The organism is Rossellomorea sp. NRS-1567 (genome assembly GCF_050467885.1).
GTDB lineage: Bacteria > Bacillota > Bacilli > Bacillales > Bacillaceae_B > Rossellomorea > Rossellomorea aquimaris_C.
The window spans coordinates 1-85994 of record NZ_JBITPL010000026.1; the positions used below are offsets into that span (position 1 = coordinate 1).

Annotated in this window: 80 protein-coding genes, 1 tRNA gene, 1 riboswitch and 3 other annotated features; of the genes, 6 read left to right on the top strand and 75 right to left on the bottom strand. The window is 42.1% G+C overall.

What is annotated here, in order from left to right; translation table 11 throughout:
• Window positions 1-270 precede the first annotated feature (270 nt).
• Genes hemL through hemA form a run of 6 tightly spaced genes read right to left on the bottom strand, consistent with a single transcriptional unit; the run spans window position 271 to window position 6575 of the window.
• A complete protein-coding gene (gene hemL / locus ACIFOD_RS19250; protein WP_430315926.1) occupies window positions 271-1563 on the bottom strand; it encodes a glutamate-1-semialdehyde 2,1-aminomutase in 1293 nt (430 codons plus the stop codon).
• Window positions 1564-1618: 55 nt separating this feature from the next.
• A complete protein-coding gene (hemB, locus tag ACIFOD_RS19255; RefSeq protein WP_430315927.1) occupies window positions 1619-2593 on the bottom strand; it encodes a porphobilinogen synthase in 975 nt (324 codons plus the stop codon).
• A 27-nt stretch (window positions 2594-2620) separates the two neighbouring features.
• On the bottom strand, window positions 2621-3424 hold the full coding sequence (locus ACIFOD_RS19260) for a uroporphyrinogen-III synthase (RefSeq protein WP_430315928.1): 804 nt from the start codon (window positions 3422-3424) through the stop codon (window positions 2621-2623).
• Window positions 3424-4356, bottom strand: a complete 933-nt coding sequence (gene hemC / locus ACIFOD_RS19265) for a hydroxymethylbilane synthase (protein ID WP_430315929.1) — start codon at window positions 4354-4356, stop codon at window positions 3424-3426. The genes ACIFOD_RS19260 and hemC overlap by 1 nt, the downstream gene beginning before the upstream one ends.
• A 17-nt stretch (window positions 4357-4373) precedes the next feature.
• Entirely contained in the window at window positions 4374-5207 is an 834-nt protein-coding gene (locus ACIFOD_RS19270; RefSeq protein WP_397552044.1) for an inner membrane protein YpjD, read from the bottom strand.
• A gap of 15 nt (window positions 5208-5222) precedes the next feature.
• Window positions 5223-6575 carry a glutamyl-tRNA reductase gene (hemA, locus tag ACIFOD_RS19275; RefSeq protein ID WP_430315930.1) on the bottom strand — a complete coding sequence of 451 codons (1353 nt, stop codon included), beginning with the start codon at window positions 6573-6575 and terminating at the stop codon, window positions 5223-5225.
• Between the two features lie 390 nt (window positions 6576-6965).
• On the opposite strand from hemA, the gene ACIFOD_RS19280 reads away from it, so the two are divergent.
• On the top strand, window positions 6966-7454 hold the full coding sequence (locus ACIFOD_RS19280) for a LiaI-LiaF-like domain-containing protein (RefSeq protein WP_113969524.1): 489 nt from the start codon (window positions 6966-6968) through the stop codon (window positions 7452-7454).
• Between the two features lie 56 nt (window positions 7455-7510).
• Here the strand turns inward: ACIFOD_RS19280 and ACIFOD_RS19285 are convergent, their stop codons facing one another.
• The 21 genes from ACIFOD_RS19285 to ACIFOD_RS19385 all read right to left on the bottom strand — a co-directional run bounded on the left by ACIFOD_RS19285 (window position 7511) and on the right by ACIFOD_RS19385 (window position 28649).
• Complete coding sequence (locus ACIFOD_RS19285) at window positions 7511-8233, bottom strand: amino acid ABC transporter ATP-binding protein (protein ID WP_428975099.1); 723 nt, start codon at window positions 8231-8233, stop codon at window positions 7511-7513.
• A 34-nt stretch (window positions 8234-8267) separates the two neighbouring features.
• Window positions 8268-8915, bottom strand: a complete 648-nt coding sequence (locus ACIFOD_RS19290; protein ID WP_113969525.1) for an amino acid ABC transporter permease — start codon at window positions 8913-8915, stop codon at window positions 8268-8270.
• A gap of 85 nt (window positions 8916-9000) precedes the next feature.
• Window positions 9001-9783: a transporter substrate-binding domain-containing protein gene (locus tag ACIFOD_RS19295; RefSeq protein WP_428974933.1), complete on the bottom strand. Its 783-nt coding sequence runs from the start codon at window positions 9781-9783 to the stop codon at window positions 9001-9003.
• 330 nt (window positions 9784-10113) lie between these two features.
• Complete coding sequence (gene yihA / locus ACIFOD_RS19300; RefSeq protein WP_113969527.1) at window positions 10114-10698, bottom strand: ribosome biogenesis GTP-binding protein YihA/YsxC; 585 nt, start codon at window positions 10696-10698, stop codon at window positions 10114-10116.
• Window positions 10695-13019 (bottom strand): endopeptidase La, encoded by a 2325-nt coding sequence (gene lon, locus ACIFOD_RS19305; RefSeq protein WP_430315931.1) that lies wholly within the window; start codon window positions 13017-13019, stop codon window positions 10695-10697. Before lon ends, yihA begins: the two co-directional genes overlap by 4 nt.
• A 170-nt stretch (window positions 13020-13189) precedes the next feature.
• Window positions 13190-14848: an ATP-dependent protease LonB gene (lonB, locus tag ACIFOD_RS19310; RefSeq protein WP_430315932.1), complete on the bottom strand. Its 1659-nt coding sequence runs from the start codon at window positions 14846-14848 to the stop codon at window positions 13190-13192.
• Window positions 14849-15105: 257 nt separating this feature from the next.
• Window positions 15106-16377 (bottom strand): ATP-dependent protease ATP-binding subunit ClpX, encoded by a 1272-nt coding sequence (clpX, locus tag ACIFOD_RS19315; RefSeq protein ID WP_397552039.1) that lies wholly within the window; start codon window positions 16375-16377, stop codon window positions 15106-15108.
• Window positions 16378-16934: 557 nt separating this feature from the next.
• Entirely contained in the window at window positions 16935-18221 is a 1287-nt protein-coding gene (gene tig, locus ACIFOD_RS19320; RefSeq protein WP_430315933.1) for a trigger factor, read from the bottom strand.
• 159 nt (window positions 18222-18380) lie between these two features.
• Window positions 18381-19385 carry a tetratricopeptide repeat protein gene (locus tag ACIFOD_RS19325; RefSeq protein ID WP_430315934.1) on the bottom strand — a complete coding sequence of 335 codons (1005 nt, stop codon included), beginning with the start codon at window positions 19383-19385 and terminating at the stop codon, window positions 18381-18383.
• Window positions 19386-19493: 108 nt separating this feature from the next.
• Window positions 19494-19570, bottom strand: a tRNA-Arg gene (locus tag ACIFOD_RS19330).
• Between the two features lie 155 nt (window positions 19571-19725).
• On the bottom strand, window positions 19726-20235 hold the full coding sequence (locus tag ACIFOD_RS19335) for a metallophosphoesterase family protein (protein ID WP_430315935.1): 510 nt from the start codon (window positions 20233-20235) through the stop codon (window positions 19726-19728).
• A 12-nt stretch (window positions 20236-20247) separates the two neighbouring features.
• Window positions 20248-20844 carry an XTP/dITP diphosphatase gene (locus tag ACIFOD_RS19340; RefSeq protein WP_430315936.1) on the bottom strand — a complete coding sequence of 199 codons (597 nt, stop codon included), beginning with the start codon at window positions 20842-20844 and terminating at the stop codon, window positions 20248-20250.
• Window positions 20845-20860: 16 nt separating this feature from the next.
• Window positions 20861-21598, bottom strand: coding sequence for a ribonuclease PH (gene rph, locus ACIFOD_RS19345; protein WP_113969535.1), 738 nt, complete (start codon window positions 21596-21598; stop codon window positions 20861-20863).
• Between the two features lie 120 nt (window positions 21599-21718).
• The gene (locus ACIFOD_RS19350) at window positions 21719-22795 is read right to left on the bottom strand and encodes a GerMN domain-containing protein (protein WP_430315937.1); all 1077 of its coding nucleotides are present in this window, start codon (window positions 22793-22795) and stop codon (window positions 21719-21721) included.
• Window positions 22796-22900: 105 nt separating this feature from the next.
• Entirely contained in the window at window positions 22901-23701 is an 801-nt protein-coding gene (racE, locus tag ACIFOD_RS19355) for a glutamate racemase (RefSeq protein ID WP_397552032.1), read from the bottom strand.
• Window positions 23702-23710: 9 nt separating this feature from the next.
• Entirely contained in the window at window positions 23711-24166 is a 456-nt protein-coding gene (locus ACIFOD_RS19360; protein ID WP_397552031.1) for a MarR family winged helix-turn-helix transcriptional regulator, read from the bottom strand.
• Window positions 24167-24450: 284 nt separating this feature from the next.
• A complete protein-coding gene (locus ACIFOD_RS19365) occupies window positions 24451-24675 on the bottom strand; it encodes a helix-turn-helix domain-containing protein (protein WP_032087424.1) in 225 nt (74 codons plus the stop codon).
• A 154-nt stretch (window positions 24676-24829) separates the two neighbouring features.
• Window positions 24830-25291, bottom strand: coding sequence for an acyl-CoA thioesterase (locus tag ACIFOD_RS19370; protein ID WP_397552030.1), 462 nt, complete (start codon window positions 25289-25291; stop codon window positions 24830-24832).
• A 146-nt stretch (window positions 25292-25437) separates the two neighbouring features.
• The gene (gene sdhB / locus ACIFOD_RS19375; protein WP_149156252.1) at window positions 25438-26205 is read right to left on the bottom strand and encodes a succinate dehydrogenase iron-sulfur subunit; all 768 of its coding nucleotides are present in this window, start codon (window positions 26203-26205) and stop codon (window positions 25438-25440) included.
• Entirely contained in the window at window positions 26205-27968 is a 1764-nt protein-coding gene (sdhA, locus tag ACIFOD_RS19380; RefSeq protein ID WP_113969540.1) for a succinate dehydrogenase flavoprotein subunit, read from the bottom strand. Before sdhA ends, sdhB begins: the two co-directional genes overlap by 1 nt.
• Window positions 27969-28040: 72 nt before the next feature.
• Window positions 28041-28649 (bottom strand): succinate dehydrogenase cytochrome b558 subunit, encoded by a 609-nt coding sequence (locus tag ACIFOD_RS19385; RefSeq protein WP_148969863.1) that lies wholly within the window; start codon window positions 28647-28649, stop codon window positions 28041-28043.
• Window positions 28650-29001: 352 nt separating this feature from the next.
• Between ACIFOD_RS19385 and ACIFOD_RS19390 the strand changes: the two genes are divergently transcribed.
• Complete coding sequence (locus ACIFOD_RS19390) at window positions 29002-29439, top strand: YslB family protein (RefSeq protein WP_430315938.1); 438 nt, start codon at window positions 29002-29004, stop codon at window positions 29437-29439.
• A 95-nt stretch (window positions 29440-29534) separates the two neighbouring features.
• On the opposite strand, the gene ACIFOD_RS19395 is transcribed toward ACIFOD_RS19390, so the two are convergent.
• The 21 genes from ACIFOD_RS19395 to zapA all read right to left on the bottom strand — a co-directional run bounded on the left by ACIFOD_RS19395 (window position 29535) and on the right by zapA (window position 53886).
• Window positions 29535-30773, bottom strand: a complete 1239-nt coding sequence (locus ACIFOD_RS19395; protein ID WP_430315939.1) for an aspartate kinase — start codon at window positions 30771-30773, stop codon at window positions 29535-29537.
• Window positions 30774-30965: 192 nt separating this feature from the next.
• A riboswitch (Lysine riboswitch) is annotated at window positions 30966-31144 on the bottom strand.
• A gap of 369 nt (window positions 31145-31513) precedes the next feature.
• Window positions 31514-33283, bottom strand: coding sequence for an excinuclease ABC subunit UvrC (gene uvrC / locus ACIFOD_RS19400; RefSeq protein ID WP_430315940.1), 1770 nt, complete (start codon window positions 33281-33283; stop codon window positions 31514-31516).
• Complete coding sequence (locus ACIFOD_RS19405; protein ID WP_430315941.1) at window positions 33280-34758, bottom strand: hypothetical protein; 1479 nt, start codon at window positions 34756-34758, stop codon at window positions 33280-33282. Before ACIFOD_RS19405 ends, uvrC begins: the two co-directional genes overlap by 4 nt.
• 112 nt (window positions 34759-34870) lie before the next feature.
• Window positions 34871-35854 carry an FTR1 family iron permease gene (locus tag ACIFOD_RS19410; protein WP_428974946.1) on the bottom strand — a complete coding sequence of 328 codons (984 nt, stop codon included), beginning with the start codon at window positions 35852-35854 and terminating at the stop codon, window positions 34871-34873.
• Between the two features lie 26 nt (window positions 35855-35880).
• On the bottom strand, window positions 35881-36630 hold the full coding sequence (locus tag ACIFOD_RS19415; protein ID WP_430315942.1) for a hypothetical protein: 750 nt from the start codon (window positions 36628-36630) through the stop codon (window positions 35881-35883).
• A 59-nt stretch (window positions 36631-36689) separates the two neighbouring features.
• Window positions 36690-37448: a glycosyltransferase family 2 protein gene (locus ACIFOD_RS19420; RefSeq protein ID WP_430315943.1), complete on the bottom strand. Its 759-nt coding sequence runs from the start codon at window positions 37446-37448 to the stop codon at window positions 36690-36692.
• Entirely contained in the window at window positions 37441-38904 is a 1464-nt protein-coding gene (locus tag ACIFOD_RS19425; protein ID WP_430315944.1) for an alkaline phosphatase family protein, read from the bottom strand. Before ACIFOD_RS19425 ends, ACIFOD_RS19420 begins: the two co-directional genes overlap by 8 nt.
• Before the next feature lies 1 nt (window position 38905).
• Window positions 38906-39835: a lysylphosphatidylglycerol synthase transmembrane domain-containing protein gene (locus tag ACIFOD_RS19430; protein WP_430315945.1), complete on the bottom strand. Its 930-nt coding sequence runs from the start codon at window positions 39833-39835 to the stop codon at window positions 38906-38908.
• A complete protein-coding gene (locus ACIFOD_RS19435) occupies window positions 39819-40766 on the bottom strand; it encodes an NAD-dependent epimerase/dehydratase family protein (protein ID WP_430315970.1) in 948 nt (315 codons plus the stop codon). The genes ACIFOD_RS19430 and ACIFOD_RS19435 overlap by 17 nt, the downstream gene beginning before the upstream one ends.
• Window positions 40767-40888: 122 nt before the next feature.
• Window positions 40889-42073 carry a hypothetical protein gene (locus ACIFOD_RS19440; RefSeq protein WP_430315946.1) on the bottom strand — a complete coding sequence of 395 codons (1185 nt, stop codon included), beginning with the start codon at window positions 42071-42073 and terminating at the stop codon, window positions 40889-40891.
• Window positions 42074-42295: 222 nt separating this feature from the next.
• On the bottom strand, window positions 42296-42610 hold the full coding sequence (gene trxA / locus ACIFOD_RS19445; protein ID WP_113969551.1) for a thioredoxin: 315 nt from the start codon (window positions 42608-42610) through the stop codon (window positions 42296-42298).
• 208 nt (window positions 42611-42818) lie between these two features.
• Window positions 42819-43799 carry an electron transfer flavoprotein subunit alpha/FixB family protein gene (locus ACIFOD_RS19450; RefSeq protein WP_430315947.1) on the bottom strand — a complete coding sequence of 327 codons (981 nt, stop codon included), beginning with the start codon at window positions 43797-43799 and terminating at the stop codon, window positions 42819-42821.
• A 42-nt stretch (window positions 43800-43841) separates the two neighbouring features.
• The gene (locus tag ACIFOD_RS19455; protein WP_149156248.1) at window positions 43842-44615 is read right to left on the bottom strand and encodes an electron transfer flavoprotein subunit beta/FixA family protein; all 774 of its coding nucleotides are present in this window, start codon (window positions 44613-44615) and stop codon (window positions 43842-43844) included.
• Window positions 44616-44758: 143 nt separating this feature from the next.
• On the bottom strand, window positions 44759-45529 hold the full coding sequence (locus ACIFOD_RS19460; protein ID WP_148969869.1) for an enoyl-CoA hydratase: 771 nt from the start codon (window positions 45527-45529) through the stop codon (window positions 44759-44761).
• A 21-nt stretch (window positions 45530-45550) separates the two neighbouring features.
• A complete protein-coding gene (locus tag ACIFOD_RS19465; protein WP_430315948.1) occupies window positions 45551-46138 on the bottom strand; it encodes a TetR/AcrR family transcriptional regulator in 588 nt (195 codons plus the stop codon).
• Window positions 46139-46274: 136 nt separating this feature from the next.
• Window positions 46275-47969 carry a long-chain-fatty-acid--CoA ligase gene (locus ACIFOD_RS19470; protein WP_430315949.1) on the bottom strand — a complete coding sequence of 565 codons (1695 nt, stop codon included), beginning with the start codon at window positions 47967-47969 and terminating at the stop codon, window positions 46275-46277.
• A gap of 357 nt (window positions 47970-48326) precedes the next feature.
• The gene (locus tag ACIFOD_RS19475) at window positions 48327-48734 is read right to left on the bottom strand and encodes a DUF350 domain-containing protein (RefSeq protein WP_148969871.1); all 408 of its coding nucleotides are present in this window, start codon (window positions 48732-48734) and stop codon (window positions 48327-48329) included.
• Between the two features lie 62 nt (window positions 48735-48796).
• Complete coding sequence (locus ACIFOD_RS19480; RefSeq protein ID WP_430315950.1) at window positions 48797-51154, bottom strand: endonuclease MutS2; 2358 nt, start codon at window positions 51152-51154, stop codon at window positions 48797-48799.
• A 20-nt stretch (window positions 51155-51174) separates the two neighbouring features.
• Window positions 51175-52884, bottom strand: coding sequence for a DNA polymerase/3'-5' exonuclease PolX (polX, locus tag ACIFOD_RS19485; protein ID WP_430315951.1), 1710 nt, complete (start codon window positions 52882-52884; stop codon window positions 51175-51177).
• Window positions 52885-53078: 194 nt separating this feature from the next.
• Complete coding sequence (locus ACIFOD_RS19490; RefSeq protein ID WP_113969560.1) at window positions 53079-53618, bottom strand: CvpA family protein; 540 nt, start codon at window positions 53616-53618, stop codon at window positions 53079-53081.
• A 7-nt stretch (window positions 53619-53625) separates the two neighbouring features.
• Entirely contained in the window at window positions 53626-53886 is a 261-nt protein-coding gene (gene zapA / locus ACIFOD_RS19495; RefSeq protein ID WP_148969875.1) for a cell division protein ZapA, read from the bottom strand.
• Window positions 53887-54018: 132 nt separating this feature from the next.
• Between zapA and rnhC the strand changes: the two genes are divergently transcribed.
• Entirely contained in the window at window positions 54019-54942 is a 924-nt protein-coding gene (rnhC, locus tag ACIFOD_RS19500; protein WP_430315952.1) for a ribonuclease HIII, read from the top strand.
• 121 nt (window positions 54943-55063) lie between these two features.
• Here rnhC and pheT read toward each other — a convergent pair whose 3' ends face one another.
• From pheT to ACIFOD_RS19515, 3 genes are all read right to left on the bottom strand, one after another.
• Window positions 55064-57478 carry a phenylalanine--tRNA ligase subunit beta gene (gene pheT / locus ACIFOD_RS19505; RefSeq protein ID WP_430315953.1) on the bottom strand — a complete coding sequence of 805 codons (2415 nt, stop codon included), beginning with the start codon at window positions 57476-57478 and terminating at the stop codon, window positions 55064-55066.
• 27 nt (window positions 57479-57505) lie between these two features.
• Window positions 57506-58543, bottom strand: a complete 1038-nt coding sequence (gene pheS, locus ACIFOD_RS19510; protein ID WP_430315954.1) for a phenylalanine--tRNA ligase subunit alpha — start codon at window positions 58541-58543, stop codon at window positions 57506-57508.
• An 80-nt stretch (window positions 58544-58623) separates the two neighbouring features.
• Window positions 58624-58863 (bottom strand) — a binding site (T-box leader).
• 59 nt (window positions 58864-58922) lie between these two features.
• Entirely contained in the window at window positions 58923-59684 is a 762-nt protein-coding gene (locus tag ACIFOD_RS19515; RefSeq protein ID WP_430315955.1) for a TrmH family RNA methyltransferase, read from the bottom strand.
• A 125-nt stretch (window positions 59685-59809) separates the two neighbouring features.
• Here ACIFOD_RS19515 and sspI point away from each other — a divergent pair, with 125 nt between their 5' ends.
• Both sspI and ACIFOD_RS19525 read left to right on the top strand, forming a co-directional pair.
• The gene (gene sspI / locus ACIFOD_RS19520) at window positions 59810-60040 is read left to right on the top strand and encodes a small acid-soluble spore protein SspI (RefSeq protein ID WP_430315956.1); all 231 of its coding nucleotides are present in this window, start codon (window positions 59810-59812) and stop codon (window positions 60038-60040) included.
• A gap of 143 nt (window positions 60041-60183) precedes the next feature.
• Window positions 60184-60726, top strand: coding sequence for a cysteine hydrolase family protein (locus ACIFOD_RS19525; protein WP_430315957.1), 543 nt, complete (start codon window positions 60184-60186; stop codon window positions 60724-60726).
• 61 nt (window positions 60727-60787) lie between these two features.
• Here ACIFOD_RS19525 and ACIFOD_RS19530 read toward each other — a convergent pair whose 3' ends face one another.
• Entirely contained in the window at window positions 60788-61873 is a 1086-nt protein-coding gene (locus ACIFOD_RS19530; protein WP_397552010.1) for a M42 family metallopeptidase, read from the bottom strand.
• A gap of 100 nt (window positions 61874-61973) precedes the next feature.
• The gene (locus tag ACIFOD_RS19535) at window positions 61974-62462 is read right to left on the bottom strand and encodes a dUTP diphosphatase (RefSeq protein ID WP_430315958.1); all 489 of its coding nucleotides are present in this window, start codon (window positions 62460-62462) and stop codon (window positions 61974-61976) included.
• A gap of 146 nt (window positions 62463-62608) precedes the next feature.
• On the opposite strand from ACIFOD_RS19535, the gene ACIFOD_RS19540 reads away from it, so the two are divergent.
• Window positions 62609-62995 carry a sigma-w pathway protein ysdB gene (locus tag ACIFOD_RS19540; RefSeq protein WP_397552008.1) on the top strand — a complete coding sequence of 129 codons (387 nt, stop codon included), beginning with the start codon at window positions 62609-62611 and terminating at the stop codon, window positions 62993-62995.
• Between the two features lie 23 nt (window positions 62996-63018).
• Here ACIFOD_RS19540 and ACIFOD_RS19545 read toward each other — a convergent pair whose 3' ends face one another.
• The 22 genes from ACIFOD_RS19545 to ACIFOD_RS19650 form a co-directional block, all read right to left on the bottom strand.
• Window positions 63019-63588 carry a TVP38/TMEM64 family protein gene (locus tag ACIFOD_RS19545; RefSeq protein ID WP_397552007.1) on the bottom strand — a complete coding sequence of 190 codons (570 nt, stop codon included), beginning with the start codon at window positions 63586-63588 and terminating at the stop codon, window positions 63019-63021.
• Window positions 63589-63682: 94 nt separating this feature from the next.
• Complete coding sequence (locus ACIFOD_RS19550) at window positions 63683-63961, bottom strand: DUF1294 domain-containing protein (protein WP_149156231.1); 279 nt, start codon at window positions 63959-63961, stop codon at window positions 63683-63685.
• Window positions 63962-64049: 88 nt separating this feature from the next.
• On the bottom strand, window positions 64050-64409 hold the full coding sequence (gene rplT / locus ACIFOD_RS19555) for a 50S ribosomal protein L20 (protein WP_113969573.1): 360 nt from the start codon (window positions 64407-64409) through the stop codon (window positions 64050-64052).
• Window positions 64410-64437: 28 nt separating this feature from the next.
• Window positions 64438-64638 (bottom strand): 50S ribosomal protein L35, encoded by a 201-nt coding sequence (rpmI, locus tag ACIFOD_RS19560; protein WP_032087387.1) that lies wholly within the window; start codon window positions 64636-64638, stop codon window positions 64438-64440.
• 22 nt (window positions 64639-64660) lie between these two features.
• Window positions 64661-65164 (bottom strand): translation initiation factor IF-3, encoded by a 504-nt coding sequence (infC, locus tag ACIFOD_RS19565; protein WP_060671022.1) that lies wholly within the window; start codon window positions 65162-65164, stop codon window positions 64661-64663.
• Between the two features lie 90 nt (window positions 65165-65254).
• Window positions 65255-65392 (bottom strand) — a sequence feature (ribosomal protein L20 leader region).
• A 174-nt stretch (window positions 65393-65566) separates the two neighbouring features.
• Entirely contained in the window at window positions 65567-67498 is a 1932-nt protein-coding gene (thrS, locus tag ACIFOD_RS19570) for a threonine--tRNA ligase (RefSeq protein WP_113969575.1), read from the bottom strand.
• 58 nt (window positions 67499-67556) lie between these two features.
• Window positions 67557-67811: a binding site (T-box leader), on the bottom strand.
• A 73-nt stretch (window positions 67812-67884) separates the two neighbouring features.
• Window positions 67885-68751 carry a putative sporulation protein YtxC gene (locus ACIFOD_RS19575; protein WP_430315959.1) on the bottom strand — a complete coding sequence of 289 codons (867 nt, stop codon included), beginning with the start codon at window positions 68749-68751 and terminating at the stop codon, window positions 67885-67887.
• Between the two features lie 353 nt (window positions 68752-69104).
• Window positions 69105-70037, bottom strand: a complete 933-nt coding sequence (gene dnaI / locus ACIFOD_RS19580) for a primosomal protein DnaI (protein WP_397552005.1) — start codon at window positions 70035-70037, stop codon at window positions 69105-69107.
• 12 nt (window positions 70038-70049) lie between these two features.
• On the bottom strand, window positions 70050-71435 hold the full coding sequence (locus ACIFOD_RS19585; RefSeq protein WP_430315960.1) for a replication initiation and membrane attachment family protein: 1386 nt from the start codon (window positions 71433-71435) through the stop codon (window positions 70050-70052).
• A 71-nt stretch (window positions 71436-71506) separates the two neighbouring features.
• Window positions 71507-71962 carry a transcriptional regulator NrdR gene (gene nrdR / locus ACIFOD_RS19590; RefSeq protein ID WP_113969579.1) on the bottom strand — a complete coding sequence of 152 codons (456 nt, stop codon included), beginning with the start codon at window positions 71960-71962 and terminating at the stop codon, window positions 71507-71509.
• Window positions 71963-72044: 82 nt separating this feature from the next.
• Window positions 72045-72425, bottom strand: a complete 381-nt coding sequence (locus ACIFOD_RS19595) for a cytosolic protein (protein ID WP_397552003.1) — start codon at window positions 72423-72425, stop codon at window positions 72045-72047.
• 130 nt (window positions 72426-72555) lie between these two features.
• A complete protein-coding gene (gene speD, locus ACIFOD_RS19600; RefSeq protein WP_113969581.1) occupies window positions 72556-72942 on the bottom strand; it encodes an adenosylmethionine decarboxylase in 387 nt (128 codons plus the stop codon).
• 628 nt (window positions 72943-73570) lie between these two features.
• The gene (locus ACIFOD_RS19605; RefSeq protein WP_430315961.1) at window positions 73571-74599 is read right to left on the bottom strand and encodes a glyceraldehyde-3-phosphate dehydrogenase; all 1029 of its coding nucleotides are present in this window, start codon (window positions 74597-74599) and stop codon (window positions 73571-73573) included.
• Window positions 74600-75115: 516 nt separating this feature from the next.
• On the bottom strand, window positions 75116-75721 hold the full coding sequence (gene coaE / locus ACIFOD_RS19610; protein WP_430315962.1) for a dephospho-CoA kinase: 606 nt from the start codon (window positions 75719-75721) through the stop codon (window positions 75116-75118).
• Window positions 75722-75747: 26 nt separating this feature from the next.
• Complete coding sequence (ytaF, locus tag ACIFOD_RS19615) at window positions 75748-76380, bottom strand: sporulation membrane protein YtaF (RefSeq protein WP_148969893.1); 633 nt, start codon at window positions 76378-76380, stop codon at window positions 75748-75750.
• A 68-nt stretch (window positions 76381-76448) separates the two neighbouring features.
• On the bottom strand, window positions 76449-77273 hold the full coding sequence (gene mutM / locus ACIFOD_RS19620) for a DNA-formamidopyrimidine glycosylase (protein WP_430315963.1): 825 nt from the start codon (window positions 77271-77273) through the stop codon (window positions 76449-76451).
• A gap of 22 nt (window positions 77274-77295) precedes the next feature.
• The gene (gene polA, locus ACIFOD_RS19625) at window positions 77296-79926 is read right to left on the bottom strand and encodes a DNA polymerase I (protein ID WP_430315964.1); all 2631 of its coding nucleotides are present in this window, start codon (window positions 79924-79926) and stop codon (window positions 77296-77298) included.
• Window positions 79927-80140: 214 nt separating this feature from the next.
• Complete coding sequence (gene hflC / locus ACIFOD_RS19630) at window positions 80141-81076, bottom strand: protease modulator HflC (protein ID WP_430315965.1); 936 nt, start codon at window positions 81074-81076, stop codon at window positions 80141-80143.
• Window positions 81069-82031, bottom strand: coding sequence for an FtsH protease activity modulator HflK (gene hflK / locus ACIFOD_RS19635; protein WP_430315966.1), 963 nt, complete (start codon window positions 82029-82031; stop codon window positions 81069-81071). Before hflK ends, hflC begins: the two co-directional genes overlap by 8 nt.
• Before the next feature lie 352 nt (window positions 82032-82383).
• Window positions 82384-84183: a two-component system histidine kinase PnpS gene (pnpS, locus tag ACIFOD_RS19640; RefSeq protein ID WP_430315967.1), complete on the bottom strand. Its 1800-nt coding sequence runs from the start codon at window positions 84181-84183 to the stop codon at window positions 82384-82386.
• The gene (locus ACIFOD_RS19645; protein WP_430315968.1) at window positions 84180-84899 is read right to left on the bottom strand and encodes a response regulator transcription factor; all 720 of its coding nucleotides are present in this window, start codon (window positions 84897-84899) and stop codon (window positions 84180-84182) included. Before ACIFOD_RS19645 ends, pnpS begins: the two co-directional genes overlap by 4 nt.
• Before the next feature lie 348 nt (window positions 84900-85247).
• The gene (locus tag ACIFOD_RS19650) at window positions 85248-85724 is read right to left on the bottom strand and encodes a MaoC family dehydratase (RefSeq protein ID WP_430315969.1); all 477 of its coding nucleotides are present in this window, start codon (window positions 85722-85724) and stop codon (window positions 85248-85250) included.
• Window positions 85725-85994: the final 270 nt, after the last annotated feature.

Sequence of the window (85994 nt, forward strand, 5' to 3'; positions counted from 1 at the left end):
CACATTATTAAGGACTTGACTATTTTGATTTAGAAACCGGGGTGTATTTCGAATTGATTGATGTTGGTCGTTTGGATATATCGACCGTTATCATGATATATCGACCGTTATTTTGATTTACCAACCTTCAAATGGATTTATCGACCGTTCTTTCATATTATCAACCGTTTTTTCAAGATATCGACAGTTCTGCAATATTCGACACACTCCTCCCATCCCCGCTTCCGTAAAAAAATAGCCGATCCCTATAAAAAGGATCGGCTATCAGCACTACTTCTTACTAATCTTTTCAAACGCTTTTTCCGCTGCTTCAAGGGTTTTTTCAATATCTTCATCTGTATGAGCTGTCGATAAGAATAGTCCTTCGAATTGGGAAGGTGGCAAGAATACACCTTCGTGTGCCATTTCACGGTAGTAATCAGCAAACATGTCAAGATCAGACGACTTGGCGCCTTCATAGTTGGTTACTTCTTCATTCGTGAAGAAGATCCCGATCATGGAGCCGGCACGATTAATTCTGTGAGGGATATTGTGCTTTTCTGCTGCTTTCTTTAAGCCTTCTTCCAACAGGTCTGCTTTGCGTGCGAACTCTGTGTATGTTTCAGGAGTCAGCTGGCTCAGGGTTTCATATCCAGCCGTCATGGCCAATGGATTTCCGGATAAGGTTCCGGCTTGATAGATCGGACCGCTTGGAGCGATTCTTTCCATGATTTCAGCTTTACCGCCGTATGCACCTACCGGCAGGCCTCCACCAATGACTTTTCCTAAACACGTTAAGTCCGGGGTTACATTGTAATAGCCCTGTGCACATCCGTATCCGACACGGAATCCAGTCATGACTTCATCAAATATTAACAAAGAACCATGATTTTCCGTTATTTCACGAAGGCCTTCCAGGAAGCCTGGCTGAGGTGGAACGACACCCATATTGCCGGCAACAGGTTCTACGATCACACCGGCGATGTCGTCGCCAAATTGTTCAAAGGCATAACGGAGGCTTTCCAAGTCATTATAAGGCACCGTAATCGTATTCTTTGCTACGCCTTCAGGAACACCAGGACTGTCGGGCAACCCGAGAGTCGCAACACCGGATCCTGCCTTGATTAATAATGAATCTCCATGACCGTGGTAGCAGCCTTCGAACTTGATGATTTTATTGCGTCCAGTATATCCACGCGCAAGACGCAGGGCACTCATCGTCGCCTCTGTACCAGAGGACACCATACGTACCACTTCAATACTTGGAACTCTTTCAATGACTAGTTCGGCAAGTTTGTTTTCAATTTCTGTCGGGGCACCGAAGCTTGTCCCGTTTTCCGCTACCTTTTTAATGGATTCCACCACACGGTCATTGCTGTGACCAAGAATGAGTGGTCCCCAGGAAAGAACATAGTCAATGTATTCATTTCCATCGATATCGTAAATTTTAGCTCCTTTTCCTCTTTCCATGAAAATAGGATCCATTTTTACGGATTTGAATGCCCGTACAGGACTGTTTACTCCGCCGGGCATCAATTTTACTGCTTCTTTAAACGCTTGCTTCGATTTCTCATATGAACGCATTCCGGGTTCCTCCTTTAGTGATCTCTTCGTTATCCTTACAGGAACTTTCCACCAATTAGGATAACCAATTCGCAACATCTTTTGCAAAATACGTAATGATGAGGTCTGCACCCGCACGTTTCATGCTTGTCAGTTTTTCCATTACGATTTCCTGTTCGTTTACCCAGCCGTTTTGAGCCGCCGCTTTCACCATGCTGTACTCTCCACTTACGTTATAAGCGACAACTGGTGCATTGAAACGGTCTTTCACTTCCCTCATGATATCTAAATAGGAAAGGGCAGGTTTGACAATTAAGAAGTCTGCGCCTTCTTCTATATCCGACTGTGCTTCTCTTAACGCCTCGAGACGATTCGCAGGATCCATCTGATACGTTCTGCGATCTCCAAATTGCGGTGTGGAGTGTGCTGCATCACGAAATGGACCATAGAAGCTTGATGAGTACTTAACGGCATATGACATGATCGGCACATCATGATAGCCGGCCGCGTCCAATCCGTGGCGGATCGCTGCAACGAACCCGTCCATCATATTTGAAGGAGCAATGATATCAGCTCCTGCTTCAGCCTGGCTGACCGCCGTTTTGGCTAATAGATCAAGCGTAGGGTCATTCAGTACTTTTCCATCTTTTACGATTCCACAATGTCCGTGGCTCGTATATTGACATAAACAAGTATCGGCAATGACGACAAGCTCTGGATAATGTTCCTTCACAAATCGGGTTGCTCTTTGGACGATTCCGTGGTCATGATATGCTTGTGTCCCTGCCTCATCTTTTTCTGCTGGAACACCGAAAAGAATAATGGATTTGATACCTAAGGAAACCACTTCATCCATTTCTGCTTTTAAGTTATCCAGGGAAATGTGAAAAACCCCTGGCATGGAAGGAACGACATTCTTAATATTTTCCCCTTCCACTACAAACAGTGGATAAATTAAATCCTCTTTTCTTAGATGAGTTTCTCTTACTAACGCACGCATATGATCTGATTGACGCAGGCGGCGATGACGATTAAAATGCAGATCTTTCATGTGAAATCCTCCTAAGTAAATAAAGCTTTATTGTGATGATCTATTCGTGATAAATTTTTTCATTTCGTTTACCATTTCGTTTACCATTTCATTTACAGTATAGATGCTCGGACAGATTTTTACATGTAATCCGTACTGTTCAGCCGTACTTTTTGTAATGGGACCAATGCAGGCAATGGGTATGTCCTGGATTTTATCATGAAGGCTGTGCTGATCGACCACCTTCATAAAATGATGGACCGTTGATGAGCTGGTAAACGTGATGATATCAGGTTTCTCTTCTTCAATACTGTCCTTCAACTGACCGATGCACCCTTCTGGAAGGACGGTTTCATAGACGATCCATTCCTGACAGGACACCCCGGCAGAGGCAAGCTCTGAAGCAATGACGTTTCTTGCCAGGTTCCCCTTTGGGATCAGAACGTCCCCTGAAGGCTTCACTTTCGAAATGAATTCGTCTGCAAAGTCATCCCCTGTAAAATGGTCAGGCACGAAGGAGACAGGGATTCCACTCTTCCTGCAATAGTGTTCCGTTTTACTTCCGACCGCAGCAAACTTCCCGGAAAAAGAAGATAAATCGAGCTGTAATCGTTTCAATGCTTGAAGAAAGAATTTCACTCCATTTTTACTGGTGAAAATAATCCATTCGTACGTATGTATGGTCGTGTGAAGATTCGTTTCCCACACATCTTCATGAGGTTGAAAATGAAGGAGCGGCACCACAATCGGAACCCCTCCCACGTCTTCGATGAGGGAAGCCGTTTCACTGGATCCCTCACTTCCGCGAGTAATCAAAACCTTTATGTTTTCTAAAGGCCCTTTACCCTTCATTATTGATCTAGCTCCTCTTTCACCTGGTCGATTAATGCCTTAGCCCCCAGGTCTGTTAAGCTTTCAGCGACTTTTTCCCCTACTTGCTGAGGATTTTGTCCCACCATATATTCTTTATAAATCGTCTTCCCATCTGGTGAAGCCACAAGCCCCGTTAAAGCTACATCCCCGTTGTCTTTCAGCTCAGCAAATCCTGCAATCGGCACCTGACATCCGCCTTCCATTTTATGAAGGAACGCTCTTTCAGCCGTAACGGTCTCAGTCGTCTCTTCACATGCAAATTTCTGAAGGAGCTCAAGCAACTCAGAATCATCTTCCCTGCATTCAATGGATAATGCACCTTGTCCGACTGCAGGCAGACAAAGGTCCGGATCAAGGAATTCCGTTACAACATCTGATGTCCAGCCCATACGTGATAACCCTGCCGCTGCTAGGATGATCGCATCGTAATCCTCATTTTTAAGCTTCGTTAAGCGCGTATCGATATTTCCACGGATCCATTTGATTTCAAGATCTGGACGAACGGATAAAATCTGTGCTCCTCTGCGCAGACTGCTCGTTCCTATGATTGCACCACCCGGTAAATCTTTGAGAGCCACATGATTTTTACTGATGAACGCATCACGGTGATCCTCGCGAACCGGTATACATCCGATGGTCAGTCCTTCAGGTAAGACAGCAGGCATGTCTTTCATACTGTGAACGGCCATATCGATTTCTTTATCCAGCATCGCTTGTTCAATTTCTTTAACAAACAAGCCTTTTCCACCGACCTTTGACAGGGTGACATCGAGGATCTGATCCCCTTTTGTAACGATTTCCTTCACTTCGAATTCGTAAGAGGGATCCAGTTCTTTCAACTGATTGATCACCCAATTTGTTTGTGTCAGTGCTAATTTACTTCGTCTCGATCCAACAATGATTTTTCTCATAATGACCTCCTGAAAACTTATGAATACCAGAAATGAAATGAAGACAACCTACTGCCCAAGAAAAAGTTAATTAAAATGATCAAAAAGGCTGCAACATTAAGAAAAGCTAATGACTTACCAAATACATTTTTTTTAATGCGAAGATATAAATAACTACTATATAAAATTAATAGAATGAATGAACCTACTATTTTCGGATCATACCATAGAAATTCCGGCAGTTTGATGTATGCCCATTGCAGCCCCAGTATCAAGCTCAATAGAAGCATGGCTACACCAATGGCGTTCGATATATATGAAATCTTCTCAAGTTTGGACAAATCGCTGATCCGCCATAACCTTTGCCCCCATTTTTTCTCCTTTAATAATTTAAATTGCAGGAGGTAAAGCAGGGAAAACACAAAGGATAGTGAAAAGGCTCCATATGAGAGGATGGCCATCGTAATATGAATCAACAATAATTCAGATACGAGCTGTTCTGCCATCGCCTGTGACTCTACCTGTACCGGTGCAAACGTATGGATCGCCATGATGATGAATCCCAGTACATTTGTGAAAAACACCGTAAAGTCCACTCTTAATAATCGATTGATGACAAGGGACAGGGTGATGAGGACCCAGGCATAAAAATAAAGTCCCTCAAAGATGGTGAGGACCGGAAACCTGCCTGTATTCATCATGTATAGAAATAAAAAGATTGTTTGAAGGATCCAAACAATCGCAAGTAACCAGAAGGCAAACAGATTCGCCTTCCGGTTTTTGTTTAAGAAATCTATAAAGTAAAAGAGAATACTAATAGCATACAGAACAATCATAAGTTCGTGCAGCCTAGTCATCGTTTGTTCAAACATAGACAATAACCTCACTTATGCTTGAAAAGAAGGTTGTGGTACAAGCTTAAGATCGCTCTCAGTCTTTTCATCGGCTGCTTTCACTTGTTTCTGCTCTTGCACTTGTTGCTCAATATTAAAGATATTGATGAATAAATCCAGTTTATCTTCAGCATCAGGAAGTCCGGCGAATTCCTTCGCTTGAAGGATCGGATCCTTCAACAACTGATTGATGATACTCTTCGTATGCTTATTTAACACTTTTCGCTCACGATCCGTTAAGTCAGGCATTTTCCGTTCGATGCTTTCCATTGTTTCAGCTTGGATAGAGAGTGCTTTTTGTCGCAGTGCTGAAATAACCGGAACAACCCCAAGCATATTCAACCACTCTTTAAACGCTACAATTTCAGCTTCAATCATGATTTCGATTTCCTCAGCGGCTTTCTTACGCTCAGCCAGGTTCGCCTGAACGATGCCTTCTAAATCGTCGATATCATAAAGGAAAACACTTTCTAATTCTCCGATGGAAGGATCCAGGTCACGAGGTACCGCAATGTCCACCATGAAAAGAGGACGACCCTTTCTCATGCTTTCCACATGTGACATCATCTCTTTTGTGATGACAAAATCCTTTGCACCGGTGGAACTGATCATAATATCAGCCTCTACAAGGGCACATTGAAGCTCCTTCAGAGTTTTCGCATTCCCACTGAAACGGTCTGCCAAGGTTTGAGCCTTTTCATACGTACGATTAATGACCGTCACTTTAGTGGCTCCGCTGCCATGAAGGTTTTGGATCGCAAGTTCTCCCATTTTACCGGCACCAAGAATAAGAACATGCTTACCCTCCAGGCTTCCGAATACTTTTTTAGCTAATTCAACGGCTGCATAGCTGACAGACACAGCATTGGAACCAATATCTGTTTCAGAGTGACCCTTTTTGGCTACCGTCACTGCCTGCTTGAACAGATGATTAAATACTGTACCAGTCGCTCCTGACTCTTGTGCATTCAGGAAGCTTGAACGAATTTGTCCGAGGATCTGGGTTTCCCCCAACACCATAGAATTCAATCCGCACGCAACCTTAAAAAGGTGTTCGACTGCTCCTTCTTGTTCGTAAATGAACAGATATGGCGTGAACTCCTCTTTATCTATATCGAACCATTGAGATAAGAAATCTTTAATATAATAACGACCTGTATGAAGCTGATCCACTACTGCATAGACTTCCGTTCTATTACATGTAGAAACAATCACATTTTCCAGAATGCTCTTCTTTTCCTTTAAAGCCTTCATAGCGAGAGGAAGATCAGTTTCATTGAATGATAAACGCTCACGAATCTCAACAGGGGCCGTTTTGTAATTCAAACCAACGACTATTGTATACATGCTATGCACTACACCCCCAACTAAAATCATTACTCTTATTATAACATGTCCTAAAAAGCTCCTGACCCGTAAATGTGAACAGAAATTGAAACCTAAGTATGATACATTTATAAAGGTAAGAAGGCATGCTTCTTCCGGTACTTGCAAAACATTCATTTCATCATATACATTTAAGATTAATAAAGAATGAACATGAAAGCATTTTCAATTCTAAAAAAAATCTTTTATATTTCGACATTCCCTACTAATGTAGGGTACCAAAACAAGCTTAAAGAATCAAGTAATGGAAAGGTTTTTCACTTATCCGGGCTTATCTTTAGTATTATGTATTATTTTCCCTGAAAAAACAGTATTTAAAACATTTAGTATAAAAGATATGGGAGGAAGAGTATGAGACAACAACAAAGAATTTTCCCAGGAATGATCTTAATCGGCTTTGGGGCATACTTTTACTTACAGCAAGCTAACATTGTCCTGTTTCAGGAGTTTTTCACATGGCCGACATTATTGATGATTGTTGGACTGGCCTTTCTCGGACAGGGATATGGAGGGAGAGATTATGAAGCCATATTACCGGGTACGATCCTCGTTGGATTCGGTCTCCATTTTCACGTTGTAAATAAACTGGAAATCTGGCCGGATCACATGGGCACATTCATTCTGATCATTGCCTTGGGTTTTCTGCTCAGGTACCAGAAAACGAGAGCAGGGCTATTTCAAGGGGTGCTCTTTTTAACCCTGTCTATCATTCTCTTATTCTATGACAAAGTGGTGGGATGGTTTGGCTTCATTGGAGGTAATGTGGAGACTGCATGGGAATTTTGGCCGATTATCGTTATTGGTATCGGCGTCTACTTATTGTTTATAAAGAAAAAATAATTCTATATAATCCATAATAAAAGCCCGGAATTTACTCCGGGCTTTTGTACGAACGATTATAGAACTGAATCCAGAAATTCTCTTGTCCGCTGCTCTTTTGGAGCGTTGAATAATTCCTGGGGAGGTCCCACTTCCACGATCCTGCCATCGTGCATATACACGACCCAATCGGCTACCTCGCGGGCAAACCCCATTTCATGGGTCACGACGACCATCGTCATCCCCTCTAAAGCAAGCTCCTTCATGGTAGCCAAAACCTCTCCGACCAATTCAGGGTCCAGTGCTGAGGTAGGTTCATCGAAGAGCATGATTTCAGGCTTCATGGCAAGTGCCCTTGCAATGGCCACACGCTGTTTCTGTCCTCCAGATAGCTTGGATGGATAGACATTTTCCTTATCCCCAAGTCCCACCTTCTTTAATAATTCTTTCGCATCCTTTTTTGCTTGGGCCTTCTGCACACCTTTTACGTAAACAGGTGCTTCCATCACATTTTCCAGGACCGTTTTGTGAGGGAATAGGTAGAAATGTTGAAACACCATCCCTACTTTTTGACGGATTTTATTTAAATCATGTGTATCCTGATTGACTTCATCGCCCTCGATGACAACCCGTCCATTGTCTTTCAGTTCCAGGAAGTTTAAGCAGCGGAGCAATGTACTCTTCCCTGATCCACTGGCTCCAATGAGGCAAACCACATCACTTTCCTTTACGCTGATATCAATGTCCTTCAATACATGTAAATCACCAAAGGATTTATTTAATTTTTCAACTTTAATCATTTCCTGACTCACACTCATCCCTCCCGCATCTTTATTAATCACTAACCGACATCCGTTTTTCTATGATATTGACAATCGTTGAGAATACCAGTACCAGTACCAGATAATAGATTGCTACAACGAGCAGGTAGGTCATGTAATCGAAGTTGTTGGAACCAAGCGTCGTTGCCACACTGAACAATTCGAACATCCCGATGAATGATGCAAGAGATGAATCCTTTAATGCAATGATGAACTGATTGCCCAGTGGCGGCAGGGCCCGTCTGAATGCCTGTGGAAGAATGATTCTTCTCATGGACAACCCGAGAGACATCCCGAGGGACCGTCCCGCTTCCATTTGTCCTTTATCAATGGACTGAATGGCTCCACGGAAAATCTCGGCGATATAGGCCCCGTTATGGAAGGCAAGTCCCATTACGACAGACCAGAAGCCTGAGATATTCAATGAAGTCAATCCGAAATAGAAGATGAAGATCTGAACGATTAATGGTGTACCCCTTACAACGAAAATGTATAAATCCGCAATCAGTGACAAAGGCTTGATCCCTGAAATTTTAAGGAAAGCGAAAAACAATCCGATCACAATCGCAATCAGGACAGAAACAAAGGTTAATTGGAATGTTAATAACATCCCTTTAAGAAAAACATCATATGTACCAGCAAAGGTTTCTAAAAAGTGCATGTACTTCCCTCCGTTCAAGTTATATCCCCATTAAGACAAAAAGCGAATGCGCATAGAAGCACATTCGCTCTGTGTCATGCTGCTTTTACTCTTTCTCGGGATCTGATGTGATGTCTGTATTGAAATACTTTTCACTGATTTTTTTCAGCGTTCCGTCTTCTCTTAATGTTTCTAAAGCTTTATTGACTTCATCCAGTAACGCTTCGTTCTCTTTGCTAACAGCGATGGCTTGCTCACTGCGGCCGATCAGCTCACGCGCTTCAATATTCAGATCCGCAGCGATTGCTTCTTTCCCTGTAATGAAGTCGGTGATAACGGCATCATGCTTGCCTTTATTTAATGCTTCTAATGCGACTACGTCACTATCATATTGTTGAACATTGTCCGTTACTCCCTGAGCAGTCTCTGCATAAGTGGATCCCTTGGAAACGGCAATCTCCATTCCTTCCAGGTCATCAAGCGTTTCTACAGTACTGTCCGGACGAACGAAAATCTGCGGGCCGGAATAATAATAAGGAGTTGAGAAGTCTACTTCCTTCAAGCGTTCATCCGTGATCGTATGGCTGGCAACCGCTGCATCAAAACGACCGGATTTCACTCCTTCTACAATTCCTGCAAACTTAAATTTCTTCTGTTCAGGTTCAAGACCCATTTCTTTCGCAACGGCTTCTGCCACTTCAATATCGAAACCTGACATGGTTCCATCATTATTTGTTACACTGAATGGCTTAAATTCACCTGAAGCTGCATAAATGAATTTGCCTTCCTCCACTAACTTCGCACCATTTTCCGTTGTGGCTTTGTCGCCGCAGGCTGATAGAAGAAGCACAGAAATGACTAACAAGACTAGGCTTTTCCAATTCTTCACTGGTTAGAGTCCCCCTTATGTAGCTTGTAATATTTTTAATCTTTCATAATTTTATCAACAAAAGAGAAAATTCTCAAAATTCAAATATAGCTTCCACAGCTTATAATTATCCATTTTAGTGGATGAAGCTGATTCAGCTCGGTTACAGGTACATATGCGTCCCTATCCTTTTATTTCCTTTCATATGCTTTGGCGTTATAGGCCAATAAACCTTATACGGACTTCGGTAGACCCTCTTTTATACTACTTTTAAGCTATAGTAGTGCTGTCATTATTTAGTAATAAAAAAAGAACCGATCTCCACATATGCGGAAATCGGTTCTTTTAAGCTTATTTATAATAAGACTTGATGGCGTCCCAGGCTTTATCTTTTCCAAGGCCTGTTTCGGAAGAGAACATGATGAGATCGTCTTCACTGTCCATATTAAGTGTTTCTCTTGTTACTTTAAGGTGCTTCTGCCATTTGCCTTTCGGGATCTTATCCGCTTTGGTGGCGATGACGATGCATGGAAGCCCATGATGCTTGAGGAAATCGTACATCATTACATCATCATTGGTCGGTGCATGACGCAAGTCCACGATCAGGATAACCGCCCTTAGCTGTTCACGGGAAGTGATGTATGTTTCAATCATCTTGCCCCATGCTTCCCGTTCTGTTTTGGATACTTTGGCAAAACCATATCCAGGTACGTCTACATAATAGAGGGTTTCCTCTATTTTATAGAAGTTCAGTGTCTGGGTTTTACCCGGCTTGGATGAAATCCTTGCCATGCTCTTACGACCGATCATTTTATTGATGAATGAGGATTTCCCTACGTTCGAGCGTCCCGCTAAGGCAAACTCGGGAAGGATATCGCCAGGATATTGTTCAGGCCTGACTGCACTGATGACTAGCTCAACTTGATTTACTTTCACTTCTTTTCACCTACTAATGCTTTCTCTAAGACTTCATCGATGTGGGATACAAGGATGAACGTTAATTCTCCCCTCACACTCTCAGGAATATCGTCAATATCCTTTTCATTATCCTTCGGAAGGATAATCGTTTTAATTCCAGCACGATGAGCGCTTAATGTTTTTTCTTTCACTCCTCCGATTGGAAGTACTCTTCCTCTCAGAGTCATTTCACCTGTCATTCCTACTTCACGATTGACGTATTTACCTGTAAGTGCGGACACGAGTGCCGTCGTAATGGTAATCCCTGCTGAAGGACCGTCTTTTGGGACTGCTCCTTCAGGAACGTGGATGTGAATGTCATGTTTCTCGTGGAATGACTCGTCGATCCCAAGGTCTTTCGCTTTCGAACGAACATAACTAAACGCCGTCTGAGCGGATTCCTTCATGACATCTCCCAATTTACCTGTCAGCACAAGCTTTCCTTTACCAGGGGCTAAAGATACCTCAATCTGCAAAGTATCTCCGCCAACGGTCGTGTAAGCAAGACCTGTTGAAACTCCGATTTGGTTTTCTGTTTCTGCTTGACCATAACGGAACTTTTTCTTCCCCAGGAATTCTTCAATATTACTGGACGTAATCACCACTCGCTTCTTCTCACCAGAGACAATGATCTTCGCCGTTTTTCTACAAAGGGCTGCAAGGTGGCGTTCTAAACTTCTCACCCCTGCTTCTCTTGTGTAATAGCGAACAATATCGACAATCGCTTCATCCCTGATTTGAAGCTTCGATTTGTTTAAGCCATGATCTTTGATCTGCTTATCTAATAAATGATGCTTCGCGATATTTAATTTTTCAAGCTCTGTATAACCTGCAATCGTAATGATTTCCATTCTGTCTCGGAGTGGTCCTGGAATGGTCGATAAATCATTTGCCGTTGCAATGAACATGACCTTCGATAAATCATACGTTTCTTCTATATAGTGATCACTGAAGTTCGAGTTCTGCTCTGGATCAAGTACTTCAAGCATCGCAGAAGAAGGATCACCTCTGAAGTCACTTGACATTTTGTCAATTTCATCAAGGAGGAAGACAGGGTTGATGGTACCTGCTTTTTTCATGCCACGAATGATTCTTCCAGGCATCGCACCGACATACGTACGTCTGTGACCTCTGATCTCAGATTCATCCCGAACGCCTCCAAGGGAAACCCGGACAAAGTTTCGACCCAGTGATTCAGCCACGGAGCGGGCTAAGCTGGTTTTCCCGACACCAGGAGGTCCGGCAAGACACAGGATAGGTCCTTTAAGGGATCGAGTTAACTGTTGAACAGCCAGATATTCAAGCACTCTCTCTTTTACCTTTTCAAGGCCATAGTGATCCCGGTTTAAGATCTGTTCAGAACGCTTGATATCCAATTGATCTTCTGTTTCAGTGGACCAAGGCAGGGATACAAGCCATTCAATATAGTTGCGGATAACAGAGCTTTCAGCAGAGCTTGATGGCACTTTCTCATAGCGCGCTAACTCTTTCAATACGGTTCTTTCTACGTCCTCCGGCATATCAGCTTGTTCAATCTTAGACGTTAAATCTTCAATTTCACCGGTTTTTCCTTCTTTGTCGCCTAATTCTTTTTGAATGGCTTTCATTTGCTCCCGTAAATAGTACTCTTTTTGGGTTCTCTCCATGGAACGCTTCACACGCTGCCCGATTTTCTTCTCAAGGCTAAGCACTTCTTTTTCATTGTTAATGGTCTCGATCACCATTTGAAGACGCTTCTTAATATCCAGTGTTTCAAGAACGTTTTGCTTTTCTTTCATTTTCAGCGGAAGATGGGAGGCGACGATATCCGCCAGTCTACCCGGCTCTTCAATATCTGAAACAGTGGAATACGTTTCTGCTGAAACTTTTTTGGATAGCTTTATGTATTGTTCGAAATAATTCAATAACGTCCTCATTAAAGCGTCTGTTTCTGATTCTTTCACTTCGGAATCTTTGAATTCCTTGATTTCCACTTCATAAAAGTCTTTTTGCTCAGTAAATGTTTCAATAGACGCCCTGTTTAAACCTTCAACCAGAACTCTGATCGTTCCATTCGGTAATTTAAGCATCTGCTTTACCTTTGTAAGAGTTCCCATTTCGTAAAAATCTTCTTGTGCTGGCTCATCTATATTCATATCTCTTTGAGTGGTTAAGAAAATTAAATGATCATCCATCATTGCTTTTTCTAAAGCTTGTACGGAGCGCTCACGTCCAACATCTAAATGTAAGACCATTGTTGGATACACAAGTAAGCCTCTTAATGGAAGGAGGGGAACCGTTAAATTATTTTGATTTGCCACATATAACACCTCCGAATTTTGCTCTAAGTCTTTGTACAATTCTAACTTATTTACTAGGTAGTGTCTATTAAATAGGTATTTACAACTTTATTCAATCCGTTTATTGCTTATTCCATTTCTCTTCGATTCAAAAACAAACCGATTCGGATAGACCCGAATCGGTCAACAGTCTATACACTTTTCTTATTTTGTTCTGCTATGAGATCCGTTTGCTGTGGCGTTTCCTTCATAAGAGCAAGCTCCAATACTTCTTTAAGCTGTTTCACCGGAATCACTTCAATCCCCTCAATTTCACTTAACATGGCTTGCTGGTTATCATAAGGGATGATCGCTATTGTGGCACCAGCCAATTTCGCGCCCTTCACTTTCGCGGTCACGCCTCCGACTGGTTTAACGAGACCGTGGATACTGATCTCACCGGTAACAGCGATGGTATGTTTCACTGGGATACGGTAAATGGCAGAGTAGATGCCAAGTGCCATAGCGATTCCGGCAGAAGGTCCGTCTACAGGGACTCCACCAGGAAAGTTCACATGAATATCATATTGATCAGCAGGTACTCCCATGGAACGAAGCACCGTAATCACATTTTCGATGGAGCCTTTCGCCATGCTTTTTCTTCGGACTGATTTACTACGATCCCCAATGCTTTCTTCTTCCACTATTCCCGTCACATTGATCAGTCCTTTATCCGTTGCCGGGATCACCGTTACTTCAATCTCGAGTAATGAACCCGTATTAGGGCCTGTTACGGCTAACCCATTTACCAGGCCGATTGTTGCTTGTTCATTGATTTTTTTCTGATAGCGGGGAGAAAGCTGACTGGATTGGATGATCCACTCCAGTTCATGATCAAAAATTTCTTTTCTGTTTTCTGTAATGGCCACTCCAGCCGCAATCTGAACCATATTAACCGCTTCACGTCCATTACGGGCATAGGAGGCAAGCGTTTCAAGACCCTTGTCACTAATAGCCATCTCCACTTTTTCAACGGCTCTGGCAGCTACTTTTTTCACTTCATCATGCTCAAGCTCTCTAAAGAAAACTTCCATACATCTCGAGCGGATGGCCGGCGGGATTTCACTTGGGGTACGGGTGGTCGCACCGATTAAACGAAAATCTGCCGGAAGGCCATTTTTGAATATATCATGTATGTGGGTGGGGATTTGATGATTTTCTTCATTATAGTAGGCACTTTCAAGAAACACTCTGCGATCTTCCAGTACTTTTAATAACTTATTCATTTGGATAGGATGCAATTCTCCTATTTCATCAATGAACAATACTCCTCCATGGGCATTCGTTACAGCCCCTTGCTTCGGCTGGGGAATCCCCGCTTGTCCCATGGCTCCCGCTCCTTGGTATATAGGATCATGAACAGAACCAATCAAAGGATCGGCAATTCCCCGTTCATCGAAACGTGCGGTTGTGGCATCCAGTTCAACAAAAACAGCGGCAGGCTTAAAAGGAGATTTTATATTCTTCTTGGCTTCTTCCAGGACCAGGCGGGCAGCTGCGGTTTTCCCGACTCCAGGTGGACCATAGATGATCACATGCTGAGGGTTAGGACTGCATAAGGCTGCTTTCAAAGCTTTAATTCCATCTTCCTGGCCAACAATATCTTCAAAGCTTGATGGTCTTACTTTTTCTGCAAGAGGTTCAGTTAATGAAATGGATCTCATCTTTCGTAACTCTTCCATTTCTTTTTTTGACTCACGATCAATGGAAACTTTTTGCGTTCGCTGATTTTTCAATAGGTTCCAGAAATACAATCCAATGATGATTCCGAAGAATAATTGGATAAACAAAGCGATGCTAGTAAAGCTCATTCGTCTCCCTCCAAGTAGATACAAGTTGTTATCGGTTAGTATCTCCTTGACCCTGTGGGAATAAACAAAAAAATTCTTGTTCTAAAATGAGTAAAAATAAGAAATTTGGGGCTATTCCTAAATGCAACTAAGCATGTAATGGTTGATTTCCGCTCCAGGATGCTCGCTTTCCGCGGGGCGTGCGGTGAGCCTTTTTTCAATCTTAAACCGTAAAAAAGCCAAGAATGAAGGATCATTCTTGGCTTTTGTTTAAGCTTTTAGGCTGATGTTTTTTCTTCGTTCGGGTCGATCATGGTTCCATCTTCGAGCATTAAGTGTGGCGCCGCATCTTCTAGGATGGTTTCTTTTGTAATGATACATTTTTTAATATCATCACGGGAAGGAAGATCGAACATTACATCCAGCATCATGGTTTCGATGATAGAACGTAGTCCGCGGGCACCCGTTTTACGCTCGATTGCTTTTTTAGAGATTTCAAGCAGGGCATCTTCAGTGAACTCAAGCTCGACATCATCTAGTTCAAGCATTTTTTGATATTGTTTTACTAGCGCATTTTTTGGCTTTGTCAGGATTTCAACAAGTGCTTCTTCATCAAGAGGCTCAAGGCTTGAAATCACAGGTAAACGACCGATGAATTCTGGAATTAATCCAAACTTCAATAAATCTTCAGGTACAACTTTAGATAGAAGGGATTTATCTTCTTTTACTTCTGCGCTTTTAGGATCAGAACCGAAACCAATCACCTTTTGACCTAGACGACGTTTAATGATTTGCTCGATTCCATCAAATGCTCCACCACAAATGAATAGTACATTGGACGTATCGATTTGGATGAATTCCTGATGAGGATGCTTACGACCACCCTGTGGGGGAACGCTCGCTACCGTACCTTCAAGAATTTTCAGAAGTGCCTGCTGAACACCTTCACCTGAAACGTCTCTAGTGATTGATGGATTTTCAGATTTACGTGCTACTTTATCGATTTCATCGATGTAGATGATACCTTTTTCAGCTTTTTCTACATCGTAATCAGCTGCCTGGATCAATTTCAATAGAATATTCTCTACGTCTTCCCCTACGTAACCAGCTTCAGTTAGTGAAGTGGCGTCAGCAATGGCGAAAGGAACGTTAAGAATACGAGCAAGTGTTTGAGCCAGTAATGTTTTACCGCTACCTGTCGGCCCGATCATCGCAATATTACTCTTGGACAGTTCAACGTCATCGACTTTACTGCTTGAGTTGATACGCTTGTAGTGGTTGTATACGGCTACAGCCAGAGATTTCTTTGCCTGGTCCTGACCAATTACGTATTCGTCCAGGATTTCCCGAATTTCACGAGGTTTCGGAACGTCTTTAAATTCTACTTCTTCTTCCGTACCAAGCTCTTCTTCTACGATCTCTGTGCAAAGTTCGATACATTCATCACAGATGTACACACCTGGTCCAGCGACTAGTTTACGAACTTGGTCTTGTGTTTTTCCGCAAAAAGAACATTTTAGTTGTCCTTTTTCATCATTAAATTTAAACAATGATTTTCACCCCTTAGTTAAAACTTCATAAAATCGTGCTCTGTTTTCAATAAACGAACGATTTCTTACATCCCATTACCTAAAGTTATGTACTGCATTTTATCATATTATATGTTCGTAAAGAAATTGATACGATTCTTAAGAATCATCTTATTATGTAACACGCATTTTAGCAAATATTTTACATTGCTAGTTAGTATCTTGTCCAATTGAAGTCAGGTAATGTAAGAAATCTAATTATGTATGTTCCTGGTGAAAAATAATGCAACCCCGTTTAATAAGCTTTTTCCAAAAATAGTGGTTCTTATTCTTGTTTGATAAAACAATTAAAACTTATTAAGTGAAGCTTAGTGATTTGGCTCATTTACGCCATAATCATCAAAAGCGATAGAGCAAACTCGTTTGCTCATTCGCTTTTGATGATTATGGCTACTTTTCAGCATTGCTGAAAAGCGTGAGAAACATCCGTTTCTCACGAATGAGCCAAATCACGGGGTATATCCGCTTCATTGTACAAAACAAGGCACGAATGAATCGCGCCTTGTTTGCTATTTTTATTATGCTACAGTTTTGCTGTTTTCAACAAGGAATTCTACTGCTTTACGTACTTTAAGGTCAGCTTTAAGTGTGTCAAGGCCGCCTAGAGCTTGTTTGATGTTGTCAGCAGACATGTTGTATTGTTCAGCCATTTTATTTACTTCTTGATCTGCTTCTTCGTCGGTTACTTCAAGGTTTTCAGCTGCAGCGATTGCTTCCAGTGTAAGGTTTGTGCGAACGCGTTTACCAGCATCTTCTTTCATTTGACCTTTAAGATCTTCTTCTGATTGACCAGAGAATTGGAAGTAAAGGTCAAGGTTCATACCTTGCATTTGTAGACGTTGTTCGAATTCTTGCATCATGCGGTCTACTTCAGCTGTAACCATTACTTCTGGAATTTCAACTTCAGCATTTTCAGAAGCTTTATTTACAAGAGTTTCACGAACGGCTGTTTCAGCTTCGTTCTTTTTAGACTCTTGTAGACGTTTTTCGATTTTTTCTTTAAGTTCAGCAAGCGTTTCAACTTCTTCGTCAGCGTCTTTAGCGAACTCGTCATCTAATGCCGGAAGTTCTTTCGCTTTGATTTCGTGAACTTTCACTTTGAATGTTGCAGGCTTACCAGCAAGTTCAGCAGCATGGTATTCTTCAGGGAAGTTAACTTCTACTTCTTTCTCTTCTCCAGGTGCAACCCCGATTAATTGCTCTTCGAAACCTGGGATGAATTGACCTGTGCCTAATTCAAGAGAATAGTTCTCAGCTTGGCCGCCTTCGAATGCTTCACCGTCAACGAATCCTTCGAAATCCATTGTTACAGTGTCGCCTTCTTCAGCTTTTCCTTCTTCTTTTACAGCTAGTTCAGCTTGTTTTTCTTGAAGTGAAGTAAGTTCAGCTTCTACATCTTCAGCTGTTACTTCTGTTTCCATTTTTTCTACTTCAAGACCTTTGTATTCACCAAGTTTCACTTCTGGTTTCACTTGTACTGTAGCAGTGAAGATCAGATCTTTGCCTTTTTCCATTTGCTCAACATCGATTTCCGGACGGTCGATTGGATCGATTCCCGTTTCTTCGATTGCTTTCGCATAGGCTTCAGGTAAGATGAAATCTAATGCATCTTGGTAAAGTGATTCAACACCAAAACGTTTTTCGAACATTCCGCGAGGCATTTTCCCTTTACGGAATCCTGGTACGTTAACTTGTTTTACAACCTTTTTGAATGCTGCGTCCAAACCTTCGTTTACTTTTGCAGCTTCAACTTCAATTGTAAGTACTCCTTGGTTTCCTTCTTGCTTTTCCCATTTTGCAGACATACTGTTCCCTCCAACAATCTATAATTGATCTTGTATTTTTACGCATAGTAGTAGATAGTCCCGTATGAATCTAGCACTATCATCGTAAATATATGAAAAACTTTTACATTACAACCATTACATTATAACATACAGCCACTGTCTTTCAACAGAGAGCCTTTAAATATTAGGAGAGGAAATTTCCTCTAGTTCCGTAATTCTTGTAAGAATCCACTGAGATTGTGTGTTTTCAACCTGGTCTTTTAACTCTTCTTCAAGGATGGCATCGGCAAACATCCCTGCCGTGTAATAAGCATACACCGAAGCGATTGCTTTCGGTTCCTCCTCAAGTGTAAAAGGATAGAGAAGGAAGGTATGCCTTTTCAGTAATTCTTGAGCGTGCTGAAATAGCGTAGGATTCGTTTGGGCCAGAAGATCGTCCAATGAGTCTGTGACCATCTTAAAGAAATCAGACTCGAACACATCTTCCAAAGCGGCAGGAGACACCCGCTCCTCCAAGCCAAACTTTGCTACATCTACTTCTTTATCCATTCCATGCTCTCTTAAAACATTTAAGATCATCGTTTGCAGAAATGGATGGGCGGATGGATCCATTAAAACCGCTCGCAACTCCCCGATGAACGGTTGAATGTTACGATGAACCAGCTGTGCCACGATCAACGTCTGTTCCTCCAGGCTCTTCCCGGATAAGATAGACGATTGATCCTCTTCTGTTGATTCTTCTTCAGGAATTGACGCTTTTCCGTTCACTACTTTTTCACTGAATTGGAGAAGCTTCCTGAAATGTTCTTCCTTTTCAAAGGGCACTTCTTTTTCATCAAACAGGACGTTGATCGTGTCGACCACTTCCCTGTGCTGATGAAGCTGGATGAGAATCATCAAATACATATCAACGACTTCGAAATAATCCCCGATCCCTTCGAGGAGCATCTCTTTACATATGGATCTGGCTTTGTCGTACTGCTTGCTTTCATAAAGAGATAGCACGAGTGCAGTATTAATATCGGGATTATCAGGTTCTAATTCATAGGCTTGCGTGAGCAACTGAGAGGATTCATGAACCTCTCCTTTCTCAAGTGCCTGCACACCCTTTTCCAGCAAACGATCCTTCAATCCTGGAAACTGGACGATTTTTCCTTTTCCATTATGGTTTCCCTTAGTCATAAAACGTACCTGCCTATACTTTTTAGTTTGTATTAGTTTAGCATGATATCTTTTGGATAACAAAAAAAGCCTACCCTTTATAGGTAAGCTTTGTGTATGTAGGATTTATGGCGTCCCAGGAGAGATTCGAACTCCCGACCGTACGCTTAGAAGGCGTATGCTCTATCCGGCTGAGCTACTGGGACGTGATTTGTTTTTCAAGGACAATATTTATTATATTCACATAGCATCAATAAGTCAACAGATTTTCAAAAAAAGTTTAAATTAATTTTCCGGGACCGCTTCTCTTCTATCTGAAATAATGGAAGAGAACCCGCCGTGGCAGGTTCTCACAATGATTTTACAATTGAAAGGATTGAGTCAATTCGTCCAGAACAACATGATCTTGAGTTAAGAATGTTACCTTTATTTCCTGATCACTTGCTTCAACTAATGCGTAGGTTCGTTCTCTCCTGCCTCTTGGCAAAAGGATGCTTCCAGGATTCAAGAACAATGTGCCATTATTCATTTCTGCACCGAGTGTGTGTGAATGACCAAAGAAAACAAATTGCGCTCCAACTTCTTCAGCTTGATAACGCAGCTTCATCAGTGACATTTTAATTCCATACAGATGACCGTGCGTCACCATGATTGAATGGCCCTCTACCTTTTCAACAAGATCGTCGGGTAACCTGGCATCCATATCACAGTTTCCCCTCACAACAAGGTATGGGGATAATGCCTGGTCGTCTGCACTTAATTCAGAATCTCCGCAGTGAATCATGGCATCTACGGCAGATTGATACTTCTCTGATAGCTCCAATAGCTCTTCATTTGAACCGTGACTATCACTAACAACCAATAGTTTCATTCCGCTCACCCTTTAGATAAAGTCTGAGATTACGTTCTTAAGCTTTTTCAAGGCATTTCCACGATGGCTGATCTGACTTTTCTCGTCTTGAGATAGTTCAGCCATGGACTTTTGAAGAGTAGGAATGTAGAAAATCGGATCGTACCCAAACCCATTCGTTCCCCTCTTTTCTTGCAAAATCATGCCTTCGCATGTTCCTGTAACGGTTCTGGTTTCCCCATTGGGATCAGCAATCGCTAAAACACAGTGAAAACGTGCGGTACGGTCGGATTCTTCAACAGATTCAAGCTCACTTAATACCTTGTCCATGTTCGCCTCGTCACTCTTCTCTTCACCGGCGTAGCGTGCAGAATACACTCCCGGGCGGCCTTCGAGGGCATCGATGGCCAAACCTGAATCATCGGCTATCACCAGTACTCCCAATTCCTGCGCAACCGTTTCGGCCTTTAATATGGCATTTTCTTCAAACGTTTCACCGGTTTCTTCAACATCTTCAATGTGAGGAAGGTCTAGTAATGTTTGTACCTCATACCCGTATGGAGCAAACATATGTTGAAACTCTTTTGCTTTTCCCCTGTTTTTCGTGGCTATGATCACTCGTTTTGTCATCTACAGTCTCATCCCTTTATTGAAATCTTTTTACTATATCCCCTAATGATTGTTGCTGAATTTGGAATATCTCGTGGATTCCTTCTTGTCCAAGTTTTAACAGTTGCTTCAATTGGTCCATCGTAAAGGTTGCTTCTTCCCCTGTTCCCTGCAGCTCTACAAATTCGCCTTCACCCGTCATGATGATGTTCATATCCACCAATGCGCTACTATCTTCAATATAATTCAAATCAAGAACCGCCCCGTGCTCTTCAACAATCCCCACACTTGTGGCTGCCAAGAAACTTTTCAGTGGAAAAGAAGATATTTTTTTGCTGTCTTGAAGCTTAGCCACTGCCATTGCCGTAGCAACGAAAGCCCCAGTGATCGAAGCCGTTCTTGTCCCGCCGTCTGCTTGAATGACATCACAATCAATCCAGATTGTACGTTCTCCTAACGCATCCAAATCGACTACAGCTCGGAGCGCCCTTCCAATAAGACGTTGAATTTCCATTGTTCTTCCTGAAACCTTCCCTTTAGAAGATTCACGAATGTTTCGCGTTTCCGTTGCTCTTGGCAACATGGAATATTCAGCCGTGATCCACCCTTTCCCACTGTTTCTCATAAAAGGAGGCACTCGTTCTTCGATGCTGGCATTACAAATGACCTTTGTTTCTCCAACCGTTATGAGGACGGAGCCTTCCGGATGCTTCACATAATCTGTCTCGATTTCAATATTCCGCAATTGATTCTTTTCTCTACCATCTGTTCTCATATCATTACCTCCTGTATTTTCGTACGTTATGTAAAAACGGTCTAATCAAAAATAGAAGAGGTGGCATTATGCCAACCTCTTTTCAGATGTTTCTATAATAGTATATCAAAAAATCGTTATTTAAAAACTAATTGCATTCACATTTTCTGGTCTTGTCACTGGTTCGGTGATGGTTTCGCCGTCTTTTGACACTACCGTTGCTTCACCATTCACTAAAACAGAGACTCCTTTAATCCCTTTTTGCTCTGTCAAAGAAAGAACGAGAGAATTTAACATATGTTCAGAAACTATTTTTTCTTCAAGGCTTCCATAAATTGCTTCGTTAAAGTTCAATGTAACGGTTCCGTCTTCAAGCTTCGGATCGTCTAATAGTTTGGCACCTGTAAAATCACTTGCAAGTGCAGAAGAGTATCCTGGTCCATCAATCAACTCTTTCACAACCGCCGTGACTTCATCCACTGAATTTGAGCTTACGCGTTTAGTAACAGGCACGTAATACGTTTTATCATCCGTTTGCGATACATAATACACCGTTAGTGGTTTTGTGCTCGTAGGATCCACCACACCGGAAGTATCCACGTTAATACCGACTTTTCTCGTTAATCCTTTTTCATCAATCGGTGTTCCGTTAACAGGCATTTCAGTCAGTGGATATCCATTCACTCTAAGCTCTACTTTTTCAACTGAATCAAATTGAGTAAGCGTCCACGTGACGGATTGAAGAATTTTCTGCTCATCTTCAGGCTGGTAGTTATTGAATTCCGGAGAGAAATCGGCAATGGCCGTTCCGTCTTTAATATCGACCGTCACTTGCGTATCCGCCGGAAGCACGGCTCTAAAGCCATTCGGCAGCACATTTTGAACCGGTCCATTTACGACCAGATACTCAAGAGCTTGTTTTGCCACACTTTCTTCACCTGGGAGCGGAAGCGATTGTGAGACAACATACCCCTTTTTATCGATTAGATAAAGCTCTGTCATGACCGTTTCAGCAGTTGCTTCTTCCTTGCTCACTTCTTTTTCTGCGTCTTCTCCTTTAGCCGTATCCACTTTCTCCCCTTCTTTTAAGTAGGATAGGTCTTGAGGAGGATCAATTTTCTCTTTATCATCACCGAAACTGAGTAATCCACAACCTGAAAGATATACAGAAGAAGCTAAAACCGTTACAGCAATTGACACCTTTGCTTTTTTTGCCATTGGGAAACCTCCTAAAAGACAGTTTGTACTAACATGTATACGAGCCCGCTCTATAAAATAGACCGAAACTTTTTGAAAATAAAAGAACCATCCGATCACAAGATACTAATCCTGTAATCGAATGGTTTCTGCTTTCACTTCTCCGACTGTCAGCCAATCGGAGGCAATGCGTGAAAAGATGGCCGAAGACCCTGTGTTGAAAAAGCGGTGTTCAGGCTTTTGTACTCCCCTGTATAGGAGGTTGTAATAATCAAGAATCGTACTTACTTCCCGTGCCGTTTCATCTCCAGAGCTTATCACACTGATCTCCGGACCCATGTAGGCTTTGATCTTAGGCTGTAATAGCGGGTAGTGTGTGCACCCCAGAATCAGCGTATCGATATCCGTATCTTTAATGGGGCGGAGAGTCTCTTCTACGATTTCTTCCGCCATGGAGCTATTGTATTCTCCACTTTCTACTAATGGGACAAATTTCGGACAGGCGAGTGACGTGACATCCAAGCTGCCGTGCAGGGAGTGGAGCGCTTCTACATAGGCACCGCTATTAATCGTCCCCACTGTTCCAAGGACACCTATTCTCTTATTATGAGTATGCTTGATTGCCGCTCTGGCCCCAGGGTGAATGACGCCTATAACCGGGATGTCCAAATGGGTCTGAATTTCATCCAGCACAACCGCAGTGGCGGTATTACATGCGATGATCAGCATCTTCATATCATATTTCATGAGATATTGGGTCATTTCCCATGTGAATGTTTTCACTTCTTGAGCTGTTCTGGGTCCGTAGGGACAACGGGCTGTGTCACCAAGATAGTAGATGGTCTCTTTCGGTAGCTGACGCATCACTTCTCTGGCAACGGTAAGCCCCCCAACCCCAGAATCAATGATGCCAATTGGTTGAATCACGTTATTCCCTCATTCTGGTTTCATTTCTTGATGAAGCTTTGCTAAATTATCTTTTAATAGTAACACTTCTTGTTCGGAAAAATCCGTCAGGACACTCTGTAAATAATTTTGCCTTTTATTGATGACTTCTTCAATAATTCTTTCGCCCTCTTTTAGCATATGAATCCGGACGACCCTGCGATCATTTTCATCCTTCACGCGTTCCACCAACTGATTTTTCTCCATTCTATCCACGAGATCGGTTGTGGTACTGCAGGCAAGGTACATTCTATTTGAAAGATCACCAATGGTCATATCACCATATTCAAATAACCACTGCAGTGCGATGAACTGAGGCGGGGTGATGGTGTACTGACTCAATATTTCCCTTCCTTTTTGTTTAATGATCGATGATATGTAGCGCAGGTCTTTTTCTATATCTGCAACAACTTGTAATTCTCCAATGATTTCTTTAGAATTCGTCATGATTACTCTCCTTTTAAAATCAGAAACCGGATATGTACTCCTTATTGAAACGGGAATCGATCACATAAGACCTTCCTGTTTTAGCTTCTATTATATGATGGGACCTAAGTGACCTTTCTTTCAGCCTAGACTTCCCCTACTAGCATTTTCGCTCTTTTTTTGTAAAAATTCAAGACAAGTTCACAAATGGTCCAGAACTAAAAGAGACTGACTCTCATTCAAACATTAATAGGTATCCGCGGAAGACCCGTTAATTGTTTGTCATTAGAATCAGTCCCTTACAATTAAAGCTTGAGTTCCCCCATGCGAAGAAGCTCTACAACAGCTTGAGATCGCCCCTTCACTCCAAGCTTTTGCATGGCGTTGGAAATATGATTCCGAACTGTTTTCTCGCTAATAAATAGATCACTAGCTATTTCTTTAGTTGTTTTGTCTTGAACTAACAGTTCGAATACTTCTTTTTCTCTTTTGGTGAGCAACGGTTTGTGTGTAAAATCATTGTCCTTCAATTATGGTAACCCTCCTTGCCTTCGCCAGCTTTAAACCGCGGGGATGGGTATTGTGGTCGTCAGAATATCATATGTGAAGGGAGGGTTTAGAGTGACATAGAGGAGGAAGTTAAATGAAAAATAGGCAACGGTTTTCACAACACACTACAATGGGCTAAGAAACCGCCATTTTGCAGTCAAGCTTCGCCTTCATTTCTTCCGTCCAAGGGACACCTTTTCCAGTCTGTTTTGATATTTGGACCATGGTTCCTCTACCTGTAAAGCAAACCTCTTCTTTTTCATTCAGACCCATATAGTGTAAATCCACTGAAGATTTCCCCACACTATTCGCCTTTACACAAACCTTCAGCCGTTCGTCGAAGAATACTTGTTTGACAAAATCACATTGTAGATCTGCAACGACAGGAATCGTATCGTGTTCAGGTTTTACCCAGTTTTGCATAAATCCTTTGTGTTTAAAAAATTCGATTCTAGCTTCTTCGAAATAAGTGAATGGAATTGTATTGTTCATATGTCCAAACATATCAGTCTCGGAAAACCGAACCTTTATATGGATTGAAAATGAAAATTCTTTTTGCCATGTTGCTATATCTTCAATGTATGTAAAATGTTTCAAATTGGCTCCTCCTTTTGGGAAATGAATATAAAATAAGAAAATGAATGACCATTCATTATTTATTATAATCTTTTTCTGATAAATAAGAAACCTATTAAGGACAAAAAAAGCACTCCCCGAAGGAAAGTGCTTTTTGACTTTTACGTTTAATCAACCATATGGTCGCTTCCGAAGAAGTTTTTAAACATTTGGAAAGTGGTCTCTCTATTCAGAGCTGCAATCGATGTCGTAAGAGGAATCCCCTTTGGACATGATTGAACACAGTTTTGAGAGTTCCCACAGTTTGCAAGGCCTCCGTCTCCCATGATCGATTCAAGACGCTCATCCTGGTTCATGGCACCCGTTGGATGGGCATTGAACAAACGGACCTGTGATAATGGAGCAGGACCGATGAAGTCCGATTTGCTGTTTACATTAGGACATGCTTCCAAACAAACACCACATGTCATACATTTAGATAATTCATACGCCCATTGACGTTTTTTCTCCGGCATACGCGGTCCGGGACCAAGATCGTATGTTCCATCAATCGGAATCCATGCTTTTACTTTCTTTAAGCTGTCGAACATGCGGCTGCGGTCTACCTGCAGGTCACGAACAACAGGGAAAGTACGCATAGGCTCCAAGCGGATCGGTTGTTCCAATTGATCAACTAAAGCGGTACAAGATTGTCTTGGTTTCCCGTTGATCACCATTGAACAAGCTCCACATACTTCTTCCAGACAGTTCATATCCCAGTTAATCGGAGTAGTTTGTTCCCCTTTTGCATTGACCGGATTACGACGGATTTCCATAAGTGCAGAAATAACGTTCATATTCGGACGGTAATCAAGCTCGAACTCTTCTTGGAAAGGGGCTGTTTCCGGGCCATCTTGACGAGTAATGATAAAACGGACTCTTTTGTTTTCACTCATCATTTATTTCCCCCTTTTTTCTTAGAATAGTCACGCTTCCGTGGTGCAATCAGTGAAGTATCTACTTCCTCGTAATGGAATTCAGGTGAATTCGTTGCGGCATTGTATTTAGCCATCGTTGTCTTCAGGAATTCTTCATCATTACGTTCAGGGAAGTCAGGTTTATAGTGAGCTCCACGGCTCTCGTTACGATTTAAAGCACCGATTGTAATAACACGGGCCAGTTGCAGCATGTTCCACAATTGACGTGTGAATGTTGCCCCTTGGTTGCTCCATTTAGCCGTGTCATTGATATTGATGTTTTGGTAACGTTCCATTAATTCCTGGATCTTTTCATCTGTCTGTTTAAGCTTATCGTTATGACGTACAACGGTTACGTTATCCGTCATCCACTCACCAAGTTCTTTATGAATGACATAAGCATTCTCAGTACCATTCATGGACATGATGTTGTTCCATTTTTCTTCTTCCTGTTTCACATAACGATCGAATAGAGAAGAAGGGACGGATTCAACTGTTTTCTCAAGCCCTGAGATATATTTAATAGCATTAGGACCTGCAACCATACCACCATATATAGCGGATAGTAATGAGTTCGCCCCTAAGCGGTTACCTCCGTGCTGAGAATAATCACACTCACCAGCAGCGAATAAACCAGGGATATTGGTCATTTGATCATAATCCACCCATAGTCCACCCATTGAATAGTGAACCGCAGGGAAGATTTTCATTGGTACTTTACGCGGGTCATCACCCATGAACTTCTCATAGATTTCGATGATTCCGCCAAGCTTAATATCAAGCTCTTTTGAATCTTTATGAGATAGATCCAGGTAAACCATGTTTTCACCGTTAATACCAAGTTTTTGGTTTACGCACACATCAAAGATTTCACGTGTTGCGATATCACGGGGTACAAGGTTTCCGTATGCAGGATACTTCTCTTCAAGGAAGTACCACGGCTTTCCATCTTTATATGTCCAGACTCGTCCACCTTCACCACGTGCCGATTCACTCATGAGGCGAAGCTTATCGTCCCCTGGAATGGCTGTCGGGTGAATTTGAATGAACTCACCATTTGAATAGTAAGCACCTTGTTGATAGACGATCGATGCGGCTGAACCTGTATTGATAACAGAGTTGGTGGATTTACCGAAGATAATCCCGGGTCCTCCAGTTGCCATGATCACTGCATCAGCTGCGAACGATTTAATTTCCATCGTTTGAAGGTTTTGAGCAACGATTCCTCTTGCCACTCCTTCGTCATCGACCACGACGCCAAGGAATTCCCAACCTTCGAACTTATTCACAAGCCCTGCTACTTCATGACGTCGAACCTGCTCGTCCAACGCATATAATAATTGTTGACCAGTCGTAGCACCAGCGAAAGCTGTTCTATGATGCTGCGTTCCACCGAAACGACGGAAATCCAGTAATCCTTCCGGTGTACGATTGAACATTACTCCCATACGATCGAGTAAATGAATAATCCCCGGTGCCGCTTCAGTCATTGCTTTAACAGGTGGTTGGTTCGCTAAGAAATCCCCACCATATACTGTATCATCAAAATGTTCCCAAGGAGAGTCTCCTTCTCCCTTGGTATTAACGGCTCCGTTAATACCACCTTGTGCACATACAGAGTGAGAACGCTTAACGGGTACCAGTGAGAATAAATCTACTTGCGTTCCTTTTTCTGCTGCTTTAATTGTGGCCATCAGGCCGGCTAAACCGCCACCGACAACGATGATTTTGCCTTTACTCATCGTGACTCACTCCTTTTCCTACCATACTTCGAGAGCACTTATTTAATCTATTAGACTCGTATCTATTTCTTCTTATACGAAGGCAAAAATTGCACGCATTCCGACAACCGATAACGCTACAAAGATTCCGATCGTAACATATGTAGCAATTAATTGAGAACGAGGTGAAACTGTAATTCCCCAGCTCACGCAGAATGACCATAAACCATTCGCAAAGTGGAAGATTGTTGAAAGAACACCCAGCACATAAAACCCTAGCATAAATGGATTAGATAAGATGTTTTCCATCATTTGAAAGTTCACTTCAGCCCCAAATGCTGCTGCTACTCTTGTTTCCCATACATGCCAAGTAACAAAAATAAATGTGATTACTCCAGACACACGTTGAAGTAAAAACATCCAGTTACGGAAATAGCCAAACTTACTTGCATTGTTCTTAGAAGTGAATGCAATGTAAATTCCGTAGATTGCATGGAAATACAATGGAAGGAAGATGATAAAAATTTCAAGGATATAACGGAAAGGTAAACTTTCCATGAAGTGTGCCGCCTGGTTAAATGATTCTTCCCCGCCAGTGGCAAAATGGTTCACGACTAAATGTTGTGTTAAAAATAATCCAACTGGAATAACACCTAGCAATGAATGAAGCCTGCGATAATTAAATTCTCGATTTCCAGCCATGATTTACCCCCCTTAATGATAAAATATGAATTCGTTTTCTAATGCACTTGTAAAGTATGACTAGACGACGATACATATTTTATATTGTAACAATAATGTGACATGTTCATTTTACTCCCAAGGAGTGGAAGCGTCAAGAAAACGTATACATAATTTCGACAATACCGCAAAAATATTTTCAATTTATTGATAACAGAAAAGATGAGGTATCGTCCCGTTAAATGTTCGAAAATTCAAATAAATATTAAATAAAAGTTATATCACCAAAATATCCCAAGGTCATTTTTCAAGGTATGGGATGATAAATCCCCTTTTCATGTATATAATAGTTTTATAGAAAGAGGGGATTTACTTGGAACAGAAAAAAGAAGTAGTACATCAACCGTCCGTTCCAATCTTCGGATATGAAATGTTACGTGACATATTGATTCCAGAAATTTTAGGAAAGCATACTCCCGATATATTATACTGGGGTGGAAAACAGCTCTCTCGGAAATTCCCCCTTCAGTCATCAGAGGAACTGATATCGTTCTTCGCTGAAGCCGGCTGGGGAACTCTTACACTGCTGGAACAAAAAAAGAATGAGATGACCTTTGAAATAAGCGGACCGGTGTTAGAACGACGCCTTGCCTTAAAGTCGGATGTAACATTCAAACTGGAAACGGGCTTTCTAGCCGAACAAGTACAGTTACAAAAGAAATGTGTGGCAGAAGCTGCCGACGAACTACATAAACGAAGTCAGTCAGTGAAAGTGATTGTAAGATGGGACGAGAAAGATAAAGTAGAATAGTCCCTGCACAACCTACTACTAATACTTTAATAAAGGGTTGCCCCTATCGATGGGGCAACCCTTTTTCACTTGTCCCGTTCTCTGCTACTTTAGTATTATAACGTGATTTCTTCCATCTTCACCGCGTCCAGGTTAAAAGCAGTATGTAAGACGCCTGCTGCTTTTTGCATATTTTTCTCGTCTACGACTGCCGATACTTTGATTTCAGATGTGCTGACCATTTTCACCACGATGTCGTTTTGAGCCAGTACTTCGAACATCTCAGCTGCCACCCCTGGATTGGAGATCATACCGGAGCCGACGATCGATACTTTTGCAAGCTCACTTTCATGCTCAACATGGGTAAAGCCTAATGGCTCTTTGTTCCGTTCCAGAACAGCAAGGGTTTCCTCCAGGTCTTGTTCTTTAATAGAGAATGATAAATTGGTCGTATTCTGATCGGTCTGGCTCTGAATGATAATATCTACATTCAGGTGATTTTGGGCTAAGGTGGTAAACACTGAAGATAGTCCCGTTAATGCGTTTCCCAGTCCAAATACAGTTACACGGGTGATTTCCCCTTCAAAGGCTACGCCTCTCACGATCAGGTTTTGTTCCATGCTTGCTTCCTCCTCAATATACGTTCCTTCAACTTTTTCAATACTGGATCTGACCTCTAACGGAATTTGATAATTCTTGGCAAATTCCACTGCCCGTGGATGCAGGACGCCAGCCCCTAAATTAGCCAGTTCCAACATTTCATCATAGGAAATGGACGGTAACTTTCTTGCCCCTTTAATATAACGCGGGTCCGTTGTGTATACCCCGTCTACATCTGTATAAATATCACAGCGTTCTGCTTTCAAGGCAGCCGCGATTGCAACGGCGGTTGTATCCGACCCGCCACGTCCGAGAGTTGTAATTTCCCCCGCTTCAGTCATCCCTTGGAATCCTGCTACGATCACCACTCTTCCCGATTGAAGGTGACTCATCATCTTTTCAGTATGAATATTGGTGATCCTTGCATTGCTGTGAACGGATTCCGTCTCGATCCCTGCCTGCCAGCCTGTGAATGAGATGGCATCATGTCCGGATTGAATCAGGGCCATCGTGAGAAGCGAAATGGTGACCTGCTCTCCTGTAGAAAGAAGCATATCCATTTCTCTCTTACTTGGTTGCGATGTAATCTCCCTTGCCAATCCAACGAGTGTATCAGTCGTTTTCCCCATGGCGGATACGACGACCACAACATCATTTCCTCTTTCTTTTTCTTCTGCGATTCTTGACGCAACATTTTGAATTCTTTCCACAGAACCTACTGAAGTCCCACCGAATTTTTGAACAATAATACTCACAGCTTCTCCCTCTTTCTCAATCGAGTGCTTCGTTAAGACTCATTTTTTGATGGTGAAGAGTACAATCACAATCATCCTAAACGTTCATGGAACAGGTTCATCACCTGCGCTGGATAATAAAAAAAGCAATGAGAATAATATCTCATTGCTTAATGAACATACAGCAGAACATACTAAATAGGTTCATGGGCATTGTGAGATAGCTCTCCAAGATTGAATCATCTTGACAATCCTACATTTCTTAAACGTAGAACCAGCGGAATCGGCATGAGACTAAGACCACTTCGGCGAATCTCCCCTTTCCAGGCATCTCAACAGAGCTCATACTCCTCTTTACCTGTACTTTTGAAGTTCGCACCTCTATCACCACTTTAAAAAGTGATAATGTTATAAATTTTCGTTAATTATAGCATACAAAAAATTGTGATTCAATGCACATTTTGAAAATAAATTCATATTATTATTGATTTACATCCTAGTTTTTATTGCCAATTTGCAGGAGCGAGTAGTGGTTGATTTCCGCTCCAGGTGCTCGCTTTCCGCGGGGCGTGAGTTGAGCCTCCTCGGGCTTCGCCCTGCGGGGTCTCAACTTTCCCGCTATTCCCGCAGGAGTCGAGCACCTTCCGCTACAATCAACTATCATAGTCAACAAGTTACTTCAAAACCATTATAAAAACAACACTCTTTTAAATATGAGCTCAATCAAAAGAAAGCACATACTTCCTTGTTTCTACTATTACCTACTTCAATTTTTCGACTAATACCTTAGCAACAGCTTCCGGAATCCCTATTTCAATAAATTCCTCCACCGTCGCTTCTTTCATTTTCTTCATGGAGCCAAAGTGTTTAAGAAGCTGTTTTTTTCGTTTCGGTCCGATGCCGTCAATGTCGTCAAGGGTGGACTGGAAGGCGCTTTTTCCTCTGAGCTGTCTGTGGAAGGTGATGGCAAATCGGTGGACTTCATCCTGGATCCGCTGCAGCAAGTAGAATTCCTGGCTTCTCTTTCCAAGAGGGACGATTTGCAATGGATTCCCATACAGCAGTTCCGACGTCTGATGCTTATCGTCTTTCGCAAGGCCGCCAAGCGGGATATCCAACCCCAACTCATTCTCAATGACATCCCTCGCCGCTTCAATCTGCCCTTTCCCCCCATCGATTATAATGAGATCCGGTAAAGGAAGACCATCTTTTAGAACTCTCGTATACCGTCTGCGAACGACCTCCCTCATGGATTCATAATCATCAGGGCCTTTCACGGTTTTAATCTTATACTTTCGATACTCATTCTTCGCAGGCTTTCCGTCAAGGAATACAATCATCGCAGACACAGGGTCCGTACCTTGGATATTCGAGTTATCAAATGCTTCGATCCGGAAAGGAGTATAAATCCCCATATGCTCCCCTAGACGTTCTATCGCTTTAATCGTCCGCTCTTCATCTCTTTCAATCAGGGCGAACTTTTCTTCGAGTGCCTGTTTCGCATTCTTTTCGGCAAGCTTGACCAACTCTTTCTTCTTTCCCCGTCTTGGCTTGGTGATTTTCACCTCTATCAGCTTAGCCGCCAATTCTTCATCAATCTCCTCAGGTAAAAAAAGTTCCTTTGGCTTAAAATGATTGGATTTCGAATAAAACTGACCTAAGAAAGTCAGAAATTCGTCCTCGGGTTCATTGTAGAGTGGGAAGAGTGACACATCCCTTTCAATGAGCTTGCCTTGACGCACAAAGAATACCTGTACGCACATCCAGCCTTTATCAACGGAATATCCGAACACATCCCGATCAGTGAAATCGGTCATGGTCATCTTTTGCTTTTCCATTGTCGCTTCAATGTGAAGGATTTGATCACGAAATTCCTTCGCTCTCTCAAATTCCAGATTCTCTGATGCTTCATTCATTTTCACCGTTAATTGATTCTTAATCTCTTTGTATCCGCCATTCAGGAACCTGGAAATTTCGTCAGTCATTTGTCTATAGGTGTCTTTGCTTACTTCTTTGATACAAGGAGCCAGACATTGACCCATATGGTAGTAAAGACATGCCCGATCAGGAAGGGTGGTGCATTTTCGCAACGGATACAGACGATCCAGGAGCTTTTTCGTTTCATTTGCAGCTCCTACGTTAGGATACGGACCAAAGTACCGGCCTTTCCCCCTTTGGACTTTGCGGGTCGTAATAAGTCTTGGGTGTCTCTCGTTCGTTAACTTGATAAACGGATAGCTTTTATCATCCTTTAACATGACATTGTATTTAGGGTCATATTTTTTGATCAGGTTCATTTCAAGCACAAGGGCTTCCAGATCAGATGAGGTCATGATGTATTCGAAGTCCTCAATTTCACCTACCAGCCGTTGAGTCTTGGCATCATGAGAGCCGGTGAAATAAGAGCGTACACGATTCTTCAAAACTTTTGCTTTCCCCACATAAATAATCGTACCTTGTCTGTCTTTCATCAAATAACATCCCGGCTGATCCGGTAATAGAGCTAATTTATTCGTAATGGTAGGGTTCATCGTCTCTCTCCCTTCTTGTCTGCCCATTTATAGACGGTGATGGTTGAATAAACAGGATCGAATAGCTCCTGTGAATGGAATACTTGGACTTTTTCTATTTTTTCATCAAGGTTTTCAATACCCTGTTGTTCGAATCCTTTAACCACTGCTCCGGTCAGGTAGATCTCTTTATTCGTATGCTGAATGTCCTGAAGGAATTGAGAATAGGTTAACACACGCTTATGTGAGTAAGGTGCATCCAGGTAGGAGTATACTCTTGTTTCTTCCCATGTGTACACCACAATCGGACTTTTCTCATTTTGCTCTGTGAAGTATGACTCTGTTTTGTAGACGGCGGGTGAAGAAAGGTGATAATCGGTCAACACGCCCACACTCGTTCCTATATGCAAAATAAACCACAAACTCAGAGCGATGATTTTCATTGCATTGAGTTTTTTCATCCACCCTATTAACAAGAAAAATGCTGCTAATATGGCCAGTGGCAGAATATGTCTCGGTTTATCAATATTTTGTGCAAATAACCCCCAGATAAAATAGGAGCTAAATGCAATCAGGAGCAATATAGTGCCTGTACCAGGTTTAGTCCGCTTTCCAGTCATTTTTACACTTAATAAAAATAGAAGCGCCGTGATGACCATATTAGAAAGTGATTGTGTAAATAATCCGTTCCAGCCTATATTGATAAATATATAATTCCATAACCTTTCAAAAAATCCTGTATTCGACTCTACCGTTCCTCCCCATTCCGTAAAGTGTCCGTCGGTAAACCCAAAGGCAATCTGTAGCAGGGTCTGAAGGCTCCCTGCATTGGCAGCCAGTGCCGATAGCCACACCCCTTGGGAAAGTATGAGAAGAGTCAGATGAAAAGCGATGGCTTTCACCTTTTCTGAACCATTGCCACTCTCCTTCCAAAACACAAACCAATAGTAGAGGATCCCCGTACCAAACCCGATATAGGATAATCGTATACCCATCAAGATGGCAAATAGGAGAATGGGAAGGACAGCCGCATCCTTCGTCTTAAGTATGACAGCCCGGTGCAGACTCCATAAGTACCACCATAATACCGGGATAGCCGCACCTTCACTCATAGCTTGAACAGTCATCGCACTCGGATAAGAAAGGGAAAAGAGTAAAAGCGTCGCAATGATGGCTTTTCTTCTCTCAAGATAATGGCCAAATAGCCAATATACAGGAAGAATCGAGCTAACCAGCAAAATCGTATTAAAAAGCTGAAGGGATAGAACCGCGTCATCAATAAAGATGCGAACCATCATTCCCCCGAAAATAAAAAAAGGGTACCCTGGAAAATGAGGCTGCATCTTCAATAAATCAAATTCAATCACGCCCAGAGCATAATCAACTTCGTCCCAGCTTGAAGCATAGGGCGGAAGCAATATAAGTCTGTATATAAAGTACAGGCTGAAGACAACCAGTATACTTATCATCCATTTGTTCAAATGTTTATCGATCATTGTTTTTCCCCTGTTTCTCTCCAAATAAAAACCAACTCAGTTTGAAAACCTTCTTAGCCTATTGTAAGGCTTTATAAGAAAGGTTTCCAATCATGAGTTGGTTCAGGGGGATTTAAGCATTTATTGATTTCACATCATCCGATTTTTTGATTGTCTTTTTCTGTTGTTCCATCCCCGCAGGCACGGACTTTCGGTTAAAAGGGTTAATGAGTTTATCCGTTCGGATCAGGTAAATCCATAAGAATACGAATCCGAAGTAGAACCAATAGGCAAGCACCTGTTCAATCGTCGGGTTGTGGCTATAGCCGAACATTGCCGCCATGAACAGACCAACTTGACCGCTGATCAGAACCTCATTTCCTGTGTCTCTCTCATAGTGAAGCTCATCTTGAAAGTGTTCAGGCATAATTTCCACAAGATTATATACTTCCGCGGGTTTCCCTTCTGCTGTTGTATATAAGGAGCCCATGATCCCAAGATCCTGAAGAATCCCTACTCCTTGAACAAGTAACCCGGCTGCGATGAACATGATCAGCAAACCTGTCACATTAAAGAACGTTTTCAACTTGAATTTCATGGCACCTGAGAAGAACGCATATCCAAGAACCATGGCAAGTAATAAGCCACTGAGCGCTCCGTAGCTTGTGAATACTTTCGTTACGTCTCCTCCACTGATGGCAGCGAAGAAAAATACGGTTTCGACACCTTCACGAAGGACGATCAAGTATGAGTGAATGATCATCGCTGATACGCTGCCTGCCGTTAAGGCCGCATTGATCTTCTTCTCCATTTCCGTGTTGATCCCTTTGGACTGTTTTCTCATCCAGCCAACCATATGAGTCAGCAGGAAAACGGATGCAAACATGATGCCCACCTTCAAGTAAACTTCAGCTCCAAAACTCGAGAACCCTGTCAGGACGACTTGGAACAGTAAAGCGACTAAAAAGCTGGATACAAGTGCAAGCAAGACTCCTACATAAACCCATTTCTTATATTTGTCTGCTTTTAATCTTGTAAGATAAGAAAGAATCAACCCTACAATCAGAATGGCTTCTAAAGACTCTCTCAGTGTAATCAAAAATGCTTGGAAATCCACTTTGTTTCCCCCTTTGTTACCTTGGATTACTGTTTATTTTTACGTCTATTGATCGTAATAAGTACAATAAGAATCAAAATCAGAGCTAGTGAGAAATAGAGCCAGAAGCTTGAGCTTCCCCCTTCTCCCATTCCATCTAAAAAGCCAAGATTCTCTTCGTTTAAATGACTTTCATCGGCTTTTTCAGAAGGAATCGGAAATAATGGTCGAAGTTCTTTGATGATCGACTCTACTTCATTATCGAAAGCATCAGGATCATTATCTTTGCTTCCAATCCCGAACAACCCGGGATTCCCCAAAGAATTTAACGCAGTATCGAATGAAGCATAAATCTTATCTGCCTCTTCCTGGCTTTTTTCTTCAACAACAAATGGTTCCAATACATTAAAAGTCCCTCTTGCTTTGGCAAGAAGAAGTTTCGCCTGACCATAATCGTCGAATTGATCTTGAGCAAAATGCAGTCTTCTTTCGATATTCAGCATCAATGCCGCTCTCCAGCTTTCTAATAAAAGATCCTTGTCTTTTTCTTCGAAAGCTTTGTTTATGTCAGGCTGCACCTTTGAAAAATATAGTTCAAAATCCTTTTCATACGAATCATATATTTTCTTTGCATTATCCCAGTCATCATTCTTCAAGCTGTTTTCGAGCTCTTTATACGCTTCAGCGATTTTCTCTTCTCCTGGATCCCCATAAGAATAAGCAGACGCCTGTGACGGGATAAATATGTAATTGAGAATAAATATCAATGCAAGACTAAAAAAAAGGCTTTTTTTCATATGGAAATCCTCCTGTATTTTCAATGATAATGATTATCATTATACTTGTCAATACGATTTTAAAGGCTTTCAAACGATGTTTCAGAAATTTTGTGAACATTATATTCTATATCCACTTTTTCAACCGGACGTTTCATTTCTTTCGCGATCGCCGGAAGTACATTAAACATATAAGCTTTGAACTTGATGAAGGATTGTCCATTCGTCCGAACTCTATATTCAATCGGAACTTCCTTCATTCTGAAACCTTTACGCATGATATTTAGCGTCACCACTTGAGCATAATTATAGTCATGAATGATTTCAGCATGTTCCATTACTTGTTTGGAGAATGCTCTCATTCCTGATTGACCGTCATAAATCCAGGTTCTCAGCAACACACATTGTAGTAAGGTGAAACAATAATTGCCGAGGCGACGATAGATCCTCATCCCGTCGATGGTCCCCTTAAAGCGGGATCCCATTGTATAGTCTGACTGATTTGTGAAGATTGGCTCTAATAGCTCAGGAATTTGAGATGCAGGATATTCTCCATCCGCATCAATCATGACACCAATATCCGCCCCTTTTAGCAGCGATTCCTTTAACCCTCTTCTTACTGCCGCTCCTAAGCCTGAATTACGTTCCATATGTACGATATAGTCTGCTCCTGCTTCTTCTGCAACCTTAACGGTGTCATCGGTCGACCCATCATTCACGACCAGTACTTCCACTTGAACATCAGGATGAAACTCTCTGGGAATGTCACGGATGACATCCCCGATGGTTTCTTCTTCATTATAAGCAGGCAAAAAAACAACAACCTTCTGTTTATTCACGGTGTTCTTCCTTTCTTCTAAATGCTTCTTCTAATATAGGTCCACGTGCATGGCTCGGGAATGGTGCTCCCAGAATATGAGCGATGGTGCTGGCCATGGAAACAAGACTATGCTTTGATTCAACTTTGCGTCCCTTTTGGATATTAGGTCCATGCATGATAAATGGAACGAAACGCTCTCCTTCATCAAGATGGCCATGTCCCCCGATTCCATCAGCCTGTCCATGATCGGCACAGATAAATAATGTTGTGTTTTCCATCTTGCCTTCCTCTGTCATCCATTGGACAAAGTCTTCAATCAATCGGTCTGCTTCTTTTATCTTTTGCAAATACTCGTCGTATAAAACCCCGCGACTGTGCCCGGTTTGATCGGTCCCGATCATTTGTACGATGAATAAATCCGGATCTTGTTCTTTCATGATATGTTTCGCTTTTTTCATGATCGTCGGATCCGCTTTATCGTTATGCATGACGGCTGTGAACGTATCCACGTCAGACCCCATGGAATCGACCAAATGGGCGACCCCTAAAAGCCTTCCCTTCTTCCCTACTTTCCGTAAAGAGTCAAAGATGCTTTCGACTTTAATCCCCAGCTTCCAAACCATATTCGAGGTGATTCCGTGTTCATATGGATACGTCCCGGTGAACATGGATGAAAAACAGACAACCGTGCGGGCAGGATATACCGTCTCCATGTTGGAGAATTCTGTTCCTTCTGCCTTGAGGGAATCTAAAAACGGGGTTTCCGCTTCTTGAAAACGTTCCTTCCTCATCCCGTCCACCACAATGACCACTACACGATCTGCCCGATCTTCTTTCCAATCTTCCGCCTCTTTTGCATATTCTTCATACATCTTTGGCTTCCAATCGAATAAATAACGGTGAAGAATGAAGGTGAAAACCAAAAGACCCCCAAAGAAGCTTAAAAACTGAACGATTGGCAGCTGCTGGCTTGTATCGAGGAGTGAGTACGTGTACTGCCAGTAAGCCAACAATAATAGAAATTTAGGAAGCTGCTCCTGGGCATTTCCACTTGTAGAGTCACTGTTTTTCAGTACGAGCTTCCAGAACCTTGTGAAGTTAAGCCACGACGTTCCGATGCGTAAGTGATAATATAATGTTCCCCAGAATAAAATCGTGAAGAAAAAGTATAGACCGATTCCTAACAGGGATAACCCGAGATTCCATTCCCATCCAATGATTAAGTAAGCTACAATCGGCAGCCACAGGTAGTTCCTTAAAAACAAGGGGAAATCATAAACAAAAAATAATATAAAAAGTGGCAGGGTGATCGCTAAACTAATTGTGAAATTCAGCCAAAATGGTAACGAGGCAAAATCACCAAGATGAAAGAGAAGCATCGTACCTACAGTAAAAATGGGTGTGAAGGGTTTTCCTTCATTTAATAAATTCCAGCAGCGTGCTGCTACCTTTTCAAACTTAGAGGCGCTTTTCACTTCATGCCCCTCCTTTTCTTTTACTTAACTTTTTAATGAGTGTCAGTGAAATAGGATACTTCACCAGCGCATACAGTCCAACAGAATAGGAGAATATGAATTTGATCCCATGTGTCAGAACTGCGATGGTAATACCTGTTTCCATCGTAATTGAAAATTGATTGAGGCCAAAAGCCATGATCGTTTCATAATTCGCAAGCCCACCGGGTGTAATTTGAAAGACCTGACCGAGAATGGTTAGGCTATTCACCCAAATACCCTGAAAGGTCGAGATTCCTGTATTCGTTGCGATGCATACAGACAGCAACAGGGCCGCTTCCAATATCCAACTGATGAAAACAAGGAAAAATGCATAGGAAAATCCCCTCCCCTTTATGAGAGAGAGCGTGACATTCCATTGCTGATAGAGGAATTGACGCTTGTAATAAGAGATCCATCCTATCACCAATAAGATGATTCCTCCGACAAATAAAATGACATCTGTTGATAGTGGGTTTTCTAATGCTACAAACGATATCCCCAATGATACGAGTAGACAGAGTGAAAGGATATCCATCAGCCTTACTATAATAACAGATTGAGCCGAAGCTGATTTAGATAATCCTTCTCTTTCATATAAAATATACGAACGGAGAACGTCCCCGCCCTTGATGGGCAGCAGATGATTGAGTGCCAAGCTGTACCAAAGACCATACATGGCACTGGAAAGCTTGATTTGATCACCTAGAAGTTTTTTCGTGGCTATCCCTTTTAAATAGAAAGAGGAACCGTAAATGACCATACCCGAAATCACTATGACAGGATGAAGGATCAGCTGGTATAAAAACCGTTTAAACTGCTCATGGTCCCATCCCGTTGCAATGAACCATATAAAATAGCAAATGATTCCGAGTCCGATAATGAACTTAAGAGATTTATAAATGCTTTTCATTTTGTTTTGCCCACAGAATGGTATTCCCTATTCCCTCTTCAATGGTGGTGGTTGGGAAATATCCCAGGTGAGATTGAGCCTTTGAAATATCTGAATGAGTAGAAAAAACATCCCCCGGGCGATAAGTATCATAGTTCACGTTCATTTCAGGAAAATGGTGACGAAGAATCTCTAACAATCTAGTCATTTTCACTACCCGACCACTTCCCAGATTATAGGTTTCTCCTCTTTTCCCCTTTTGTAAGGTTAATTCAATCCCGTGGATGATATCATCGATATACGTATAGTCCCGTCCACTATCACTGCCAAAGATGGAGATGGACTCGTTTTTCAGAAGTTTCGAAATGAATTTAGGAATTGCCATATCCGGTCTTCCCCATGGGCCATACACCGTAAAGAAGCGAAGGATGTTCACATGCATATCGTACATATGTGCATACATATGGCAGAAGCTTTCTGCACTCCACTTCGAAGCAGCGTATGGAGAAATGGTCATACCGTCTGCATCCTCTTCCTTTAACGGCATTCCCGGCTTATCCCCATAAACAGAGGATGAAGATGCAAACAAGAAATGTTTGACTCCGGCTTCTCCACAAGCCTCTACAATATTGATGGTGGCTTTAATATCATAATCCACATATTTCAGCGGCTCCTCCAATGAATAGGCCACCCCTGGCAAAGCGGCTAAATGGATGACCGCGTCGGGCTTCAATTCATTGATAATCGCTCTAGTCTTATCGCGATCTATGAGATCAACTTCGTATAAATCCCCAGTAGGGAATTGAATCTCACTCAAGTGCTGTTTTTTTCGATGAGCTGAATAATAGGTATGGAAACAATCAATGATTGAAACCTGATGACCCACTTTGAGAAGCCTTTTTGTCAGGTGCATCCCGATAAATCCCGCACCACCTGTAATCACTATTTTCACTTTCATCACACTCTCTTGACTTTTAGACAATAGGTTTAGTTTAGCACAATCGTGCATGGAGAATAAGAATTACTTACAAATAGAGACTGACCTCAACATAAGGCCAGCCTCCATACACTATATTATAATTGATTCAGGATGTTAAGAATAGCTTCACTATGCTGTTTCGCTTCATCTGCTTTTTCAGAAGAGATCGCTTCAAACCATTTTTGTGAAAGATCAAACAGCTCTTGTGATTTCTCTTCTCCAAGTTGATTCTTCACGTTCACCTCTAGCATTTTAACAAACATATTGCCTTCCATAGCCTCTACTTTTGCTTTCGCAACATCACCAGACTCTACAGCTTCTGCAGCTTCTTCATGATATCCTGTTGCTTTACCTTTGATTGCTTTCGTATAAAGTGAATTTACTTTATCAGCATCAATCGTGGATGGATCATTTTCCAGCGAGAAGATGGAATCCAATTCATTCGCAGCAGCCTCGTCTCCACCAGCTAAAGATCCTTTAATAGCCTGGAGGAAGCCATATCCTTCGGCTTGCATAATCGCTAACTCTTCCGTATTTCCTTCTTCAACCGCTTTGCTGATTTTTTCAGCATACGAATTTGAAGCAAGGTAATAGCTTTGATAGATCGATTTATCTGTCACTTGCTTATAAACAGCAAAGTCTTCCGCATTTGAATCAGCCAATGCTTCTTCCTGAAGAGATAGACCGTTGTTAATGTTTTCTACCATGCTGGATTCACCTGACAATTCATATAAGCTATCACGCTTTTCAGCTGTAGGAATGAATACATTTTCTGCTAAGTACTTGACTTCAGCAAACTTCGCTTTGGCATCATCCGCTTTATCCGCCTCAATGTCCTCAGCTGCTTGGCCCTGTAATCCTTTTTGAACTTGATAGAAATACGATTGTGTCAGTTTATCAATGATTTGACGGGCAACGTTTTTCTCAAGCTCGCCTGATTGACCGCCTGAAATAGCGGCTTCAATCCCTTGAGAAAATTCACCATTCACTTCATTTACCGATGCTTGTAACTCAGAAGTATAAATGTCATTGACAGTCTCCCAATTTACTTCCTTGTCTTCTTTCATCTTCTCTAATTCAGCTTTCATATCTGTGTACGCTTTAACCTGTGATTCTGCATTAAGTGCCATTTCTTCTTTTTCTTCTTTTGGTTCTTCTTGCTTCTCTTCAGAAGATTGATCTGTTTCTTTCGGTTCTTCAGATGTGCTTCCGCAACCTGCTAGTACGGAACCTGTTAAAAGAAATGCTGCGAAAATTTTGGTTAAGTCTCTCTTTTTCATATGTATGTACCCCCAGAATGTATTGAAATATAAATGATAATGATTTTCATTTCCGTTTAAAATTATATCGAGAATGATTCTCATAGTCAACGTTTTTTGAAAATTTTGTTGAAATAAAAGGAGAGAGGGCTCAATCTGCAGCGACAAGCATTATGTACCATCCATAAAACACAAAAAAACACCGGGGCTGTAATGACAGCCCCGGTGTTTTAAAAGTGCTTCTTATGCATGTTTGTTTAATAGTTCAGCAAGTGCTTCCTTAGGTTGGAAACCGATTACTTTATCTACAACTTCGCCGTCTTTAAGGACAACTAAAGTCGGGATACTCATAACCCCGTATTTACCTGCTGTTTCTTGGTTTTCATCAACGTCAACTTTGACGATTTTTACTTTGTCGCCCATTTCTCCATCTAACTCTTCCAGAACTGGAGCGATCATTTTACAAGGTCCACACCAAGGTGCCCAGAAATCCGCTAATACCAGTCCAGAATTTGTTTCAGTTGAAAATGATTGATCAGTAGCATGTGTAATTGCCATTTATATGCGCCTCCTAAAATCTTTGAATGTAACGTAAGTATATCACCGTTTTTTTTGTGATGCTATTAATCTGCTCGTAGGTAATATTCCCTTCAGATAACGGAATATACAGGGAAGAAAAATAAGGATCAGCCATCCGGCTGCATCCTTATTTTCACTACATACTATGTTCATACCCTTTAGACGCTACTTCAAAACGTCAATGGAATTAAGAAGAGGATACCTTAAGCTTTTTAAACTCTTCAGTCAGCATCGGTACCACTTCGAACAGGTCACCCACGATTCCATAATCCGCTACGTTGAAGATATTCGCTTCAGGATCCTTGTTGATCGCAACGATGACTTTTGAATTCGACATACCCGCTAAATGCTGGATGGCTCCAGAAATACCACATGCAATATAAAGGTCAGGCGTTACGACTTTACCTGTTTGACCAATCTGCAGGGAATAGTCACAGTAGTCGGCATCACATGCTCCACGTGATGCTCCTACAGCTCCACCAAGAACATCCGCCAGTTCTTGAAGAGGATTGAATCCATCTTCACTTTTCACTCCGCGTCCGCCGGCAATGATGACTTTCGCTTCAGAAAGGTCTACCCCTTCGCTTGCTTTACGTACGACTTCTTTAATGATTGTGCGTAAGTCTTTAATATCAACGGAAAGGGAAGAAACTTCTCCAGTACGTGACTCATCTTTCGCTAATGGTTCGATGTTATTCGGACGAATCGTCGCAAAAATCACACCGCCAGTCACGATTTTCTTTTCAAATGCTTTCCCGGAATAAATCGGTCTAGTGAAAACGAGGTTCCCGCCAGCTTCTTCAAGATCCGTTGCATCAGAAATCAATCCTGTGCTTAGCTTACTGGCCACTTTAGGAGACAAATCTTTTCCAAGTGCAGTATGTCCGAAGATGATCCCTTCAGGCTTCTCTTGGTCGATAACCGATAGTACGGCTTGAGAATAGCCATCCGGCGTATACTGCTCCAGTTTATCATCTTCCACAACCACTACTTTGTCCGCACCATATTGAATCATTTCCTCACCTAAAGCGCTTACACTTTTGCCGATTAAAACGGCTACTACTTCTCCGCCTTCAGATACTGTTTTACCTGCCGCAATCGCTTCAAAGGAAACATTACGTAATGATCCGTCCCGAACTTCTCCAAGTACTAATACTTTTCTCGCCATGTTAAATACCCCCTGAATGTTAGTTATTACTATGAGTCAGCCTTATATAACTTTCGCTTCATTGCGAAGAAGTGAAACAAGCTCTGATACTTGAGCATCCAATTCGCCTTCTAACACTTTACCCGCTTCCTTCTTCGGTGGAAGGTAGATTTCAATCGTTTTTGTCTTCGCTTCTACTTCATCTTCGTCTAAATCGATATCATCCAATTCCACTTCATCTAAAGGCTTTTTCTTCGCTTTCATGATTCCTGGAAGTGATGGATATCGTGGTTCATTCAATCCTTGCTGTGCCGTAACCAGTAAAGGTAGGGATGTTTCAATCACTTCTGAATCCCCTTCTACGTCACGTGTGACTGTTACCGTTCCGCCATCAATTTCTAATTTCGTTATCGTTGTTACATAAGGGATGTCAAGCTGTTCTGCCACACGTGGTCCAACTTGTCCAGATCCACCATCGATCGCAACATTACCTGCCAGGATTAAATCTACTTCCTGTTCTTTTAAATAGTGGGCAAGAATTTTGGCTGTAGTGAATTGATCACCATGATCAAGGTCATCCTCTGTGTTGATCAGGACTGCTTTATCTGCACCCATTGCCAGTGCTGTTCTCAGTTGCTTTTCACTTTCTTCTCCGCCAACTGTCACAACCGTCACTTCTCCACCATGTGCATCGCGAACTTGAATAGCTTCTTCCACTGCATATTCATCGTAAGGATTTATGATAAATTCAGCTCCATCTTCAGCAATTTGACCGTTTTGGATCGAAATTTTCTCCTCAGTATCAAACGTTCTTTTCAAAAGTACATAGATGTTCATGCGTAAGTCCCTCCTAATAATGTAAACATTCTTTCCCTTAAAAAGATTTTGACAATTTAACCCCTTTGAATGGGCAGCTTGAACGGAAGCGTCCATTCAATACTGCCCCTCAATAAGAGTTTACTATATTACAAGAATGTATTCTAGCCTTTAAAGTGCGGTTCTCTCTTTTCAACAAACGCTGAAATACCCTCTTTGGCATCCGCCGATACGAAAATTTCACCGAAAAGATCCGATTCTCTCATTACACCTTCATAGAAACGATCATCTTTTGTATAACTTAACAGCTCAATGGCTGCTTTCATCGCCCCTGGGCTTTTCTTCGCTATCTTATCGGCCATTTCCTTTGCTTTATCGAAAAGCTGGTCCTCAGGATATGCTTTATTGGCAAGTCCCCACTGTACCGCTTCAGTTCCGCTGATAGGCTCACTCGTTAATAGCATTTCTGCCGCTTTTGCCCTGCCTACCAATTTCGGCAAGCGCTGGGAGCCGGCAAATCCAGGTACAAGCCCTAACTGAAGCTCCGGTAGACCGAGCTTTGCATTCTCGCTGACCAATCGGATGTGACATCCCATTGCAAGCTCCAAACCTCCGCCTAGAGCTGCGCCATGGATGGCTGCAATGATCGGCTTTGAAAAGTTCTCCATACGCTCAAAAACGTCCTGGCCTTTTTTCGCCAATTTAGAGAATTCTTCACCCGTTTCAATCGTTGTGAATTCTTTAATGTCAGCTCCGGCAGAGAAGAATCGCCCCTCACCCTTCAGTAAGATCACCCGTACTTCAGCATTTTCTTCAAGCTCATCCAGAACTGAATCGATTTCTTTAATAAGTCCACTGGCTAAAGCATTAGCAGGAGGTCTTTGGATTAGAACCGTTGCTACCTTTCCCTCTAATGACCATGATAAACTTTCCATCTCTCATCCCCCTAAACTAATTTAGTTCCTGCCGCCACACCCATGAAGTAATAGTTTGTGAATAGCAGGGACTTGAGCTCCTAAGTCATATTTCTGTTCGTTCATCACCCACGTTGTCACCATTTCATCCAGAGTACCAAAGATCATTTGACGGGCCAGCCGGACATCCAGATCACTTGAAAATTCTCCGGATTCTATTCCGCTAATCAGAATTTTATCGACTAATTGCAGATATCCTTTTAATACATCGTTGATTTTCAAGCGGATATCCTTATTGGATTGCCTGAGCTCAAGTTGGGTCACAATCGCCAGATGGTGATCATCCGACAGAATTTTACAATGATTTTCAATCATCACTAATAATTTCTCTGAAACTGTCTGTTTTCCTGCTATAACTTCCTCAATTTTTTCGACAAAGAGTACCATTTTTTCTTTGAATAACGAAATCAGGATATCTTCTTTATTTTTAAAATAGAGATAAATCGTTCCATCAGCGACCCCGGCCTGCTTCGCAATCTTGGATACTTGTGCCTGATGGTAACCATTTTCTGCTATAACGATAACAGCAGCATCGATAATTTGCTTGTATTTAGGTTTATTTCGTTTCATGAGTTATTGACCTGCCTTAAGAAAATATGAATGACTGTTCATTCATATTTTTATATTAAAAGGTTTCTCTTTACTTGTCAAGAAAAGATGCCTTGTCCAATTTCACAGCAAAAAGAAAAAGCCCAATGGTATTCATTTAACTTGTTTTCTGTTCTTCTTCTGTCTTTTGGCGCTCTTCTTCTACAAGTGCTCTGCGTAATATTTTTCCTACAGCCGTTTTAGGAAGCTCTTTTCTAAACTCATAAATTCGGGGCACCTTATAGGCAGCCAGGTATTTACGGGCAAATTCGTTGAGTTCTTCCTCTGTCAGGACTTCTCCTTCTTTCAGGACCACATACGCCTTTACGGTTTCTCCTCTATACTCATCCGGAACGCCTGCAGCTACAACCTCTTGAATCGCAGGGTGTTCATAGAGGACCTCTTCGATTTCACGAGGGTAGATATTAAAGCCTCCCGCAATGATCATATCCTTTTTGCGATCCACAACATAGAAGTAACCTCTCTCATCCATATACCCCAAATCTCCGGTCAATAGCCAGCCATCCCTTAACGTTTGTTCGGTTTCCTCAGGACGATTCCAGTAACCCTTCATCACTTGAGGACCTTTCACGACGATTTCACCCATTTCATTCGGAGGAAGCGGTTCTCCTGTTTCCAGTGAGAAGATGGCTGCATCCGTACTTGGCCATGGAACTCCTACGCTTCCCTTGATCCTCTCTTTATCCCAAAGGAAATTGGAATGTGTGACAGGTGAAGATTCTGTCAATCCATAGCCTTCAACCAGTTTGCCGCCGGTGACGTCTTCGAACTGCTGCTGCACTTCAACAGGCAATGGGGCGCTTCCACTAAGGCATGAATCGATGGAGGATAAGTCATAATTCTTCAGTTCCGGATGATTCAGCAGGCCGATATAGATGGTAGGTGCACCAGGAAATAGGGTCGGTTTCTGCTTTTGAATGGTTTTCAAGGTTGTTTCCGGATCAAATTTAGGGAGTAAGATCATTTTATATCCCTGCATGACGGATAATATCATAACGGCTGTCATACCATACACATGAAAGAATGGAAGGATTCCAAGGACACGTTCTTCTCCTTTTTTACATTTATAAAGCCACGCGTCACACATGGAAGCATTGGCGACAAGGTTCTTATGAGTAAGCATAACCCCTTTCGGGAAACCTGTCGTCCCGCCTGTGTATTGAAGAAGGGCCACATCGTTTTCAAAATCAAATGCCTGATTGGCACTTTCTGGTTTGGCTGTTTTCATGATCTCCGTAAATAAATGATTCTGTCCTGAATGGTCCACTTTCACAACAATGCCGTATTGTTTCTTCTGGATGAATGGGTAGATGAGATTCTTGGGAAATGGAAGGTAGTCTTTGATAGCGGTTACAATAATGTGCTCAAGTTCAGTATTCTTCATCACTTTGGACACTCTTGGATATAAAATATCCAATGTCAGGATCACCTTGGCACCCGAGTCCTTCATTTGGTATTCAATTTCCCTCTCCATATATAGTGGATTGGTTTGTACGACAATTCCACCTGCATAGAGAATGCCGTAGTACGCGATGACGGATTGAGGAGTATTCGGCAGCATGATCGCCACCCGATCGTCTTTCTTAATTCCAAGCGTCTTCAGGTAATGAGCGAACTTGAGTGCGGATTCATGTAATTCTGTGTAGGTCAACTCCTTGCCCATAAATTGAATGGCTACTTTACTGCTATAAAGGGTAGCTGCCTCAGTTAAATAGGACTGTAGCGGCTTTTCAGTCAGATCGAGCTCCGTGGGAATCTCTGCTGGATATTCAGCAAACCATGGTTTGTTCATTGTAATCCCTCCCTTTGAATATTTAGAAAATTTCTTCTATTCACTATTATAATATAAGGGGACTTCAGTTACAATTTCAATTCAATCCACGCGATACTTTTTTCCTATTTCTTAGGCTTGACCTTCCTTACAGATGATTTTATCAAAGAAAAAAGACTGCCTATTCAACCATATGACAGTCTGCTCGTACATTATTATTATTTTAGCATTGTTTCAATATCCAAGCTCTTTATGATATAAATCTCGATATAAGATCAACCATTTACGTAAAAAACAACATATAAATGATCCCTACGAGTAAAAAGCCCCCACATAGCGTGAGCAAAACCTTTGCCAACGTTTCCATATTCCCTCTCCTTACGATATTCCGGCTCCTATGACATAGGATAAACCAACTGAAATGACTAATGAAATGAAGCCGACTGCCCGATTGTCATTAGCGATTTCTTCATCAATTTTAAATTTGGGTGTGAGAAATTCATAAATGAAATAGCCGATCAGTAGTAGAAAAAAGCCAAACACACCCCACCCGATGGTTGTCAGGATGGTATCGTTATGGCTGATGGAATGGCGGAAAATATTCGCTATCCCGAATATCTTCCCTCCGGTTGCCATCGCCACGGCCAAGTTGCCTTTTTTTATTTCTTCCCAATTCTTATACTTGGTGACCAGTTCGAAGATAGCTAAGAACAGAACCAGACATAAAATGACCACGCTATAATTCCCAGCCGTTTGAACAAATTCATTTTCCCAAAAGTTCTTCATTGTAAAGCTCCCTTTACCGCTTTATTTAAACCACTCTATTTATTGGAGCAGTCTAAAGGCTCTTATTTAAATTGAACGACTGTGACACCGGTTCCACCTTCACCTGCATCCCCGAAACGAATGTTTTTGACCGATCGGTGATTTTTCAAGTATTCCTGCACTCCTTGCCTTAAAGCTCCCGTACCTTTCCCATGAATGATGGAAACGCGGGGATAACCGGCAAGCAGAGCATCATCGATGTATTTCTCCACTCTGGATAACGCATTTTCGAAACGCTCACCACGCAGATCCAGCTCAAGGCTGACGTGAAAATCTTTCCCTTTCACTGTGGCGAGTGGTTTCGTCTCTACCTTCTGTTGTGATTGAATGAATTCAAGATCTGATTCCTTCACCTTCATTTTCATGATGCCCATCTGTACTTGCCATTCTTTCGCAGACAATCGTTCGACCAAGTGGCCTTTTTGATCAAAGCTTATGACTTTGACTTCGTCCCCGGCTTTTAACTCATGCTTCGCCTGATTGACTTTTTTCTTTTGACCTGACGTTTTCAATTTCGGTGTAGCCTCTTCCAATTGTTTCTTCGCCTGGATCAGTTCATGTTCTTTGATTTGAGCTGATTTTTCATGCTGCATTTTCCGTAAATCTTTAATCACTTGTTCAGCTTCTGCCTTCGCCTTTTCTACGACTTCAGTGGCTTTTTGTTGAGCTTTTTCGTAAAGTGTATCCTTTTTCTCATAATACTCCATCATTTGCTTCTGCATATCTTTATGCATTTTCTCAGCTTGCCTTAAAAGTTCATGAGCTTCCTCAAGCTCCCGTTCCCCCTGACGTCTGCTGTCTTCGAGAGAGGCAATCATATTCTCCACTTCTTTACTATCCGTTCCGATATGGGACTTTGCTCTCTGAATGACTGAATCTGAAAGCCCTAAACGCTTCGAAATCTCAAATGCATTACTTCTTCCCGGGACCCCAAGCAAAAGCTTATAGGTAGGACTTAATGTTTCTACATTAAATTCCACACTGGCATTCACGACTCCTTCACGATTGTACCCATATGCTTTCAATTCAGGATAGTGAGTGGTCGCCACGACTCTTGCACCAGTTCCATGTACTTCATCCAAAATGGAAATGGCAAGGGCCGCCCCTTCTTGAGGATCTGTACCGGCACCCAGTTCATCAAACAGCACTAAACTCTCATGATCTGCCTTTTTAAGGATGTCCACGATATTGACCATATGAGAAGAGAAGGTACTTAAGCTTTGTTCAATCGATTGCTCGTCGCCGATATCAGCATACACGGTGCGGAAGACGCCGACTTCTGATCCATCGAGAGCCGGGATCGGGAGACCGGCCTGTGCCATTAAACTCGTTAATCCCAATGTTTTCAGGGTAACGGTTTTCCCCCCGGTATTCGGCCCGGTGATGACAATGGAAGAAAAGTCAGTCCCCAACTCGATGTCATTCGCCACCGCCTCATCCATCGGCAGAAGAGGATGTCGGGCTTTGTTCAGCCTCACCCGGCGTTCATTATTGATCGTCGGTTTAGACCCTTTAATGGAACGTCCGAACTTCGCTTTGGTGAACATGAAATCAATGTCTGACAGGACGCTGACAATCAAGAGCAGTTCTTCTCCTGATTCTTGTACACTTTCAGACAGCTCCTGGAGAATCTTTTCAATTTCAGCTTGTTCTTTTAATCGAAGCTCACGAAGTTGATTATTCAGTTGAACGACGGCTTCCGGTTCAATAAATAACGTTTGCCCTGATGATGATTGATCATGGATGATCCCGCCATATTGCCCCCGATACTCCTGTTTAACCGGAATCACATATCGATCGTTACGAATGGTAATGATCGCATCTGATAACATTTTTTGAGCATTGGAAGAGCGGATCATTCGTTCAAGTTTCTCCCGGATCCGTCCTTCATTGGCCCGGAGCTGAGTACGGATCGAGCGGAGTGTTTCACTGGCTGTATCAAGGATTTCTCCGTTATCGTCGACGACCTTCCTAATATCCTGCTCTAAATGAGGAAGGGGAATGACCGTACCCATTTTCTCCTGCAGCAGGGGTACGTCCACTTCTTCCTCCAATAATTCCTCTACAAAAAGCGTCAGCTTCCTGCTCGCCCGGATTGTACTCGCCACCTGAACGAATTCAGAAGGGGAAAGCATCCCGCCTATTTGAGCACGCTTGACGTGAGGACGTATATCGAAAATCCCGCCTAATGGGGCATGTCCCTTCAACCTGAGGATGGTCATGGCTTCGTCTGTTTCTTCGTGAAGAGCTGTAATTTCTTCATACTCAACGGATGGCATGAGAGAAGATACCTTTGCATGACCAAGTGCCGATGCAGCATATTGCTTTAATAATTCTTTGATTTTATCAAACTCTAACGTTTTTAATACTTTAGAATTCACGGAATGTATTCCACCTTTTATCAGTTTCGCTTCATAAATTTGATTAACTCTTTTTTATCCCAAGTATTGATTACAGTATCTTTCTTGATCCAGCCTTTTCGAGCTGTTCCGATTCCGACTTTCATGAATTCCAGGTGATCGATACTGTGTGCATCTGTGTTGATGACGAGCTTTACATTCTGTTCCTGGGCTTTACGGATATTTTCTGCAGACAGATCCAGCCGATTCGGATTTGCATTAAGCTCCAACGCCGTACCGGTTTCTTTCGCCAGCTGGATAAGAAGATCCATATCTACGTCATAGCCTTCTCTTCGACCAATGATCCTCCCTGTTGGATGAGCAATGATATCCACATGGGCACTCTTCAGGGCCGTTGTCAGCCTCTCCATGATCTTTTCCTGGGATTGTGAGAAACTCGAATGAATCGAGGCTATCACAAGATCGACTTTTTCAAGAATGTCATCCTCATAGTCCAATGTACCGTCAGGGAGTATATCCATCTCGATTCCTGACAGGACTTCTATATCATCATACTTCTTATTGATTTCTTTAATTTCATCGATTTGCTTGAGTAATCGTTCTGTAGTCAGCCCGTTTGCCACACGTAAGTACTGGGAGTGATCTGTGATGGCCATATATTGATATCCTTTGGCACGGCAGGCCTCTACCATTTCTTCGATCGAAAATGCACCATCCGACCAGGTGGTGTGCATATGAAGATCCCCTTTTATATCTTCTAATGTGATGAGGGAATAATCTTTATGGAACCCTTCCACTTCTTTCCCATCTTCCCTCAGCTCTGGCGGGATCAGGGGCAGATCAAAATGGTGATAAAATTCTTCTTCGGATTTAAATGTCTGTACCTCACCGGTTTCACTATTCTCGACCCCATATTCACTGATCTTTTCCCCGCGTTCTTTGGCCAGCTGGCGCATGCGGACATTATGATCCTTTGATCCTGTAAAATGATGAAGGGCCGTAGCAAACTCTTCAGGCTTCACGATTCGAAAATCAATGCTGACATCCCAATTATACGAAAGAGTCAGTGAAACTTTTGTATCTCCTGCAGCGATGGTTTCTACGATATTAGGCAGTTTCAACAGACCCTCCTTCACTTCTTGAGGATACTCTGTTGCGAGGATGAAATCGAGATCCTTGATGGTTTCTCTCATTCTCCTTAAGCTTCCCGCCCTTGAAAAGGTTTGGATGCTGTCCATGCCTAAAAGAAAACCTTCCATTTCCTCAGCGATCCCATTCATAAACGCGATCGGCAGACGGTCGGGTCTCTTGCCAACCTGTTCGATGGATGCGAGGATCTTCTCTTCCGTCTTCTTACCGAAGCCTGCTAAACCTTGTACTTTATTTGCCTTACACGCTTGCTCCAGGTCTTCAATACCTTCTACCCCAAGTTCACTATAAAGCTTCGCGATTTTCTTTCCACCTAAACCAGGTAATTGAAGGAGGGGGATCAATCCCTTTGGAACTTCTTCCTTTAACTCTTCAAGGACAGAAGATGTGCCTTCGTTTATGTATTCCTCGATGACTCCCGCCGTTCCTTTGCCGATCCCGCTCAGCTTCGTAAAGTCACTGATTTCCTGTAAGCTTCGGTCATCATTCTCAAGTGCTGCTGCCGCTTTTCGATAGGCGGATATTTTAAAAGAGTTTTCGCCTTTCAATTCCATATATATCGCAATGTTTTCTAATAATTTTATAATATCTTTTTTGTTCAAGAGATTCACCCACTATCTTAGTATTAACGATCAGGATCCTTTAAGATTCCAAGTCCCTTGCAAAAGCAAAACGACTCCATCTATATAGTAGCAAAATTGCTATAAAAAGAAAAAAGACTGACTTATAAGATGAACAAATTCGCTAAGGCATCCCTAACGAATTTGAATTGCATACTTATAGTCAGCCCCTTCTTTTAGGCTACATATTCAATCCACCAAGATTTCACCATATCAGAGAAAACAGGAGTATGTTTAACCATCGCTTGCGCAATAAATGAGTTATTTATGAATGTTTGAACCGACTCGATCGGCAATAATACGGCGATAAATAATAGAATGAAGATCATTAAGTATGCTTCAATAAAGCCTAATATCCCTCCGCCAAGAACATTCAACTGCTTTAAGAGAGGAAGATGTGCAACAAAATCGAGCATCGATCCAATTATTTGCAGGATGATCCGGACTGCGAAGAAAATCATGGCAAATGCGATCACACGATAATAAGCCTGATCTAAATTGGTCGATTCAAAAATCATATTCAATGTGGACTGCTCGTCCAATACAGGATAAGGAATCCATAATGTTAACTTCGGTGCAAGCTGATCATAATATATGTATGCTACAATAAAAGAAACGATAAATCCGAATATGTGGACCAATTGCAAAATGAATCCACGTTTTAAACCTATTAAAAATCCTATCACCAGGATAATCAACAAAGCTAAATCCAGCATCTTTTTTTCAATCCTTTAAACGTTTGATTTCTCGTTCCAGCTCTTCAAACTTTTCTTGTAGTTTGAGATAATCATTTACGGCATTCACCGCTGTCAGAACGGCGAGCCTGCTTGTGTCGAGAGATGGATTCATGGAGTTTATTTCTCTCATTTTGTCATCCACTTTAGAACAAACAAATCGGATTTGACTAGTTGATTCAGTCCCAACAATCGTATATTGTTGACCATATATGTCTACAGTGGTGCGATTTTTTTGTTGTTCAGACAACCTGAAAGCCCCCCATTCATAAGAATCCTAAACATTATCATACCACGAAATCTTTTGATTTTGGAAGGAATTTGTCATATTAGCTCACATTTTTTATTATATACATGAATTTTGTCATAAGGAGAGAGAAACTTGGCTAATACCGTCATTCAAGCAAACAAAGAAACCATTGAGAAAATGAAAGGCCACTACCAAAACGTATTAACGGACAAACTGCCACCGGGTGCCGTTTTTGTAGCAAAGCCATCCGGCTGTACGATCACTGCCTATAAATCGGGGAAAGTATTATTTCAGGGATCTAACGGAGAAGGAGAATCAAGTCAGTGGGGCAGCAGTGAACCTCCAAAGGTAAAATCACCTTCCAAAGGGATGACGACACTGCCTGAAAACTTCGCCGACTGGTCTGTCATCGGATCAGATGAAGTGGGCACAGGCGACTTCTTCGGGCCGATCACGGTGGTAAGTGCTTACGTGAAGAGAGAGCATCTTCCCCTTATGAAGGAACTCGGAGTAAAGGATTCTAAAAATTTATCCGACCCCCAAATCATCAAAATTGCCCGGGATTTAATTGCCGCCATTCCGTATTCATTACTCATCCTGCATAACCCTAAATACAATGCGATGCAGGCAAAAGGAATGACACAGGGGAAGATGAAGGCTCTCCTGCACAATCAGGCGATCCTGAACCTGTTGGAAAAAATGGACCCGGAACTACCTGAAGGAATATTGATCGATCAGTTTGTTGAAAAGAATACCTACTACAAGCATATTTCTGCACAAAAGAAAATCCAACGGGACCGCGTGTATTTCAGCACAAAAGGTGAAAGCATCCATCTTGCTGTCGCCGCTGCCTCGATCATTGCACGTTACGCCTTCTTAAAGGAAATGGACAAATTGAGTGAAAAAGCTGGTGTTGAGATACCTAAAGGTGCCGGTAAGCATGTAGACGTTGCCGCAGCGAAAATCATTAAACGAAAAGGAATTGAAGAATTAAAATCTATGACTAAATGGCACTTTGCGAATAGTGAGAAGGCGATGAAGTTAGCCGGGAAATAAGTAAAATCCCCATCGGTTATTCCGGTGGGGATTTCTGTTTGGATGGTCGTGTTATCCTGGATTCAGCAGTTGAATTAGGAAGGTGCCAGACGATTGTCTGACACCTTCCAATTGAGCTGTATTACCCTCTCAACTCTGCTCCTGCTTTTTCCTTCACAGTTTGCAGTACTTTATCATGTACTTTGACCACTTCTTCATCCGTTAATGTCTTAGCCGGATCGAAGTATTTTAACGAGAACGCAAGGGATTTCTTGCCTGCTTCCATATGTTCCCCTTCATAAAGATCGAAGACTGAAACTTCTTTCAGAAGCTTGCCTCCTGCGTCTTTAATGAGGGACTCAAGCTCCCCGGCTTTCACATCTGTATCCACGACCAGGGCGATATCCCTTGTGATCGATGGATGACGCGGGATTGACGTGTAGCTTAATGCCGGCTTTTCGTAATGGAAGATAGGTGACGCCTTCAGTTCGAACACATAGGTTTCGTTCAGGTCCAACTCTTTTTCCGCTTCCGGATGAATCGCTCCTACAAAACCGATGACTTCATTGTCCAATAGAATTTCAGCCGTTCTTCCCGGGTGCATGCCCTCTACCGCTGCCTGGCGGTAAGAAATTGATTCGGAAACACCGATTTCTTCGAACAGACCTTCAAGGATACCCTTCGCTACGTAGAAGTCAGCAGGCTTCTTTTCTCCCTGCCAAGGATGCAGATGCCAAAGGCCCGTCATCGCCCCTGCAATATGCTCCTCTTCTTTAGGCAGCTCTTCTCCTGATTCCTGTAAGAAAACGGATCCCACTTCATAAAAGGCAAGTGAATCATTTTGGCGTGCTTTATTGTACGTAAGCACTTCAAGAAGCTGTGGAATGATGCTTAAGCGGAGATTGCTTCGCTCTTCACTCATAGGCATCAATAAGCGGACAGGCTCTCTTACGTCCAGTGCATATTGTGTTGCTTTCTTATCATTAGTTAGAGAATACGTAATCCCCTGCAGGAGTCCTGCTCCCTCTAAATAACGACGAACCGTACGGCGTTTCAACTGATGATTTGTAAGTCCGCCAGGTGTTGATTCTCCCTTAGGCAGTGTCAGCGGAAGGTTGTCATAACCGAAAAGACGTGCCACTTCTTCAAGTAAATCTTCAGGGATTGTAATATCCCCTCTTCTTGTTGGAGCCGTTACAACAAACGTTTCTACATTGACTTCCACGTCAAATTGAAGTCGGCGGAAGATATCTGCAACTGTATCAGCTGAGATGGACGTGCCCAGTGAAGAATTGATTTTTTCTAACGTAATCTCTACTTTCACAGGTTCAACTTCAAGTTCGTTAAACAAAACCGTGCCTTCAAGCACTTTCCCCTGTGCATATTCAGCCATCAGTTGGGCAGCTCTCTCCCCTGCTTTCAGGACACGATCAGGATCGACACCCTTTTCATATCGTGTGCTCGCTTCACTGCGCAGTCCGTGATCTTTCGAAGCTCCCCTGACAATCGCACCAGTGAAATAAGCCGCCTCAAGAAGGACCGTCGTTGTATCATTTTGAACCTCAGAATTTGCTCCACCCATCACTCCTGCAAGAGCGACCGGCTCAGTGCCATTCGTAATGACAAGCTGGCTGCTTGATAAGGTTCTTTCTGCATCATCAAGTGTGACGAATGTCTCCCCATCAGTCGCACGACGGACAAGGATCTCCTTCGAGCCAAGGCGGTCGTAATCAAACGCGTGAAGAGGCTGACCATATTCCAATAATACATAGTTCGTAATATCGACTACGTTATTATGTGGTCGGATCCCGGCTGAGATCAACGCATTTTGCATCCATAATGGAGATGGACCGATTTTCACATCTTTGATGATTTTGGCACCGTATAGAGGATTATCTTCTTTCGCCTCCACTTTTACCGATACATAATCCGACGCCTTTTCGCTGCCTGCAGATAAATCTGTTTGGGGAAGCTTCACTTCACGATCCAAAATGGCGGCTACTTCATACGCCACTCCCAGCATGCTTAAGCAATCAGAACGATTGGGGGTTAAGCCCAATTCCAGAATCGCATCATCCAGATTCAATAATTCAACTGCATCTTTGCCTACTTCAGCATCATCCGTGAACACATAAATTCCCTCTGCATGTTCTCTTGGTACTAGCTTTCCTTCTACTCCAAGCTCTTGAAGGGAACAGATCATCCCGTGAGATGCTTCACCACGAAGCTTGGCTTTCTTGATTTTGAAGTTACCCGGCAGGACCGCTCCAACCTTTGCGACAGCCACTTTTTGACCCTTGGCAACATTGGGTGCTCCGCAAATGATTTGAACAGATTCTTCTTCTCCTACATCCACTAAGCATTTATTTAATTTATCCGCATCGGGATGTGGCTCACATTGTAATACATGACCAACGACCACATTTCTGATTTCTTCCCCGATTCGTTCAACACCTTCAACTTCAATCCCGCTTCTTGTAATCTTCTCTGCTAACTCTTCAGGTGTGACACCAGACAAGTCTACATAATTTTCTAACCATTTATATGAAACAAACATGTGTTAGTACCTCCTACCAATTTTCTTTTACTCTTGAGTTCCGAACTGAGTGACAAAGCGCGTGTCGTTTGTGTAGAAATGACGGATATCATCGATTCCGTATTTCAGCATGGCAATACGTTCAGGTCCCATTCCGAATGCGAAGCCTGTGTATTTCTTGGAATCGAATCCTGCCATTTCGAGTACGTTCGGGTGAACCATTCCTGCTCCAAGAATTTCGATCCATCCCGTTCCTTTACATACACGACAGCCTTTTCCACCACAGATTTTACATGATATATCCATTTCCACTGAAGGCTCTGTAAACGGGAAGAAGCTCGGGCGCAAGCGGATTTCACGATCTTCGCCGAACATCTTTTTCGCAAACACATTAAGCGTTCCTTTCAGGTCACTCATGCGGATGTCTTCATCGATGACGAGTCCCTCGATTTGAGTGAATTGATGAGAGTGTGTTGCGTCATCTGTATCACGACGATACACTTTCCCTGGACAAATAATTTTAATTGGTCCTTTGCCTTTTGCCAGTTCCATCGTTCTTGCTTGAACCGGAGAAGTATGAGTGCGCAGAAGGGTTTCTTCCGTAATATAGAAGGAATCCTGCATATCACGGGCCGGGTGTCCCTTGGGAAGGTTCAGTGCTTCAAAATTATAATAATCCTTTTCCACTTCCGGTCCTTCAGCAACGGTATAGCCCATTCCGATAAATAAATCTTCAATTTCTTCCACAATCATCGTGAGCGGATGGTGATTCCCTTTTTTCACAGGGCGCCCTGGTAACGTAACATCGATGGTTTCAGATTGAAGCTTCTTTTCAACTGCTTCTTTTTCAAGAATGGCCTGCTTCGCTTCAAGTGTTTCTGTAATGGCTCCACGAACTTCATTCGCAAGGGCCCCCATTTTAGGACGCTCTTCCGCTGAAAGTTTCCCCATTCCTTTTAAAGCCTCGGTTACGGGTCCTTTTTTACCCAGATAAGCTACACGGATATTATTCAGTTCTTTTAAATCCTGTGCTTCGTTCACTTTTTCGATTGCTTCTTGTTGAAGGGATCGTAATTTGTCCTCCATTTATACTTCCTCCTTTAATGTATATCGTCCGAATGATCGTACTGGATTGGTTTGAAAACAAATAAAAAAACCCCATCCCAAAAAGGGACGAGGTTTATATCGCGGTACCACCCTTATAAGCATATCCACACAAGGGACATACTCACTTCATTCGGATAACGGCTTTGCCGGAGCATCTTTACATCCATCAACTGAATGGTCCCGATGCCAACTCGAGAGGTGAAATCTTCACATCATGCGTTCCTAAGAATGCTTTCAGTCCAGGGCATTCTCTCCCTTAAAGAAGGTCATGTGCTACTTTCCTCTTTCAACGTTTTTTAAGTTATATGTGCATTATTATAGTGAATGTCCAGGCGAATTTCAAACCTTTTCAAGAAATTCACTGCCCATTTTTAAAATAGTATAATAAAACCCCCGCAGCGATCGCTACATTTAACGATTCGCTTTTCCCATAGATCGGAATATATAGATTCTGATCGGTTTCAGTTAGGAGGTCTTTCGACATACCATTTCCTTCGTTACCTACTATAAGAGCATAGGAAGATTGGGGATTGATCGTTGTATATTCAACACCATTTTCAAGTGCTGTCCCGTATACAGGGATGTCCCGTTCTTTCAATTTTGAAATGGTTTCATGGAGATCCCTTCTAATAATCGGAATATGAAAGTGACCTCCTTGTGCAGAGCGTAATACCTTAGGGTTATAGGGGTCAACCGTTCCCTTGCCTAACACGACCATATCAATACCCGCTGCATCAGCCGTGCGAATGATCGTCCCGATATTCCCGGGATCCTGAAGTCCATCCAAGAGCATGAATGTTGCCGCTTTATCAATGTCATGTTCATCTTCTTTTTGCTTACAAACGGCGAAAACCCCTTGCGACGTCTCGGTATCGGACAAGGCTTTACCGACTTCTTCTGATACCATCGTCATGGAAACGGAGTCTACGGTCCATTTCTGAGGAAGATCGGTTCCTTCCACTTGGATCAGTTCAAGGACCGTATCCTCCTGCTTCAATGCTTCTTCCACAAGGTGAAAACCTTCAATTATGTATGTACGGGTGAGATCCCGCTCTTTTTTGGTTAGTAATTTCTTCCACTGCTTCACAACAGGATTTTTCGAGGATTGAATATACTTCAATCGTATCCGCTCCTTTAGATTACTATTCAAGGTCTCATTATACCTTAACTTTCCTACATAATAAATTCAATTTGAGACAAGATAACAATGAATTCCTCATCCTATCAAAAAAGGAGAAATGTGTGATGAATCTTAACTTACGAAAAGCAATCATACACAACGTATCTGGTAACAACCAGGACGAACTGAGAGACACCATCGTCGATGCAATCCAAGGCGGAGAAGAAAAAACCCTTCCTGGACTGGGTGTACTCCTTGAAGTCTTCTGGCAAAACGCAGATCCCCAGGAACAAAAAATGGTCCTCGAAACATTAGAGGAATCATTGCAACAGCAACAGCAACAACAACCACAGTAAGAACATGGGTGACCCTGAATATGGGTTGCCCTTGTTTATTTACCTGCGCCATCCATATTAAAATTTTCCCCTGATTTGGTTTTACTGCCTCTCTTTCAGTGGTAATGAAAAATACATAAGGTAACGGAAGGGGAAACGAATGTATGAGTCACAAGAAAAGCGCATTAGTGATCATCGACATGATTAACACCTTTGATTTCCAAGGTGGAGAGGATTTATACGAAAACACTTTGAAGATTGTAGATAATATACGCGAAATGAAGAGAAAAGCGAAGGAATCCGGCATGCCGGTCATTTATGTGAATGATAACTACGGTCTCTGGCAGGACAATATGAATGACATTATCGAGCATTGCAAAAAGAAAAAAGGTGAAACCGTAATCGAAAGACTTCACCCTGATACAGATGACTATTTTATCATCAAACCGAAGCATTCGTGCTTTTTCGGGACGCAACTTGATATCCTGCTTCATCAGCTGGATGTAAAACACCTGATACTAACAGGAATCGCAGGGGATATCTGTGTACTCTACACCGCCAATGATGCCTACATGAGAGAGTACGATATCTCGATACCTAAGGATTGCATGGCTTCAGAGACAGACGAGGACAATGAAAGTGCCATTCGCATTATTAAAAAAACGATCGGTGCCGACATGACCCTATCTGATCAAATGACTTTATAATGACAGCCACACTATCTCATGAAAAAGAGACCCTAATCCGATAGGGTCTCTTTCCTTACAATCAATCAAATGTAATCTTCGCCACTGTATCTTTATCTAACTTCTTGATCACTTCTGTAATCAGTTTAACCGCATTCTCATAATCATCACGATGCAACATCGCAGCATGGGAATGGATATAGCGGGTCGCAATGGTGATTGATAAAGCAGGAACTCCGTTTGCCGTTAAATGAATCGCACCGGAATCGGTTCCACCACCGGCAATGGCATCAAATTGATACGGAATGTTATGCTCATCCGCTGTATCTGTTACAAAGTCACGAAGCCCCTTGTGAGAAATCATGGATGCATCATACAGGATGATTTGCGGGCCTTCACCCATTTTACTTGAGGCTTCCTTGTCAGAAACGCCAGGTGTATCTCCTGCAATTCCAACATCTACACCAAAGGCAATGTCAGGCTGGATCTTGGCTGCTGACGTTCTCGCTCCACGCAGGCCAACTTCTTCCTGCACTGTTCCTACACCATATACCACGTTTGGATGCTCTTGACCTTTCAGATTTTTCAGTACATCAATGGCAATCGCACATCCGATGCGGTTATCCCATGCTTTCGCAAGAAGCATTTTCTCATTGTTCATCACCGTGAATTCGAAATGAGGGACAACCATATCCCCCGGCTTCACTCCCCACTCTTGTACTTCTTCGCGGCTTGAAGCTCCGATATCAATAAACATATCTTTAATATCAACCGGCTTTTTACGTGCTTCCGGAGGCAGGATATGCGGCGGTTTGGAACCGATCACTCCCGTTACTTCTCCTTTATTCGTCACGATCGTCACTCGTTGGGCAAGCATGACTTGTGACCACCAGCCTCCTACTGTTTGAAAACGCAGGAAACCTTTGCTGTCGATTTGAGTGATCATGAAGCCGACTTCATCAAGATGCCCGGCCACCATGATCTTAGGTCCGTTCTCATCTCCTACTTTTTTAGCAATTAAGCTCCCCAGATTATCTGTTGTGATTTCATCTGCAAATGGTTCTATGTATCGCTTCATTACGTTTCGTACTTCTCTTTCATTCCCCGGTACACCTTTTGCATCGGTTAAATCCTTGAGCATAGTCAATGTTTCGTCTAATTTTGTCACTGTTTCGACCCCCTAAATGTTTATACACTCTCATTATACTAAAATCTGTCCGATTCATCAAAATTTCCTGAATCTTCTCAAACTATCACTGGTGAACCGATTAATATCCTTCTTTTTGACGATTATAATTCACTTCATTCTTCTTTACATAAGCGTCAAACACCTCTTCATGGGAGAACCCTAACAACTCACCCAAATAGACATAATGCCTGAACAATTGTTGAAAATGCTCAACCGAACGCTCCTCAGCAAAGTGATTGGCCGACTTGAATACTTCCAGGAATTGTTTCGTTACATCTTCATTTGCGTAATTGGTTTCCCCTAAATCAAATTGCTGAATACCGATTTCAAGTCCCAATGACAGGATAAAATGGATTCCATCCACAAATTCTTCTAGGATCACTTCCTTCGATGAAGGTGATTTCTTACTCCAGAACTTAAAGCTTCTCGTTTCGTTAGCCAGTTCCCCTACTTCAACAAGGAGGGCAAGGATCTTCTTTTCAATTAAATCTGCGTTTCGCAAACCGTGCTCTTCTTCAATATGCTGATCCAGCTTCTCCTGCATGTCCAATAACTTTTCAATATTCATGACGTTTTCTCCCCTCGTGATGCCCATTTTTCTGATGTTCTCTCTTAGTATGACAAATTTTCAAAGAAATTTTAAATAAAATGAAACCTTTTTCTGTTTTTATCGTAAATAATAGGAGAAGACTTATGCCTAGGGAGGTAATGGGAATGCTTTGGCTTATTCGGTTAGTGATTTTTTTCCTTATTCTTTATCTTTTATACCGCAGTGTGAAATACATCATAGACCCAAAGCGAAAGCTGGAACTTGCCCAGGAGCAGAAACGTTTTTACTTTCTCGATGATCAGGAAAATGTACGTAAGAATTTTCACATAACGTATAAAGGAGTTCTTTTCGAAGGAGAAAAATATCTGGGAGCAACAGAAAAATCCTTTGAGGTGGTTTCCATCTTTGTTTGGTCAAAAAACATCTCTTCTTTAAAGGGACTGACTCAAGAAGATTTTCAATACCTGCAGAATGAAATCAAAGAAAGATACCCTAATGCAAAGCTGGATTGGAAAAGCCCGATTCATGAATTCCTAAAAAATAAGCAATAAAAAAACGGCTGCTTAGCCGTTTTTTATTTACCCGGAAAGAACTCTCTCCATTCGATCACTCTTACTTTTTCTCTTAGCAGGTAAAAGAGGACGATGAGTGCCAGCAAAATCATGACAAGAATAGGAGGGGAAAATTGTTTGATGTATTGACCGAAAACCGTGTAAAAAAACGCCAGGGGAATATTAGAAATAACTGAGGCCCGGATGAAAGGTTTAAGCTTTTTCTTGCGTTCAAGCAAACAAAGGTTCAGCAGCTGATAATGAACAAAAGGAATCAACCGCAGAATAGCAATTTGACCGGTTGTGAGAGTAGCATTTCTTCCAAACCATTTTTCTTTCAGTCTCAGAAGCTTTTCATAGAAAGATGTAAAGCTCTTTATTACAAAATAAAAAGTAATAGATAAGAGCGTTAATCCGATTAATGAATACAGAGTGCCGAATATACTTCCGAACAGCACTCCTCCCGCCATACAGACAAGGGCTACCGGGATGAACAAAAATTGCCTTAGGATATGAAACAAGATAAACAGAACAGGAGCCAAATACCCACTAGCTTCCATGAGGGCGAATGCAGCAACTAACCGTTCGTCCATGGCTAAGGTGACCTCCTCTTCTTTTCTAAGCTGTTATAGCCACTCTCTATATAGTATGTAAAGGAGACGGGTTAAAGAATGAAAACTTCAATTTCTACAACTTAGTATTCAGCCAGATAAAAAGCAGACTATGAAGCATGACAAGAAGCGGAAAACCGAAAGCGAATACTTTATGTTTCGTTTTATGCCTGTATACCTTCATTCCCATATATGCGCCGATGCTGCCCCCGAGAATCGCCACCTGCCACAAAGTACTCTCCTTGATGCGATATTCATTTCGCTGCGCCTTTCTCTTATCCTTGCCCATGATGATAAAGCCGATGATATTGATGACAATAGCATATAGATATAAAATACCTGTTAACGTACCCATGATTTCTACCTGCTTTCCAATGAGATTTATATAAGAAAGGACCGGCCAGAGGCCAGTCCTTTTTGACTGCTAACTTAGTCAGCAGTAATTATTTGTTAAGTTGAGCTTTAGCAGCATCTGCTAATTGGTTGAATGCTTTTTCGTCAGCAATCGCAAGCTCAGCAAGCATTTTACGGTTAACTTCGATACCAGCAAGCTTCAATCCGTGCATTAAACGGCTGTAAGAAAGACCGTTCATACGAGCAGCCGCATTGATACGTGTGATCCATAATTTACGGAAATCACGTTTCTTTTGGCGACGATCACGATAAGCATACATGTATGATTTCATGACTTGTTGATTTGCTACTTTATATAAAGTATGTTTTGAACCGAAATAACCTTTGGCTAATTTAAGAACTTTTTTACGACGTCTGCGTGTTACTGTTCCGCCTTTTACGCGTGGCATAATAATTCCCTCCTGTTTCTATTACTTCTTATTTTAGGTTGTCAAGCATATGACGAATGCGTTTGAAATCTCCTTTAGAGACAACAGCCGCTTTACGTAGCTTACGCTTTGCTTTAGTAGATTTGTTTGCGAATAAGTGGCTTGTGTAAGCGTGTGAACGTTTAAGTTTACCAGAACCTGTTTTCTTGAAACGCTTAGCTGAGCCGCGGTGAGTTTTCATTTTTGGCATGTGCTTTTCCTCCTCGGGTCCTTTATTTTTCGTTAACTGGTGCAAGCACCAAGAACATACTGCGACCATCCATTTTCGGTTTTGATTCAACGGTTGCTACATCTTTACACTCATCACTGAAGCGATCCAGAACGCGTTGACCAATTTCTTTGTGCGTAATCGCACGACCTTTAAATCGGATTGACGCTTTAACTTTGTCTCCTTTTTCAAGGAACTTACGAGCGTTACGAAGCTTAGTGTTGAAATCATGCTCATCAATCGTCGGGCTTAAACGCACCTCTTTAAGATTGATGATCTTCTGATTCTTACGCGCTTCTTTGTCTTTCTTCTGTTGTTCAAACTTAAACTTACCGTAGTCCATGATACGAGCAACGGGTGGTTTTGCATTTGGAGCAACCAGAACAAGATCAAGATTTACACGTTCAGCGATTTCAAGAGCTTCATTCTTGGTTTTAATCCCAAGTTGCTCACCGTTTTGATCGATAAGACGTACTTCACGGGCACGAATCGTTTCGTTTAAAATCATGTCTTTGCTAATAATTAGCCACCTCCAAGGTTTATTAAAAGAATACACGGCTTTGGCCGACGCACTCGGACCTCCTCTGCATGCTTGAAGCATACAAAAAAGATGCGAGTGTCGAAACACCCGCACCTGATTATTAAGCATATATAATGGCTTTAATAGTCAATCACATACCTGTAAACAGCTGAACGCGTTATTCAGGTGAGAAGCGGGTAGCTTCTTCTTGTACCAAACTGTATTCAATTCACCTTAGATAATATATCACATGACAATACCGCTGTCAAATAATCATTTAATATCACAACGTATTTCATAATATCAGACATCTAAGGAGAGTGCAATAGTTTTTTGAAATTTATATGGGAGGGACGGACCTTGATGCAAGGTCCGTCCTTCTTTCTCTTCTTATCGTTTGGCTTCTTTTGTGATGTGGCCGATGAACTCGTCAAGGGAAATCGTTTCTGATTTTTGCTCTCCGTATTTACGTACGTTGACAGCCGTTTCCTTGATTTCATTATCCCCCACCACAAGCATGTAAGGAACTTTACTCATCTGCGCTTCACGGATCTTGTAACCGATCTTTTCATTACGGTCATCGATATCAACACGCAGCCCTTCAGACTGAAGCTTTTCTTTCACTTCTTTCGCATAGTCGAAGTGAACATCCGGAGAAACCGGGATCACCTGAACCTGCGTCGGAGCGAGCCAAGTCGGGAATGCTCCTTTGTATTCTTCAATCAGGAATGCCACGAAGCGTTCCATTGTAGATACGACACCACGGTGGATGACAACCGGACGATGCTGCTTCCCGTCTTCCCCTACATATGTTAAGTCAAAGCGCTCTGGAAGTAAGAAGTCCAGCTGAACAGTGGATAACGTTTCTTCCTTACCAAGGGCCGTTTTCACTTGAACGTCCAGTTTAGGGCCGTAGAATGCCGCTTCCCCTTCTGCTTCAAAATACTCAACGTCCAGTTCATCCATGGCTTCCTTGATCATTCCTTGTGCACGGTTCCACATCTCATCATCATCAAAGTACTTCTCAGTATCTTCAGGGTCACGATAAGACAGACGGAAGGAATAGTCATTCAGATCAAAGTCTTTGTACACTTCCTGAACCAGGCGTACCACACGCTTGAATTCTTCCTTGATCTGATCAGGACGGACGAAGATATGTGCATCATTCAGAGTCATTCCACGAACACGTTGAAGGCCTGATAGTGCTCCTGACAATTCATAACGGTGCATCAGACCAAGCTCGGCTATCCGGATCGGAAGCTCACGATAGCTGTGAATGCCGTTTTTGTAAATCATCATATGATGAGGGCAGTTCATCGGGCGAAGGACAAGATCTTCATTATCCATCTCCATGACAGGGAACATATTCTCCTGGTAATGATCCCAGTGACCGCTTGTTTTGTACAGCTCAACGCTTCCCATGACAGGTGTGTACACGTGGTCATAGCCTAAACGTTCTTCTTTATCAACGATATAACGCTCGATGATGCGGCGGATCGTGGCACCTTTAGGCAGCCACATCGGCAGGCCTTGTCCCACTTTTTGCGAGTTCATGAATAGATTCAATTCTTTACCGATTTTACGGTGATCACGCTCTTTCGCTTCTTCCAAAAGACGCAGATGCTCTTCCAGGTCTTCTTTCTTGAAGAAGGCTGTACCGTAAATGCGTTGAAGCATTTTATTATCACTGTTCCCTCGCCAGTAGGCCCCAGCGATGCTTAACAGTTTGAACTCTTTAATTTTATTTGTGGACGGAATGTGGATTCCACGACATAAATCGAGGAATTCTCCTTGCTCGTAAATGGAGACTTGTTCTCCTTCAGGAATCGCCTCAAGTAATTCAAGCTTATACTCGTCACCGATTTCTTCATACATTTTCTGCGCTTCGTCGCGGCTTACTTCTTTCCGGACCACTTCCAGGTTTTCTCCAGTGATCTTCTTCATTTCTTTCTCGATCAATGGAAGATCTTCAGGAGTGAACGTGTGCTCGGAATCAATATCATAATAGAATCCACCTTCGATGACAGGTCCGATTCCAAGCTTTGTTTCAGGATATAGGCGTTTAATCGCCTGTGCCATTAAATGGGCTGTACTGTGACGAAGAATTTCCAGTGCATCTTCTCCTGGGGGTGTAACGATTTCAATCGCCCCATCCTCTTGAATCCCTGTACGTAAATCAATTAATACATTATTTATTTTACCAGCGAGCGCCTTCTTCTTCAGTCCGGGACTGATGGACGCAGCAATCTCTTCTGTTGTTGTCCCTTTAGGAAACTCCTTGACATTTCCATCGGGGAACTGCATTTTCACTACTTCTGACATGTGATTTCACTCCTTAAGTAATCTCTATAAAACATAAAAAACCCCGCCCCTTCACGCTTGAAGGGACGAGGTTAATAAGTAAACTCGTGGTTCCACCCAACTTCTCATTGTGTGCAAAATACAGACAATGACTTCATTGAAAACGAATAACGACATTTAGCCGTCAATCATTACTGTGAATCCGTCAAGATTCAGTTCATAATTGAAGTTCCGAGGTGGTAAATATCACTACCGAATTAGGAAGCTTGCAGCCAGGAGACTTCCCTCTCTGTGAATGGAATAGGAATATTGTTGTCCTCATCATAACCTTTATTTATTGACTTATTATGTAGGTATTATAATCGGTTATGTTTTGAAAAGCAAGAGCATTCCATAAAATAAGAAGCCTATTCATTCGCGATATCCCAGGAAGGATAGAGAAGTGTATCAGGGAAGTAACTCAACGGCAAAAGATCGATTCGTTCTTCAAAAATATTCTGAAGCGTCCTGATTAATTGATGGTCCCCATTCCCGTACACGAGTATCTTCTCCGGTGCAAGGGATAATAACGGAGCTATGGTGTATGAATCAACGTATAACGGGTGATTCGTCAGAAGGCGTTTATCAATCGCCTTCGTCAATTCCTGCCGTGTCACCTCTTTCATGTCTTCATCAAAGAAACGATAGCCGTAACCCGTCGAGTACAGATGGATCGTGCGCATTTTCTGCTCCCTCGATGCCAGATACTCCCGCAGCATATGGACAAACATTTGATATTCCTGCTCCATCTTATATTCATCAATAGCAAGATCCAGCATAAGGAGCAGTCTCTCCTGAAGCTTCTTCAGCCTGAACTTGCTGAAGGAGTCGAATGATATGGGGGCCTTCCCTTCCAACAAAAGCTCCAGACCGTCATGGACGTATTCGGCCTCGTCCCATTCACCGATAAGCTCCATCAATTCAGGTCGTTCCCCCATCCTCATCTCTGATACGATTTCTAATATTTGATTGATTTCATCAACATCTTCATAGAAGTAATTTTCTTTCAGGGCTGATTCGGACCAGTCCATGCATTTATCATTTAAGACAAAGTGGGAAACCCCATTGAATAGTTTTTCTCTTTCCTTGAAGAAAGGGGAAACCTCTATCGTCAGATTATAGTGAGTTGTATGTTGAAAGAGCGTTTCATGAAACCATGATTGGATGAACTCTTTATTGAGGTGTGCTTGAAGCTTTAACGCATCATTTTTTTGCTTGAAAATAAATTCAATCAAACTTTCTCGCCTCCTTAAACCCAAATCCCTGATTTATATATATGGGAGGCTTGTATCATTTAGAAGTTGATGAGGGAATTTAATTGTTTCTTTTTGAATCTATGCCGTTATGGACTCCATGAACATGCATTAGCTTCCATGCACGATGAGTAATCCGGCCGACTTTGCCGATAATCCGGCCGTTTCTTCCGAAAATCCAGCCGAAAACCTCCATAATCCAGCCATTTCTTGGAATAATCCGGCCGTTCCCCCTAATAATCCAGCCGATTTACAAAAATTGCAAAAAACACACATCAAAGTGTCGAATGCACAAAAAAAGAGAAGAAATCGCATGCAATTTCCTCTCTTACATTCTATTCTCTTCTATTTCGCCCATCAATCAACACAGGCTGAGACAAGTATTTAATCCGTTCCATGATCCGCGCAGCCTTCAGTTTTTCTTCTTCTCCCCGCTGACTGTACGTCAAATGATGCGTCAGTTCGTTGAAGTTGAAGTTGGAAGTGAAGAATGTCGGCAGGTTTTCAAGCATCCTGTATTGGAGGATCGTCCCCAGGATTTCATCTCTTCCCCAGCTTGACATGGTTTCTGCGCCGATGTCATCGAGCATGAGGATCGGTGCCACTTTAACCATTTCAAGTTTTTCATTTACCGTGTTGTCTCCCAGCGATTGCTTGATTTCTCTAAAGAATTCAGGAACGTACACAATCAGGGACGCAATTTTTTTCTCGGCGAGTTCATTGGCCATCGCCCCTAACAAATAGGACTTACCCACTCCGAACTTGCCGTAAAAATAGAGTCCTTTCATTTTTGTACCTTCTGTATAGTTCTCCACGAAATTCTTCGCTAATCGAACTGCCTCCAATCGGCTTTTCGAATCAAGATCCAGGGTTGAGAAAGATGCCTGCAAAATATCCTTCGGCACATACAGGCTCTTGATTAGACGCTGGGCGCTCGTTCTTTCATCGTGAATGACTTTTCGAGGGCAGCGATGGTAATCGATGTCGATGGTGTTGCCCCTGATCACCAAATGAGGGTCATACCCTTCCATCATATTCTTACACTCCTGTAAAGAAGGACAGTATCGACATTCTTTACTTTGAGAGATGTATTCATATAACTTCATCAGACTCTCATTTACCATTTCCCCTGTTACACGGCCTTCATTCCTGCGAATAAAATCCTTCACATCATTGTTTTCAAGAATCTCTTTTTTCATTTGCTCATATCTTTGTTGAAACGAACCAGAAGTCGCCAACTTTTTCAGGGTGTTATTTATTCTCTCCACCGCTACGTTCACCTACTTCCGAAAATTTTTAAGCTCTTCTTCGAGTTTCTTCTTTTCTGCTTCGAAATCATATCCATCAAGGGAAGGATCAATTTCTTTCTCGGTTTCACCTTCCTGGAACCATTCCGGGAGTTTTTCCGTACGAGTCGGCTTTCTTCGTCTATTCGTTTTATTTTCCTTTTTCCCTTCAGCCCACTCAAGATACTGCTTGTGTTCTTTTTTGGCTAATTCCATGGCTTCACTTGCAGTCGTCACCTTTTTCCTCGACCAATGGGACGCGATTTTTTCCATATATCCTTTTGTGAGCTTCATGTCCGTTTTCAGCAAAACATATTGTACCAGGACATTCATGACACCAATCGGCAACTTCTGTGACATGAGCACCTCTTCAACAGCCTGAAGGTCTGCCTTAGAAGGCGCTCCTCCATTTGATATGTCAGATAGAACATCCTTGGGCGACGTTGTTTCCAGATAATCAATAAGCTCTTCTTCTTTCGTGCGGGGTTTATCCGATTTCACAGGCGCTTTAGTCTCTATTCTCGCAGTCAAATCGGGCAGTTGATCACCTGTCTGAACCCCATACCAATCACGTGCGGTTTTGCGCAGCAGCTCTATATCGATGGTATCATCTGCATCCAGGGAGCTAAGGACGATATTTTTCATTTGAAGAGGATCAATTCCGTACAGATAGCTCAGTTTCAGAACCGTTTCCTTTACATTAGTCGTAAAGGCTTTACGTGGAACCATGGATTCAGATAACCCTGCCAGTAATAACTGAAAATCAAAATCGATATCATCCAGTGGAAGACCACCATTCTTCCCATATTTCATATATTGTTCACCAGACTTAGTCTCGGAATCCATATTTGCATCGTGTTGGAGAAAATTAATCTGTTCCGATGTGAAAACATCCTGAAAGGACCTGGTGATGTTTACGTGTTGCTGTTTATCTACCGATTCGTCAGTGAAGAATTTCTTTAAACGCAAATAATGAGTCCTGCCTATTTTCCGGTAAAGATACACATTTAACATGCCATCATGAAAGAATTCCTGAGGGGTAAGAGGTGGCTGCAGTTCATAAAGAAAGCTCCGATCCTCGTTGTCCCTTTTTTCGAACGCCTTTAACAATCCTATCCCTTCAAGCTTCATTCTCGCTTCATATACTTCTTGAAGATTAACAGACAGAACGTTCATCAGATGATAATGAGTAGAATGTGTGGACCACAGCCTGTTTTCTTCTACTTCTCCCCACAAACTCATATAAAGACTGTAACAAACCGAACCAATTAAAGGCTGGTACAGAAACGTGATGATTTTCCGATCGTATTCCTGAAGAATCCCATTTGTCCCTACCGTGTAGTGATCGATTGGTTGTATTTCATTCCAATGCTTCTTCATCATAGTTGGATTCTACCTTTCAAAAAAATAAAGAGAAAAGAGCTAAAGAATTACATCTTCAGCTCATTCTTCTACTCTTTCTTTATTAATTCTTTCAGTTCGTCTATAAATACATTAATATCCTTGAATTGTCTATACACAGATGCAAAGCGTACGTATGCAACTTCATCTACCTTAGCAAGTTGATCCATGACCATCTCACCGATCTTAACCGATTCTACTTCAGAAGCACCTTGATTACGGAGGTCCTTTTCAATATCCGTTGAGATCTTTTCTAATCTCTCAAGAGGTACCGGGCGTTTCTCACAAGCCTTGATCAACCCTCTCAAAATCTTCTCTCGACTAAACTCTTCTCTTACCCCTTCTTTTTTCACCACAATTAAAGGAAGCTCCTCAACCTTCTCGAAGGTCGTGAAGCGGAAAGTACATACTTCACATTCTCTTCTTCTCCTGATTGAACGTCCTTCATCAGCAGGTCGGGAGTCCACTACTCGTGTACCATTATGCTGGCAAGACGGGCACTTCATAATATCAGCTCCGTTATTACATACTATTACTTTCATCATATAAAAAAGCTGCGACTTACACAAGCTAATAAAGGATTTACCGTTATTTCACTTTTGTCAATTCACTGTCAAGCTTTTGATAATAATGGTTAATCTGTGCTTTTAAGACCGTATATGTACCAAAGACTTTCCCTCTATCCGCGCTGACCTTGAAATCGACTGCCGTTTCAAAAGGTCTTACCGTGATGACCGTTGCGACGATAAACAGTTGGGGAGTACCATTTTTACGGACCGTAATTTCCCCTCTGTCCTTAGACTGGGAAATCACCTCATACTCAGAGGATGAGAATAACTCTAATACTGCATTAAATGCACCTTGATGCATGGATTTATAATAACGTGATTTCAGGTCTTTATCTTCGTGCTGATCAGATGTCTCACATTCTGATTGAAACCGTTTAAAAAAAGTACGTATTCCGCTCATATAAAGTTCCTCCCTTTATTTACCCTTATTTTACACGAAAACCGCACGAATGAAAATTCAAAATCAATTCTGTACAAAAGCATAAAAAAAGAGATGCATCTAATACGCATCTCTTCTGAGTTATCTTCGATTAAAGGGCTTGAGCTTGAGCCTGAGACTTCTTCACTTGTACAGGACCCATACCACGTGGCAATTCAATTGTTTCACGCGTGTCAGCACCAAGAGCATCTGCAATATATTCAGCAGCGATGTTAGGATCTAAATCACCGCAAGTATATACATCAATACTGGCATAACCATGTTCAGGAAAACTGTGAATAGTCAGATGTGATTCTGAAATGATCACAACTCCACTAACACCTTGAGGAGCAAATTTATGGAAAGCTACCTCACGTACCTCTGCACCTGATTTCAGCGCAGCATCTACGAATGTTTTTTCAATTCCTACTACATCGTTTAATTTTTCAAAATCGCAACCCCATAATTCTGAGATTACATGACGACCCATTGTTTCCATTTCGTGTTTCCCCCTTTGACATAATTTTTTTCGTCAAAATGAACGTGTCCTTTGGCAAAATCTTAACTACCACGGGGGAAAGTTAGTCCGAAGAGGTCCTAACCCTTTAAGTAGCTAAATCAGTATTCATTTGCTAATAAGAAGTTCACGAAAAATAGTATACTTTGTTTAAAACTCTTTTGCAATAAATTTTTTAAACTTTTTATATGGGTGGACGATCGGTTGACTTCCGTGAGTGAATGCGGGTATTCACCCAAACATTAAAGTTTGTTTTAGTGATGTTCTAATCGTTGACCGTTCCTTTCCGCTACAGGCACTTGCTTTCCGCGGGGCGTGCGGTGAGCCTCCTCGGCTTCGCCTGCGGGGTCTCACCTGTCCCGCTATTCCCGCAGGAGTCAAGTGCCTTCCGCTGCAATCCACTCTGTGATACTACACTTTTACTAATTATACTTTTTGATAGATAAACATAAAAAAGATCTTTTTCAAAATTTGTTCCTAAAGTAACTTAATACATCCTTCATTAAATAGAGTGTTCTATACCATCTTTCTTAAAAAGCGAAATAAAAGAAAAGAACGCACCGGGAAAGGTACGTTCTAAGGATGAAGCTTATTGTTTATTTGGGTTCTTTCAAACGTTGACTTTTTGTTTTGCGTTCATTTTTGATGCAACGAATTTAGCCAGGTCAACGACGCGGCATGAATAGCCCCACTCGTTATCGTACCAGGCCAGTACCTTGACTTTTCGATCTCCCATTACCATCGTGGATAATCCGTCGATGATCGCTGAATGAGGATTTGTATTAAAGTCGATTGAAACTAATGGTTCCGTTGTGTATTGCAGTACTCCGTGTAAGGAACCAACAGATGCCGTAACGAAAGCTTCATTGATTTCTTCTACTGTTACGTCTCTTTTCACATCCACAACCAGGTCCACTAGGGAAACATTTGGTGTAGGCACACGTAATGCCATTCCGTGAAGCTTGCCGTTTAATTGAGGCAGAACCAATGATAATGCTTTGGCTGCACCTGTCGTGGTCGGGATGATCGATTGACCGCACGCTCTCGCTCTTCTCAAATCTTTATGTGGATTATCAATATTCTTTTGGTCATTTGTATAAGCATGGACAGTCGTCATAAGTCCATTTTCAATACCAAATTGCTCATCTAATACCTTCGCAACCGGCGCTAAGCAGTTCGTCGTACAAGATGCATTTGAAATGATGCTGTGTTCTTCAATATTTAATGCGCTTTCATTTACACCCATCACAATTGTAATGTCTTCATTTTTACCCGGGGCTGTCAGGATGACCTTTTTCGCTCCCGCTTCTAAATGAAGGCTCGCTTGATCTTTCGAATTGAATTTTCCAGTAGCTTCAATCACAATATCGATATTTAATTCGCCCCAAGGCAAAGCTTTAGGATCACGATTGCTTAATAGTAGGACACGTTTCCCATTGACGATGAGTGCATCATCTTCCGTCACCACATCTGCCTGAAATGTTCCATGATTTGTGTCATACTTTATTAAATGTGCTAATGTTTCAGCCGGGTAGCTTGCGTTAATGGCTACAACCTCTAAGTTTTCCTCTAATATTGCTTTCCTGAAAACCATTCTCCCAATACGTCCAAAACCATTGATTGCAATTTTCGCCTTCATAAATCCGGCTCCCCTCTATATTAATGTTATACTTATATGTTTATTTGCTAAAAATAGTATAACATATTTAGAGAATATGTTAATAAGTATTTTGAGGATTTTTAATGTTTTATTATTCTGACAAATAGGCTTATTGAATGTATATTACCATGGTTTGGATTCATACATTTTTTCAATGATATTGATTTAAACATTGACCGTTCCTTTCCGCTTCAGGCACTTGCTTTCCGCGGGGCGGGCGGTGAGCCTCCTCGGCTGCGCCTGCGGGGTCTCACCTGTCCCGCTATTCCCGCAGGAGTCAAGTGCCTTCCGCTACAATCCACTCTGTGCTGATACATATTTAGTGACTATACACGTTGACAGACATACACCACAAAGCCTCTATAGATACGTTTAGAGTTTGTCCTATATACATACGCAAACCAAAAAATCAATATTTATCGTCATAACTACTAATTATCTAGTGGACCAAATAAAAAGCCGACAAGAGGTTTCCTTGTCGGCTCATATGTCATTCTATGGTTTTAGATCCCAATCCACTAGTAGCGCATCAAGTTGTTCTTTAGTTTCATGTAAAGATCCGTTGTTGTCGATGATTGCGTCGGCAAGGCTTGCTTTGTCCTTTAAGGGGAATTGGGAAGCGATGCGGGATGATGCGTCTTCATGGTTAAAGTTGTTCCGCTCCATTAGACGGGATAGTTGGGTTTCTTCGTTCACGTATACTACGACTGTGCGATCGACCATCCACGTCAAGTTGCTTTCGAATAGAAGGGGAATATCCATGAAAATCGTATTTTTACCAGCTGCAATGGCTTCTTCCTTGTGGGCGAGCATCATGCTTCTGACGGCAGGATGAACGATTCCATTCAGCTTTTTTCGTTTTTCTTCAGAGTTAAAGATGATCTGGCCGAGTCTTTCCCGATTAATGGTTGAATCGTGATCGTGCAGTATGTGTTCACCGAATTCTTCCACAATCGCAAGGTAAGCCGGCTGATCAACCTCCACCACCATACGGGCAGCAAGATCAGCATCAATGATCGTATAGCCTTTTTCATTTAACATTTTCGACACTGTACTTTTACCACTTGCAATGCCACCTGTTAATCCTATAATGCTAACCATTATCCTATTCCTTTCTAGCTCAGCCATTAAAACCTCAGGATCCCTATAAGGATCAACAGAACTCCCGGGAGAAATGACACTCGGTGGATCCAGCGCAAATGAGAGAAGAATTCCCCCATTTTTAATCCTGAGAATAAGAACGTAAAGCTCATCACCAGGATGGCTAAAGTAAGTATGAATGGCGAGAAATTTAATAACGCTGCGCCAATTCCGGCACCGAATGCATCCAATGATAGTGCAATTCCAAGCATAAATGCTTCAATACCAGTAATCGTACCCGATCTATCAAAGTCTGCCGTTAACGGCCTTCTTAAAATTTGAACCACTAATCCTATAGATTTAATCTCAAAGTTAATTAACGTTTTTTCTTGGGATAATACCGTTTCTTTTTCCGGTCTAAAGAACTGGTACAGTACCGCCGCCCCGATCACAACCAGAATCAGCCCGCCGATCCTTCCAGCCCAAAGCGGAGAGATAATGGATCCGATGGTCTGACCAAGCAACATGGCCAACAGTAAGGAGCTCGCCGAACAAATGGATATGATGCTGATTGATTTTGTAGGGATTTTCACTTTTCGTAATCCGTAAGTTAAACCTGTGCTAAAACTATCAAGACTTACAGCAAACGCCAGCAGTAATAAGGAGATTGTTTCACTCATCTAATAGCCCTCCCAAAAATCATTACAATAATATATGGTAAGGGCTTATCAGATGTTAATTGTTCTTTCTAACGTTGGCAGTCGGGACAATAGTGCGTCCCTCTCCCTGCTGAGACCTTCTTCTCGATGGGAGTGCCACACTTTCGACAAGGTTCTTCCTTCCGGCTATACACGAAGAGGTTCTGTTGGAACATACCCATTTGTCCCTGCGAATTCACATAGGAGCGAATCGTACTCCCTCCCATTTCCACGGCTTCGGTTAGCGTATGAATGATTTCTTTGTACAAACGTTCAATTTCTTCAGGTGAAAGAGATTTCGATTTCCGGTCAGGATGTATACCTGCACGAAACAACGCTTCATCCACATAGATATTCCCCAGTCCCACGAGGACCGTTTGATCTAATAATGTGGCTTTCACGATTCTTTCTGTCCTGCTCAGCTTTTCAGCTAAGTAGCCAGGAGTAAATTCGGATTGGAATGGCTCCGGCCCCAACTGCAGGAGGGGAAGATGAAGCAGTTCCTCCCCTTTCCTGAATAGGTGCATCGTCCCAAACTTCCGGACATCACGGTATCTGAGTTCTGTGTTATCCGTAAAGTGAAATATGACGTGAGTGTGCTTTTCAATGGGGTCCCGGCTTTCAGACAAGTTGTACTTTCCTTCCATTCTCAAGTGAGAAACAAGGGCCACGTCGTTTAAATAAAAGATCAGGAATTTCCCTCTTCTTCTCATTTCAAGTATTTCCTGCCCCTTCAAGCTATGAACAAATTCATCGGGCTCGACGGGGCTTTTAATCATCTTAGGCCAAAAAACCGAGACGTCTTTGATTTTCTTTCCAATCACAAGAAGCTCAAGCGTCCTTCTGACCGTTTCTACTTCAGGCAGCTCCGGCACTCTGCCACCTCCTTATCAAACTCTACTTCGCGTCGTACCATGTTTGACCGTATGAGTAATCGACCTTTAATGGAACTTCCAACTCCATCGCATTCTCCATTACTTCAGGAACAATCTTCTTTAACACTTCGATTTCTTCTTCAGGCGCTTCAAAGATCAATTCATCATGCACCTGCAGCAATAATCGTGATTGAAGATTTTCTTCTTTTAACCTTGCAGCCATATCAATCATCGCCTTCTTGATGATGTCGGCTGCACTTCCTTGAATCGGAGTGTTCATTGCTGTACGTTCAGCGAAACTTCTTAAGTTGAAATTACGGCTGGTGATCTCAGGCAGGTAACGTCGGCGATTAAGCAGAGTGGTCACATAGCCCTTCTGCTTTGCATCCTGTACGATATCATCCATATATTCTTTAACACCAGGGAAGCTTTCCAGATACTTCTTAATGAATTCCCCTGCTTCTTTTCGGGTAATATCAAGGCTTTGAGAAAGACCGTAGTCACTGATTCCGTATACGATTCCGAAGTTAACGGCTTTCGCATGCCTTCTCATATTAGACGTGACCTCTTCCTTTGCCACCCCAAAGACGTCCATCGCTGTTTTCGTATGAATGTCCATATCATTTCTGAAAGCTTCCACCAATTTCTCATCTTTGGCAATATGGGCAAGTACACGCAGCTCAATTTGAGAGTAGTCTGCAGCGAACATGACCCAGCCTTTTTCAGATGGAATGAACGCCTGACGGATCTTCCTTCCTTCTTCAAGCCGGATCGGAATATTTTGCAGGTTAGGGTCCGTCGAGCTTAATCGTCCCGTTTGAGTCAGGGCCTGGTTGAATCGTGTATGAATCTTACTCGAATCTTGATGGACGACCTTCAATAACCCCTCTAAATACGTGGATTGCAGCTTCCCTAGCTGACGGTAATGCAGGATATGTTCAATGATTTCATGCTTGGACTGAAGTTTTTCCAGTACGTCAGCAGAAGTGGAATAACCGGTTTTGGTTTTCTTCACGACCGGTAAACCCAGCTTTTCAAAAAGAATCACGCCGAGCTGCTTCGGAGAATTAATATTAAAGCTCTCTCCGGCTTGTCCATGTATGTTCTTTTCTAATTCTTCCAGGCGATGTGAAAGCTCTTCTTTCATAGTGAGCAAACGCTCTTGATCCACTTTCACGCCGGTGAATTCCATTTCGGCTAAAATAAGGGCAAGGGGTAATTCTAACTCTGCAAATAATTCATAGAGATTGTTTTCTTTTAATTCTTCCATACATGTGTTCTTCAATTCATGAAGAATGAATGCTTTTCGTGCAAGATGCTCTGATAGAATGTCAGTGGAAGGAACCTTCTGCTTGGCACCTTTTCCATACACCGCTTCATCGGATTCGATAGAAGGTTGACCGTGTCCTTTTGATATCGTAGCGAAGTCTTCACTCGATTCAGAAGGATTGATAATGTAAGATGCTAACAGCAGATCAAACTTTATCCCTTTTATGTCAACTCCCTGTCTCTTTAGCGCGACGACGGTTTCCTTCGAGTTGTACACGTATTTCGTTGCGCTTTCGTTTTCAGCCCATTCCTTAAATGCTTCTGAATTCAATGCCGTCTCAAGCGTAAAGAAAATCGTACCTTTCTCATTGTGCAGACTCATCCCGATTACTTCGCCGAGGTGATAATTCTCCTCCAGCATTTCAATGTATAATGAGCTTTCGTTCGCAAGGTGTTCTTCTTTGATGGTTTCAACTATCTCAAAGGAGATATCATCCAGTTCCTGAGGCTCTTCTTGAGTGGTTTCGCCCATTTTCTCCAGTAGTGAGTTGAATCCGAGATCCCGGTAAACTCCCTTTAGTTTCCCTTCATCCATTCCATCATAATTCAGCTCTTCCACTCCAATCTCGATTGGAGCTTCCCTTAGGATGGTCGCGAGTTCCTTACTCATGATCGCTTGTTCTTTATTTTCTTCGAGCTTTTCTTTTAATTTCTTCCCGCTGACCTTGTCAATGGAGTCTAGCAGCTTTTCAAGGGAATCAAATTCTTTTAGCAGCTTGATCGCCGTTTTCTCCCCTACACCCGGCACGCCTGGAATATTATCAGAGCTATCCCCCATCAGACCTTTCATATCGATGATGCGATCAGGTGTGATTTCCCATTTTTCTTTTATATGCTCGGGAGTATACACTTCGATATCCGTTATACCTTTTCTCGTAATACAAACCGTCGTAGTCTTCGAGCTTAACTGGGTTAAATCCTTATCCCCGGAATACACCTTTACCTCGTACCCGTCAGATTCCGCTTGCAGGGAGAGCGTTCCGATAATATCATCCGCTTCATAGTTTTCTTTTTCATAGCGCTTAATTCCGTATGCATCCAAAAGCTCGCGGATATACGGAAATTGCTCGGACAATTCCGGTGGAGTCTTTTGTCTGCCGCCTTTGTATTCCTTGAATGTCTTATGTCTGAAAGTCGTTTTCCCTGCATCAAAAGCGACTAAAATATGAGATGGTTTTTCGTCTTCGAGTATTTTTTGCAGCATGGTGGTAAAACCGTATACTGCGTTTGTATGTACACCTTTGTCGTTATTTAATAAAGGCAGTGCGAAGAATGCACGGTAAGCAATACTATTGCCGTCGATCAATACTAATTTTTTTGACATGTAAGTACCTCCTGTAAAGGCTTCTGATTCTATATGTTTATTCTATCATGTTGGGGAATGAAAGGAAAAATGGGGGCCTTATTAAGTCCCCATAGATGACTTTGATTAGATTTTGAATCAGAGTCATTTATGGGTGGGTTTTCGATAAAAGGAACATAAAATTGAAAAAAACTGTTGAAGAATGAGATCACTCAATCTTCAACAGTTTCTTCTTTTATTCTGTATACCCCATCAACAGTCTTGCATATGGGGAGTCAGATGGTAAGATGATAACCGTTTTATCATCCACTGTTTTCTTATAAGTTTCCAGCGTTTTGTAGAGGTCATAGAAATCGGGATCCTTGGAGAACGATTTGTTGTATATTTGTGCCGCTTCCGATTCCCCTTCTGCCCTGATGACATTGGCGTCAGCCCCTGCTTTTGCCAGCAGCTCCTTCACTTCACGATCTGTTTCAGCCGTGATCCGCTGTTTCTCGGCATCCCCCATTGAGAGGTATTCCTGGGCCTTTGATTCACGTTCTGAAATCATACGCGTATAGACAGAGTTTTCATTTGCTTCCGGTAAATCCGTACGCTTCATACGGACATCCTGAACGACAATTCCGTATCCATCCCGTTCAAGAAGCTCGTTCACTTTGTCAGTCACCCGATCGTTCAAACTTCCCCGGGAAGACTTTTCATCATTGATGATTTCATCATATTCTAATTGCCCGAGCTCGGACCTGACGACAGAGTAGATGAACTCTTCCATTTTCGTCTCTGCGTTGATGACCGTTCTTGCATTCTTGATCATTTTAAGAGGATCTTCGATACGCCATACGGCATAGTTGTCGATGAGCATCCGCTTTTTATCTTTTGTATTGATCTCAGCTTCCGTTACATCATACGTCATTTGATGCTTAGGCAGGGTAGTAACAGACTGAATGAACGGTATCTTATATTTCAAACCGGGTTCTTTGTCTATTCTTACGACTTCCCCGAATTGACGGACGACTTTATACTCTCCTTCTTTGACAATGAAGAGACTGGTAAACAGCAGAAGAATGATGGCAGCGAGAATGACTAGGAAGATCCCTAACTTTGTATAACGCTTCCACTCAATAGGTTCTTTCTTCTTTTGATTGATGTCAAAGACGTTTTGATCACTCATTCTCTTCACTCCCTTCCTGCTTCACCTGGCCGTTTTGATTTTCAAGCTGTCGAATCGGGAAGTATTTCAACGTTTCTCCACTATCCTTCATAATGTAGATTTCTGCATTCGGAAGAACATTCTCCAGGGTCTCTAATACAAGTCGTTTTCTCGTAATCTCAGGATTCGATTTGTATTCGTTATACAGCTTATCAAATACGGCTACATCTCCACGGGCCTGCTCCACACGCGCAATTTTATCCCCTTTTGCCCTGGACATGATCGCATCTTTTTCACCTTTTGCTTCATTTGATCGCTGGTTACGATATTTCTTTGCTTCATTTATTTTCGTGTTCATCGTTTCCCTTGCGTCCGTCACGGCTGTAAAGGCTGATCGAACCTCTGCATTCGGCAGCTCGACATCCTGCAATTTTACTGCAAGAATGGAAATACCAATATCGTAATCATCAATCAGGGTGGTTAGTAAATCTCTTACTTCCGCCTCGATTTCCGCTTTTCCAGATGTTAACGCATCATCTATCAAAGAGCTTCCTATAATGCTTCTTAAAGAAGATGAAGTAGCATCGTAAAGAATTTCCTTCGGGTTGTCTGAGTTAAATAAGTACGTTTCAGGATCTGTGATTTTCCATTGAACCACTAGATCAGCGAGAACGATGTACTCATCTCCCGTGATCATTTTCGTTTCTTTCGGAAAGTCCTTGATCTTCCCGTCTTTTTCTTCATATCCAAATTGCAGACTGAAGGTTTCTTTAGACAGGACTTCCACTGATTGCATCGGCCATGGCATCTTGAAGTGCAGCCCAGGCTCAACGACTGGCTCTCCCGCTTCTCCAAATGTCAATACAAGAGCTTGTTCTGATTCATCAACGGTATACCAGGAAGTCAATAACACAACAATTAAAATAATGGCCGCTACAACCATCCCTGTCACCATGTAAATTCGTTTTAAACTCATATGCGCCCTCCCTTTTCTATCTCTATATCTTATTAATCGCCTACTAAGATATACGGACTTACTACAAAAAGGTTTCATTAATATTAAGAGAAGATGACAAAAGAGGGAGTTAATGTAGTAGGATCGCGGTGTGTGGATTCCTAACTGGATGCATCCGTCAGCTGGCAAGTAAGCTTTGCATTCATTATGGAGATAGCGCTTTCAAAATAAAAAAGCGAAAAGACGAGAACGGGGTTAGTTCTCGCCTTTTCTTAACACCTTGGATGAAGGGGTTTCACTTAGTATCGTAACACCCTTTTATTAACTGGATTTAAACCTATTGTAAATACAATGTAAAATAATTGTAAACTAACTAAGATTTTCTTATCCCTTCACCTAAAGAATAGCTTGAAGACTGTTTGTATAAGGAGACTGTGAACGTCGTACCTTCATTCACTTCACTGTCCACTTCGATCTTTCCTTCATGAGCTTCGATGATATGCTTCACAATGGCTAAACCTAAGCCCGTTCCGCCAGAATTACGGCTTCTTGCTTTGTCCACGCGATAAAATCGTTCAAAAATGCGGGGAAGCTCTTCTTTACTGATTCCCATCCCGTTATCCTTGACGCTCACATGAACCATTTCCTTATCTTCCTTCACTGAAATCAGGACATCCCCGCCCTTTGGAGTGTACACGATCGCATTACTGACCAGATTAATGAAGACCTGTTTTAGTCGGTAGGAGTCTACTTCCGCATGGCCCCTTGACTCAAAGGACGTTTGAAGGGAAATGTCTTTTGATTTCGCTTTTTCTTTCAGTATCGGAATCACGTCTTCAATTAAACCGGCAATCTCTACTTCCTGCAGGGAAAGCTCGAACCCCTGTTTTTCAATCTTGGACAGTTCCAATAAATCCTGGATAAGGGATTGCAGGCGGTCGCTTTCCATCAGAATGATATCCAGGAAAGACTTTAACGTATCCGGATCATTCATCGCCCCATCCAATAGTGTCTCAGAGAAACCTTTAATGGATGTGATCGGTGTTTTCAATTCGTGAGAAACATTCGCTACGAAGTCTTTTCTCATTTGCTCAAGCTTTTTGAGCTCCGTGATGTCATGGAATACCACGACAATCCCTTTCCACTCATCGTTATGACCGATAATAGGAGCCCCATATACTTCATAATGCTTTCTTTCTATTTTGTGAGGAAGAAGGATTTGCTTTCTTAACCGTTCTTCTGTCATGAAGATTTCTTCCACAAGCTTATTCACTTCCTGATAGTGAATGACCTCATGGTATCTTACTTTTTTCAGCTGGCTTTCTTTCAGATTAAAGAAATCCCTGAACGTCCGGTTCGTTAATACAACAAATCCTCGGTGATCAATTAAGAGAAGGGCACTCCCCATGTTTTCAATCAGCGTCGTTAAACGATCCTGCTGCATTTCCTGGGAATTCACCATTTCCTGCAGATTACGGGCGAGAATGTTAATGGAGGTACTTAACATAGTCGTTTCATCCAGGCGGTCTTCGTATGTCCTCGCCCGATAATTCCCCTTGGCGAGCTCCATTGCCACATTCGTTGCCGATTCAATGGGCTTTGTATACCTCACCGTAATTCTCGATCCCAAAATGATAATGAGAATTAACGCAAGACCCAAGGAAATGGACAGCACAAACCAAATTTGCTGTATGCCTTTCTCAAAGGCTTCTACCTCGGTACTCATGATAAGCAGTCCATTAAACTGGTTTTTCTCTCCCTTAAGCGGGTACCAATAATACCTGTACTCCACCCCTGAAGTCACCAGTTTTCTATGCTTTTGCTTTACATCCCAATTCTCCTGGATTTCATTTATGATCCTCTTTTGCTGAGGGCCAACCAGTGATTCCGAGGTTTCCGTATCATGGACTACACTTCCTGAGTTATCAAGAATCGTAATCCTGACATCCAATATGTCACTTAATTCTTTGATCATCTCGGGATCGATTTCTTTCGGTGTCCCGTTTTCTTCAATGGAATTAGCCAGTAACCTTGCCTCTTTTTGAATCCGGGAATTAAATGTATCCAGGTAGAAATTCTTGAAAATCTGTCCCAGAAGCAAACCAAGTCCTATCAATACAGCGATGATCAGGGTAATTAGAGCAAAAAGAAGCTTTGTTCTAAACTTGGTCATCGATTTTTAGGCTCCTCCAATTTATACCCAAGCCCACGGATGGTTTTTATATAAGTTGGTTTTTTCGTGTTGGATTCTATTTTTTCCCGTAAATGACTGATATGAACATCCACTATTCTGGTGTCCCCGGCAAAATCATAATTCCATACCGCACTTAATAGCTGGTCTCTCGTTAAGACTCTGCCCTTATTGTCAGTTAGATATAAAAGAAGTTCGAATTCCTTAGGTGTTAATTCCATAAGTTCACCTTGGAAATAAGCTTCATACTGTTCCGGATAAACCTTTAATTCTCCCACTTCCTTGTAATCTGTCGGTTCAATGGAAGAGGATTCCACCGCTTCCTGTATGGCTTGACTGCGTCTTAGAATAGCCTTGACCCTCGCAACCACTTCACGTGGACTGAACGGCTTTGTCATATAGTCGTCTGCCCCAAGCTCCAGTCCCAGAACTTTATCAAATTCGTCATCCTTCGCCGTTAACATAAGAATGGGGATATTAATCTTCCTCTGTCGCAGTTCTTTACACACTTCGATTCCATCCATGGAAGGAAGCATCAGGTCAAGAATAATCAGGTCAGGGGATTGCTCAATCGCTTTATCCCTTCCTTCTTCACCATCATGTGCTGTTGTAACGGAATAACCGGATTGCTCAAGATTGTACTTTAAGAGTGTTGCAATAGACTGTTCATCATCGACTACCAAGATTTTTTTGCTCATTTGTTGTGCCTCCATACAAAAGAAAATTAACCCCAACATCCAACGTCTTTATGTAATTGTACTTTCATTATAATATAAATCTCGAGGGTTACCATCATTTAGAGAGATTTAATACTTTTTAGTTTTCTTGCCGTTCGTTACTTAACCGCCCCAAAACTTGTTATCTTCTTTTATATGATGCACTTCTCACGCTTTCTTTATCATAATTTTCCATAATAAAAAGAGGCTAGGGTAAAACTAAAAACAAGAAAAATAATAATAAACCCGAACCAATCTGCCTACTAGGAAGCAGATTGGTTCGGGTTTTACTTAGGCTAAAACACTTTTGTCTCAGCCTCCTTAAGTTGTTTAGAAGTTTTCTAATGCATGGCTATTCATTTTCTCTAGTCGGTGAGGCGGGCAGACTTTGATGGTACCATTGATGACCTTTTCATCTTCTTCATTGGTAGCTGTTACATCAATGGTTACCAAATGAGTGTTGGGATCGACTTCCTTCACTTCAAACAGGAATTTTACTGTTGCGTAATGATAGACCGGTTTAGGGAATTCAATGTTTTGCTCTACTATATGAGAGCCCGGGCCCGGTAGGTATTTGGAAACGGCAGATGTGATGATGCCTGTTAACATGATTGAAGGAACAATCGGCTTTTTGAATGGCGTTTGAGAAGCATAATCATGCTGGATGTATAATGGATTGGCATCATTTGTGAGCCCAAGATATAGAAGCAGTGCGTTATCTTCTATTTTTTCTGTAAGGGTCAGCTTTTCACCAATCGTCATTTCCTCGATTTTTCTTCCCAGTTTTCTCTTTTTCCCTAATAACATAAGAAGCACCTCCGCGTATGTAAACGATTACAATTTTAAATAATAAAAATTGTTTTTATTATCTGTCTATTAATATTTTAACATTTATAGGGTTTCCATACAAAGAGTTTTTACGCATGGGGTTTAATTTAATAGAACATCATTTAGTAAAGTCTAGTTGATTAAACTTCCTCGATAGGCGTGTAGTGGTTGATTTCCGCTCCAGGTGCTCGCTTTCCGCGGGGCGTGAGTTGAGCCTCCTCGGGCTTTTGCACTGGCCCCATAATGTTG

Bases quoted from the DNA above. Each gene is read 5' to 3' on its own strand.
- tig (WP_430315933.1), bottom strand. From the start codon at position 18,221: ATGTCTGCAAAATGGGAAAAGCAAGAAGGAAACCAAGGAGTACTTACA.
- ACIFOD_RS19470 (WP_430315949.1), bottom strand. From the start codon at position 47,969: ATGAACAAACCATGGTTTGCTGAATATCCAGCAGAGATTCCCACGGAG.
- sdhB (WP_149156252.1), bottom strand. From the start codon at position 26,205: ATGAGTGAAAACAAAAGAGTCCGTTTTATCATTACTCGTCAAGATGGC.
- ACIFOD_RS19550 (WP_149156231.1), bottom strand. From the start codon at position 63,961: ATGGGTACGTTAACAGGTATTTTATATCTATATGCTATTGTCATCAAT.
- ACIFOD_RS19405 (WP_430315941.1), bottom strand. From the start codon at position 34,758: ATGATCGATAAACATTTGAACAAATGGATGATAAGTATACTGGTTGTC.
- ACIFOD_RS19325 (WP_430315934.1), bottom strand. From the start codon at position 19,385: ATGACTAAGGGAAACCATAATGGAAAAGGAAAAATCGTCCAGTTTCCA.
- ACIFOD_RS19285 (WP_428975099.1), bottom strand. From the start codon at position 8,233: ATGATTAAAGTTGAAAAATTAAATAAATCCTTTGGTGATTTACATGTA.
- ACIFOD_RS19605 (WP_430315961.1), bottom strand. From the start codon at position 74,599: ATGAAGGCGAAAATTGCAATCAATGGTTTTGGACGTATTGGGAGAATG.
- ACIFOD_RS19540 (WP_397552008.1), top strand. From the start codon at position 62,609: ATGCTTTGGCTTATTCGGTTAGTGATTTTTTTCCTTATTCTTTATCTT.
- ACIFOD_RS19650 (WP_430315969.1), bottom strand. From the start codon at position 85,724: ATGTTATTAGGGAAAAAGAGAAAACTGGGAAGAAAAATCGAGGAAATG.
- rph (WP_113969535.1), bottom strand. From the start codon at position 21,598: ATGAGAACAGATGGTAGAGAAAAGAATCAATTGCGGAATATTGAAATC.
- infC (WP_060671022.1), bottom strand. From the start codon at position 65,164: ATGATTTTAAACGAAACGATTCGTGCCCGTGAAGTACGTCTTATCGAT.
- rpmI (WP_032087387.1), bottom strand. From the start codon at position 64,638: ATGCCAAAAATGAAAACTCACCGCGGCTCAGCTAAGCGTTTCAAGAAA.
- pheT (WP_430315953.1), bottom strand. From the start codon at position 57,478: ATGTTTGTTTCATATAAATGGTTAGAAAATTATGTAGACTTGTCTGGT.
- ACIFOD_RS19475 (WP_148969871.1), bottom strand. From the start codon at position 48,734: ATGAAGAACTTTTGGGAAAATGAATTTGTTCAAACGGCTGGGAATTAT.
- ACIFOD_RS19430 (WP_430315945.1), bottom strand. From the start codon at position 39,835: ATGAAAAGCATTTATAAATCTCTTAAGTTCATTATCGGACTCGGAATC.
- polA (WP_430315964.1), bottom strand. From the start codon at position 79,926: ATGTCAAAAAAATTAGTATTGATCGACGGCAATAGTATTGCTTACCGT.
- ACIFOD_RS19335 (WP_430315935.1), bottom strand. From the start codon at position 20,235: ATGAAACTATTGGTTGTTAGTGATAGTCACGGTTCAAATGAAGAGCTA.
- trxA (WP_113969551.1), bottom strand. From the start codon at position 42,610: ATGGCAATTACACATGCTACTGATCAATCATTTTCAACTGAAACAAAT.
- pheS (WP_430315954.1), bottom strand. From the start codon at position 58,543: ATGGAGGACAAATTACGATCCCTTCAACAAGAAGCAATCGAAAAAGTG.
- ACIFOD_RS19490 (WP_113969560.1), bottom strand. From the start codon at position 53,618: ATGCTGGATTTAGCTTTGTTGATTATCCTGGTGATAGGATTTTTAATA.
- ACIFOD_RS19415 (WP_430315942.1), bottom strand. From the start codon at position 36,630: ATGAAAAAAAGCCTTTTTTTTAGTCTTGCATTGATATTTATTCTCAAT.
- ACIFOD_RS19270 (WP_397552044.1), bottom strand. From the start codon at position 5,207: ATGTTTGAACAAACGATGACTAGGCTGCACGAACTTATGATTGTTCTG.
- ACIFOD_RS19535 (WP_430315958.1), bottom strand. From the start codon at position 62,462: ATGAATATTGAAAAGTTATTGGACATGCAGGAGAAGCTGGATCAGCAT.
- ACIFOD_RS19385 (WP_148969863.1), bottom strand. From the start codon at position 28,649: ATGGCTGGAAATCGAGAATTTAATTATCGCAGGCTTCATTCATTGCTA.
- ytaF (WP_148969893.1), bottom strand. From the start codon at position 76,380: ATGAGTGAAACAATCTCCTTATTACTGCTGGCGTTTGCTGTAAGTCTT.
- hemL (WP_430315926.1), bottom strand. From the start codon at position 1,563: ATGCGTTCATATGAGAAATCGAAGCAAGCGTTTAAAGAAGCAGTAAAA.
- hemA (WP_430315930.1), bottom strand. From the start codon at position 6,575: ATGTATACAATAGTCGTTGGTTTGAATTACAAAACGGCCCCTGTTGAG.
- ACIFOD_RS19450 (WP_430315947.1), bottom strand. From the start codon at position 43,799: ATGGCGAGAAAAGTATTAGTACTTGGAGAAGTTCGGGACGGATCATTA.
- hflK (WP_430315966.1), bottom strand. From the start codon at position 82,031: ATGAGTTTAAAACGAATTTACATGGTGACAGGGATGGTTGTAGCGGCC.
- ACIFOD_RS19465 (WP_430315948.1), bottom strand. From the start codon at position 46,138: ATGAAACGAAATAAACCTAAATACAAGCAAATTATCGATGCTGCTGTT.
- ACIFOD_RS19340 (WP_430315936.1), bottom strand. From the start codon at position 20,844: ATGACAAAACGAGTGATCATAGCCACGAAAAACAGGGGAAAAGCAAAA.
- ACIFOD_RS19595 (WP_397552003.1), bottom strand. From the start codon at position 72,425: ATGAGCGGAATACGTACTTTTTTTAAACGGTTTCAATCAGAATGTGAG.
- ACIFOD_RS19645 (WP_430315968.1), bottom strand. From the start codon at position 84,899: ATGAGCAAAAAAATCTTGGTAGTCGATGATGAACAGTCTATTGCAACA.
- ACIFOD_RS19260 (WP_430315928.1), bottom strand. From the start codon at position 3,424: ATGAAGGGTAAAGGGCCTTTAGAAAACATAAAGGTTTTGATTACTCGC.
- sspI (WP_430315956.1), top strand. From the start codon at position 59,810: ATGAATCTTAACTTACGAAAAGCAATCATACACAACGTATCTGGTAAC.
- ACIFOD_RS19455 (WP_149156248.1), bottom strand. From the start codon at position 44,615: ATGAACATCTATGTACTTTTGAAAAGAACGTTTGATACTGAGGAGAAA.
- ACIFOD_RS19350 (WP_430315937.1), bottom strand. From the start codon at position 22,795: ATGGCAAAAAAAGCAAAGGTGTCAATTGCTGTAACGGTTTTAGCTTCT.
- ACIFOD_RS19360 (WP_397552031.1), bottom strand. From the start codon at position 24,166: ATGACGAATTCTAAAGAAATCATTGGAGAATTACAAGTTGTTGCAGAT.
- hemC (WP_430315929.1), bottom strand. From the start codon at position 4,356: ATGAGAAAAATCATTGTTGGATCGAGACGAAGTAAATTAGCACTGACA.
- pnpS (WP_430315967.1), bottom strand. From the start codon at position 84,183: ATGACCAAGTTTAGAACAAAGCTTCTTTTTGCTCTAATTACCCTGATC.
- hflC (WP_430315965.1), bottom strand. From the start codon at position 81,076: ATGAGTGATCAAAACGTCTTTGACATCAATCAAAAGAAGAAAGAACCT.
- nrdR (WP_113969579.1), bottom strand. From the start codon at position 71,962: ATGAAGTGCCCGTCTTGCCAGCATAATGGTACACGAGTAGTGGACTCC.
- coaE (WP_430315962.1), bottom strand. From the start codon at position 75,721: ATGGTTAGCATTATAGGATTAACAGGTGGCATTGCAAGTGGTAAAAGT.
- hemB (WP_430315927.1), bottom strand. From the start codon at position 2,593: ATGAAAGATCTGCATTTTAATCGTCATCGCCGCCTGCGTCAATCAGAT.
- ACIFOD_RS19545 (WP_397552007.1), bottom strand. From the start codon at position 63,588: ATGGACGAACGGTTAGTTGCTGCATTCGCCCTCATGGAAGCTAGTGGG.
- ACIFOD_RS19280 (WP_113969524.1), top strand. From the start codon at position 6,966: ATGAGACAACAACAAAGAATTTTCCCAGGAATGATCTTAATCGGCTTT.
- ACIFOD_RS19525 (WP_430315957.1), top strand. From the start codon at position 60,184: ATGAGTCACAAGAAAAGCGCATTAGTGATCATCGACATGATTAACACC.
- rplT (WP_113969573.1), bottom strand. From the start codon at position 64,409: ATGCCACGCGTAAAAGGCGGAACAGTAACACGCAGACGTCGTAAAAAA.
- ACIFOD_RS19460 (WP_148969869.1), bottom strand. From the start codon at position 45,529: ATGGAAAGTTTATCATGGTCATTAGAGGGAAAGGTAGCAACGGTTCTA.
- speD (WP_113969581.1), bottom strand. From the start codon at position 72,942: ATGGAAACAATGGGTCGTCATGTAATCTCAGAATTATGGGGTTGCGAT.
- ACIFOD_RS19440 (WP_430315946.1), bottom strand. From the start codon at position 42,073: ATGAAAAAGAGAGACTTAACCAAAATTTTCGCAGCATTTCTTTTAACA.
- lonB (WP_430315932.1), bottom strand. From the start codon at position 14,848: ATGAGCTTTACTAGCATCGCTTTGTTTATCCAATTATTCTTCGGAATC.
- ACIFOD_RS19585 (WP_430315960.1), bottom strand. From the start codon at position 71,435: ATGAAGAAGCATTGGAATGAAATACAACCAATCGATCACTACACGGTA.
- ACIFOD_RS19290 (WP_113969525.1), bottom strand. From the start codon at position 8,915: ATGCACTTTTTAGAAACCTTTGCTGGTACATATGATGTTTTTCTTAAA.
- thrS (WP_113969575.1), bottom strand. From the start codon at position 67,498: ATGTCAGAAGTAGTGAAAATGCAGTTCCCCGATGGAAATGTCAAGGAG.
- sdhA (WP_113969540.1), bottom strand. From the start codon at position 27,968: ATGAGTAAAGGCAAAATCATCGTTGTCGGTGGCGGTTTAGCCGGCCTG.
- uvrC (WP_430315940.1), bottom strand. From the start codon at position 33,283: ATGAACCCTACCATTACGAATAAATTAGCTCTATTACCGGATCAGCCG.